The 115343-nt window shown below is 43.3% G+C and carries 69 protein-coding genes and 2 tRNA genes (2 of these 71 running past the window's edge); 57 read left to right on the top strand and 14 right to left on the bottom strand.

What is annotated here, in order from left to right; all coding sequences use genetic code 11:
• The 9 genes from pnpS to M2444_RS11230 all read left to right on the top strand — a co-directional run.
• A protein-coding gene (gene pnpS / locus M2444_RS11270; protein WP_094878342.1) for a two-component system histidine kinase PnpS crosses the window boundary here: on the top strand, positions 1-344 show its 3' end. It extends 1453 nt beyond the left edge of the window; 344 of the gene's 1797 nt are visible here — the last part of the coding sequence; its start codon lies off the left edge, out of view; the stop codon is at positions 342-344.
• 109 nt (positions 345-453) lie between these two features.
• Positions 454-1182: a response regulator transcription factor gene (locus M2444_RS11265; protein ID WP_042125998.1), complete on the top strand. Its 729-nt coding sequence runs from the start codon at positions 454-456 to the stop codon at positions 1180-1182.
• 199 nt (positions 1183-1381) lie between these two features.
• Positions 1382-2137, top strand: coding sequence for a phosphate ABC transporter ATP-binding protein PstB (gene pstB / locus M2444_RS11260; RefSeq protein WP_042186541.1), 756 nt, complete (start codon positions 1382-1384; stop codon positions 2135-2137).
• A gap of 73 nt (positions 2138-2210) precedes the next feature.
• Positions 2211-2870 (top strand): phosphate signaling complex protein PhoU, encoded by a 660-nt coding sequence (gene phoU / locus M2444_RS11255; RefSeq protein ID WP_094874024.1) that lies wholly within the window; start codon positions 2211-2213, stop codon positions 2868-2870.
• A gap of 348 nt (positions 2871-3218) precedes the next feature.
• Positions 3219-5888 carry a DNA polymerase I gene (gene polA, locus M2444_RS11250; protein WP_280786980.1) on the top strand — a complete coding sequence of 890 codons (2670 nt, stop codon included), beginning with the start codon at positions 3219-3221 and terminating at the stop codon, positions 5886-5888.
• A 52-nt stretch (positions 5889-5940) separates the two neighbouring features.
• The gene (mutM, locus tag M2444_RS11245; RefSeq protein WP_280786979.1) at positions 5941-6777 is read left to right on the top strand and encodes a DNA-formamidopyrimidine glycosylase; all 837 of its coding nucleotides are present in this window, start codon (positions 5941-5943) and stop codon (positions 6775-6777) included.
• 127 nt (positions 6778-6904) lie between these two features.
• Positions 6905-7651, top strand: coding sequence for an MntP/YtaF family protein (locus tag M2444_RS11240; RefSeq protein WP_094874027.1), 747 nt, complete (start codon positions 6905-6907; stop codon positions 7649-7651).
• A gap of 9 nt (positions 7652-7660) precedes the next feature.
• Positions 7661-8257 (top strand): dephospho-CoA kinase, encoded by a 597-nt coding sequence (coaE, locus tag M2444_RS11235; protein ID WP_280786978.1) that lies wholly within the window; start codon positions 7661-7663, stop codon positions 8255-8257.
• Positions 8254-8817, top strand: a complete 564-nt coding sequence (locus M2444_RS11230; protein ID WP_094874029.1) for a lytic transglycosylase domain-containing protein — start codon at positions 8254-8256, stop codon at positions 8815-8817. Before coaE ends, M2444_RS11230 begins: the two co-directional genes overlap by 4 nt.
• A 79-nt stretch (positions 8818-8896) precedes the next feature.
• Here the strand turns inward: M2444_RS11230 and M2444_RS11225 are convergent, their stop codons facing one another.
• Positions 8897-9115 (bottom strand): alpha/beta-type small acid-soluble spore protein, encoded by a 219-nt coding sequence (locus tag M2444_RS11225; RefSeq protein ID WP_060624526.1) that lies wholly within the window; start codon positions 9113-9115, stop codon positions 8897-8899.
• A gap of 164 nt (positions 9116-9279) precedes the next feature.
• Here M2444_RS11225 and nrdR point away from each other — a divergent pair, with 164 nt between their 5' ends.
• From nrdR to M2444_RS11180, 9 genes are all read left to right on the top strand, one after another.
• On the top strand, positions 9280-9756 hold the full coding sequence (gene nrdR / locus M2444_RS11220) for a transcriptional regulator NrdR (RefSeq protein ID WP_042126015.1): 477 nt from the start codon (positions 9280-9282) through the stop codon (positions 9754-9756).
• Between the two features lie 159 nt (positions 9757-9915).
• Positions 9916-9991 (top strand) — tRNA-Ala (locus M2444_RS11215).
• Between the two features lie 10 nt (positions 9992-10001).
• A tRNA-Lys gene (locus tag M2444_RS11210) sits at positions 10002-10074 on the top strand.
• Between the two features lie 405 nt (positions 10075-10479).
• The gene (locus M2444_RS11205) at positions 10480-12261 is read left to right on the top strand and encodes a sensor histidine kinase (protein WP_280786977.1); all 1782 of its coding nucleotides are present in this window, start codon (positions 10480-10482) and stop codon (positions 12259-12261) included.
• Between the two features lie 36 nt (positions 12262-12297).
• Entirely contained in the window at positions 12298-13842 is a 1545-nt protein-coding gene (locus M2444_RS11200) for a helix-turn-helix domain-containing protein (protein ID WP_280786976.1), read from the top strand.
• A 105-nt stretch (positions 13843-13947) separates the two neighbouring features.
• Positions 13948-15279 (top strand): extracellular solute-binding protein, encoded by a 1332-nt coding sequence (locus M2444_RS11195; RefSeq protein WP_280786975.1) that lies wholly within the window; start codon positions 13948-13950, stop codon positions 15277-15279.
• A 32-nt stretch (positions 15280-15311) separates the two neighbouring features.
• Positions 15312-16184 (top strand): carbohydrate ABC transporter permease, encoded by an 873-nt coding sequence (locus M2444_RS11190; RefSeq protein ID WP_094871496.1) that lies wholly within the window; start codon positions 15312-15314, stop codon positions 16182-16184.
• A gap of 56 nt (positions 16185-16240) precedes the next feature.
• Positions 16241-17101 carry a carbohydrate ABC transporter permease gene (locus M2444_RS11185; RefSeq protein WP_280787056.1) on the top strand — a complete coding sequence of 287 codons (861 nt, stop codon included), beginning with the start codon at positions 16241-16243 and terminating at the stop codon, positions 17099-17101.
• A 62-nt stretch (positions 17102-17163) separates the two neighbouring features.
• On the top strand, positions 17164-19074 hold the full coding sequence (locus tag M2444_RS11180; RefSeq protein ID WP_280787055.1) for a beta-N-acetylhexosaminidase: 1911 nt from the start codon (positions 17164-17166) through the stop codon (positions 19072-19074).
• A 72-nt stretch (positions 19075-19146) separates the two neighbouring features.
• On the opposite strand, the gene M2444_RS11175 is transcribed toward M2444_RS11180, so the two are convergent.
• The 3 genes from M2444_RS11175 to M2444_RS11165 all read right to left on the bottom strand — a co-directional run bounded on the left by M2444_RS11175 (position 19147) and on the right by M2444_RS11165 (position 21502).
• Positions 19147-20349, bottom strand: coding sequence for an MFS transporter (locus M2444_RS11175; protein WP_280786974.1), 1203 nt, complete (start codon positions 20347-20349; stop codon positions 19147-19149).
• 25 nt (positions 20350-20374) lie between these two features.
• Entirely contained in the window at positions 20375-20965 is a 591-nt protein-coding gene (locus M2444_RS11170) for a TetR/AcrR family transcriptional regulator (RefSeq protein ID WP_280786973.1), read from the bottom strand.
• An 87-nt stretch (positions 20966-21052) separates the two neighbouring features.
• Positions 21053-21502 carry a MarR family winged helix-turn-helix transcriptional regulator gene (locus M2444_RS11165; RefSeq protein ID WP_280786972.1) on the bottom strand — a complete coding sequence of 150 codons (450 nt, stop codon included), beginning with the start codon at positions 21500-21502 and terminating at the stop codon, positions 21053-21055.
• A gap of 168 nt (positions 21503-21670) precedes the next feature.
• On the opposite strand from M2444_RS11165, the gene M2444_RS11160 reads away from it, so the two are divergent.
• The 16 genes from M2444_RS11160 to M2444_RS11085 all read left to right on the top strand — a co-directional run bounded on the left by M2444_RS11160 (position 21671) and on the right by M2444_RS11085 (position 63980).
• Complete coding sequence (locus tag M2444_RS11160) at positions 21671-22540, top strand: SDR family NAD(P)-dependent oxidoreductase (protein WP_280786971.1); 870 nt, start codon at positions 21671-21673, stop codon at positions 22538-22540.
• A 255-nt stretch (positions 22541-22795) separates the two neighbouring features.
• Positions 22796-24595, top strand: coding sequence for a cache domain-containing sensor histidine kinase (locus tag M2444_RS11155; RefSeq protein WP_280786970.1), 1800 nt, complete (start codon positions 22796-22798; stop codon positions 24593-24595).
• Between the two features lie 116 nt (positions 24596-24711).
• Positions 24712-26007 carry an ABC transporter substrate-binding protein gene (locus M2444_RS11150; protein WP_143812414.1) on the top strand — a complete coding sequence of 432 codons (1296 nt, stop codon included), beginning with the start codon at positions 24712-24714 and terminating at the stop codon, positions 26005-26007.
• 27 nt (positions 26008-26034) lie between these two features.
• The gene (locus tag M2444_RS11145; protein ID WP_280786969.1) at positions 26035-27666 is read left to right on the top strand and encodes a response regulator transcription factor; all 1632 of its coding nucleotides are present in this window, start codon (positions 26035-26037) and stop codon (positions 27664-27666) included.
• Between the two features lie 99 nt (positions 27667-27765).
• On the top strand, positions 27766-28779 hold the full coding sequence (locus tag M2444_RS11140; protein WP_280786968.1) for an S-layer homology domain-containing protein: 1014 nt from the start codon (positions 27766-27768) through the stop codon (positions 28777-28779).
• Positions 28780-28922: 143 nt separating this feature from the next.
• On the top strand, positions 28923-34079 hold the full coding sequence (locus tag M2444_RS11135) for an endo-alpha-N-acetylgalactosaminidase family protein (RefSeq protein ID WP_280786967.1): 5157 nt from the start codon (positions 28923-28925) through the stop codon (positions 34077-34079).
• A 93-nt stretch (positions 34080-34172) separates the two neighbouring features.
• Positions 34173-38141 carry a family 20 glycosylhydrolase gene (locus M2444_RS11130; RefSeq protein ID WP_280786966.1) on the top strand — a complete coding sequence of 1323 codons (3969 nt, stop codon included), beginning with the start codon at positions 34173-34175 and terminating at the stop codon, positions 38139-38141.
• 48 nt (positions 38142-38189) lie between these two features.
• Positions 38190-43595 (top strand): glycoside hydrolase family 2 TIM barrel-domain containing protein, encoded by a 5406-nt coding sequence (locus M2444_RS11125; RefSeq protein ID WP_280786965.1) that lies wholly within the window; start codon positions 38190-38192, stop codon positions 43593-43595.
• Between the two features lie 107 nt (positions 43596-43702).
• A complete protein-coding gene (locus M2444_RS11120) occupies positions 43703-48583 on the top strand; it encodes a discoidin domain-containing protein (RefSeq protein ID WP_280786964.1) in 4881 nt (1626 codons plus the stop codon).
• An 84-nt stretch (positions 48584-48667) separates the two neighbouring features.
• Complete coding sequence (locus M2444_RS11115) at positions 48668-49357, top strand: cohesin domain-containing protein (RefSeq protein ID WP_094877008.1); 690 nt, start codon at positions 48668-48670, stop codon at positions 49355-49357.
• Between the two features lie 49 nt (positions 49358-49406).
• Positions 49407-52412, top strand: a complete 3006-nt coding sequence (locus M2444_RS11110) for a sialidase domain-containing protein (RefSeq protein WP_280786963.1) — start codon at positions 49407-49409, stop codon at positions 52410-52412.
• A gap of 54 nt (positions 52413-52466) precedes the next feature.
• Positions 52467-56378, top strand: coding sequence for a glycosyl hydrolase family 95 catalytic domain-containing protein (locus M2444_RS11105; protein ID WP_280786962.1), 3912 nt, complete (start codon positions 52467-52469; stop codon positions 56376-56378).
• Between the two features lie 211 nt (positions 56379-56589).
• The gene (locus M2444_RS11100) at positions 56590-57966 is read left to right on the top strand and encodes an extracellular solute-binding protein (protein ID WP_094877011.1); all 1377 of its coding nucleotides are present in this window, start codon (positions 56590-56592) and stop codon (positions 57964-57966) included.
• Between the two features lie 86 nt (positions 57967-58052).
• Positions 58053-58949 carry a carbohydrate ABC transporter permease gene (locus M2444_RS11095; RefSeq protein ID WP_280786961.1) on the top strand — a complete coding sequence of 299 codons (897 nt, stop codon included), beginning with the start codon at positions 58053-58055 and terminating at the stop codon, positions 58947-58949.
• Positions 58950-58962: 13 nt separating this feature from the next.
• Positions 58963-59829 carry a carbohydrate ABC transporter permease gene (locus M2444_RS11090; RefSeq protein WP_280786960.1) on the top strand — a complete coding sequence of 289 codons (867 nt, stop codon included), beginning with the start codon at positions 58963-58965 and terminating at the stop codon, positions 59827-59829.
• A 29-nt stretch (positions 59830-59858) separates the two neighbouring features.
• Positions 59859-63980 carry a beta-N-acetylglucosaminidase domain-containing protein gene (locus tag M2444_RS11085; protein ID WP_280786959.1) on the top strand — a complete coding sequence of 1374 codons (4122 nt, stop codon included), beginning with the start codon at positions 59859-59861 and terminating at the stop codon, positions 63978-63980.
• A gap of 178 nt (positions 63981-64158) precedes the next feature.
• On the opposite strand, the gene M2444_RS11080 is transcribed toward M2444_RS11085, so the two are convergent.
• On the bottom strand, positions 64159-64524 hold the full coding sequence (locus M2444_RS11080; RefSeq protein WP_094877012.1) for a VOC family protein: 366 nt from the start codon (positions 64522-64524) through the stop codon (positions 64159-64161).
• Between the two features lie 204 nt (positions 64525-64728).
• Here M2444_RS11080 and M2444_RS11075 point away from each other — a divergent pair, with 204 nt between their 5' ends.
• The 7 genes from M2444_RS11075 to M2444_RS11045 all read left to right on the top strand — a co-directional run bounded on the left by M2444_RS11075 (position 64729) and on the right by M2444_RS11045 (position 73835).
• A complete protein-coding gene (locus M2444_RS11075; protein ID WP_280786958.1) occupies positions 64729-66819 on the top strand; it encodes an alpha/beta hydrolase fold domain-containing protein in 2091 nt (696 codons plus the stop codon).
• Between the two features lie 123 nt (positions 66820-66942).
• The gene (locus M2444_RS11070) at positions 66943-68040 is read left to right on the top strand and encodes a GerAB/ArcD/ProY family transporter (protein WP_280786957.1); all 1098 of its coding nucleotides are present in this window, start codon (positions 66943-66945) and stop codon (positions 68038-68040) included.
• Positions 68037-69449, top strand: coding sequence for a spore germination protein (locus M2444_RS11065; protein WP_094877015.1), 1413 nt, complete (start codon positions 68037-68039; stop codon positions 69447-69449). The genes M2444_RS11070 and M2444_RS11065 overlap by 4 nt, the downstream gene beginning before the upstream one ends.
• A complete protein-coding gene (locus M2444_RS11060) occupies positions 69446-70603 on the top strand; it encodes a Ger(x)C family spore germination protein (protein WP_094871473.1) in 1158 nt (385 codons plus the stop codon). Before M2444_RS11065 ends, M2444_RS11060 begins: the two co-directional genes overlap by 4 nt.
• Before the next feature lie 121 nt (positions 70604-70724).
• On the top strand, positions 70725-71372 hold the full coding sequence (locus M2444_RS11055) for a hypothetical protein (protein WP_280786956.1): 648 nt from the start codon (positions 70725-70727) through the stop codon (positions 71370-71372).
• A 150-nt stretch (positions 71373-71522) separates the two neighbouring features.
• Complete coding sequence (locus M2444_RS11050) at positions 71523-72332, top strand: acyltransferase domain-containing protein (RefSeq protein ID WP_094871471.1); 810 nt, start codon at positions 71523-71525, stop codon at positions 72330-72332.
• 264 nt (positions 72333-72596) lie between these two features.
• Positions 72597-73835 (top strand): RICIN domain-containing protein, encoded by a 1239-nt coding sequence (locus M2444_RS11045; RefSeq protein ID WP_094871470.1) that lies wholly within the window; start codon positions 72597-72599, stop codon positions 73833-73835.
• A gap of 131 nt (positions 73836-73966) precedes the next feature.
• On the opposite strand, the gene M2444_RS11040 is transcribed toward M2444_RS11045, so the two are convergent.
• Together M2444_RS11040 and coaA are read right to left on the bottom strand one after the other, a co-directional pair.
• The gene (locus M2444_RS11040; RefSeq protein WP_094877018.1) at positions 73967-74971 is read right to left on the bottom strand and encodes a glycosyltransferase family 8 protein; all 1005 of its coding nucleotides are present in this window, start codon (positions 74969-74971) and stop codon (positions 73967-73969) included.
• A gap of 159 nt (positions 74972-75130) precedes the next feature.
• Entirely contained in the window at positions 75131-76066 is a 936-nt protein-coding gene (gene coaA, locus M2444_RS11035) for a type I pantothenate kinase (RefSeq protein WP_280786955.1), read from the bottom strand.
• Between the two features lie 280 nt (positions 76067-76346).
• Here coaA and M2444_RS11030 point away from each other — a divergent pair, with 280 nt between their 5' ends.
• Both M2444_RS11030 and M2444_RS11025 read left to right on the top strand, forming a co-directional pair.
• Entirely contained in the window at positions 76347-77432 is a 1086-nt protein-coding gene (locus M2444_RS11030) for an alpha/beta hydrolase family protein (protein ID WP_280786954.1), read from the top strand.
• A 51-nt stretch (positions 77433-77483) separates the two neighbouring features.
• Positions 77484-78134: a suppressor of fused domain protein gene (locus M2444_RS11025; RefSeq protein WP_094870966.1), complete on the top strand. Its 651-nt coding sequence runs from the start codon at positions 77484-77486 to the stop codon at positions 78132-78134.
• A gap of 33 nt (positions 78135-78167) precedes the next feature.
• Here the strand turns inward: M2444_RS11025 and M2444_RS11020 are convergent, their stop codons facing one another.
• Positions 78168-78347: a hypothetical protein gene (locus M2444_RS11020; protein WP_280786953.1), complete on the bottom strand. Its 180-nt coding sequence runs from the start codon at positions 78345-78347 to the stop codon at positions 78168-78170.
• Between the two features lie 386 nt (positions 78348-78733).
• Here M2444_RS11020 and M2444_RS11015 point away from each other — a divergent pair, with 386 nt between their 5' ends.
• Together M2444_RS11015 and M2444_RS11010 are read left to right on the top strand one after the other, a co-directional pair.
• A complete protein-coding gene (locus tag M2444_RS11015) occupies positions 78734-79771 on the top strand; it encodes an NADH:flavin oxidoreductase/NADH oxidase (RefSeq protein WP_280786952.1) in 1038 nt (345 codons plus the stop codon).
• A gap of 164 nt (positions 79772-79935) precedes the next feature.
• On the top strand, positions 79936-80373 hold the full coding sequence (locus tag M2444_RS11010; protein WP_094870961.1) for a MarR family winged helix-turn-helix transcriptional regulator: 438 nt from the start codon (positions 79936-79938) through the stop codon (positions 80371-80373).
• Between the two features lie 89 nt (positions 80374-80462).
• On the opposite strand, the gene M2444_RS11005 is transcribed toward M2444_RS11010, so the two are convergent.
• Complete coding sequence (locus M2444_RS11005; RefSeq protein ID WP_280786951.1) at positions 80463-81620, bottom strand: HupE/UreJ family protein; 1158 nt, start codon at positions 81618-81620, stop codon at positions 80463-80465.
• Positions 81621-81875: 255 nt separating this feature from the next.
• Between M2444_RS11005 and M2444_RS11000 the strand changes: the two genes are divergently transcribed.
• On the top strand, positions 81876-88778 hold the full coding sequence (locus M2444_RS11000; protein WP_280786950.1) for an S-layer homology domain-containing protein: 6903 nt from the start codon (positions 81876-81878) through the stop codon (positions 88776-88778).
• Between the two features lie 55 nt (positions 88779-88833).
• On the opposite strand, the gene M2444_RS10995 is transcribed toward M2444_RS11000, so the two are convergent.
• Positions 88834-89418 (bottom strand): GNAT family N-acetyltransferase, encoded by a 585-nt coding sequence (locus tag M2444_RS10995; RefSeq protein ID WP_280786949.1) that lies wholly within the window; start codon positions 89416-89418, stop codon positions 88834-88836.
• A 257-nt stretch (positions 89419-89675) separates the two neighbouring features.
• Between M2444_RS10995 and M2444_RS10990 the strand changes: the two genes are divergently transcribed.
• The 5 genes from M2444_RS10990 (at position 89676) to M2444_RS10970 (ending at position 103377) form a co-directional block, all read left to right on the top strand.
• Positions 89676-93434 carry an alpha-L-arabinofuranosidase C-terminal domain-containing protein gene (locus M2444_RS10990; protein ID WP_280786948.1) on the top strand — a complete coding sequence of 1253 codons (3759 nt, stop codon included), beginning with the start codon at positions 89676-89678 and terminating at the stop codon, positions 93432-93434.
• A gap of 258 nt (positions 93435-93692) precedes the next feature.
• Positions 93693-94214, top strand: a complete 522-nt coding sequence (locus M2444_RS10985; RefSeq protein ID WP_280786947.1) for a serine O-acetyltransferase — start codon at positions 93693-93695, stop codon at positions 94212-94214.
• A gap of 110 nt (positions 94215-94324) precedes the next feature.
• The gene (locus M2444_RS10980; protein WP_280786946.1) at positions 94325-96157 is read left to right on the top strand and encodes a UbiD family decarboxylase; all 1833 of its coding nucleotides are present in this window, start codon (positions 94325-94327) and stop codon (positions 96155-96157) included.
• 234 nt (positions 96158-96391) lie between these two features.
• Positions 96392-102763 carry a rhamnogalacturonan lyase family protein gene (locus tag M2444_RS10975; protein ID WP_280787054.1) on the top strand — a complete coding sequence of 2124 codons (6372 nt, stop codon included), beginning with the start codon at positions 96392-96394 and terminating at the stop codon, positions 102761-102763.
• A 149-nt stretch (positions 102764-102912) separates the two neighbouring features.
• Complete coding sequence (locus tag M2444_RS10970; protein ID WP_179283714.1) at positions 102913-103377, top strand: DUF2269 family protein; 465 nt, start codon at positions 102913-102915, stop codon at positions 103375-103377.
• On the opposite strand, the gene M2444_RS10965 is transcribed toward M2444_RS10970, so the two are convergent.
• The 4 genes from M2444_RS10965 to M2444_RS10950 form a co-directional block, all read right to left on the bottom strand.
• On the bottom strand, positions 103349-104509 hold the full coding sequence (locus M2444_RS10965; RefSeq protein ID WP_280786945.1) for a glycosyltransferase family 4 protein: 1161 nt from the start codon (positions 104507-104509) through the stop codon (positions 103349-103351). The two genes, M2444_RS10970 and M2444_RS10965, sit on opposite strands and share 29 nt — an antisense overlap.
• Positions 104510-104653: 144 nt before the next feature.
• Positions 104654-105496, bottom strand: a complete 843-nt coding sequence (locus M2444_RS10960) for a sugar phosphate isomerase/epimerase family protein (protein ID WP_280786944.1) — start codon at positions 105494-105496, stop codon at positions 104654-104656.
• The gene (locus M2444_RS10955) at positions 105459-106202 is read right to left on the bottom strand and encodes a rhamnogalacturonan acetylesterase (protein WP_094870943.1); all 744 of its coding nucleotides are present in this window, start codon (positions 106200-106202) and stop codon (positions 105459-105461) included. The genes M2444_RS10960 and M2444_RS10955 overlap by 38 nt, the downstream gene beginning before the upstream one ends.
• A gap of 108 nt (positions 106203-106310) precedes the next feature.
• Positions 106311-108656 carry a helix-turn-helix domain-containing protein gene (locus tag M2444_RS10950; protein WP_094877575.1) on the bottom strand — a complete coding sequence of 782 codons (2346 nt, stop codon included), beginning with the start codon at positions 108654-108656 and terminating at the stop codon, positions 106311-106313.
• Positions 108657-108835: 179 nt separating this feature from the next.
• On the opposite strand from M2444_RS10950, the gene M2444_RS10945 reads away from it, so the two are divergent.
• From M2444_RS10945 to M2444_RS10920, 6 genes are all read left to right on the top strand, one after another.
• Positions 108836-110353, top strand: a complete 1518-nt coding sequence (locus M2444_RS10945) for an extracellular solute-binding protein (RefSeq protein ID WP_280786943.1) — start codon at positions 108836-108838, stop codon at positions 110351-110353.
• A gap of 177 nt (positions 110354-110530) precedes the next feature.
• Positions 110531-112090, top strand: a complete 1560-nt coding sequence (locus M2444_RS10940) for an extracellular solute-binding protein (RefSeq protein WP_280786942.1) — start codon at positions 110531-110533, stop codon at positions 112088-112090.
• 100 nt (positions 112091-112190) lie between these two features.
• Positions 112191-113150 carry an ABC transporter permease gene (locus M2444_RS10935; protein WP_094870938.1) on the top strand — a complete coding sequence of 320 codons (960 nt, stop codon included), beginning with the start codon at positions 112191-112193 and terminating at the stop codon, positions 113148-113150.
• A gap of 21 nt (positions 113151-113171) precedes the next feature.
• Positions 113172-114047: a carbohydrate ABC transporter permease gene (locus M2444_RS10930; protein WP_094870936.1), complete on the top strand. Its 876-nt coding sequence runs from the start codon at positions 113172-113174 to the stop codon at positions 114045-114047.
• 41 nt (positions 114048-114088) lie between these two features.
• A complete protein-coding gene (locus M2444_RS10925; protein WP_280786941.1) occupies positions 114089-115192 on the top strand; it encodes a glycoside hydrolase family 88/105 protein in 1104 nt (367 codons plus the stop codon).
• Positions 115193-115234: 42 nt separating this feature from the next.
• Positions 115235-115343, top strand: partial view of a glycoside hydrolase family 88/105 protein gene (locus tag M2444_RS10920; protein WP_280786940.1) — the 5' end (the start) only. It continues 1013 nt past the right edge of the window; only the first 109 of its 1122 coding nucleotides appear in the window; the start codon lies at positions 115235-115237; its stop codon lies beyond the right edge, outside the window.

Genomic DNA, 115343 nt, shown 5'->3' with positions numbered 1-115343 from the left:
TTATGAATTTGCTCTCCAATGCGATTAATTACACGCATGAAGGGGGTAGCGTAAAAGTCTATGTTAAGAATATACTGAAGCCAGATGGTTCTGAGAATGTCCAATTTACCGTTACCGATACAGGGATGGGAATTCCCAAAAAGGATCTGCCGCGTATTTTTGAACGTTTTTATCGAGTGGATAAGGCAAGATCCAGAAGCTCCGGTGGAACGGGGCTGGGACTGTCTATTGTGAAGCACTTGATTGATTTGCACCATGGTGTGATTTCGGTTAAAAGTGATCTGGGGATCGGAAGTTCATTTATTATTGAGTTGCCGCTCTTGCAGGAAGAAAAGGTGGATTAGATTTTTGTGAATTCACCTCATCGATTTTACACCGAGTTAACATTGTGGTGATATGATTGTTTTGTTGTTGTTTTGTAAAAATCAAACTAAATGGAAGACGGGGGAACCTATGGCTCAACGATTGCTTGTCATTGAAGACGAACCGACACTGGCCCGGCTGCTGTCCTATAACTTAACGCAGGAAGGTTACGAGGTAACAGTAGAGGATCATGGTACGGCAGGATATGATCGTGCGACGAGGGAACCTTTTGACTTGATCGTATTAGATCTGATGTTGCCAGGTATGAATGGCATAGACATCCTTGATAAATTGCGTGGACAAGGTATCCGTACACCTATTATTGTGTTGACCGCCAAAAATGCGGAAGAAGATGTAGTTAGAGGGCTGAAATCAGGAGCTGATGATTATATAACCAAACCATTCGGCGTCTCTGAACTGCTCGCTAGAGTAAGTGCTGTACTTCGGAGGATTTCTGGACTTGCTGAGGAAGCACCGACAGAAACACCTATCTCTGCTTCTACCATTATTTTAGGTCAATTAGAGATTTACCCTGAGAGATATGAAGTCTCCCTCGGTGGTCATAGTATTAATTTGCGGCCGAAAGAGTTCGAAGTGCTATTATATTTGGCTCGTAAGCCAGGAGTTGTGTTGACGAGAGATGATCTCATGAATGCTGTATGGGGCTTTGATTATATTGGCGGGCAGCGTACGGTGGACGTGCATGTGAGTTCACTTCGTAAAAAGCTTGAGCTGGATCCAGAATCCGTTCATATCGATTCGATTCGAGGCGTAGGCTATAAATTAGTGGTTAATAAAAAAAGAGCTCCGGTCATTTAGAGTGACTGGAGTTCTATTTTTTCTATACTTTTCATAAATAAGAAATGCTCGGAGTACTAGTTGGCTTCTGGGGAAATACTGTGATGTGGACCCATTCCTCTCACTGATTTTACATTGCGTTAACATTTCTCTCCAACTGTATTTACACTAAAAGCTTATCATGGAGATCGAAGATGATGAGAAGGAGACGTAAACACTAATGAAATCCATCATTGACATAGAGAATCTTGATCTCTACTATGAGTCGTTCCACGCACTGAAGAATGTGAATCTGCAAATCCCGGAGAAACAGGTTACCGCTTTTATTGGACCTTCCGGTTGTGGGAAATCCACGTTGCTTCGCACATTGAATCGTATGAATGATATGATTCCTGGCACACGTATAGAAGGAACTGTAAACATCGGTGGCAAAAATATTTATAGTGATGAGGTAGAGGTGGAAAGCCTGCGTAAGCAGGTCGGTATGGTGTTTCAACAGCCGAATCCTTTTCCTAAGTCGATTTACGACAATGTAGCTTACGGTCCCCGTTTACACGGCATCCGTTCCAAAAGTGAACTGGATGAGATCGTAGAAAAAAGCTTGCGTCACTCCGCCCTATGGGAGGAAGTGAAAGATTTTCTGAAGAAATCTGCCCTTAGCTTGTCTGGTGGACAGCAGCAGCGACTTTGTATTGCTAGAGCGTTAGCGGTACAGCCTGATATTCTCCTAATGGATGAGGCAACCTCTGCCCTCGACCCTGTATCCACTCTCAAGATAGAAGAGCTTGTTCAGGAACTAAGAAGTGAGTATACCATTGTTATGGTAACTCATAACATGCATCAGGCCGCACGTGTATCCGGTCGAACCGTGTTTTTCTTAAATGGTGTAATTGTAGAGGCGGCGGACACAGAGGTGCTTTTCTCGAACCCTAAAGATTCCCGCACTGAAGATTATATTTCCGGACGTTTCGGCTGATCAGATTTAAAAGGGTGTTCGTCCCTGGAAATGGCAAGCTGACCATACGTTAATGAGGAGGATCGCTCTTATTATGATTCGCAGAAAAGAATTTGATAAAGACTTGGAAGAACTGCGCAGTCTGCTGCAGCAGATGGGTGAGCATGTTAAGGATGCTCTTGAAGGCGCAATTAAGGCATTACAAAATCTAGATACAACGCTCGCACAAGAAGTTGTTGAAGCGGATCTACAGTTGAATGCCATGGAAGATAAAATCATGGAAATTGGCTCACGCTTAATTATTACTCAGCAGCCTGTAGCTAAGGATTTGCGCCGCATTATCGTTGCCTTCAAAATATCAAGCGATTTGGAACGTATGGGTGATCTGGCGCTTGATGTAGCAAAAGCGACTATGCGTCTTCAAGGACAAACGCTGATTAAGCCGCTTGTTGACATTCCTCGCATGGCTGAAATCGTGACGATTATGATCGATGAGGCCATTCAATCTTACCTGGATGAGAATACTGATCTGGCTTATAAAATGGCTCAGGATGATGATCAGGTCGATCAATTGTATGGTGCGATGATCAATGAGTTGTATTCTTATATGGTAACAAAGCCGGAAACCGTATCCCAAGCTATGTTATTGACGCTGGTAGGCCGTTATATCGAACGGATTGGCGATCACGCCACTAACATTGGCGAAAGCGTAGTTTACCTGGTTACCGGTAGCCGTCCAGATTTGAATGAATAGCTAGCTTTGATTCAAAAGATGTTTGGTAATTGTCGTAACTGCGGAGAATGTTTGGACTTTCGGCCGCTGTTGTCCCCAGATTTATTTTAACCACCTTCAGTGGTGTAAATCCGGAGAGCCTATGCTTCCGAAGCGAGCTTTCCTACGGAAAACTTTCAGGCGGTCGCTCTGCTCCTACAGTTCCAAACTTCTCCTCCATTACTTGCACCTTCACATCTTTTGTTTATTTTTAGGTAAATTGAGTAGCCGTCCTTATATTAGGACGGCTACTTGTTGTATAGCCGTTTCTACTTGGACAGGCCATATGTTAAGATGTAAGGAGTAAGCATGAAAAAGGCGAGGTGCACTATGGACAAGTTGATACTTATAGATGGAAACAATATTATTTACCGCGCATTCTTCGCGATGCCTCCGCTAACGAATACAGCAGGGCAACAGACGAATGCGGTGTACGGTTTTACCACTATGCTGCTCCGTTTAATTGAAGAACACAAGCCGACACATATGATTGTTGCCTTCGATGCAGGGAAAGTCACATTCCGGCATGAAGGCTATGAGGATTATAAAGGCGGTCGGCAAAAGACACCTCCCGAGCTCTCCGAGCAGTTTCCACTATTGAAGGATTTGCTCAGAAATCTAGGTGTACCGCAGTTTGAAATCGGCAATTATGAGGCCGATGATATTATTGGAACCATTTCTCGCCAAGCAGATGAAGCAGGCCGGCAGGTTATGATCGTGTCGGGAGACAAGGATATGCTTCAATTGGCTTCCGAACACACGACCGTTGCGTTGATCCGCAAAGGAGTTACTGAGGTCGAGCTTTATGGACCAGAACAAATTCGTGAGAAATATGACCTGACACCAGAGCAGATCATAGACCTTAAGGGACTGATGGGTGATGCGAGTGATAACATTCCAGGCGTTCCGGGTGTTGGTGAGAAAACAGCGCTCAAGCTGTTGCATCAATTCGGATCCGTTGAAGGTGTATTAGCAGGAACCGGTGAGCTTAAAGGTAAAATGAAAGAAAAGCTCGAAGCACATGCGGAAGACGCTGTCATGAGTAAGAAGCTGGCAACCATCTATCGTGAAGTGCCTCTTGAGCATTCGTGGGAAGATATGATCTTTAACGGGATTTCTGCGGATACAGCAGGACCCGCACTCGCAAAATTAGAATTCAAATCACTTCTGGAAAGGTTATCACTAAGTGCCTATGCTCCAGTAGCTGATGGAGAAGAGGGTGCAACGGAAGTAGAAGCTGCAACACTCGATATTTCGATCGTGAGTGAAGATGAACTTGAGGCGCTAAGTGAAGCGCTGCCTAGTATTTCAGCGCTGCATGTGGAATCCAATGGGGATAATCCGCATCGTGCCGAGGTGATCGGGGTAGGGCTATCTACTTTGGAGCGACATTATTATGTGCCGTTTGAATTACTACAGAAACCAGCGGCCGCGAAGCTACGCGACTGGTTAGGAGATGAGAAGGCTCCGAAGAGCGGATATGATCTTCACCGTGCTGATTTGGCACTGCATTGGCAGGGGATTGCTTTTGCAGGTGCAGCGCATGATGTGCAGCTGGCGGCTTATTTGCTGGATCCGACGGAAGCTAATCAGAACCTGAACGATCTCGCTACGAAATACGGCTTGCCAAGGTTGTCACCTGATGAAGATGTATTTGGTAAAGGGGCCAAATATAAGATTCCTGAGCTTGAGATCTTAGGAAATCACGTCGCACGTAAGAGTGCTGCGGTACTTGGTATCGCCCAGAAACAACAGCAGGAATTGATTGAAACGGCAATGACCGGACTGTTCGAGGATCTCGAAATGCCATTATCACGTATTCTTGCGGATATGGAGAAACAGGGGATTGCAGTCAACGAAGGGGATCTTAAAGAGTTAGGAAAAGAATTCGAAGCTCAGATTTCCAAGCTGGTCACTGAAATATATGAATTAAGTGGCACGGAGTTCAATTTGAATTCACCAAAGCAACTGGGTGAGATTTTATTCGTTAAGCTAGGTTTGCCTGTTGTTAAGAAGACGAAGACAGGCTATTCCACCGATGCTGAGGTGCTTGAGAAACTAGCGCCTTATCATGACGTGGTACGTTTGATTTTGCAATATCGCACGATTGCGAAGCTCCAGTCTACATACGTAGAAGGACTTCTTAAAGAAATATCTCCGGAAACAGGAAAGGTGCATACCTTCTATCGGCAGACGATTGCGGCTACCGGACGTCTCAGCAGTCAATATCCGAACCTGCAGAACATTCCTATCCGCCTAGAGGAAGGGCGCAAAATCCGTAAAGTGTTTGTTCCATCCGAACCGGGTTGGTCCATTCTGGCGGCGGATTATTCTCAGATTGAACTTCGGGTGCTAGCGCATATCTCCGGTGATGAGCGGATGAAGGAAGCTTTTCTCCATGATATGGATATTCACACGAAAACAGCGATGGATGTATTTGGAGTTACTAACGATCAGGTTGATAGCAATATGCGTCGTGCTGCTAAAGCCGTTAACTTTGGTATCGTGTACGGCATCAGTGATTATGGTCTGTCGCAGAACTTGAATATTCCTCGTAAAGAAGCCGCTCAATTCATTGAGCAGTATTTTGAGGTATACCAAGGTGTGCGTCGATATATGGATGATATCGTAGTTGATGCAAGGAAACATGGATATGTAACCACGCTGCTGGAACGTCGTCGGTACTTGCCTGAGATTAATGCAAAGAACTTTAATCTACGTTCGTTTGCGGAACGTACGGCAATGAATACACCTATACAAGGAACTGCCGCTGATATTATTAAGCTGGCGATGGTGCATATGGATAAGGCGCTTTTCGAGCGTGGGCTAAAGAGCCGTATGCTGCTTCAGGTGCACGATGAGCTTGTATTCGAGGTGCCAGAGGATGAAATGGAGCTCATGAAGACGCTTTTGCCGGAAGTCATGGGTGGAGCATTGCAGTTATCTGTGCCGCTTAAAGCAGAGGTAAGTTTTGGCAGCAACTGGTACGAAGCGAAATAGGCTCCCTTTAAGGTGTGTATATCAGCTATAATGTAGTTGAGGTGAAGACATCATGCCGGAATTACCGGAAGTAGAGACAGTCAAGAGAACACTGAATGATTTAGTTAATGGAAAGCAGATAGAGAATGTAACCGTCCGGTTGGCCCGGATTATTCAGCGGCCGGATGATATTCAGGCTTTTGCCAACCTGCTCACAGGTCATAGCATTGTTAATGTTGAACGAAGAGGGAAATTTTTGCGTATCGTGTTAGACGGTCTGGTGCTGGTATCTCATTTACGGATGGAGGGCCGTTACGGACTTTTTTCGAACGAAGATCCACTGGACAAGCATACACATGTGATATTCCATTTTACCGATGGTACTGAGCTACGTTACACGGATGTTCGTCAGTTTGGTACGATGCATCTTTTTCAGATTGGTGAAGATCTGCAGTTGCCTCCTCTTAATAAGCTAGGACAGGAGCCGCTGGAGCCATCCTTTACGCCGGAGAAGTTTAAGCAGATTGTATCAGGCAAAAGCACAAAAATTAAATCGCTGCTGCTGAATCAGGAATATATCGTGGGCATAGGTAATATTTATGTAGATGAGTCGCTGCATCGTGCAGGGATACATCCTGAAGTCAGCGCTAAAGATCTTTTGGATGAGCAACTTGATCAGCTACATCACGCTATTGTCAGTACGCTGACGGAAGCGGTAAACGCTGGTGGTTCATCTGTAAAATCATATGTGAATGGTCAAGGTGAGAGTGGCACTTATCAGCAGCAGCTGTTGATTTACGGTCGTAAAGATCAGCCGTGTAACCACTGTGGAACGATGATTGAGAAAACCGTTGTAGGTGGCCGCGGCACGCATTATTGTCCAAGCTGTCAGCGTAAGTCAGAAAACTGAAGAAGTAATTAGGTTGGCACCCACTACTTGTCCCGCCCATATACTGTGTGAAGAATGCTTAATAGAGAACGGAAGCTGAATGAAATGTAATCTTCAGTGTTCCGGTTCTTCACAGGAGGGATTGCGGGTGCTCAGCCCATTTTTTTCACTAATATTACTAGCTTTTGCTTTGAGTCTGGATGGTTTTGGCGTTGGTATTACATATGGACTGCGTAAAATGAAAATACCATTGCTCTCCATTCTGATTATCTCGCTTTGTTCGGGGGTAGTTATCTGTGTATCTATGCAAGTGGGTGTTCTGCTTGCCAAGGTAGTGTCTCCACATGCAGCTTCTGAGGTTGGCGCTGTTATACTTGTGCTAATGGGGTGCTGGTCGCTCGTCCAGATGCTAATGCAGAAGGAGAAGGAACAGACAGGTGAGCATAAAGTAGATAGTGAAGAAAATGTACTATCCACAGAAGCTCGGGCAGAGGTAGCTGTTGTTACTGAAGATGTTGTAGAACAGGTTGCCATGGCTCCTGAACAGGCAAAGTCGGCTGTCTTTTCCCTTGAGCTACGACGGTTGGGGATTGTTGTACAGATCCTACGTACTCCGTCTTCTGCAGATATGGATGATTCCGGAAGTATTTCTTCGATGGAAGCTATGCTGCTCGGGATTGCCCTCTCTCTAGATGCTTTTGGAGCTGGACTTGGCGCAGCATTGCTGGGGTTCAATCCGATATGGACATCACTTACAATTGCTCTGTTTAGTGGTACATTTCTATTGCTGGGCATGAAGACTGGATTAAGATTCGCCGGGAACTACTGGATGAAGCATGCTGCTGCACTACCCGCGTTATTATTAATTACAATGGGAATACTGAAGCTATTATGAGGTGAGTACATGATTATTGGCTTAACCGGAGGCATTGCATCCGGAAAAAGCACGGTGTCTGCACTGCTTGTGAGCAAGGGAGCGAGGCTGGTTGACGCGGATGTGATCGCCAGAGAAGTTATGCTCCCCGGTCATGAGGTGCTGGCTGCGGCTGTGAAACAATTCGGAAGCGAGATCCTCTCTCCGGATGGCACCCTGAATAGGGGCAAGCTGGGGGACATTGTATTTCAAGACCCAGCGGCCCTGCAAGCCCTGAACAATCTGACGCATCCCGCAATCCGGCGGGAAATTAAAGAACGTATGAACAGCCTGGAAGTAGAAGATCCAAAGAAGTTAACAATTGTGGATATCCCTCTTCTTTTCGAATCAGGACTCGAGAACTTGTTCCATGAAATACTAGTGGTATACGTACCTCGTGAAGTGCAAATCGCTCGATTAATGGAACGTAACGGACTTTCTTTAGAACAAGCAGAAGCACGCTTAAATGCACAGATGGATATTGAAGCAAAGCGTAACAAAGCGGACTATATCATTGACAACAGTGGCGAACTTGCGCACACTGAGCAACAGGTTTCTGTTCTTTGGGACAGGCTGGGCTTATCATGAAATGGTTACGTAAAAAAAGAGTCCTTCTTCTATTATTCATTGGTTTTACTGCGATATTGTTTCTGAGTACGAACTGGATGTCCTGGTTTTATCCGATCCATTATAAAGATGAGATCCGTAAGCACAGCATTACGTACGATATAGACCCATTTCTAGTGGCTTCGATTATCCGAGTGGAAACGAACTTCAAAACTGGACGAGAATCCAAAAAGGGTGCTATAGGCTTAATGCAGCTTATGCCGGATACTGCCAAATGGGCCCTTGAAAAGGCCAAGCTTCCTGATGTTTCTATGGAGGAGCTTAAGCATGAACCATCGGCAAATATTGAACTAGGTACCTGGTACCTTTCAACATTATCCCGTCAATTCGAAGGTAAACGTACGGCAGTTATCGCTGCCTATAATGCTGGACCGGGTAAAGTTCAAAAATGGCTGGATGAAGGGATATGGGATGGAACGGATGCTACGATTAAGGATATTCCGTTTGGTGAAACCCGCCATTATGTTCAGCGCGTCAACTATTACTATGATCAGTACACGGATATTTACAACGAATTCTAAAACCGTGTTATGTATAAAAAGAAGCATTAAACGACCTGCGGGTCGTTTAATACTTCTTCAGTAAGCTTATGTGGACAGGTTATTTGAATTGACCTGCCAATTGTTGTTCTGCCAGGGTTACAAGACGTTTAGTGATGTAACCACCGATCGAACCATTTTCATAAGAAGTTTTATTGCCATTGTAACCATCTGGGGAAAGCGTGATTCCGAGTTCTTGGGCAACTTCATATTTAAGTTGTTCCAAAGCACCGCGGGAATTTGGAGCTACAAGGTTATTGGAGCTGTTGTTTTGGCTCATTGCTGTTCACCTCCTCTGTTGGTAACTGTATTATGTGCCGTACTTGCCATAATCATTACAATAAAAAAACGGTGATTTCTGGAAAAAATGAAATAGCCCTTTAAAAGCCGGATGTTTAACATACCGGGACTAAAAACATTATGTAATAGGAAGTGATGAAGCTTATGAAATGCCCTTACTGCGATCACACAAATACTAAAGTGCTCGACTCGCGACCAGCGAATGAGAATAAGTCAATCCGCCGCAGGCGTGAATGTGAGCGTTGCAGCAAACGGTTTACAACCTTTGAAATGATCGAGGAAACACCGTTAATCGTGATCAAAAAAGACGGCAGCCGTGAGGAATTCAGCCGTGATAAAATTCTGCGTGGTTTAATCCGGGCTTGCGAGAAACGCCCCGTCTCTGTAGAACGTCTAGAGAAGATCGTCTCTGAGGTGGAGAAATCCCTACGCGGCATCGCCGTAGCTGAGGTAGAGAGCCAACAGATCGGTGAATTGGTTATGGAACAGCTCTATCCAGTAGATGAGGTCGCTTACGTTCGCTTTGCATCCGTATACCGCCAGTTCAAGGATATTAACATGTTTATGAAGGAACTGAAGGGTCTGCTATCTAAGAGCACCGGGGATCTGGACAGATTGTAGAGTTGTGGCTAGTCGAATGACTAAAAAAAGTGTTGACAGCGAAGGCGATTTTTTATATTATATAGGAGTCGCCTACGGCGCTTAGATTTGTCAGAATGACTTAAATACACCGAACTAAATTTTAGAATGTGTGATTTCATACATCTGAAAATTACGTTTGGGGCCATAGCTCAGCTGGGAGAGCGCATCGCTGGCAGCGATGAGGTCAGGGGTTCGATCCCCCTTGGCTCCACCAAACTTCATATGGACTCTTAGCTCAGTTGGTAGAGCAGTAGACTCTTAATCTATTTGTCCAGGGTTCGAGCCCCTGAGAGTCCATCCTAAAGAAACGGCAGAAATGCCGTTTTTTTTGTTGTTTAGGGACGGAGTGGCTTTTTATACTTTGGGTAGAAAAAACGTTCATTGTAAGGAGAGCCGTGCGGAAACATAGCTCCCGGTGCAAAAGCCGCTTTTATGGGAAGCGGCTTTCGCATGATCAGTCAAGAAATAGACCGTATTCCTTGGACAAGGGAGGTCTATTTTTTTTGCGCTGAAGTAAGATCCAGTGCTCTCTCCCGGTACATCGACGACCTCAAGACCAGGCAATGCTTCATCAAGTCAACAATAAACTCTAGTCGGGACGAGCGACTTAGGTTATCATGAAAGCGCAAACATATTTTCTGAGAAGTCATGAAAGCTACAATTTAGCTACAGAGCATAAAGGCAATCTGAACGGAGGATACGATGGAAAACTGGTTGGGTAAATCGTTAAAGCAGAAGCTGAGCTTGTTGATTATTATTTCGGTATTGGTACCGGTGTTGTCTCTGGGACTGTTCTCCTATTATATCGCTGAAAGCTTAACGGAGGAGAAAGCGAAAAGTTCAGGCATGAACACGCTTAGGCAAATTGGGGCCTATTTGGAAAATATGGTGAGCGATGTTGAGAATCTATCACTATTCCTCATCGGCCACCCGGATGTCCAAAGCTATTTGAAAACACCGGAACATGATTTGTTAAAGCAAACCTCGATCGTTAATTTACTTACAACATTATCGATTTCCAAACCATATATCGCCAATGTCATGATCGAATCGAATGAAGATAATAAGCCGTCGGTTTCCTTCAGATCCGTGCTCGAATCAGAATGGGCCGATATTCAGAGCGAATATCCCGGTTACTATGAGGAATATCCCAAGTGGTGGTCTCCGGTGCATCATTTCGTTACGTCGGACGGTAAGGAGGATGTCATTACGATGTCGCGGCCGATTCGCAGCACATCCAAATATTACAGTATCGGCATGCTTAAAATTAGCTTGACACAATCGGTTATCTCTAACCATTTAAAGCAAGCTGGACTAGAGGGGGAAGGCGTCGCCCTGCTGTTGGACGGACAAAATCAGATATTGGCTGGGCCGGAAGGATATTCGACTAACAAGAACTTAAACGAGTATTTCCCCGGAATAGTTGATTTCAAGGGGAAATCGGGTTCGTTCGATTACCGGGAAGCGGAGGAACGGAGTACAGTACTGTACTATCAGATGCCGAATGTTAACTGGAGGCTCGTAGGGATCATTCCGGCAAAAGCTTACAGAGCGCAGAACCAGTATTTTTTAACGTTAACTGCAATTGCAGTCAGCATTTCCATGCTCTTTGTCATCGCTTTCGTCCTTGTACTTATTCAAAAGGTGACGAAACCGCTGTCTGCATTAACGAAGTTTCTTAGAAATTCCAGCCCGGACGAGCCGCTGCCTACGCTGCCCGTCACATCGATCGATGAGGTTGGACAACTGATTATTAGCTATAATCGGATGAGCTCGCGAATTATTAATTTAACTGATGAGGTGAAGCTGAGCGAAGCGTTGAAGAAAGAAGCAGATATGTCGGCGCTTCAAGCGCAGATCAATCCGCATTTTCTATATAATACGTTGTCGTCAGTCCACTGGATGGCGCTAATGAAGGGAGAAGAAAGAATCGCGGATATGGTTGGCTCATTGAGTGATTTTCTTCGGTTCAGTTTAAATAAGGGACAGGAATATTGTGCAATCAGCCAAGAAATTCTGCATGTAGATCATTATGTGAAGATTCAGTCCATTCGATATCCAGATAAATTCGATTACGAGGCGGATATTCCGGCGGAGCTGCTGGATCTGAGAATGCTGAAGCTGCTGCTCCAGCCGCTAATTGAAAATGCGATGCTTCATGGCATTTTGAAAAGAGAGGGTAAAGGAAGCATTATTGTTAAAGCGTTGTCTGCGGGAGAGCGTATAACATTTATTGTTCAGGATGATGGTGTCGGCATGAGTAAGGAAAGAGTGGAGCTACTAAGGGAGAAGATAAGCGCAAATTTGGGCATTGATCCGCTGAAGAATAATGACTCGGCAGGCAGCAGCTACGGATTGCGTAATGTGCATAATCGGCTACAGCTTCATTATGGGCACGAAGCTGGCTTGCGGATTGAAAGTGCAGAAGGTAGCGGCACTAAAGTTAGCTTTACGATTATTCCGCTCCAATCAGAAATCAAATAGATTGCAACCTATGTGGGGAAGAAGGAGAGTCTGCATATGAAGCTTTTAATTGTAGATGACGAAGTCATTATTAGGACCGGCATTAGCACGGTTATTAAATGGGAAGAGAATGGCATTGAGCTGCTTGTGCCGGCTGCTTCCGCAGAGGAAGCTTTGATGCGCATTCCGGTTGAGTGTCCTGACATCATTCTAACCGATATTCGGATGACGGGAATGACGGGATTGGAATTATCTCGTGAGGTTAAGCGGAATTTTCCTTACATTGAAATTGTTATATTGTCTGGATTCGATGATTTCGCATATGCACAGCAAGCGATGCGGGAAGGCATAAGTGATTATTTGCTTAAAAATAGCCGTCCTGGCGATATCATGACTGCGGTTATGCGCGTGAAGCAGCGTATCGTCAGCAGAAGGGAGGCTGATCATCAAGGCGCCATCCATCAAACGGCGTTCCGCTGGAAGCAGCTAGATCGGTTTCTTCGCGGGGACAATCTCCTGACGGAGCGTGAAAGTGAGGAACTGTTGATCTATTATCCTGAGCTGAGGCTCGGATCGGATATGGAGAAGCTAGAGCTATGGCTAGTGACATCAGCGTCTCCACTGACCATGAAGGAGGAGACGGAAAGTGAAATGAATGAGGCGGCTGCGATGATTAGGGATTCACTTGGCTGTGTCATTCTGGATTGGGAATATGGATGGCTGCTTATTTTCCGCAGGGGGCAGCCGGGCGCGAAGCGATTGGTTAAGGCGTCGATGGAGCGGGCGGAGCGCGTTTATCGCCAGCCTTTTTTTGCAGCATGCGGTGTATGGGCCAGCAATGTGGCAGAATTGAGGGAGTCCCTTCGGACCGCCGAACATACCACCTCTTTCCGATGGTTAGCAGAGGAAGCAAGGCTGCTGGTTTATGAGGATATTAAAGACCGAAAAGGAATGCGGACCGTTTGTACGGAAGAAGTGGAGAGTAAGTTAACCGCCGTTCTGAGAAGCGGAAGCCGAGAAGTCGTACAGCAGTGGATTAAAGGTGAACTGGCGAGCATTAGGCAGGATACGGAAGCGACGCCTAGTTCGGTTCAAGCGTATTTGCATTCGTTGATCGTTGGGGGATACCGCTGGTTAGAGCGTGCAGCGGCATCCGTGGGTCAATCGATGCCGAAGCTTCCGCAGCTTGAACAGCTGGATATGAAGCTGCTTTCAACGAATCCAGAAGAAATACTGCAGCAGATGCTGCTTGCAATCCATGCGCAGTATGAACGATTAAATGGGAGCAGAAATGAAGCCATAAACCGAACTGTGGCTTATATACGCGAGCATCTTGCTGACAGCTTGTCTTTGGCACAGGTAGCGGCAAGCGTACATATGAATCCAAACTATTTTAGCAAGCTGTTTAAACAGGAAACAGGTAAAAACTATATTGAGTATGTAACGGAAGCGAGAATGGAATGGGCTAGCCGTTTGTTGAAGGAAACGCCGGCGAAGGTAAGCGAGATCGCTAGGCGGGTAGGTTACGAGGATATGAAGCATTTTAACCAGCTTTTTAAGCGGTACAGTGGCGAAACCCCTTCGCAATATCGATCAAGATGAATGGACGAAGGTGAAAATATCCCCCGTAAGCGCTTAATTATCCCCCCTACGACTTATCGTCTGTCTTATCTATACTAGGGTTATCACTAAAGGGGGAATATTTGAATGAAGAAGAGATTTGCGTTTGTAACGACAATTATCTTGATGATCGCCCTTTTGGCAACCGCTTGCAACAATGGCGGAAAAACGGAGCAGGGCAATGAAGGCAACAAAGGCTCTGAAGAAAAGACGAAAATTTCAATATGGCATAACTTCGCGGGTGATGACCTTCGTGCCAAAGCGGTTAGAGACCTGATCGACAAGTATAAAGCGGAACATCCAGATGTTGAGGTAGACGCGCAAGCGATCCCGGTTGACGGTTATCGTCAACGCCTAAGCACAGTGGCTGCAGCAAATGAAATGCCAGACGTATTTTTCGTCTATGCGGGCAGCCAATCCCAAGAGTTCTATGATGCCGGGAAGCTTCAACCGATTACAGAGTTGATGGATAAATACCCTGAATGGAAGGATAATTTCTTGGCAGGGGCATTCGACCGTTATGAGTTTGAAAAAGGACAAATTTTCACAGCGCCGCTCGGGATGTCAGCAACTTCGTTCATGTATTACAACAAAGACCTTTTCGAGAAGCATAGTGTAAAAGTGCCGACGACTTGGGAAGAGATGATGACCGCGATCAAAACGTTCAACGACAACGGCATTACGCCGATTGCCCTCGGCAATAAAGCGCCATGGGTTGCACAATCGACGATTATCGGTTCGTTGGCTGACCGCGTGACAGGCACGGAATGGTTTTTGAAAGCTGCAGCTCAAGATGGAGCGTCTTTTACAGATTCTGTGTTCATTGATGCATTGGGTAAGTACAAAGAGCTCGTTGACAATAAAGCGTTTCAAGATGGCGCAAACAGCATCGACAACACACAGGCAGAGCAATACTTCATTCAAGGCAAGGCAGCCATGATGATTAACGGTGCATGGTCACTTACGAATCTTGCAGCATCCTCAACACCTGAGCAATTAGCACCTATCGAAGTCACAACTATGCCTGGCATCGAAGGTGGAGCAGGCAAAGCGAATACACTTTCGGGCGGCGCTGGCGCTGGCTTCGCGCTTAACAAAAATACAAAAGGTGCACAAAAGCAGGCAGCACTTGATCTGATCTACGCAGTAAGCGGACCGGACGGCCAAAAGGCGATTGCAGAAAGCAACTCGATGGTTATGTACAAAGTAGAACTGGATAAGTCGAAAGTAAGCCCGCTTTACTTCAAAGCTTACGAATTGGCTGTGAATTCTGAAATTACACCGGTATATGACGCCTATTTATCTGCTGAAGCAGGCGAGGTGATTAACAACGGTCTTCAAGAGCTTATGATGGGTGGTAAGCCGGAGGATGTTGCTAAAAAACTGCAGGATGCGCAAGCGCGTTCGACTAAAAAGTAATCAGACAAAAGCAAGTAAAGGAGGCTGCCGCCATGCCTGCATCATTGCGCAGCAGAAGCTTCGTCATCATGGCGCTGCTTCCTGCACTACTCATTTTTATCATCTTTGCGATCGTCCCGATTTTTTGGTCAGCGTACTACGGGTTCTTTGAGTGGAAGGGACTCGGTGCTGCCAAGCTTATCGGGTTGGATAATTATCGAATGATATTAGAGGACCCTGTATTCTGGAGAGCGCTGAAAAACAATCTGATCCTTGTTGTCTCGGCAGTAATAGGTCAAGTATCGGTCGCATTGCTGCTGTCATTGCTCCTGCTTAAGAACACGATGTTCAATCGCTTGATGCGCTCCGCCGTATTTCTCCCGATGGTGCTGTCTACAGTCGTCGTCGGTCTTATCTGGGGTTATATTTATCACCCGCAAATTGGTTTACTGAATCAATTATTGGAGACGCTGGGACTGGAATCTTGGACTCGAACTTGGCTAGACGACCCTAAAATCAATATGTTTGCCGTATCGATTCCGATTAACTGGGCAAATATCGGGCCATATCTTATCATTTTCATCGCTGCACTCCAAAATATTTCTTCGGAAATTAATGATGCTTCGAAGATCGATGGGGCGATTGGTTGGAGGAAGCTATTTTTCGTAACGCTCCCGATGATTTGGGGAACGGTTGTTGTAACCATCGTACTGTGCATATCTGGGAGCTTAAAGGCATTCGACCATGTTATCGTCATGACGCGTGGCGGACCTGCACAATCTACAGAATTGCTCGCCACATATATGTACAATAACACCTTTACGGTATACCGTTACGGCTACGGCTCTGCGGTATCCACAATGATTATTCTGATTAGCGCCGTGCTCATTGGCCTAAATCACATCATCACGAAAAGACGCGGGTAATGGGCGGTCGGCTAATGTCAGCCCGGCCGATGAAGGAGTGAATCGCTATGCAAGTAATGATAAACGCTCGGTCGGAGAAGATGAAAGGCTCGCTGTGGCGTAAGCCGATTTCCGGAATTGCGAAAATCATTCTGTTATTTTATGCCATAATTACATTGTATCCGCTATACTGGTTAGGAATAAGCGCATTCAAGTCGAATCAGGAATTTTTCAATCGTCCTTATTCCTGGCCGCAGCATTGGCAGCTCGACAACATAACCCGGGCATGGGATCTCGGAAATATGGGCCGGGCGGTGCTCAACTCCACAGTAGTTACTATGTCAGCGCTACTGCTAACTATTGTGCTCGGCATGCTTGCTGCTTATGTGCTTGCCCGATTCCCATTCAAGTGGAGTGGAGCTGTAAAAGGATTGTTCTTGCTCGGCATGCTCATTCCAATTCATAGCACACTCGTTCCATTGTTTATTTTCATGAACAAGCTCGGGATGCTGAATACGTACTGGTCACTCATTCTGCCTTATACGGCATTTGAATTACCAATTGCAATCTTCCTCGGAATGGCCTACATCGTATCTATTCCAAGAGAAGTAGAGGAAGCGGCGATGATCGACGGCAATGGCTGGTGGGGAATCTTCGGACGCATCATTTTCCCGCTGTCTCTGCCAATCGTGGCTACGATTACAATTCTTGCATTTTTAAGGTTTTGGAATGACTTCTCCTTCGCGCTCGTCTTTATTAATTCTCAAGCGCTGAAGACGCTGCCCCTCAGCTTGTCGCTCTTCTCCGACGGATTCGGAACGGACTACAGCTTAACAATGGGAGCGATGTTTATTGCTGCAATACCAACCATCGTCATCTTTTTGATCTTCCAAGAGCAAATTATGAAAGGTATGGTAGCAGGCTCGGTCAAAGGTTAACACCCTTGATCGAGTTTTTGGTGTAATTTTATACATATTTCATTCATGTGGAGGGATTGATAGTGAAATTACATTTTATGGGAGAATTGAGCGAGCTTCAATCAGGGCTTCAGTTGCTGCTTGCCGAACTTAAGTCAGAATCGTCGGAGGACGGAATTCCCGTGTGGATAGAATCGTCTTCAGGAAAACTGGAAGTTGGCTATGATGGTAAAAGCGCATATATTCGTTACGGCGCTAAACATCAATTTTTCCGCGGCTTGGGATTGTTGATTCAGAAGTTTAGTGGTGGAGAGAAGTTTCAAATTATAGAGCAACAACAATTCGATGCGATTGGTCCGATGTTTGATTTGTCGCGCAATGGAGTGCTGACCGTTGAAAGTTTCAAGTTTATGCTGCGCAAAATGGCGCTGATGGGCTTGAATAGCGTCATGCTCTATTTGGAAGACACTTACGAGATAGAAGATGAGCCTTATTTCGGCTATATGCGCGGCCGCTACTCTGCTGCGGAGTTGAAGGAAATCGACGATTACGCCGATCAATTCGGCATTGAAGCGTTCCCGAGCATTCAGACACTGGCTCATTTGGAGGAGTTTCTGAAATGGGAGCCGGTAAAGGAATATAAAGATACAAAAGGCGCGTTGCTAGTTGGAGCGGAGAAGACTGATCGTCTGGTCGAAAATATGATTGTCAGCATTAGCGCACCGTTCCGCAGCCGGAAAATCCACATCGGCATGGATGAAGCGGAAGAGCTTGGACGGGGTAAATTTTTGGATCGCAATGGACATATGAGCCGTTTTGATATTATGACAGGTCATCTGGAACGGGTGCTCGCAGTAACTCGACGCTTAGGGCTGAAAGCGATGATGTGGAGCGATATGTTCCTGAAGCTGGCTTCGGCGAACGGTGAAGATTATTACGGCCATGAGACGCAAATATCAGAGGACATGTCGAGCCGCATTCCGAAGGACATAGATATGGTTTACTGGGACTATAACCACGTCGAGGAGAGGGACTACGAAACATTGATCGCCAAACACCGGCCGCTCGGCAATAATCTTATTTTTGCGGGTGCGGTGTGGGTATTCAATACGTTCGGTGTCAATTACGGGCTATCCTTGCCGGCGACCGATGCAGCGCTGACGGTATGCAAGAAGGAAGGCATTCGCGAAGTTTATGCGACGATGTGGGGTGACGATGGAATGGAGAGCAATCCGTACATCGCTTTGCTCGGCTTGCAGTTTTATGCGGAGCATGCCTATTCTTCGTCCACGCCGACTGACGAGGTACTGGCTGAGCGCGTTCGGTTCTGCACCGGCATCGAGGCAGATGCTTACATGGGGCTGAAGTATTTGGACGAGACACCAGGAGCTGCACCAAATAATCAGAAGCAGAGCAATCCGTCTAAGTTTCTGTTGTATCAGGATGTACTGCTGGGGCTGTTCGACAAACAGATTGATGGGTTAGATATGACGGCACATTATGCATGGACAGAAAGTGAAATTGCAAGCCGCAGAAAGCCTGAGGCAGAGCTGGATTACTTGTTCGAGGTGCCGCAAAAGCTATGTGCGGTGCTGAAGCAGAAGAGTGAAATCGGGCTTAAGCTGAAGCGGGCTTATGACAGTGGCGACAAGGCATTGCTTAGACGGATTGCTGAGGATGTTTTGCCCGAAATCTCGCTGGGTGTGCAAAATCTTCGCGCCGCACACCGGAAGCAATGGTTATCGATGTTCAAACCGTTCGGCTGGGAGGTGCTCGATATTCGTTACGGCGGCGTTGTAAGCCGGCTGGATACAGCGAGCATGAGGCTGTTAGAATATGCGGAAGGAAAGCTCGAACGGATCGAGGAGCTGGAGCAGGAACGATTGCTGTATAGCACGACGAACCGTTTCACCGACAAAGGTGCAGGCTGGTGCAGCTATTATTACCGTATGGCGTCGCCTAACGTCTTTTTCCATGTGATCAATCCATTCTAGGTTGAAGATTTCGACTGAGAGAACAGAAACAGACCGTCCTTTCGACGGTCTGTTTCTGTTTCTGTTTCTTTTTCAGTTTACCAAGCCATTAGCGGATTGTTTTTCTTTCCATACCATCGTAATTACAAGTCCAATAAACATAATGACAGCCGCAAAGAGATACGGATAGTTGATGTTTACATCAAATAATACTCCGCCTAATGCAGGTCCGATGATATTACCAAGGCTAGTATAGGTTGAGTTCATGCCAGCGACAAAGCCTTGCTCTTTTTCAGCCGTTTTTGATAAATAGGTCGTTAGTGCTGGACGGAGTAGGTCAAATGCGAGAAAGATGAAGCAGGTTACTAGCAGAACAGTTAAATAGTTATTGATCATGGTGGAGGCTACCGCTAAGGCTACGCCAGCAATTAAGCAGAGTTGAATGAGCTTTTTTTCACCGAGCTTATCTACCATTTTACCGAATAAAAAGACCTGCACAACCACCCCGAAGATTGAGCTTATTGTAATGATGGTTGCAATATCCCGTGGAGTGAAGCCAAATTTATGATCAGAAAACAGGCTAAACACAGTTTCATATGCCGATAAACCAAAGGCGAGGACAAACACAATAATAAACGCAATAATATATGCTGGGTGAAACGAGCGTTTCAGATCACTGATAAAGTTAGTGTCTTTTTTAAGATTACTGATTTCCAAAAGCTGCTCTTTGGATAGTGGCTCTTTCAGAATAAATATCGACGAAATACAAGTGATTAAGGCGAAGCCAGCAGCAAAATAGAATGGAGCACGTATACCTAGTTCAGTAATAAATCCTCCGATTCCTGGGCCAATAATAAAACCAATACTAATGGCGGCAGAAACATAACCCATTGCCTTAGGTCTTTCCTCTACTGAGGTGATGTCCGCAACATAAGCAGTGACGGCAGGCATAATGAATGCACCAGCAATCCCTCCAAGAATTCTGGCAAAATAAAGAACGGATACATGTGTGCCTAAACCAAAGATTAATTCCGACGTGCTGAAGAGTACTAAGCCGATTACGATCATTTTTTTTCTGCCGTAAGTGTCAATCCATCGCCCAGCCAGAGGAGACATGAGTAATTGCGCGAACGCAAATGCTGCTACAAGATACCCCATCGTTTTACCTGACAAATGCATAATGTTCATAAAGGATGGCATAACAGGGACAATCAGTCCAACACCTAGAAAAACAATGAATATATTACTTAGCAAAATGAGTAAGACTGTTTTTTGTTCTTTCAATGGTTTCTTCATGAAGTAAATACCTCTCTTTGTAGAATCACAGCTGTGAAATACCTCTCCAAAATACGGTCCATGAGGCATTCAGTTTTTCATTTAAACGGATCTCATTATTGCCATATACAAGCTCTAGCATAATCGAATCAACTACACCTAAAAAGGCAAGCGTTGGGATGGAGGCTGCATCTTCCATGATGACTTTGGCATCGATCCAAGCTTGGAATTTACTTTCAAGTACGGGTTGAATCTTTTTCTCTGTGTCGATGACTTCTTCATCAATCGCTTTAGCAAGATGGGGCGGTGGAAAAAAAGAGATACGCAGCCAAAACTTTAACTGCTCGTTCTTTTGAAACATATCAATGACCAACTGCAGATATCCTAATAAATCCGTTTTAGGATTTTGAGTCCCCATCTTACTCAAACATTGTAGTTTGGATGAAATTTCTGTCTCTTTAGCATCTTGTAAGACTTGTAGAAAGAGATCATCTTTCCCTTTAAAATGGGCATAAAGTGATTGTTTTTTCATCCCGACTTGCTCAGCAATTTGAGACAAAGAAGCACCTTCATACCCGTGAGTTGTGAAGCATTTCAAAGCAATGTCTTTAATCTCTTTACTTTTCAAAAAATTCACCTCAATATTAACGAACGTTCGTCAGTTATACTATCAAATTAAATTATTTTATGCAAATGAAAATTAACTCCACAATGCATAGTATGGTTAAAATCCATTGAATTCCTTAAGCATTTCGGTAAAGGTCTCAAGCTGCTGGTTATCCCATTGAGCAATACGCTCGTAAAATACGAACTCCTTATCCTGCAGCGCAGCAAAGGTTTGTTTTCGTCCAAGCTCTGTGAGCGCAAGAAGTACAGCTCGACGATCATGTGGAGAGTCTTCCCTTTTAACATACCCTAAATTCTCAAGCTGTTTGAGAAGACGACTAACCGAACTACGATCCATAGCTGTTGCTTCCGCCAAAGCAGAGGCGCTAGTCGGACCATAGGAATACAGCCAACGGACGATATGGAAAGCAGCAGGTTGTATAGAAGAATCGAAAGCGGCGGCAGTTCTGACATTCAGTGCATGTGAGGCGCTAATAAGCGCATTAATTTGTTCGCCGAGCTTTAGCTCGAGTTGTCCTCTTAACGTATCCTTGCGTTCGACATTCATTGGTTGAACCACCTAACGTAGATTATTATTCAAAAATTATATACTTTTAATTAGTTGACATATATCAATCACTTGAATATAGTTGACATATATCAATTATATGTTTTCGATAACATCCTGTCAAAATGAACTTGCAGCTGTTTTAGTCCTATATAAAGGAGAATGAAGATGACGACAAAACCGATTATTGTAATTACTGGAGCTACAAGTGGTTTGGGACAACTCGTTGCCATTGAAATGGCAAAGCGTGGTTCTCATCTTGTTCTGACTGCTAGGAGTGAAAGTCGCGCAGAAGCTACTCAGAAAATGATTACAGAGAGCGTACCTGCTGCCGAAATAAATTTTTTCTATGGGGACTTATCCTTAATGAAGGATGTCAGTCGTTTGGGGCAAGAAATATCTGACGCATATCCGAAGATAGACGTGTTATTAAATAACGCAGGACTTCATGCGTTTGAACAGCGGATCACTTCTGAAGGAATATCAGAAATGATGGCCGTGAACTATTTTGCCCCATGGATATTGACTCATACTTTACAGCTTTCTTTGAAGGCAGCGGGAAGTGCAAGAATTATAAATGTAGCTTCTGAAGCTTCACGCAATCATGGAGAACTTAAGCTTCCTGAGGATTTGATAAATACATCTGATTTTTCGGCTAGAGGTTCGTCAGAGATATATGGAAAAACTAAGCTGCTTAATATCATGTTTACCGCTGAACTTGCTCGCCAATTCAAAGGAACCGGAGTTATTGTTCACGCATTAAATCCTGGTTTTAATGTAACGGGTTTGGGGCGTGAGTTATGGTTTGCACCTATACTTGAACGGGTATTGAAATTTCTTCATATTGGGAATCCACGTAAGGGAGCTGATATCATTACTCGTTTAATGATCGATCCAAAATATCAGGAGACCACAGGGGGATATTTTAATGTTGGAACAGGCAATCCAATAGTGCCCGTACATCCAGGTGGAGATAAGGAAATGGAAAATAAATTATGGAATGATACGCGATTAGTAATACATCAGATAACTCAATGACAAAAGGAGCTGATCCTAAAGTAGAACTTTCTACAATAGTGTCGGCTCTTTTTCATTTTGAATCAGTTCGTAAGCGATGTCGAAAGATGAAAATAAACTCGGATTTATTTGTGAAGTAAATTTGAATGTGTAATATTCTGAGTACTTTTGTCGCCATGCAGGAAGTAGCACAAATTTAAGGGAATATGTTGTTCAATATTCATGGTGAGGTAGAAGTGAGCGTTTATAAGTTATCTTTTTAAGGGGAGGGAACTTATGAGAAAAAATTGGCGGATGTCTAGCACATTAAGGCTTTTTTTTATACTTGTAGTCATTCTGCCGATCATCTTATTCTCCATCATTATTTTAAATATTTATAAGCGAGATATTCTTCAGCAAAATACATCACGATCTCAGCAAACGGCTCAAGCGATCTCCTATTCCGTTAGTCAGGAAATAAGGAGGTTGACGGGTCTATTTGCTTCCATCGGTATGGACAGGGATGTGATGGCAAAACTTTATGAAATTAATCGTAAGAGTGGAGTCGAGAAACAGCAGGCTTACTATGAGCTAAAGGTCTTAATAGAGAAGTACACGGCATCCATCTCAGGACGAGTACTGTCGGTGAACTTCCTATTTAAAGACCATCAATCCTATTCGTACTTAAAGAACTTGAATTTGGATGATTCTTATTTTCGCCAAAAAACGTGGTATGGGCAGGTGCTGAATAATCCCGATAGCGTTCATTTTCTGGGGATGATGCCCAATATTTTATATGGTAACTACAATCCTTACAATATGGTTGCTGCCCTATCTCCAAGTGTAATCAATCCTTTATCCCAGCTAGAAATGATTCTTTTTACGTTTGAGAGTAGTGCCTTTGATCATATTTTGCAGTCACGTGATAATACGGAATCCAGCCTTTTCATCGTCACAGAGGAAGGTCAAATTATCTCATCCAATACCCTTGCCTCTAGAGGGGGGGAATTCCAAATGCACTGGTTCGCAAATCGTGGGCCGGAGGAAAAAGGGTACGTTGTGGATGTTCATGGTGATGATAGAAATCTGATAACCTACGCCAAGATTGATCAGACCGGATGGTGGCTAGTACAGTCTATTCCATATGCTGATCTAACAGCCAATTACCTTAGTGTGAATTATATCGTCTGGGTGTTTGCATTGATGATCATCTTAGCGTTTATTCTTGTTTCATTTTACTTTGTATCTAATGTTACTAAGCCGTTAAATGAGCTTCTCCGGCAAATGGATCTGGTGACTGAAGGTGATTTAAACGCTAAATTTATGAGAACAGGCAGCCTGGAGCTAATTAAGCTTGGGCATTCTTTTAATCATATGACGGAGCGTATTCAGGATTTACTCTATCATCATGAAAGGCAAGAGGTGGAGAAGCGAAAGGCGGAGTTTGCGGCACTTCAGTCGCAGATCAATCCACACTTTTTAATAAATACGCTCAATTCAATCAAGTTTATGGCTTTAATCAGTAAAGCAGATAACATACGGAATATGACACATGCCCTAACTCGCCTGCTGGCTTCTTCTTTTAATCGAGGTGGAATTCTGACTACGATTGATGAGGAAATAGATCATTTAAAGAATTATTTGTATATCATGGAGATTCGTTTTGGTAGACCGATTCAAACGAGATGGGAAGTCGATGAGGATTTAGCAGGTTATTATATTTTGAAATTGCTACTACAACCTATTTTAGAAAATAGTATTATTCATGGACTAAAGAATGTTGACTATCCTGGTATCATCGAAATCATAGTGAGCAAACAAGCGGAAGATCTTCTTATAACCATAGCTGATAATGGTGTAGGTATGTTGGATATGGATGCTCAGGAATATGATAGCGATGGTATTCGCCATCAGCATTCTTTCAGTGGTATGGGAAACAGTAACGTTAATAAGCGAATTCAGCTACATTACGGGAGGCGTTTCGGCTTAAAGTACGAGAAGAATAAACCTCAGGGTACGATAGTATCGATAAGACTACCGTTGATCGACACGCCGGAGGAAGAGATGCAGGATCAGTTGTTAGGGGAGGGAGGATGAAGAACGCTGCGGAGGAGCATAAAAGATCATAGTCCAGTGGGAAAACATCATTCATGTGTAATCTCAGAGGAGGTATGATGGTATAAACTTTTTTTCGAAGGCTGTGATTAATAGAAGTGAAAATAATACTCCGTTTGTCCTTAATAGGGATCATTTCTCTTATTTTTGTAGGTGGCTTCTTCTCTTTAAGTAAGTTCAGTTCCAAAGGAGGGGCAATAGAGCAACAACAGGAAAAGGTGAATCTGGATCAACCGATTAAAATAAAATTTGGCATGTGGGAAGCGAAAACAGATATCAAATTTTGGACGGAAAAGGTAAGAGACTACTCTAAAATTAAGCCTAATGTAACAGTTGAAGTAGAAACGATTCCTGATAATAGCGGTCAGTATTTAAAGGTTCGATTAGCAGCCAATGATTTGCCGGATATTTTTTACCTGAAGCCAGATGACCTAATCACTTACAAAGCAGTACTTCTTCCACTGGATGGATTAGCCGCAGCAAAAAACAATAAATATCCCGCTAGAATAGATCATTCCATTCTTGGTTTGCCGCTTGTATCCTTCTCTGAATATGTCTATTACCATCCAAGTATCTTTCAAGAGGTCGGCGTAGAGATACCGCAAACAATGGATGAATTTATGGATGTGATGATGAAGATCAAAGCGGATGGTAAATATATTCCGATTGCGATTGGCGGGAAAGAGAATTGGACGTTTTATCCTTTCACTGAGTTCGGGCCGCCTCTACTATCCAAGGATGAGAATTATTTATCCTCAATTGCACAAACGAAACGTCCTTTCGGAAAAGGTTCTCCCTTTGAGAAAGCAGCAGTGATGATCAAGAAAATAGCAGAGAATGAACTAGCTGGGCCCGATGCACTCAACATTGGTGTGGACCAGGCAACGCAGCTGTTTCAAAATAATGAAGCGGCCATGCTTGCACTCGGCCAGTGGTACCTTAGAGATCATTTGTCCAAAATGAAGGATGATAAAGATTTAGATGCGTTCACCTTACCCTGGAGAGAGACTGCTTCAGAACGTTTGCAGGCAATCACTATGCCAGATCAATATATGGCGATCAATAAAAATTCCAAAAATACGGAAGAGGTTAAAGCATTTTTGGAATGGGTATTTAGCCGAGACGTTTACCAAGTGTATATTAACTATTCGCAAAATTCATCGACAGTGATCAATATTGAATCATTCCTGCCGTTCTTCAACAATGTTCAAGAAAAGCACCCCTTTGAGCCGTTTATGTACCTGGGAATCGATGAGAAATTTGAAAAAGTAAAAAATGCTATACAGTTCGATGAGAAGAAGGCTGCACAAGAAATTTTTTCAGGTGCTGAGGTGTCCGATATTCAAGAAAAATTGAATGATGATTGGGAGATAGCGGTTGAGGCTTTGAGGTAATCCTATAGATCAATTATGGAGGGATTTATGATGAAATTTAAAGCTCTCATTGTTGATGATGAACCATTAGCTAGATTAGCTCTTCGGGAGTATATATCCATTGCTTCGACCGATTTTGAGATTGCAGGGGAAGCAGGAGATGGTAAGGAGGCATTAAATATGCTGAAAATCCATCAGGATGTGGATCTAGTTCTGGCGGATATTCAAATGCCAAATATGAATGGAGTAGAACTACTCGAAGCACTGAATAACACTACTTTTTCGAATCAACCGTTAACCATCATGCTTAGCGCATACGGAGATTATTCTTTTGTAAGAGATTCCTTTGTGCTCGGTGCCTTTGATTACATTGTTAAAGCCAAGTTAGATGAAACTTATATTGCACCGGTACTGACTAAGACTGTGGATGAATTGAAGCGGCGGCAAAGCTCCTCAAAGTCAGCATCAAACTTAGAGGACGTAGAAGCCTCGATCTGTTCTGTTCTGCATCGACTGTGCCTATCGGATTCTTTAGAAGTGACAGACGATGATATAACGTCTTCGTTGGAGCTTGTTCGAAAGCATATGGGGGAAAAAAATCTGGAGGTTGCACTTCTTAGGCTATCAGATACCGTTCAATTTGAAGATTCACACCGTATGATTATGCAGACGATACGAACAGTAACGAATCGGAGTAGAAGTGAAGGGATCTGCAAAGTATGCAGATATGATGACAGGCATTACATATTGTTCTTCTCTTTTCCAGAGCAATGCAGCATTATTGCCGTTCGTAGATTGACAGACATCATCTTGTCAGAAGTGAGCATGAGATTAAAGCAATTTATTAATTTGAAGCTGTCTATGGGCATCAGTGACATTGTAGATGGTCTTCACCAGTGGAACCGATTATTCCGCCAAGCGGAACGATTAGCAGGCTTGAGTTTCTACCAAGGGTACAATCGATTATATTATCCGGAAGCTGAAAGGCGTCCATCTATTAAGGAAAGTGACTGGAAAGAAGTATGGTATTTGGCTAGAACCGAAATGCTGAAGTCATTAAGTGATCCGGATTTAATGAAATGGCAGGAGGTCTATGAACACTGCTGTAACTTGTTGATTCAGCGATACCCTTGTTCACCTGAGCTTATTAAATCAGATGTAGTCGATATGACTTGGGAGGCAAGCGCATTAATTTATCAAAAAGGCGTTTCTTGGGAAAAGCTTCATGATAAGCTGCCATATCCCATCACGGATCATATTTATAAGCAGGAAACCTGGGAGACTACGGTGCATTGGTGCCGACTGTTCTTGGAACATCTGCATCAAAAGCTGCATCCGAAAGACCAACCTAAGGAATGCTTTATCAGCCCTGTTGTTGCTAAAACGAAAGAGCTATTAGAGAAAAACTTTAACGAAGATGTCCATTTGTCAAATATTAGTCAGATCGTCGGTGTAAGCGAGAGCTATTTAAGCAAACAATTCTCCAAAGAAATAGGTGTTAATTTCATTCAATTTCTGACGAATCTGCGAATCGAAAAGGCTAAAAAGGCGCTGGAGAGCGGAATGAAAATATATGAGGTTTCTGAGCAAGTAGGATACGTGAATCCGGAACATTTCAGTCGTATTTTTAAAAAAATCACAGGAATTAGCCCCTTAGCTTATCGCAGAGAGAAAGAATAACAAAAATAATCATTTTTGAACAAAATAAATCATGTGTATCCGGTTTCAAAATCCATATGATAGGGGGGAGTTAAAATTCACGGGTGAAGGGATGTTCTTATGAGACGCAAACGATTCACGTTCGCACTAATCTGTACGTTATGTTCTTCCATGTGGTTAAGTACAGTCCATGCTGAAAAAGTCTCTGACTTCGAGATGCAGACATCAGCTACTGAATCTGCTAATTCTACGTTCACCGTTACATTAAAGGGTAAAGATATTCAAGACTTATACGCATATGAAGCTAAATTTAATTTTGACCCGAAAGTGCTTGAGATTGTAAAAGCAGAAACGAAGATCAAAGGCTTTTCTGTATCTCCAATCGTTAAAAACAATGAAATTACGATTGCCCATACCAAAATTGGAAATGTGAATGGTGATAAGGGAAATTTGGACATTGCCACGATTACCTTTAAAGCTAAAAGGGCTGGTACAACTGCAGTAAAATGGACCGCATTAAAAGTTCTTGATCGTAATTTGAAAGATCAGGAATTCACCCCGAATCAATCCTCAACCTTTACCAAGATTTTCAGCGACATCGTCTCACATTGGGCGAAGCAAGATATCATGGAAATGGTCACTAAAGGAATTGTTGAAGGCATGGATGCCGACAGCTTTGCTCCGAATAATAACATCACTCGTGCACAATTTGCAGCTCTAATAGCTAGAGCATTAGATCTTACAGAAGGTTCTGGAAGTAATCCGTTTACGGATGTGAAATCAGGGGTTTGGTACGAAGATACGGTAAAGAAGGCTTATGCGGCCGGAATTATTAGTGGTTTGTCCAAGACGAAATTTGCTCCGGAAAAAAGCATTACTCGTGAAGAAATGACAACGATGCTGATGCGAGCGAAAGCTTATGCTTCCGGCGTAAAGGTCGAAAGTATGGTCTCAGATTCCACTACTACATTTAAAGATGATAGTAAAATAAGCACGTGGGCTAAAGCGTCGGTGGGGTTTGCCTTGAAATCTGGATTAATGAAAGGTAGGACTCAGACTACATTTGCACCAAAAGAATCTGCTACAAGAGCGGAATCAGCCGCAGTTATCAAGCGATTGTTAAATTCCAAGTAATACAAAAAAACATATAATGACGCACCTTCTTATGGAAGGAGGGCTCATTATGGCCTTTCGATGTTAAAAACATACAATTAAAGGAAATATGTGAATTTATAATGTTCATTCTACTTATATTTAAGTGAAAAGAGGTCGTAGAGATGAGAAAACGTTACAAAGCGTTTAGCTTACTATTGACGTTGTTGCTAGGGGTACAGATTGGCTTGCCATCGGCAGCCGTATTTGCAGCTCAAGAATCGGATGTGTATTTCAGAGATTATAATGAGGGCAACATCAGCGGATGGACTCCAGCTAAGGGGACAACTACTTTTTCGGCGGATCAAGGTGCTGTTAAGGCGGTGACAACAGGGGTTGTTATTATAGCAGACCAAGATTCACCTCAGGTAGCTAACGCTGAATATGAGGTGAAGTTAAAGTTTAGCCAGCCTGCCACTCGATTTGGACTGGTCTACCGATTCGTCGATAGCAATAACTACAATGTTATCCAATATGATGCGGGTACTTGGGGCTGGGATGCAATGAAAGGAGGAACGGAATCGTATGGAAATATTACGGCTCCTAGTTTTACTTTTGCTGCGGACCAACAGTATACCCTCAAATTGCGATATGAGAAGGATAGCGTAAGTTTATCAATCGATGGCAACAACGTGCTTACGACGAGTCTTCCCTCTTTATCGACAAGTGCAGGAAAGATTGGACTTCGCAGCTGGTTTAATAACAAGACCCTATGGATTGACGATGTGAAGGTAACTCCAATAGTATCCACTGATCCAGTACCAAGGCCGATTACGATTACAGAAACTTTAAGCTCGGATACGATGAAGGTCGAAATCGATAAAGAATTCCCACGGGTTAAACAATACACATGGTTAGACAGCGGCGCGGAAATGTATGGACAGTTAAATGGATTTAATGAAATAAAAATCAACGAGAAGTCTTATTTCGTTGTCGCTTCTGATTTTAGTAAAAAAGCAGCAGATGCCACACATGGTGAGATTGCAGCCTACACAATTCAGATTCCAGAAATTAAAGTGAACCTCAAAGTTGAAATGGAGGTTCAGGATAACATTCTTCAGTTCAAAGTGGCCAGCATCGAAGAGAATGGTACCGAAAAAGTGAAGACCATTGGCTTCCCGAATCATGACCTTGTTTCTGTCATTGGAACTCAGCCTACAGCGCAGGAAACGGCCGTTCGCATAACTGGTGGCTGGAACATTGTACAGGACGAATTTAACAACATTAAGACGCAAGTAGCAGACGTTAGTGGGAGCCGTACCTATGCATTCGTTAACTCCGACGTCTTAGCTGCGAGTGTAATTACGAATGTAGTAAACGGCTATGATAAGGTGCGTATTAAGGTAGGCGATGATACGGCGCTCCATACGAAAAAAGCAACAATATCGGGAGGATCATGGGTTTATCGTGGAAGTGCAGTGCTCGATCCGGAACCTCTGCCTTGGGCTAAAGTTGTACTGACACCAGATGCGAATGGAGACAACGTTGTGGACTGGCAAGATGGGGCCATTGTATATCGTCAGAATACGGATGCTCCAACCGGCAGTGAAATGATAAGGGACAATATCTCTTATATCAGCATGAATATCGGATCTACTACAACTTCACCGTTCTTGCGTGCTTTTGATAATGCGAAGAAGATCTCTAATCTCACGGATGGCTTTGGACAGCTGATTCTATTCAAAGGATATCAAGCGGAAGGTCATGATGACTCTCACCCGGATTACGGCGGTCATATCGGTATTCGTCAGGGTGGAGAGAAGGATTTTAATTATATTTTGAGTGAAGGAAAGAAATACAATATCCGCGGCGGTGTACACATTAACGCAACAGAATACGCGCTGGATGCTTTCGGCACCAAAATGGAAAATATGAATCAGCCTTTGAGTAAAGGCTGGGGCTGGCTGGATCAAACATTCTATGTTAACAAAACCAAAGATGTGGAATCCGGTGAATTAAAAAGACGTCTGGATATGCTGAAAAGCGACACAGGCGACAACCTTTCCTTTGTATATGTGGATGTATATGACGGTGCCGATTATAATGCGAAGAAACTCGCAGATTATATCAACGGTAACGGCTGGATGCTCGGAACAGAATTTGCAGGACCTCTGTTTGAGCAGGCCTCTTGGGTTCACTGGGGAACAGATCCGGGGTACCCGAACCAAGGTGACGATAGTAAAGTTACCCGTTTCCTGCGGAATCAATCGCTGGATGGCTTCTTAACAACCCCTTTACTGAAAGGGAATAAGCAGGTAGGCGTGGGTTACTGGCAAAACAGTGCTCCATTCTACAGCTACCAATCAACAAGTGCGGCATTCTTCAATCACAATCTACCAACAAAATATATGCAGCATTTCCCGATTATCAAGATGACCGATAACCGCATTGACTTTGCAGAGAAGGTTGTAGTTGAACGTAAGCAGGACGGTAAGATTCATTTAAGTAAGGATGGACGTGAAATCGCTATCATGACAGATAGCAGCAACATTAGTGACAGTACGGTCTTTATTCCATGGAGTCCTGAGACAGAGGATAAAATCTATCACTGGAATCCAGCGGGTGGCCAAACGACTTGGAGTCTTCCAGAATCATGGAGTAACGTAACGACGGCACAGTTATATAAGCTGACAGATTTGGGACGTGAGCATGTTGGCAGTGTAGAAGTAACTGGAGGTAAGGTCACACTTACAGCGCAGCCGGGGATTGGTTATGCCCTGTATAAGACAACAGCTGCTGAAGAGCCGGAAATGGTATGGGGCGAAGGGAGTTCGGTTAAAGATCCGGGCTTTGACAGCCAAACGTTCGGAAACTGGAAGAAATCTTCCACAGCTGCAAGTGATGATCACATTAAATTTGTGAAGAACAGTAACGCCGATGACCAGCTTCAAGTGAAGGGTCCTGGTGATGCAGTAATTCAGCAGGAGATGACCGGACTTACACCGGGCAAGACGTATTCTGCATCAGTATGGGTGAAAGTAGATGGAAAACGCACTGTGGAAATCGCTGTGAAGCAAGGGGCTGACAAGGTTGTCAATACACTGGATAACACGGAGCATGGCTTTTTAGCCCAGCAGCATAAATATGTGAGCACGAATTTCCAGCGGATTAAGGTTACCTTTGATGCGGTAAGTGAGACCGCCAATCTCTATTTAAATGTAGAAGATGGAAGTTCGACTGTAACCTTTGACGATGTGAGAGTATGGGAGAATCCAACCAAAACTGACGCAGGTAATTCTGTATTGTTCGAGGATTTCGAGAACGTTGATGAGGGCTGGGGTCCCTTCGTTTATTCTAAAATAGGTCCAGTTCGTACGCATTTAGTTGAAAAAGGCGACAATCAGATCATGACTTATGTTCTGGATGGTAATTGGTCGCTTAAAACGAATGAAGATGCAACAGGTGAATGGCTACGTACATTGCCTCACACGCTCCGAATGAAGGAGGATAACCGCTACCATCTGACGATGGACTACAATTCAGATGAGACGGATATGTACACCGTGGCTGTTCGAGTGAAGGAGAATGGGGTAGTTCGTGATCTGGTTAGTGAGAATTTGAAAGAAGGACGCGACACGCTGGATCTATCTTTTACAACCGAAGGGGTGAAAGATGCCTATCTGGCTATTATCAAAAACAAGCTGAATAGTCAGAAGGAGTTAACCGGTACGCTGGTGGTCGATAACATTCGCGTCGATGATGAGGGTGCGATCGTTCCGGAGGAAGGTGTACTTGTTTCGACTATTACATTAACGCCAAATAAGATGGATCTGAACAAAGGAGAGTCTAGTTCCGTTAGCGCTCTGGTTAAACCAGCAAATGCGCATGACCGGACACTGCTCTGGACTTCTGACCACCCGGAAATTGTATCCGTGGATCAGGCCGGAAAAGTTACTGCACTTCAAGCCGGTACGGCGGTCATTACTGCTACCGCAAAAGATGGAAGTAAAAAAAGTGCAACCTCGACGATTAATGTGTATATGCCTAACACGCAAATTCCACAATCACAAATGACTGCAACGGCAAGTAGCTTCCAGCCTGGAGGTGAAGCGAGTCTTGCACTCGATGGAGATATGTCTACAATCTGGCATACGAAATGGACTCCGGCACACTTACCGGAATCCATTACTTTGGACCTCGGAGGCAAATATAACATTAATCAATTCAATTATTCACCTAGAGTATCTGGAACCAATGGAACGATTACAAGCTATAACCTGTACACGAGTGTTGACGGAACGAACTTCACAAAAATGGCAGAAGGATCATGGTCACTCGATCAGACCACAAAAATTGTTCGCTTTACAGCTGTAGAAGCAACACATTTGAGACTTGAGGCTATAGAAGGCGTGGGTACCTTCGCATCTGCTGCAGAACTCAATGTGTTCAAGACGGAGGATGAGGCAGAGGCAGTAAAAGTCACAGGCGTCGTTATGGATAAAGAACGGCTGGAGATTAAAGTAGGCAGCACGGGCGAATTGAACGCTGCGATAAAGCCTCTGAATGCTTCGAATAAAAAAGTGCTCTGGAGCAGCAGTGATGAAGCTGTAGCAACCGTTGAACAGCAAGACGATCATGCACTTGTTAGGGGATTGAAAGCAGGCGAAGCCGTAATTACGGCAACAACAATGGATGGGGGCTTCGCTGCAACCAGCCGGGTTATCGTATCTGAAACAGACGGCGAGTTAAAATCTTCCTCCACTTTGACAGCGCCAAGTCGAGTTCAGCCGGGAGAAGTGTTCAAAGTCCAATATGGACTACGGAATCTGTCTGATAAGATTTTTGCGCAGGACATCGCCCTAGAATATGCCGCGGATGTTATGGATTTCGTTGAGGCGCGTTCGTTAATTAGTGGGGTAAGCGTTATTGATTCAATCAACAGCACTCCAGGTAAACTTCGCTTTATTGTAGCAAGTGAAGGTGCGACCCATGGAGTTAGTAACAGTGCAGACGTCCTCGAATTAATCTTTAAAGCGAAGGAAGTTAGCCAAACGGTGAATGGGGCAATTGCTGTTAAGAGTGCAATTATTTCAGATGATCAGGGTAAAGAAATTTCGGCAGCGAACTCTTCCGTAAATATCGAGATTGGTAAGAAAGGAACGCAAGGAGACATCAACGGTGACGGTAAAATAACGATCGGGGATCTGGCAATGGTTGCAGCGCAGTATGGCAAGAATACAGCAAGCCCTGATTGGGAGAAAGCGAAGAAAGCAGATATGGACGGTGACGGCAAAGTCGGATTGGAAGATTTGGTTATTGTAGCTCGCAAAATTGTAGAGTAATCAAGATCATAGGCCAGGTACATGTGTGAGTAACTAAACATGATGTACCTGGTTTTTTTCAGAAGGGATGATTTGACTCGTAGGAGGATGAAGATGAAAAAATGGTTGTACGGCTTTACAGTTTTTTGTCTAGTGCTTTACTCTATTCCACTACAATTTGCAGCAGCGGCTGAAGCTGAGAACGCTAAACCAAAAGTGATACCAAGTTTACAAGAGTGGACTGGCGGTAGTGGTTCCTTCAAGATGACTGACAATTCCAGAATCGTAATCCCCACGAGTGAATGTTTATGTGAACTACCAGCTACCGCAGAGGTCTTTCAAGAGGATCTTAAAGAATTAACTGGATACGATTTACCAATTGTTCAAAATAAGCCTGCTTCTAAAGGGGACTTCCTGCTTAGGCTCGATAAGACAGCTGATGAATCGATTGGCAAGGAGGGCTACTACTTTGAAGTAGGAGATTATGTGGAAATACATGCAAACACCGAGACCGGTGTGTTCTATGCAACAAGAACGGCACTACAGATTTTGGAGCAAGATCCTGAGAAGACCAGCATTGTAAAAGGGGTAGCGAAGGATTTTCCTAAGTATGGAGAACGCGGTTTTATGCTTGATGTAGGACGCAAGTTTTTCACGTTAGACTTCCTGAAGGATTACGCTAAATTTATGTCCTATTACAAAATGAATGATTTCCAGCTTCATTTGAACGATAACGAAATTTTTAAGGATAACAGCCGGGAGCATTGGAACAAATATACGGCTTTTCGTTTAGAAAGTACCAAATACCCGGAATTAACGGCAAAGGATGGTTACTACACGAAACAGGATATGCGTGAATTGCAGGACATCGCCAAAATACGGGGACTTAACATCACACCGGAAATTGATACCCCCAGTCATGCTCTTTCATTTACAAAGGTTAGACCAGATCTGGTTAAGGATAATTTGCCTGTCGATCATCTGGATATTACACGTCAGGAAACGGTCGATTTCATCAAGGATGTGTGGGACGAATATTTAGATGGGGAATGGTTTGATTCAGAAACGGTTCATTTTGGAGGCGATGAATTCGCACCTAATGACCGGACTACTTTTGAGAAGTATCGCGAGTTTCTGAACACGATGAATGAACACATGAAGAGTAAGGGGAAGAAATCAAGAATGTGGGGCAGCTTGAGTGCATTCCCAGGTACAACGGTTGTTGATAAGGATATTGCTGTAAACGCCTGGAATAACGGATGGCAAGATCCAGTGGCATCGATGAGAGATGGATTCAAAATTATTAATACGGTTGATTCCACGCTCTACATTGTACCGAAAGCTGGATATTACCATGATTATCTGGATTCACAATGGTTGTTTAATAACTGGGACCCTACGAACTTTGGTGGAAGCACGAAGCTGCAGGAGGGTGATCCGAACCTGCTCGGTGCGATGTTCGGGACTTGGAACGATATGATGGGCAAGAAAGTCAGTGAGGCGGATGTCCACGACCGTGTGAAGAAAGCGATGCCTGTCCTTGCGGAAAAAATGTGGAGAGGCCAGTCCACGGATAGCACATTCACCGAGTTCCAGCAGTTGTCAGTGAAGCTAGGCGAGGGTCCTGGAACGAATTTATTACATGAAGTGAATACGGTCGGTGATCTTGTTGTTCATTATCCATTTGAAGACGGCGCGCTGACGGTTCCTGATCAGTCCGGAAATTCTTATGATGCTACATTAGGAGTTGGCGTTACTCGCGTGGATGATGGAAAAACAGGAAAAGGCCTACGGTTTGCAGGGACTTCAGATCATATTCAAACACCGCTTCAAATAAAGGGCTTCCCTTGGACGGTCTCCACGTGGGTTAAGCTTGATGATCAACAAGAAGCGGATGAGAAGATTCTGATGGAATCCGAATATGGTGCACTTAAGCTGAAGCAGAAAGAGTCACCAAATGCCGGATTCACCCGAGAGGGCTATGATTACAGCTTTAATGCAGCGATTCCGGTTGGGCGCTGGGTACATGTTGCCTTCAGAGGAGATCTAAATGGAACCTCCCTGTATATCGACGGGGATCTAAAAGGATCTGTTTCAGTAACGAGCATGCTACCTGCGGCTATAATCGGCAGCTCATCCAAAGCATTCACTGGACGATTGGATGAATTTAAGATTTTTAATCGGGTGCTGTCCGGTAAAGAAATTGCGGAGGAAGCAGGATCACCCGCTTGGACCATCAATTTAGCTGCGCACAAAACAGCAGTAGCTTCTTCCGTCGAGGTACCTCAATTTCCGGCTAGTCTTGTAGTGGATGAGGTTGATACGGGTGCTTCACGCTGGTCCTCTAAATATACCGACAACGAGTGGATCTATATTGATTTAGGCCAAAGTACAGACATTAGCAAGGTTATTTTCAAGTGGGAAAGTGCTTATGCCAAAGGCTATAAAGTTCAAGTATCCGATAATGCGGAGAATTGGCGGGACGTTTATACGACTAACGCAGGCGTTGGCGGAGTAGAGATTGTCAAATTCCCAACTGAACAAGCGAGATATGTTCGAATGTTAGGTACGAAGCGAGCGGGAACCTACGGTTACTCCATGTATGAATTTGAAGTCTACGCTCCTAACCCCGACGATCCTGTAGAAGTTCCAGCGCCTGTGAGATATTCAGCAAGCTTTGAGAATAACTCGCTCGAAGGCTGGGAGCATGTTATCGGTAAAGGTGTCGGACGTATGGAGCTTGCGGAAGCACCTGATCAAGCGGGTGAGCATGCCGTTAAATTCACCTCGAATAGTGTAAATAATCTGTTTATCGATCAGCAATCTCCGATCATTGGAGATGGTGAGATCGAGTTTAAGATTACACCACAGAGTGATGTTATCCGAACGGGTGTTATTTTACGTTATGTCAATAATGACGCTTGGGCTTCTATAGGCTTTGATCAAGGTGCTTGGTACTGGGTGAACGCTCAGGATTCCTATGGTTTATTAACTAATGCTCAGGCCGCTCAATTGAAAAAAGGCAAGACATCAACAGTAAAAGTGAAGTTTGAAGGGAAACATGTAACGCTGATTGTCAATGGAACGACCTATTTTGAGGCAGCAATTGCACAGATCCCAACAGATGCGGGGAAAATGGGGGCTAGAGTATTTGGTCCTTCAGTTACCGTATTTGATAATTTTATGTACGACAATAACGTTCCTGAAGTTCCGGTAACCGGTATCAAGCTGGATAAAGCTGAGATTTCGATGAAGACCGGAGAAACACAAACGCTAAGTGCGTCACTTCAACCAGGGAATGCAACGAATAATCAGGTGACCTGGAGCAGCAGCGATGAAGCAACTGCGACTGTTCAAGTTCAAGGCGGGAAAGCTGTCATAACCGCGTTAAAGGCAGGAACCGCTGATATTACAGCAACTACTGTATCCGGCGGATATAAAGCGGTGAGCAAGATTACAGTGGTAAGGGAGGTTTCAGATGAAGCAGCAACAAGCTTAGCTGCTCTGCAAACCGTTCCTTATGGTCAGAATTTCGATATAACGTTAGGCCTACACAATGTTACAGAGGCGGTGTATGCACAAGATATCACGATTGCATTCGACACTTCACTAATGGATTATGTATCCGCTAATGCGTTGGTGGACGGCGTGGGTATCCTTGAGACGAAGAATACTGAAGGCATTGTGCGTCTGATTCTGGCTAGTCAAGGTTCAGGGAGTGCGATTAAAGGGAATGTTGAATTAGCAAAGATTACCTTTAAGGCTAAAGATCTGACAGAACCCCAAACCGGACAGATTGCTGTAAAGCGTGCAACGCTTGGGGATAGCGAAGGACAGGAAATAAGCGCAGCCACTTCCTCGGTTCAGGTGAAGTTCACCACATCAACAGTGCCAGAGCTTTCTAAGGATTTGAATGGTGATGGCAAAGTCAGCATCGGCGATCTGGCTATTGTCGCCGCTAACTACGGTAAGACTTCAGCCGACCCAGATTGGGATAAGGCGAAACGGGCAGACATCAATAGTGACGGCAAGGTCGATCTGACGGACCTGGTGCTTATAGCTAAAGACATTGTTATTGAATAAAGGTTGTATTATCTCTCTTATTAAATGAAGTGGACGGTGAAAAATCATATGAAGCTAAAGCGGGCTATGCTGTGCTTATTATTCATATTCATGATTTCCACGAGCTTTACCGGACTTCAAGCGAATGCGGCTGACTCGGCAGATGATCCGGAATGGAATAACAATCCGGATGTCTTCCAGATCAACCGTGAACCCGCTCATGCTTCATTTATTCCATATGGTGACGCCGGCTCCGCACTGAAAGGCGCGGATATGATATCGGCTATGCTGGAGAACCCTTCGCCGTATTACCAATCCTTGAATGGACAATGGAAATTTAACATGGCGAAGAATCCAGCTTCCAGGCCGGTAGATTTTTACAAAGAAACTTATGACACAAGCGCATGGGAGGAAATAAAAGTTCCTGGGGATTGGCAGCTCCAGGGATACGATTTTCCGATTTATACGAACGTTACCTATCCTTTCTGGGGCAATGGCAATAGCACAAATGTTCAACCGCCATATGCTCCAACGGAATACAACCCGGTAGGTTCATATCAGCTGACATTTAAAGTGCCTGATCATTGGGACGACAGACAGGTATTCCTCTCCTTTCAGGGAGTGGAAAGTGCATTTTATGTCTGGGTAAATGGCCAAAAGGTCGGTTACAGCGAGGATAGCTTTACAGCCAAGGACTTTAACATTACCCCTTATTTGAAGGCAGGAGAGAATAAACTGTCGGTTGAGGTGTATCGTTGGTCAGACGGAAGTTGGCTTGAAGATCAGGATTTCCTTCGTCTTAGCGGTATCATTCGGGATGTGTTCATGTATAGCACTCCATCCGTTCAGATCAGAGATTTTACGGTAGTGACTGATTTGGATGCACAGTATAAAGACGCTTCTCTGAATGTAAAGGTAGATGTTCGTAATTTAATTAATGCAGTACCGGGTAGTCATACCGTTGAAGCAATGCTATTCGATTCGAACGAACAACCTGTGTTTCAAGAGCCAATCACAATGGATGCCAAATTGAATGGAAAGTCTGAGATGGAGGTTAGTGGATCGAAACAAGTGAAGAATCCGCTGAAATGGTCCGCCGAAGCTCCGAATCTATATACTCTTGTCTTCAGTCTAAAAGATTCAAGTGGACGTGTGATCGAAGCTGCTGGAACAAAAGTTGGGTTTAGAGAGTTTGAAATTGAGGTTGAGGAAGGCGGTAGCGGTAAGCAGCAGATGAAGCTGAATGGTAAGCCGATCTTGCTCAAAGGTGTGAATCGTCATGAAACAAGTCCAGACACGGGGCGGACGCTCGATCTGGATCTCATGATTAAAGACATCGAATTAATGAAACAGTTCAATGTGAATGCTGTGCGGACGTCCCATTACCCGAACCATCCGTTTTGGTATGATCTTGCTAACCGTTATGGCATTTATATTTTAAACGAAGTGAACCTTGAAACACATGGGGTCTGGAATTCAGTTCCGACGAATAGACCGGAATGGTTAGAGAATGTCAAGGATCGTTCTGCGAGTCTGGTAGAGCGCGATAAGAATCATCCATCCGTTCTGATCTGGTCACTTGGTAATGAATCTGGTTCGGGATCTAACTTTATCGCACAATCTGAATACATTCGCAGTCTGGATCCCACTCGGCCCATTCATTATGAGGGTTATAACGATCCGAGAGTTACCGATATGGTCAGCCAGATGTACTCTCCGGTTACGACGGTAGAGACGTATGCGAAAGGCAGTGATCCACGACCATACATTTTGTGTGAATATGCTCACGCAATGGGGAACAGCGTTGGAAATCTGCAAGAATACTGGGATCTTATACGCAAATATCCGAACTTGCAAGGTGGATATATTTGGGACTGGGTAGATCAAGCGGTTCGGGTAAGTACACCATCTGAGCGAACCTATCTAACTGATGCTACTCATTCTTACGAAGCGGATTATACCGGCGTGGTCGCCTCTAATGAGAGTGATGTAGTTGGTGTATTAAAACCTGGCAAAAGTGCTGCGCCTTCTGTGACACTACCTAATGACTCCAAGTTTAATCTTACAGGGCCGTTAACGTTGGAAGCATGGGTGAAGCCGCTTGCCAACATTGCGAACAGTCCGGTTGTGGCAAAAGGGGATACACAGTTTGCATTAAAAATGAACGGGAATAACAAGCTCGAATTTTTTGTTTACCGAAACGGTGTATGGACAGCTGCTACTGCGGATTTGCCCACGAATTGGCTGAACAATTGGCATCATGTGGCTGGCACGTATAACGGAACAGATCTGAAGCTTTTTGTAGACGGAAAAATTGTTGCTACAAGGGCATTTACAGGCAATATCGCAGCAAGCACCTATCCGCTTGCAATTGGTAAAGATACGGAAATGGGCAGGTCTTCTAACATGATGTTTGACAAGGTTCGTATCTACAACAGGGGACTAACCCTTGAAGAGCTGAATAATAATGGACGGACTGCGGATAGCAGCACGGTTCTCTGGATGGATTTTAATCCGGAGGATGCTAAATCAGAGACACTTGAATCGACGGAGTATCTTGCCTACGGGGGAGACTTTGGAGATTCCCCTAATGACGGTAATTTCATGGCGAATGGTCTGATTACAGCTGACCGGGTTGTTCAGCCTGAGCTATGGGAAGTAAAGCAGGTGTATCAAGATATTTTGGTAAAGGCCATTGATTTGAGTGCTGGAACGATCGAGCTTAAAAATGAGTTCTTGTTCACAAATCTTAATGCGTACGAAGGAACCTGGGAAGTTAGAGCGGATAATCAGTTGATTGAACAGGGAGTTATCGATGCGTCATCCCTGAATGTACCGGGACTTTCCTCGAAACAGGTGACCCTTCCGTATAAGCTGCCTTCCTCTAAGCCTGGTGTGGAGTACTGGATGAATATTAGCTTTAAATTGAAGAAGGACACACTTTGGGCGAAAAAAGGGCATGAAATTGCTAAACAGCAGTTTAAACTTCCAGTGGATTCAGACCATTCATCGGCACTTGATCTTTCAACAATGTCAGATTTGAAAGTGGATGAGACTACGGAACGTGTAAGCGTATCTGCGGAAGATATGGAGATTGTATTTAATAAAACAACAGGCACGCTTGATTCATTCCGCTACGACGGGACTGAACTGATTAATAATGGACCTGTGCCGAATTTTTGGAGAGCCCCTATCGACAATGATAAAGGGAATGGCCATCCGGGCAGAACGGCAACCTGGAAAAATGCAGGAAAGAATAGATCTGTCACCCGTGTTGAGGTATTCAAAATCGGAGAAAAGGCTGTGCGAATCGATGTTGAAGAAACACTCCCTACATCAACCGTATCTACGTATAAGACCTCTTATACAATTTTTGGAAATGGAGATATTAAGGTAGCCAGCGAACTGAAGCCGGGTGGTGCAAGCCTGCCTGAAATTCCTGAAGTCGGTAATCTCATGACGATTCCGGGACAATTTGAGCAGATGACATGGTACGGACGCGGTCCACAAGAGAATTATCAGGACCGTAATTCAGGTTCGGATGTTGGTCAATATAGCGGTAAAGTTAAAGATCAGTTTTTTCCTTATATTGAGCCTTCAGAAACAGGTAATAAAACGGATGTACGCTGGGTTGCATTGACCAATAACGATGGAGCAGGACTTATGGCCATTGGAAGTCCTACCATCGAAGCCAATGCTTTGCATCATACACCAGAGGACCTTGACGGTCCAAAGCATCCACATGAAGTGCCATATCGAGAAGATATTACACTTCGACTGAATTATAAGCAGATGGGACTCGGAGGAGACAACAGCTGGGGAGCTAAACCTCATGCTCCGTATATGCTTCTAGCTAATAAGACGTATAACTACAGCTATACGCTTAGACCTATTCCGTCTAACACAACCGATCTCATGAGCTTGAGTAAGGGGGTCTCCACAGTCCATCTTGTTGGGACGATTAAAATAGACGGGAAAGCTTTAGCGGGATTTGATCCAGAGAAGACCAGTTATACCTACAATGTGCTTCGTGGCACAACGAAGGTGCCTGTAGTTACGGCTGATGCTGCAGGCGAAAGCGTTGTGATTGGTATCAAACCGGCTAAAGATCTAACCGGAACAACTGTAGTTACTGCAACCTCTGCCGACGGAAAGACTACTGAAACCTATGAAATTAAGTTTAATGTGGTGGATTACTACCTCAGCGATATGGATTGGAAAAGTGCAACGTCAGGATGGATGACTGTACAGAAGGATAAGAGCGTGGAAGGCCAGCCGATCCGCCTCATGGGATCCTCTGGAGTCGACACTTACGAAAAAGGTATGGGTACGCATGCGGACTCAGAAATCATTTACGATCTGAGCGGAAAACATTTCACAGCCTTCGAAACTATTGTCGGGGTTGACCAAGAAATCGGCAGCACGGCTGCTGGTAAGAACACGATCGTATTCCAGGTGTTTCTTGACGGGAAAAAAGCCTATGACAGTGGATTAATGAGAGCGGCTACACCAGCCAAAGAAGTTCGCTTAGACGTTAGTAAGGTCAAGGAATTAAAGCTTGTTGTCCTAGATAACGGTGACGGTAACGAGGAGGACCATGGTGACTGGGCGGACGCCAAGTTGATCAAAGAAGATGAAGCAGAACCAGAACCGGATTCTCATCTTACAGGCCCTGATGAAGTTACAGCTGGTAAGACCTTTGACTTGGTCTACAGCCTCGGCAATACACCACAGGAAGCATACGCCCAGGATTTGACTTTCACGTACGATCCAGCCCAGCTCGAGTATATATCTGCCGAAAAAGCGGGTGAGAATACGATGATCGTTAATGAATTAACAACTTCGGGTCAAGTTCGTATCATTCTTGCGAACCCGAAGGGTAACGACGCTAAGGGAGACATGTTAAGACTTCGATTTAGTGCGAGTGCAGCAGAGAAAGAAGGAGCTGCGACGATTGTACTTGCTAAATTGCAGATTGCAAATAGTCTCGGTGAAGAGAAAGAGCTGTCTGGCGGTTCACATCAAGTACTGATCAAGAAAGGCTCAACAGTTAATAAAGAAGCTCTTATTATTCTTATTTCCAATGCGAAAAGTAAACTCGATGCGGCAGAAGAAGGTACCGAGGAAGGGCAATATCCAGTTGGTTCTAAGGCAGTGCTTCAAGATGTGATTCGTAAAGCTCAAGGCATAGCTGATAATACCGGTGCTGAACAATCCGAAGTAGATCAGTCGATCCTTGATCTGACTACTGCACTGAACACATTCTTGGAATCTGTCATTAAACCTTCTGGAGAGATCGGTGATCTTAACGGAGATGGTAAATTCTCTATCGGTGACTTGTCCATTGCAGCGGCTGCTTACGGAAAAACATCAGCTGATCCGGATTGGAACAAGTTCATGAAATCTGATGTGAACAAGGACGGTAAGGTAGACATTAGTGATCTAGCATTTATCGCACAGAAAATATTGCAGTAATAAACGAAGACCAATAGCAACATGAATCTAAGCGGCAAGACAAGGAATTCAAACTACAGTTGATGCTGTATCCTGTCTTGCCGCTTCATTTGAATGGAGGGAATGGTTTGAGAACCATTTATAATCGCTTTGGTATGTGGAGGCTTGCAATCATGATCCTTGTGATTACAGGACTCATGATTCGCCCGGAAAGCGCCCATGGGGCTTCCGTTGGCAACATTTCTGACTTCGTAAAGAAAGATAATAAGACTTTTGAAATCACGTCAGGCTCTGACAAGATTAGAGTAATTTTTGAGCGGGAGGATATGTTCCGGATTTGGCTTGGTGTGAATGGGCAATTCAAAGAATTGGCAGGAAAAAGTGCGGAAAAGCCGATTGAGCCAATTGTCATCAAGGATAATTTCGGACCTGTTAATGTAAAGTGGTCTGATGAAGGCATGTATTACAAGATGGAAACAGGGAAATTCGTGCTGAGAGCCTACAAGAATCCGTTAAAGTTCGCCATGTACAAAAGTGACAACCAAACGGTGGTGTGGGAAGAATCTGCTGGATTGAACTATAACGGACAGTCAGCCTCACAACAGCTTATCCGGGGTGAGGATGAATATTTCTACGGCGGGGGTATGCAGAATGGATTCTTCAACCATCGTGATCGCAAAATTACTATCGCTAACAACTATGGGGATTGGGGAAGCGGTACAGTTTCGAATCCTGCACCATTCTATTTGAGTACTGCAGGATACGGAGTGCTTCGTAACACTTTTCAAAGCGGTACTTATGATTTTGATTCGACCGTCAAGCTGACGCATAACGAAAATCGGTTTGACGCTTATTATTTCTACGGTGAGACAATGAAAGATATTTTGAACGCTTATACAGATCTTACAGGTAAACCGTCCTTGATTCCTCGTTGGGGTATGGGACTTGGTGATGCGGATTGTTACAACAGAGATCCAGAAAAGACCTCCGATGTCGTTAACCTTATTGCCAAAAAATATCGGGAAAACGATATGCCAGGAGCCTGGATTTTACCGAATGACGGATATGGTTGCGGTTATACGAATCTAGGCAACACCGTTGACGAACTACATAAGGAAGGTTTCTATACCGGATTATGGACTCAAAATGGTGTTGATAAAATCGCACAGGAAGTTGGTGTAGAGGGTACGAGGCTGGCTAAACTCGACGTTGCCTGGGTGGGACCTGGATACGATTTCGCCCTGGGTGCCAGCAAACAGGCGTTTACAGGAATTGAAGATAACTCTGATGACAGAGGTTATGTCTGGTCCGTTGGTGGCTGGGCAGGTACCCAGCGATATTCTACCGTATGGTCCGGAGATCAGTCGGGCAGCTGGGAATACATTCGATACCATATCCCGTCGATGATCGGGGCAGGGCTATCTGGGATGCCATACTCAACCGGTGATATTGATGGGATATTCGGAGGTAGTGCTAAAACCTACGTACGAGACTTGCAGTGGAAGATTTTTACTCCAATCCTGATGAACATGTCTGGTTGGGCAGCCAAAGATAAGCAGCCTTGGGTATGGGGGGAACCTTATACGAGCTATAACAGAGAGGCATTGAAGCTCAGACAGCAATTGACACCATACTTTTATACCTATCTCAATGAGTCTTACGAATCCGGAGCCCCGATCATGCGGGGAATGATCTATTCTTATCCGAATGATCCGAACTCGAAGGGAACGTTAACACAATATCAATTCATGTCCGGGGAATCGTTCCTGGTTGCACCAGTTTATACCGACACGACAATGCGAAACGGAATATATCTTCCGAAAGGTAAATGGATCGATTACTGGACAGGAGAAGAACATTACGGTTCAAAAATGTTAGACGAATACAATGCTCCACTGGATCGTTTGCCGCTTCTAGTAAAGGGTGGAGCAATCATCCCGATGTATCCTGAATCGTTATACGATGGTCAGGTTCCTCCTGATCCAATTACTTATGAAATATATCCTTATAAATCCTCAAGCTTTACGATGTATGAAGATGATGGTACATCGAAGGAGCATCGTACAGGCAAATTTGCAAAAACATTAATAACCTCCACCGCTCCTGAGCAAGGGAGTGGAGACTTGATTATCAAGGTTGGAGCAAGCGTAGGTGACTATAAAGGCAAATTGGAGTCACGTAAGAATCAGTTTACAATCCATATGCCAGATCACCCGGAGGCTGTTTCTGTAGATGGAACATCCTATCCTGAATTGCAGTCCAAAGCAGCATGGGATGGAGCAACAAGTGGCTGGTACTATGCTAAGCAAGACAAAGGCGGCATCCTGTACATTAAAACACCATCCATATCCACTGATAAGGAATTTGTTGTGAAAGTCGCAGGATTTACAGCAGATACGACTCCACTAGTAGATGCTGTCAAAATTGAGCTGCCTCAGGTGGACACAGACCCAAGTCGTATTCCACAGGAAGATATGATTGCAACTGCAACGAATGCGGCTTCTTATACGCCAGCAGCTAATGTGCTGGATGGCAGCTATGAATCGATATGGCTTTCTTCAGCAAATGCTGGAAGTAAGCAGAGCATCACTTTAGACCTGGGGATTAAACAGTATGTGAATAAAATAAAATACTTGCCAAGACAGTATGGTGGCAAAGACGGCATAATTACAGGTTACAAGCTGTATACGAGTAAGGATGGAACTAACTATACGCTCGTAAGCAGTGGACAATGGAATGAAGACAAACTAGAGAAGACGGTGAATTTTGATACAGTAGAAGCTATTTTTGTGAAGCTTGAAGCGACAGAAGCTGTTGGGGGTGTCGTATCTGCTGCAGAGATCAATCTGTACCGTGATCTATCACAGCCTTCACCGACAGCGATACCTAAAAATGAGATGACAGCCTCAGCGAAAAGCTTCCAGCCTGGTGCGGAAGCAGCTAAAGCGATTGATGGGGACCGGAATTCCGCATGGCATACGAAATGGGATGGATCCGATAAGCTCCCGCAATCCATCATTCTCGATTTAGGTAAGGTTCGCAATGTTAGCCAATTCCGGTATGCACCACGTCTGGATGCTGGGAACGGAACCATTACCTCATACAACCTTTACGTCAGCACGGATGGAGAATTATATACGAAGGTATCCAGTGGTACATGGCTCAGAAACAACTTGAAAAAATACATCCTTTTCGATAGTGTTTCCGCCCGCTATGTGAAGCTTGAAGCAGCTGTTGCACTTGGAGGATTCGCTTCGGCTTCGGAGGTCGATGTCTACGAGGCGCCGAAGGCAGCACCTGAAGTCCGTTTGATTTCAGAAGGCAAACCTGCTACAGCAGACAGTACGGATCAAGCGCATCCGGCTGGCCTTGCTAATGATGGGGATATGGACACATTCTGGTCAGCGGCGGATACGAACAATGGTACTAGCTGGACGGTTGATCTTGGTATGATGCATTCCATTAAATCCTCCGAGGTTTCTTTTGAGCATAGTAACAAGGCTTATCAGTACAAAATTGAAGTTCGGGAAACCGCGAACTCCAATTGGATTACGGTAACGAATCGAACGAATAATCAGGAAACTGGCACCATTCAGGATACATTTGGAAGCCAGGGTAGATTCGCTAGAATTACGATCACCGGACGGCCTGATGCTCAATCAAAGGCTGCTGTTCGTGAATTTAAACTGTTCGGCATCCCACTGGAAGACGGACAGAAGGTTACTGGCATAAAGCTTGACCGTGAGGCCCTCTCACTTAAGGCGTTGGATGCCCCGGTTCAATTGAAAGCGGTCATTGAGCCTGAGAATGCTGGTAATAAGACAGTTAAGTGGGTAAGCAGCGATCCTGGTGTTGCCAGCGTGGACAGTAAGGGATTGGTCACACCAAAAGGGCAGGGCACGACATCGATTACCGCGACGACGGAAGAAGGCGGATTTACAGCAACAAGTGTGGTGACGGTCACTGGACAGAGCAACCTAACCGAAATTCCGCAAAGTCAAATGAGTGCAGAAGCTACGAGCTATGAAGCAGGCGAAAACGATCCGAATTTGGCATTGGATGGCGATCCGGATACACATTGGCATACGAAGTGGTTTAACGTTGATCCACTTCCGCAGTCGATAATGGTGAATCTGGGCGGAAAGTATACCATCAGCAAGCTAGGATACTTACCTCGGCCGGATGAAGGTAATGGCACAATTACTGCTTACAACGTGTACACAAGCACCGATGGTGTGAATTACACGCTCATGACAAGCGGGAACTGGCTGCGAAACAAACAGCTTAAGGAAGTGAATTTCGCTCCGGTGAAAGCGACTCACATTAAGCTGGAAGCTGTAAAAGGCGCGGGTGAATTCGCATCCGCAGCTGAGATTACGGTGTATCAAGTGAAGCAGGAATCGGCTCAAGTCCAAGCCGTATTGAGTGCTGATGCATCCGTTACTGCCGGCAAGCCTTTTGTTGTCCGGTATGATGTGAACAATATCTCCGGGAAGGTATTTGCACAGGACCTCACCATTCAGTACGATGCTGACCGTATGGATTATGTATCTGCTAAATCACTGATCCAAGGTGTTGCGATTGTTGAAGAGACAACTAAAACACCTGGAAAGCTTCGTTTGATTATGGCGAGTGAAGGTGCGGAACACGGATTAAGCGGAAATCAACAAATTGCCGAGCTGACATTCCAGGCAAAAGAAGTATCGGAGACGGTTACCGTTAATATCAGTGTGTCAGAAGTACTGCTAGGTGATGAAGACGGAACAGAAACCACAACTGCACCAGCCACAATCTCTGTAAAAGTGAAACCAGAGCAAACAGGAGTATCAGGCGATCTTAACGGCGACGGAAAAGTCAGTATTGGTGACTTGGGTATCGTTGCTGCACACTACGGCAAAGATTCATCAAGTCCTGATTGGCAGCAAGCGAAGCGTGCGGATATGAATGGTGACGGTAAGATCGATATTACAGATCTTGCTCAATTAGCGAAACAAATCGTAAATCTCTAACAGAGGCTGACATCCTGAACAAAATTATAAAAATGAGGTGAGAAGAATTTGAACAGTAATCGATGTTACAAAAAGGCGGTAATAATGACCATGATCGCCGTGATTTTAAGCTGTGTATCTTTTACGAACCCTGTAGTGAATGCAGATGCATCCAATGCTACGCCTTCAGCTACTTTAGCAGGGAGTAAGAAGGTTGTTGCGCCGGGAGAGTCTTTTACCGTGAAGTATGGCATCACCAGTGTCTCCAGTGATGTGTATGCACAGGATATTACCTTTGAATTTGATCCGGCTGTCATGGAATACCTTCCAGATTCAATCCGCTCTCTGCAGGAAGGCGTAATTATTATCAATGAACCAACTACAAGTACTCCCGGTAAGCTACGGGTTCTCTTGGCAAGTTTGGGTAGTCAGTATCCGATTACTAGCGATGCTGAAATTGTTGAACTTGGTTTCAAAGCAGCAGATGTAATACAAGACACAGCGGGAGTTATCCGGCTTACTCAAGCGATAATAAGTGACAGTCAAGGGGAAGAATCCGTGCTCCAACCGGCAACCTTAACCATTCAGATCAGAGTAAATACGGAATTATCTATAGACGTGAATGGTGATGGCAAAGTGAGTATTGGTGACTTAGCGATTATCGCAGCGAAGTATGGCATAGATTCGAGCAGTTCGGAGTGGGATGCTGTGAAACGACTTGACCTCGATAGAAGCGGTACGATTGATGTTGCTGATTTGGCAATAGTAGCGAAGAAAATAGTTGAACAAGAGTAGTCAAGGCGAGTAGATACATGGTTATCCAAACCTAAGGAGGACTAATATTTTGAAGAAATTCGCAATCATTATTCTTTCGATCCTGATGGTGGCCATTATGTTTCCATTCACTGCGCTAGCCAATCCAGCAGAACAAGACAAACAGACCGATCCAAGACTTGTGCTTAGAGTAGAGAATAAACAAATTCACAATGCTAATTTTACGAATCTGGATGATAAGGTAGATGCGCTTAAAGCCTTAGATGAAGGGACTATCATTGTCCGGTTCCGCTACACGGGTTCTACAATTATGTCGTTATTCTCCTTAAGTAATAATACGTTGCCGAATGGTCACTTCCATCTATATATCACACCTTCTGCCATCGGAAGTGAGAACCGGTATGAAGAGCCTGGGAAGACAGCGTCTAATACACATGTTAAAGCTGATGTTACGGTGAAAGAGAATGAAGTGCATACCGTAGCCATGGTTGTAGATAAAGTAGAAGGTTATAAATATTTCCTTGATGGGAAACTCCTCAAGCAAGACACAACTACAGCAAAAAAGTTTCTCAATAATATTTATGCACCAAACCGTGCCGAGTTAGGTAGAACAGAGAGAAAATCCGGTTCTAATAACTATCCGTTTAATGGAGAGATTGACTTTGCTGAAGTGTATAGCGAACCGCTGGCGGATCAAGATTTGATTGCTGTAACGGGTGTAACAAGTAAGACTCCGGTTCAAAATCCGTTGCCTGAGCAGGCTTTAATCACTGATCCGTATAACGTTTATTATCCAGGACTGTACGGATCGGATGCATACCGCATTCCGTCACTTCTGTACACGGAGGATGGAACGCTGATCGCAGGAATTGATAAGCGGATCAATCATGGAGGAGATTCACCAGCTAATATTGACATGATGGTAAGACGAAGTCTGGATAACGGAAAGACTTGGGAAAGTAACGGAATTCTAATTAATAACTATCCCGGCAACGCCTCAAACATAGACCAGTCCTTACTGCAGGATAAGGAAACGAAGAGGATTTTCTCTTTAGTTCTTGGATTTCCCGAGGGTGGAGGATTTCCTACCTCGCAAAGAGGTACCGGATACAAGACGATCAATGGAGAAAAATATTTACTTTTGAAAGATTCGAGCAATCAGGAATTTACCGTTCGGGAAAATGGAGAAGTCTATAACAGCTCAAATGTAAAAACTGCCTACAGCGTGGACGCCTTGAGAAATTTATATAACAACAATACAAATATCGGGAATATCTTTCTTAGCAATTCGCCACTTAAACCGCTTGTTACTTCTTATCTTGAGCTATGGCACAGTGATGATGAAGGAGCGACTTGGGAGGGGCCTGTAACTTTAAACCCTTCGGTGAAAGAAGAATGGATGGTATTTCTGGGGGCAGGTCCGGGCACCGGCATTCAATTGGCGAAAGGTCCTCATGCTGGAAGACTGGTGTTCCCCGTGTACTTTACGAATGAAAATAACAGGCAAGCAAGTGCAACCATCTACAGCGATGATCATGGTGAAACATGGCATCGTGGAGAGTCTCCTAATCATGGGCGGGTCGTAGACGGGGTTACCCTTGATGAGAGAACCTTTAATGGCTCTAATAATGAACTTACAGAAGCGCAAGTAGTGGAGTTGCCAGATGGACAGCTAAAGATGTTCATGCGGAATTATTCAGGGTTTGCCCAAATCGCGACCAGCTTTGATGGTGGAGAGACTTGGGCTGCTGAAGTTGTGACAGAACGTGATCTGATTGCTGCTTACTGCCAAATGACGGCGATTCGATACGACGGCCAGATAGATGGGCAGGAAGCTGTTATTTTCGCAAGCCCTGCTAACTCGACCAGTAGAATTAACGGGACGGTGAAGGTAGGTTTAATTAAGGAAGACGGAACCTACGCAAACGGCAGAACGAAGTATAAGTTTGATTGGAAGTATTCCCAGCTGGTCAAAGAAGGCTATTATGCCTATTCAAGTTTGTCTAATCTGGGCAATGGTGAAATCGGTCTTTTCTATGAAGGAACGGGTAGTGAAGCCATGAGTTTTATTAAATTCAATACGGAATATCTCAAATGGCAGCGTCAAGGAGAAATTCAAGATCCTAAGTTGACCTCTATCAAACTTGAATCTGTACAACCGGCAGGGTATGCAGCTAAGGATAAAGTCCAGATTAAAGCTGTCTTTAATCACTATGTCATGCTTAATGGTGATCAGACTTTGAAAGGTAAGATTGGGGATAGAGATGTTGTATTTAAATTGAAGAGTTCAAGTACAGCGGGCACAGAATATGTCTTTGAAGCAGAGTTCCCGGAGCTTACTTCAGGCGAATATCCGTTGGTAGCGGGCTTCGGGACAAATCTGGACATTAGAAATGCTTATGGAATAGCACTAGACACGCAGTCCAGTGAGAATAAGCTGAATTCGGTTATAAAGTCCAAAGCTTCTGAAGACCAAGGTACCTTAGCAACTCTGACAGGTCCAAATCAAGTGAGCGCTGGTGAAGAGTTTAAAGTTCAACTGAGCTTGAAACAGATCAAGGATCCTGTATATGCACAAGACATTACAGTTCAATTTAATACAGACATTGTGGATTTTATATCTGGAATTTCATTAGTGGATGGTGTGCAGGTAGTGGAAACCGTAACTACAGCTCCTGGACAGAGCCGTTTTCTCCTCGCCAGCGAGGGTGCAGACCACGGGGTATTAGGTAACATTCAGCTAATGGAGCTTAACTTCAAAGCAAAGCCATTACTTGAGGCTAAGTCTGGTGAAATTCGGATATCTGATGTTACGATGGGTGATGTGAATGGTATTGAGACAAAGGTTACGGGCTCCGCTTTGACAGTTGTAGTTGCCCCTGAGGATACTGGTCTTACGGGAGATCTTAACGGCGATGGCAAAGTGAGTATCGGCGATTTAGGAATCATGGCCGCGCATTACGGTAAGGATTCCTCCAGTCCAGATTGGAGTAAGATTAAGCACGCAGATCTGAACAAGGACGGCAAAATAGATATTTCTGATCTTGCTGCACTTGCGAAAAAGATTGTGGAGTAGTTGGCTGCCTCATTTTTACAATCAGTGGGTGTTATTATGAGAGGGGATCAACGCATGCCAAACGGTAAAAGTAGATTAGTCAGAAGGACTGCAATTCTACTATCTGTATGGATCGCTTGCTCGCAGCTACTTATCAGCATACTTCCGTCTAATGGGGTCTTAGGTCCAAAAGTGTATGCAGATGTTCAGTCGGCAGCTGAAACTGCGGCTGCGGCAGATCAGAATTTGTCATTATGGTATCGAGCGCCGGCCACGAACTGGGAGACGCAGGCGCTCCCTATTGGAAATGGTTATATGGGTGGCATGGTATTTGGTGGTGTTGAGCAGGAGCGAATTCAATTTAATGAAAAAACACTGTGGAGCGGTGGGCCTGGAGCAGATTCAAATTACCAATATGGTATTAAAGACGGTGCTCAGCAACATGTTGAGACCATAAGACAGCTTCTAAAAGAAGGGAAAATTAATGAAGCTAAGGCTCTTGTAGGGAAGATTACCGGTGTTATGGGTGCTGGTGATAGTTCTTTCGGAGCGTATCAAGCATTTGGTGATGTGTTCTTAGATTTTAACCGTCAGTCAGCGTATACGGTAACAGCGAGCTCGGATAATCCACAATACGGCGAGCCTATTTCCAATTTAACCGACGGTTCGGAAAATACGAAATGGTATTCAGGGGATGGAGCACCACCTTTTTGGGTGCAGTGGGCATATGAAGAGGCTAAGGTAATTACCGGCTATTCATTCACTTCAGGGAATGATGTGCCTGATCGGGATCCGAAGAGCTGGACGCTGAAAGGCTCGAATGACGGGCAGCAGTGGTCCCCACTAGATAACAGATCCAATGAAGAGTTTGCGAGCCGCAAACTGAAGAAATCATATACTTTTTCCAATACTACAGCTTATAAATTCTATAAATTCGATCTTGTAAGCAAGGGTGGAACGAAAATTCAATTGTCCGAAATGGAGATGACAAGCGAAGCAGGTAACAGCGGTGCTCAATCGTACTCTGATTATCGGCGTGAATTGAATCTTAATGATGCCATGGCAAGAGTGTCCTATACTTCGGGCAATGTAAAATACAAGCGTGAGTATTTCATCAGTTATCCGGATAAGGTCATGGTGATGAGACTGACAACGGATGAGCATCAGCCGATGACCTTCGATGTTCGCCTTACTGGTGCTCAGCCGTCTAATACGGTGAAGGGTGAAGGAAATAAACTGACGCTAAGTGGGAAGGTACCCAGTAATAAGATGGCATATGAAGCGCAGCTTCAAGTACAGCATGAAGGAGGAACTGTAACAGCGAAAGATGGGAAACTTACGGTGAACGGTGCGAGTGTTGTCACGATCCTGATGACCGCTGCAACAGATTATGCTAATAATTATCCTACGTATAAGAGTGACAAGACGCCAAAAGAAATTGTAGAAGCGAACCTAAATGCAGCATACGCTAAATCATTTAATCAGTTGCGCGCAGCTCATTTGGCAGATTACAAAGAACTGTTCGATAGAGTTTCTCTTGATCTTGGTGGGGTTGCTACAAATCTCCCTACGAATGAGCTTTTGAATGGTTATAAAACGAATGCTAGTGACGGAGAGAAAAGAAGCTTGGAGGCATTATTTTTTCAATATGGTCGTTATTTGCTTATTGCATCCTCCCGGGAAGGCTCACTGCCTGCTAACCTACAAGGCGTATGGAATCAAGTAAATAATCCACCATGGAATAGTGACTATCATACGAATATCAATGTACAGATGAATTATTGGCCATCCGAGGTGGTTAACTTAGCGGAAACCGATATTCCGTACATTGATTATATTGATTCTCTGCGCGAGCCGGGTAGGGAAACAGCCCAAAGACATCATGGAATCGAAGGGGAAGGTTGGGCGATTCATACCGTCAACAACCCATTTGGTTATACTGCACCAGGCTCTGATTTCTATTGGGGCTGGTCACCGGCTGCCAACGCCTTCATGGTGCAGCAGGTGTGGGATCACTATGCTTTTAGTGGAGATAAAGATCTTTTAAGAGGCCAAGTGTATGACATTATCAAGGAAACAACACAATTCTGGGTTAAATACCTGGTCGAAGATTCAGACGGAAGTCTAGTATCATCTCCTTCCTACTCTCCAGAGCAAGGGGATATATCGATCGGCGTGTCTTATGATCAGGAATTGGTCTGGGAGTTGTTCACACAGTTCATCAAGGCTAGTGAAATCTTGGGTGTGGATGAACAGCTGCGTAACGAGGTCATGGAGAAACGAAGCAGGCTATGGATGCCGCAGGTCGGAAGCTGGGGGCAGGTGCAGGAGTGGAAGAATGATATCGATAGTCCATCAGATCAGCACCGCCATATCTCGCATCTGATTGGCTTGTATCCAGGTACGCTTATTAATGAAGTGAATAATCCGGAGTTATTTGCAGCAGCAAGAGTCACCTTGAATTCTCGTGGCGATGGTGGAACCGGGTGGAGTAAAGCGAATAAGATCAATTTGTGGGCACGTCTGCTTGATGGTAACCGTGCACATAAACTGTTAGGTGAGCAGCTTAGAGGCAGCACGCTCGACAATTTGTTTGATACACATCCACCATTCCAAATCGACGGTAACTTCGGAGCAACTTCAGGAATTGCAGAAATGCTTCTACAAAGCCAAACTGGAAGTATTGATTTATTAGCTGCTTTACCCGATGCATGGGCTACCGGAAATGTTAAAGGGCTTGTGGCAAGAGGTGGATTTGAAGTGGATATGCGCTGGGAAGGTACAATCTTGAAAGAAGCCTTGCTTACTTCTAAGCAAGGTAATAAGGCTTCAGTTAAATACCCTGGATTTGTACAATCCAATAAATTCAAGGTCATTCGTGTAGGAAGCGGGGAATCTATCAACTTCACTGCGAATGGGAACTTGATTGAATTTCCAACGGTAAAAGGACAGCAATATAAGATTGTGTCTAGTGTAAAACCTTCTGTGCTGCCAATAAAAGTAGATGATAAAGATCCTTCGATTATATATACCGGAACGTGGAGTCCTTATAGTGACGCAGGCGATTACAAAGGCACAGAAAGCTATAGTAATCAGCAAGGGGCTTCAGCGTCGCTCACGTTTACAGGAACAGCGATTAAATTCATCAGCGCTTTGCAGGCAAACCACGGATATTTCGATGTGTATCTCGATGGGGAGCTAGTCGCTGAGGGTGTTGATGGATATGGTTCATCGACGATGAAGCAGCAAGTATTATTCCAACAATCCGATCTCTCAAAAGGGGAACATACGATTAAGATTGTCGTGAAAGGAACGAAGAATAATACCTCTTCGAATACTATTGCAATGATTGATGCTTTTGAATATGTTCCTGTTGAACGGAATGAACCTACTGCGATAACTTTAAGTGGACCTAAGTCTATAAATCAAGGTCAGACCTTTACAGTTGACATGGGCGTTAGCAATGTAACGGATGCGACCTATGCGCAAGACATTCGATTGAAGTACGACGAGAATCTTCTAGAGTACATCTCGGGCGAATCGGTGAACGATGGGATACAGGTGTTAGAATCAAAGAATGATCCAAGCGGAACCATTCGCTTAATCACGGCTAGTACGGGAACTGGTCTAACCGGTGATGCCAAGTTGCTTGAACTAAGCTTCAAAGCAAAGTCAGTGACAAAGTCCGAGTTAGCGAGCATAGAGTTAAGTAGTGCTGTATTTGGTGATGCGAATGGACTGGAGACTGAAGCCGATCTCTCAAACATTGAGGTCGAGATTAAGGCAGATGAAACGCCACCAGAAAAATCCGGAGACTTAAATGAGGATGGTAAAGTGAGCATCGGTGACTTGGCGATTGCAGCTTCGCACTATGGTAAAGATCAGAATAGTGTAGATTGGCAGACGGCTAAGCGAGCAGATCTTAACAATGACGGAAAGATTGACATTATGGACTTAGCAGCAATTGCTCAAAAAATACTGAATTGAGAAAAGGACACTTGAGTTTTTACTCAGGTGTCCTTTTTTTGTAATAAAAAAAGGTTCTATAGGACAAAAAGTATCAACTCCACATCAAAAGAGATCATGTGGTTACGTTTTTATAGCCTATATAATGGAAAAGCGTTAATAGAATTACATTCAGAATTACAAAATCAAGTGTTTACAGAAGTCAGGCAAGTTTATTCGAGGGGGATAGCCAATGAAAAGCAAGGGTAAAAAGAAAGCGGCATTAAGTCTAGTTATGATGTCCATTGTATTGTCTCTGGCAGGATGTGGTGGCGGGGGGACAAATGGGGCTGAAGCTCCAGCTCCTGAGAAAACAACAGCTGCGACGCAGACTGAGCCAGCGAAGACAGACGAACCCAAGCCCGAAGAGCCGAAAGTAGCGGGAGACCTCGAAATCCAATATTTTGTCGGTGGTTATGGAGACGGTTGGTGGAAAGAAGTCATTGGTGAATTCAAGAAGAAGTACCCGGATGTCAACATTAAAGAGTCCGCAGGTTCACAAATCAACGAGCAAATGAAGCCCCGCTGGATCCAAGGTAATCCCCCAGATGTTGTATACATCGATGGAGCAGGCTCGAACGAAACGCAAATGGTGCTCGACGATCAATTAATGGATATTACAGATTGGGTTAAAGATGCAAAAAATGTGGACGGAGAGCCGCTTACGAGTAACTTGATCGCACCTCCACAAGACTACAGTGGCAAAAACTATACGATTCCACTCGTATTCGGATCATGGGGAACTTTCTATGATGAAACCCTGTTTACTGAAAAGGGATGGGATGTTCCGAAAGATTGGGATAGCTTCCTCGCCACTAGTGAAAAAATCAAAGCGGATGGCGTATATCCTTACATTCATACCGGTAAATACCCATACTACATCGTGGGAGGTCTCTTAAATACAGGTTTTGTATCTGAGAATGGAGACAATCCGCAGATCTTAAAGGATCAAGAAGCTGCTAAAGAAGGTTCTTTCAAAAATGATGCTGTAGCGAATACCTTGAAAAAGATCGTTGATATGAGGGACAAAGGGTATTTCGATAACGCATCGTTCGGTATGAGTCATACAGACTCCCAAATGCTCTTCTTGCAGCATAAAGATGCAATGATTCCTAATGGCTTGTGGCTCGAAAATGAAATGAAAAAAGATGTTCCAGAAGGCTTCAAATTTGGATTCATTCCTTCCGTTATGCAGAAGCCAGGCGGTAAATTTGTGGCTATTCCTTACACTAGTAACATTGCAATTGCAAAGAAGGCTAAAAATCCAGATGCAGCAAAAGCATTTATTGAATTTATCTTTACGAAACAAGCCGCAGTTCGTTGGGCTGAGCTGACAGGCGCTTTGATGAACGTCAAAGCAGATCTGGAATCTTCAGGCGCAAGTGATGTTGTTAAAACAGCAATGAAATATTTCAACGGTAGTGACACGATTGTTGCTCCTGTATTTAAATTGGCCGCGGACATTGAGCAGGCAGAGAATGATGCAACCATTGCGTTGCTGCAAGGTTCCATTACACCAGAAGAATGGATGGACCGTATGGAGAAGGCGGCAGCCAAAATCCGGAAGTAAGTTCATGACTCTTCTTTCTAAACAATCAGAGGACATAGGTGCCTCTGATTGTTCTTTCAAATTTAAGGGGAGGATGGCTTACGCCCATGAAGAACAATAAATTGTGGAAACGTAATTTGTTTATTGCGAGTTTCTTGCTGCCTACGTTTGCTATCTTTTGTTTATTCACTATTTATCCGCTGTTTCGAGGTTTGTACTTAAGCTTCTTCGATTGGTCAGGTGGGTCCGAATCGATGAATTTTATCGGTATTGATAATTATAGACAATTATTCTCGGATGAGATCATACCAAAAGCCATTTCGAATGATTATTTCTTGATTTTTTGGAAGGTCATCTTAATCATGTTGTTTGCAACGTTTTTCGCAGTATCATTGACCCGTTTAAAATTGAAAGAATACGGTTTTTACCGAGTGGTGTTTTTCTTTCCGAATATCATTTCCGTAGCCGTTATCGGTGTATTGTGGAGTTTTATATACAATCCCCGTCTTGGATTCCTGAATGCGTTCATCTCGTTATTTACAGGAAAACCAGTGGAAACGAACTGGTTAGGTGATTCAAACCTCGCAATGTGGTCACTTCTTCCTCCAAGTGTATGGGCTGGTATCGGATTCTATATGCTGCTTATTATCGCTTCTATTCTAGGTATTCCTTCCTCGCTATATGAAGCAGCCAGTATTGACGGTGCGGGGCAATGGCAACAGTTTATTCGAATTACTTTACCCCTGATCTGGGAGCAATTCAAAACCTCGATCATTCACATCGTAATCACAACACTGAACGGCTCCTTTATTATTGTTAAGCTGATGACGGATGGTGGCCCGGATAATCAGACACAAGTTCTCGGTTATTATTTGTATCAGATGGGCTTCAAACAGTTCCATTTAAGCTACGGGGCAACCATAGGGGTGCTGATATTACTGTTATCTTTAATCACAACTCTAATTTTGCAGCGCATTCTTCACCGGGAGTCCATTGAAATGTAAGGAGGACAATACTTTGAACGATAATCCCGCCAAAAAACCACTTCTGCTGATATCAAAAATTGCAGTTCGATTTTTCCTCATCTTGTGGAGCTTGGTAGTCTTATATCCTGTTCTTTGGACATTCCTGACATCCTTAAAGGATAATCAGCAGGTTATGCTAGGGAAACCGTGGGATTTTCCATCTATTTTTCGTTTTGAAAACTATACAAATGTGTGGAGCAGAGCAAACTTTGGTGATTACTTTCTTAACTCCATTATAGTAACCGTGGCTAGTACACTGTTAACCCTTATTATGGCTGCTACAACAGCGTATATATTAGCCCGGTTTACCTTTAAATCTAGAGGTTTGTTTTATTTTGTATACGTTGCTTCAATGATGATTCCAACCACACTCGGATTGATACCGTTGTTCTTTCTTCTCGGAGATATGAATTTGTCCAACTCCTTAGTAGGGCTCACGCTTGTTTATTCTGTCGGAACTATTGGCATCCTTCCATTCGGTATCTTCTTTCTGGTTGGGTTTTTCAAGGCACTTCCCCGTGAGCTTGAAGAAGCCGCAACAATTGATGGATCTTCACTATATGGCGTTTTCTTCAAGATCATGTTGCCATTATCGAAGCCAGGATTAATCACAGTAGGAATTATGAATGCTTTAACGGTGTGGAATGAGTACATTATGGCCACAGTATTGATCAACGATCCAGCGAAATACACCATTCCTGTAGGAATAGCCATTATGCAAGGGGAAATGCAATACAGAACAGAATGGGGGCCATTGTTTGCGGGTCTTTCCATTTCTATGATTCCCGTCATTGTGATGTATGTGTTGTATCAACGTCAAATTACGGGTGGGTTAACAGCAGGTGCGTTGAAAGGTTAATTGCTGGTATTTTAGGAGGTGCTAAGGAAATGCCGAAGAAGATTCTCAGTATCTTCATTACACTTATGATGGTGGCCGGCTTGTTCTCCAGTTTTGCAGCTGCAGCGGATGTAGCTTCTGATCTTCCGGAAAAAGATGCAAAATTAACGGAATCCTATGAAATCTATCCATTACCGCAGCAACAAACCGAAGAAGAGACAACCTTAACCATTACACAAAATGTAAACGTTGTTATTGAAGATTCGATTGACCAGCCGACAAGAAAGCTGCTTCAAAAGATACTGGATTCCAAATCACTTCAGGTTACTGAGTCAGGAGCTGTAGTGGCAGGGAAAACAAACATCTTTTTGGGAACTAAAAATTCATCAGGCTATGTAGACAACTACTTCACTCAAAATATTCCCTATGAGGCGGATCACTTCAATGAGCTGGACGCTTATGTTCTTAACGTTAGCACCAAGCAACAGAATAAAGGTGTTATTGCGATATTAGGTAAAAATACGGATGCGGCTTATTATGGCCTGGCAACGCTGAAGATGATTTTTGATCAAATTCCTGATCTGCAGGTTCGTAATCTCACTATCGAAGATTTCTCTGATACCCGCTCGCGGGGATTTATCGAAGGATTTTACGGCACACCCTGGTCACATGAAGATCGAATGAGCTTGATGCGTTTCGGTGGAGAGCTGAAGATGAACACTTATATATTTGCACCTAAAGATGACAAGTACCATAACGCAGAGTGGAGAACACCCTATCCTGCAGCTGAGCTTGCCAAGATCAAAGAACTGGTTGATGTCGGACATGAATCCAAGACGCAGTTTGTATGGGCGATTCATCCAGGGTTCAATATGATCAATTGGAACAATTATAATGCAGAACTCCAAACCTTACTTGCAAAGCTTGAACAATTGTATAGTGTGGGCGTACGGCAATTTGGACTATTCATGGATGATATCAGCACCTCACAATCATTAGTAGATAAAGATAAACATGTAAAGCTAATTACAGATGTTGCAAATTGGGTGACGTCCAAGAAAGATGTTAAATCATTAATTTATTGTCCTCCATATTACAATAAAAGTTGGACCGGAATGACTGGCAGACCCTATCTTGAAGCCTTGAGAAATGTGCCAGAGAATGTAGATATAATGTGGACCGGAAACGGTGTTGTTGCGTCTGTTAATGCGGCAGATATGCAGTGGCCGAAAGATGCACATGGAAGAGATCCGTATATGTGGTTAAACTGGCCAGTGAATGACTATAAGGATGCAAGACTGCTGCTAGGTAAAGCAGAAGTGCTCATTCCAGGGACACATAATATTTCTGGTGTGGTGACTAATCCTATGAAGCATGCGGAATTATCTAAGATTGGGATCTTCGCGGTAGCGGATTACACTTGGAATGTAGATGATTTTGATCAAGAGGAGAGCTGGCTAGATTCATTTAAGCATGTTGCCCCTGAAGTTGCCTCTGAGCTGAATACGATTGCCTATCATATGAGTGACCCATCGCCTAGCGGCCATGGACTTGTGGTAGGTGAATCGGAAAATATCAAAACGGAGCTAACGCAATTCTTAAGTCAATACTCAAGTGGTCAGCCGACAGAAACGACGGGAAATACATTGATTCAAGAATTTGATCTAATATTGGATGCTATCGCGTCATTTAGAGTAAATAACACGAATGAAAATATGGAAGAAGAAATTGATCCATGGCTCAATAGCCTGCAAAATGTCGTTCTTGCCGATAAATCGGCAGTCCTCTCTGCGATCGCGATCCAGAAAGAGAACGTTGATCAAGCATGGGAGGCACTTGCCAAAGCCACAAGCGCATTAAGCTTATCCAAAACATTCAAAATTAGTAAACTTAATTCTCCAGATGTGACGGTTGAAGCAGGAGCAAAGCGGCTGGTTCCTTTTGCTGAGCAGCTCATTAATAAATTAGATGCTCAGATTTACACTTTGGTAGACCCGGAATATGTTAAACCTCTAGCTGTAAGCTCTTACGGTTCTCCTTCCGGATTAAACCTGATGGTAGACGGAGATTTAGCAACGAACGTCTATATTCAGACCCTTCAACAGAATGGAGACTGGTATGGTGTTGATTTTGGCAAAACCATTAAAGTGGAAGAAATAGCGATCACACAAGGTAGAACGGATGCGGATCACGATATATTCCAAAGGGGAATTCTTGAGTATTCCGTGAACGGTCAAGAATGGACTGCAATCGGAGAAGAGCGTTCCGGGTATAAAATTTCTGCTTCCGGGCTTAGTGTGAATGCAAGGATGGTTCGATATCGATTGACTCATGCTGGAATACCTGGAGGTAAGCCTGATTTATGGACGGCAGTTCGTGAGTTTTCAGTAAATGCAGGTAAAGATAAGGTAGCCATTTACACCGATGTGACAGAGTTGAAGGATACTCCTGTTATGGTAGCAGATAATTCTGTGCAATTATCGAATATGAACGGAATCACATTAAAGCCATCCCAATATGTTGGGATTAATTTGAAATCCATTGAAGAAATTACACAAGTGGTGTTGGAAGCTTCAAACGGAGAAGTCCGGTTAGAATCCTCAAAGAACGGCGTGGAATGGGAACAAGTTAATAACGGGAATGGGGCGTTTGCTAGTGCTGCCTATTTCCGGATCATAAACAAGGGGAATGAGAACATCACTGTAGATCTGACAAAGCTCATGATCAAGCTGAACAAATTCTCTCCACCTATGATTACTCATAATTACGGAAGCATTTATGAAGGTTCTATCAACAACGTGTACAATGCTTCTTTAGAGAACAAGGTTTGGTTCGGTGCGATTCAAGCGAAGGGGAAATATGTCCAGATCGACATGGGCGGTGAGGTGAATGTCCAGAATGTAGCTGTTGTGATTGGAGACGGTGAAGGAGATTTCTTCCGTAAGGGAGATTTACAGCTGTCACTAGACGGACAGACATGGGATACGATCCATACGTTTACTAATCCAAGCGATCGGAGTTTGAATTTCCCAGAGCACGAGGTGCCTTACCGTTATAAGCGAGTTCAAGTTGATGGTGGCAAGCAAGCCCGATATGTAAGATTGATTTCAACAGAAACACAAGATGCCTGGCTCGCGCTCAATGAAATTTTGGTTAATGAGGGGATTGAAAGACCTGGAACTGCCAATCCGGCTATTCAGGCTGAACCTGCTGGAGTTATAGGGAATGAAGCGTCTCTGTCCGTTGACCAAAAACTCTCCACCTTCTATATGCCGGGTACTGGGAATACGGGTTCCTTAAATTATAAGTTGTCGAAGGATACCCGGGTAAAAGAAGTGATAGTTTTGCAAAATCCGTCGGATCATTCAAACGCTGCGGTGTCCGTGCGAGATGCGAGTGGATGGCATAAGGTAGGTAACCTGTCCTCCTCTTATAATACATTTGATACCTCCAAGTATAGTCATGTGTTTGAAGTGAAGATTCAGTGGGAGGGTTCGACTAAACCCAAGATCCACGAGATCATTACCGTTAAAAAAGACGGGAATGGTGAGGTTGATCCATCGGATAAGATGACTTCTGTTCTGTCTGGGGTAGACACTGTAGCTGGAGGTAAGGACTTTCAACTGGTGTTTGGGGTAAAGAGTGTAACAGATGCTGTATATGCGATGGATGTAACCATGAATTATGATCCTAAACTATTGGAATTCAAATCTGCTACTTCCTTGCGTAGTGGAATCCAGGTGCTTGAAACTGCTAATCACACGCCTGGAAAACTGCGACTGCTGGTAGTGAGTGAAGGTGTGGGAAATGCTGTGACTGGCAATTTGCAGCTGTTATCCTTGGATTTTGGTACAAAGACAGTGGCGGAAGCTACAGAGAGTATTATTCAGATTGAAAAAGTGATCGTAGCAGATGCGGAAGGCAAGGAGAGCGAAACTGTCACGTCGAGCCATAAGCTCAAGATAACTGCAGAAGAGCCGGAGCCTGGCATGACTGGTGACATCAATAAAGATGGCAAAGTGTCCATTGGTGACTTAGCGATTGTCGCTGCTAATTATGGCAAGGATACCAACAGTCCGGATTGGGCTGAGGCCAAACGTGCCGATGTCAATAAAGATGGCGTAATTGATTTGAACGACTTGGCGCTGGTAGCTCGTAAAATAACAGAATGAGCTAGAATCTGCAGTTATTTCTGCTCTAGAAGAAGCAACCCAGCGATAACAATGAAATGCCTGCACATTTGCAGGATTTCTAACATCAGGTGGGTACATCATATTCAAAAAGAGGGGTGTCACAGCGGCCATTTCATGGCTAATGGGACACTCCTCTTTTGGTTTGAAAAAAGCTAGTCTAGCTATGCTCCGCTAACTGTACCTCAAAGCCGTCTGGATCCAGTATATATAAGAATCGCAGATGAGGATTTGGCGTGATCGGTCCGCGTGCGACGGGGATGCCTTGGTTTTTCAAATACGCTATGGCATCGTCGAGCGATTCCACTTCGAAACCAATAGAAACGCCGCATTCAGGCTTCAGTGCCGGATCGCTACCCTGAATAAGCTCGATCTTGGGCTGATCCACTGTGCCTAACATAACAATTTGTTTTCCTCTACTCTCAAATCTGCGGTCAATGGGAAGCCCCAGAATCCGGTTATAAAAATCAAGGGAAGCCTCCAGATCGCGCACCCTAAGCGTTACCCAATTCATGCTCAACTTCATGATTGTAATGTCCTCCTCTATCTATTTCTATGACAAAGCCGATTCTACTTAATTATACGCTTTCTTGTTCACTAAAAGTTCGTAATATTAAACCTAATTCACGAAGGAATACATAATTGTTAAACGCTACCTTGAATTCTAGAATGATGATATTGGAAGTATATTACTTTTTCAAATCCAAAATCATTCTCGGAGGCGGTCTTAATGAAACATAGGCTTATTTACGTTCTTACAATTCTAATCATTGTTCTAGGTTCCTGGTGGTTATTGAATAACCGAGATCATAAGAGCGCTTTAGAAAAGGAAGGAGGAAAAGTGGTTAAAGAGAATACTACTGACAGTAGTTCAACAGCGATAAAAGTTACTGTCAACAATAAACAAATTCCGGTTCAATACTTGACTCCCGCTTATAAGGTTACAGTGAAGGGAGATATTTTGTATGCGAGTAAGAAAAATGAGACAGATGCTGTAGAACCTCTGAAGCTTGATCTATACGAGCCGTCTGATGATCATAACATGAAGAGACCTGTATTTATTTTCATTCACGGTGGAGGGTACACAGAAGGAGGGAAGTACGATGCAGCGGACTTTTCTACGGGACTGGCCAAGCGTGGATATGCGGTATTGTCCATTGATTATAGGCTGAAAAAAGATCCATTTACTAATTTCACCCGCACGCTTAATGACGCTTATGAAGATGTAAGCGATGTGATCCAATGGATCAATGATAACGCAGAGAATTATGGAATGGATGCAAGCCGTATTGTGATCGGCGGTGATTCAGCAGGGGGGCATCTAGCCATAAACTTTGTTAATCAATATGTATCACAGGAGCCTTCCATCATTAAACCTATATTTTCTATTGTTGATATTTATGGTGGTGATCTGACGAAAAGTGCGGACAGTAAGCTGCCGCCGGTGCTCATCATTCATGGAACGATAGACAAACTGGTGCCGTACCAGCAAAGTGTTGAATTGGCCGAACAGCTGAAAGAGAAGGGGGTGTATCATAATCTGCTCACCATGGAAGGTGTCGGACATGACTACAAGAATGATAAATACATCGATGAAATTATGGAGACGACAACACATTTTCTATGGAATGTCATGAACAGTTCTGATCTTGCGAAGCTACCGGAGAATTCCGGATTTTCGATTGCTTCCGGAGATGCTTTTGATATTAAGCTACCCGAGGTCTATCATACGCCTTCGAAGGAGTTGATCAACATCGATTTGCCCGAGGGATGGCAACTTCGTGAAGAGAAAGCAGACAGACTTCGGATACAGGTTCCGGAAGGCTTGGTGCGAGGAAATGATACGCTGTTTGTCTCACGAGGCGAAGATCCAAAAACGGAAATGAGCTTCGCTGTCAATGTTAACGTAATCGACCCGTTGACGGTGAAATATGAGACATTTTATGATGAAGCTGCCAAGGAAATAAGAACTCATATGGATGTTACTAATCAGTCTTCGAACAATTTCAATGGTTCAGTGGAAGCGGATTATGAGACAGGACGTTCTACGCAAGGTACCTTTAGTTCTTTTGTGGAGAACCTAGAACCAGGAAAGAGTGTGCGGTTAGAGATTCCTGAACTTGCTAGAGGACAACGGACGCTTAAATCTTATAATGACATAGGTAATCTATTGCAGTCGACGTTAGATTCCTTTAACGCACTGTTATTGCCAAAACTCAGTAAGCCCGTTGAAATCAATGGTAACCTATCAGATTGGAGTGATCAGGTTCGCTTTAATGTGAAGGATATCAAAATCAGTGGTTGGAGAGGTGAGCAGGATATCAGTGCGACTGGTTCCTTAGCTTGGGATGAGGATAACCTTTATCTAGGGGTAGAAGTTATAGATGACAAGCATGAACAGTCGGCATCGGATGATGTCATTTGGAGTGGAGACAGCATCCAGATCGGCATTGGTATTGCAAACATAGATGGAACGGTACCCTCGGAGTATCATGAACTAGGCGTGGCTCGGGGAAATGCAGGGAATCTGCTGAAGTGGCGCTGGTTAACCCCAAGGGGATTCAATATAAATGATGCCCTAGAGCTAAAGTATGCGGTGAGTCGCTCAGATTCAACAACCAGCTACGAATTAGCCATACCCTGGCGTGAACTGAGCCATGACATTAACCATGTGAAGCAAGGAATGAAGCTTAAGTTTTCGCTGCTGGTCAATGATAATGACGGCGAAGGGCGTAGAGGCTGGCTGGAATACAATAGTGGCATAGGTTCTTCAAAGGATGTTAATGCCTTCGGGGACCTATTTCTGGAGAATCAACATTAAAGCTTGGAGTTTCTAGTGAGATCATACTGGGTGGATATGATTAGCGGTTTGTCGAATGGAGAAGATGTATAAATTGTAATCAGTTGGCACAGGTTATTCCTAGAAAGAATTGGGGGGATGTATGTGCCGGGAAGTCGTGGGATTCCAGTATCTCAAGGATTTATGCTGATGATGTTGACCGCAGGACTAACCAATCACGTAATGATTATCCCTGTGCTGCTGGAGAAATCGGGGAGAGACGCTTGGATCACAGTGATCCTGGGGGCTATCCTATTTATTCCTTGGGTACTTTTTCTATATGCAATTATGAAAAAAATAGGGAATAGAACCTTGAAATTAGCCATAGATGAAGGCAGTGGTAAGTGGGCTAGAAGACTTGTAATGTGCATGATAAGTTTATATTTATTTTTCTTTGCCCTTTATACTTTAAAGGAAGTTATTGATTGGACCAAATCTACGTACTTACTAGAAACCCCTGTAACGGTTACAACATTAGTATTAGTTCTGCTATGTGTGGCTACAGCGTATTCAGGTATCCTAACTATAGGTACCGCTGCGGGTATTCTGCTCCCTATGGTTGTAGTATTGGGTTTTTTTGTTTCATTTTCCAATGCAAAATATAAGAATTATAATATGTTGTTACCTGTTTTAGAAGATGGAATTACACCAGTACTACATGGATTGCCAGCGATACTTGGGGGTTTTACACAATTTATATTAGTGATCTTTCTTCGCCCGCATCTTAAAAAAAATCCCAAACTGCTCACTGTTGCCGCTTTTCATTTTATTTTGGTTATGCTCACGCTTGGTCCGACCATGGCTGGAATCTCCGAATTTGGGCCCGAAGAGATGAGAATTCAACGTTACCCGGCGTATGAACAATGGAGGCTGGTGAAGCTCGGTAAATTTATCGAGCATGTAGATTTTCTTTCTATCTTTCAATGGTTAAGCGGTGCGTATATCTCCATTTCACTTTGTATGTACCTAATGTCAGAGTATCTATTTCCTGCTTCCAAACGTTTAGTCGGAATTTTTTGTTCTGCGGTTCTGATGGCGGGTTTGTGTATTATGCCACTTAGTAATCTGCGAATGTATCATTACATTGGCGATCATATTCTTGTGATTTCTACCGTATATACAACAGTGCTGCTTGTACTTTTGTATTTGTTTATCGGTCGTTCAGAACCAACCAGTTCCGACTTAGGAGGGAAAACATCATGATTGTCACGGAAGAAAGCTTGAAGCAACGGTTTAAGGATTGTGAAGACGTTCACTTTAAAATCTATCCCGGATATAATGTGGGGGATAAGCCGTGGGGAATTCTCATTTTTGATAAAATGATGTGCGATTCTGTGACGATTTCAGAGACTTTCCTACCGGTTATCCATCGATTATGGGGCCAATCCTTAACCGATCAGCAGCCTGCTAAACCAACCCAACTGGAAGCTCAACTATCATTAAAGAAATTGCCGGCCGATGAAAAAAGTATTATTCAAAATGTATTTTCTGGTTATGCGGTTCTTTTGTTTCCAGACCAAAGTGACTGTTATGCTTTTAACGCTCCAAGCAACATCAATCGGACACCTGAGGATGCCAGCACTGAAATTTCCGTTAAAGGTGCGCGGGATGGCTTTGTAGAAAGTCTGGAGGTAAATGTAGCACTAATTCGTAAAAGATTAAAGACAACGGATTTGATATATACCTCATACACGCTAGGAGAAGTTGCTGGCGTAAATGTGGGGGTGCTCTATCTGAAGGAGCGGGTAATTCCGGAGATGGTTACGGAAATTGAAGACAGGTTAAACAGCTATACTGGTGATGCACCATCAGGCATTGGAGAACTGATAGAGCATATATCCCCTTATAAGTTCTCATTACTCCCTATATTTGATTATAGCGGTAGGCCTGATTTCACCCATGATTCCTTAATGAGAGGCCGCCTCATTCTGATCCTCGATGGAAATCCAGTTGCACTGATTGCTCCAGCTAGTTTTATGCAGCTGTTATTTTCTGCTGAAGATCCTCACCTTCCATTTTATTTTGCCTTTCCATGGCGTGTTCTACGCTTGCTTGGTGTTATCATTTCCATCTTCTTGCCAGGATTTTATATTTCCTTGATGTCCTATCATCAAGATCAAATCCCATTTTCACTCCTGTCCACCGTAGCGAATACTCGACTGGGTTTACCTTTTCCAGGTGCCTTTGAAATGCTCCTGATCCTTTTTCTAATGTCTCTGCTTCGTGAGGCCGGGAGCCGAATGCCCTCCTCAGTTGGTGGAACTATAACGGTTGTATCAGGGATTATCATAGGAGATGCAGCTATACGTGGTGGACTATTCTCGCCAACGGTGACAGTTATTGCTGCCATGTCCTTTGTTGCTGGTGCAACACTTGCTAATCAGGATTTTGTATATAGTCAGACCCTGATGAGGATCTTTACGCTATTTTTTTCTTCTGTACTTGGGTTATTTGGTTTTTTTATTTCAGTTTTTTTTCTCATTCTTTACACCTCTAGTCATCGGCCATTTGGGCAACCCTTTTTGGCACCCTTCTCACCCTTTTCTATCCAAAAGATTCTGCGTAATTTCATGAGGCTTCCCGGGTTACGGAAAAAGGGTGGTTCTTTATGATTCGATCTGTTGCAGGATTATACATTCTGATGATCTCTCTCTCCCTGTTGTTGACTGGCTGTTGGGATATCCGCGAGGTTCAGGATATAAACTATATAAGTGCCATCGGTGTTGATTACAAAGATGGGGAATATATTATTTATGCTCAAATGCTTGATTTTTCTAGTGTTGCGAAGCAAGAGGGAGGGGGAGCTTCGCAGGAGATACCGGTGTGGGTAGGAAAGGGCCGTGGCAAAAATTTAGCAGATGCTCTGCTGGATATTTATAAGACGAATCAGCAGTATTTGTCCTGGGGTCAGGTTACAGCTCTTGTATTGACAGAGTCTGTACTGGAGCCTGAACGAATGGAACAGGTTTTTGATATTACAAACCGCTCAGAGGAAATCAGGTATACCAAGTGGGTTTATGGTACGCATGGAGATCTGAAGGATTTGTTTACAACAACACCATTTTTCAAGCTGTCACCTCTGCATTCCTTGCTACATGAGCCAATGGAGAGCTATAAGCAGCTTTCATTTATACGTCCAACGCAGTTTAATGATTTTATAATTCACTACAGGGAAAAAGCAGCTACTGCAGTGCTTCCCACACTATCTATTACGAGTGCCAACTGGAGCGAGGATATGAGGCAGCATCCTATACTCGAGATCGACGGAGCTTTTCTCATTAAGAATAAAGAGAGCAAAGGCTGGAAGAAGCGGAAGGAGCTCTTAGGAATCCGTTGGCTCGCAGATAGGAATACTCAGGCACCCGTCATCGTTGGTCCTCACGATGATCCTGTGGGGAGTGTGATGCTGCAACAGCCTCGATTCACTGTAGAGCTTATACCAACTAAAGATGGAATGAAGTATGGAATTAAAATAAAAGCACATGGTATGGTGCAAAGTATATACAAGAAAGTAGAAGTAGCGGAATTACAAAAGTTAACAGAGGATTCTCTAAGAGACGAACTGTTATCCACGTTCCGGTCAGCTGTAGCTATTGGAGCTGATCCTTATCAATTGTCACTGATTCTATTTCAAAGAAACAACAAAATTTGGAAACAATTTCAAGATAACGGAACTACATTGACGGAGAATTCTCTAGATAAGGAAAATATCGATGTGAATATAGATCTTCGTTTCTGGGGGCAGCGTAAAGATAATGTAAGGTAGTTAGAGCCGGCCAGTCATTGTGACGGGTTGGCTAAATTGTTATTGAAACTATAATTTGTCTATTATTAAAGTGTCAGTTCAATTCACTAGATGGTATGATAGGAGCGGGAGGGAATTTAAAATGACCAATGAGATTACAAATGAGAACGAAGAAACATTAAACGAGAACGAGGAAATAACCAATGATCCAGAAATGTCTGAGGAGGATATGAATAAGCTAGTGATGGCTGTTCATCATAACGGTCTCGTAGCTTTGAGAGTGCACTTTCAAGACGTTGAAGGACAAGTGTTGAATATGGAGGCCTACGGCCCGGTTTTTGTTTTTCACGTAAAGTCTGACTTAGACCATGTCTATTCTTGTGGCTTTTTTCTGCGTGAATTGATTGCAAGATTTCAATCGGGTAAGGACCCTGCAGCATGGATGGCTTCATTCTTTGTTGATCTGATGAAGATTGAGGGAGGCAAAACGCTTCCAAAACCGCCTTCAAGTGAAGAAGAAGCTAAAGCGATCATAGACAATGAGCTAGTTCCGCAATGTATTAAAGAAATCACCGAAGAATTTGCGCCAGAGGATGTACATGTTGGTCTAGCTTGGAACGAAAAACTAGGTCCGGTTTTTGAGGCTGGATTTCCAGCGATAAGCGATGGGAATAACGTTTGTGCGTTTCCACTGCATTTATTGTTAACGCACTTGCAATTGAATCGGGATCCTTCCGAGCTGCTTGTTCAAGGTATGTATAACATCCGCAAGGAGCATGGATTGGAGTAAAACAGGCTCTGAGCCCTGGCCATCCATAAAACAAAGAAACGGCGAAAATGCCGTTTCTTTGTTTTATTATGTGAAAAAATGAGTAATAGTGAGATATTCTTTTGTAAAGAGCGGTTATAGGCATTCCATAGGAACTAAGGAGGTTTTTTAGTGAATATCAGAGCATTGTGTGAAGGGATAAAGCTTGATCCAGCGGCTAGACAGCAAGTTTATGAGTTTCAGTTGAAAGAGGATGAATATCTAGTTTATAAACAACATTTTTACTTTGATAGATTTTCTTTTTTTGAATCCGTGAAACTCTCGGAGGGCTATCGAAAGCTGTTATTATATTTATTTGTGAGATTCGCAGTAGATGCTTATGAAGAGTATCGGATTCGTAACATTGAGGACGAGATCTATTATGATACATTCTCAGATATTCAGATCTGGTGCATGCAATGTATGCGTGATTACGGAGAGTATGGTATTGAAGAATATAACTGGCTGCAAGAGCATGTTCAGCTTCGGTTATTTCGTTTGGGAAGAATGCAATTTCAACCTTTTGCGATGGACCGTGATTTAGTCGTTGATGGTTATACAATCTTTACCAATCAACTCGTGCTTAATGTGCATATTCCAGCAGGAGAGCCTTTATCAGTTCAAAGTGTGGAGGAATCCTTTCAGTTAGCCAGAGCTTTTTTTAGAGGAATAACTCCAGTGTTTATTTGTCATTCATGGCTGCTTGATCCGGAACTAAGGGAGGTATTGAACCCAGAATCGAACATTATTAAGTTTCAAAGTCGGTTCTACATTTATGAAGTCGACAAAAGTTCCAAGGAAGCAGAAGAAAGAATATTTAGTAAACTAAGTATGACCCCTCAAGAGTACGTAGAGAACACTCAACTGCAACGGAGTGCAAAAGCTTTTTTAATTGCAGGAGGTAAACTAGGAAGTGGCTATGGGATTAAAGTACATAAGTAAGGTTGAAATCTTGGCATATTACGGATAGAGAAGACGTACACTGCAAATGAAGTGATGCTTTAACCTGACGCTGGCTGTAATAGCTGGTTTTGGGGATAGTGTTTTGTTTTTTTTAAAAACGAAACCGGTTTCAAATGTGCGAGCGCGCCGTGCAATGAAATCAATAAGATCAAAGAGGTGATTCTATTGGGCTGACCCTGGGCAGATATCGTCTTAAGCATTCCAGTGTCCTATAATTTTTTTATTTATTAGGAGGAGACGATGATGTTGAGAAAAGGAAAAATGCTAAGTCTATTTCTGCTGTTTACACTCATGATTGCTCTAGTGCCTACTGGTAATTCAAGTGCAGCTTCTAACTGGAATCTGGTATGGAGCGATGAATTTGACGGGAATTCTCTGAATACGAATAATTGGTCGGCTGAAATCGGCACAGGGAGCGGTGGCTGGGGTAACAATGAACTTCAGTACTATACTAGTCGTCCGCAGAACCTGCAAGTTACGGGTGGGAATCTGGTGATTACAGCGCAAAAAGAATCCTACGGTGGAATGAATTACACCTCTGCACGGATTAAAACACAAGGACTCAAAAGTTTTACCTATGGGAAAATCGAAGCTAGAATCAAGGTGCCTTCGGGTCAAGGACTCTGGCCGGCATTTTGGATGCTAGGATCAAATATTGATACAGTAGGTTGGCCTAAATCCGGTGAAACAGACATTATGGAACGTGTGAACAATAATGCTTTTGTTAATGGGACGGTACACTGGGATGCCAATGGGCATGCCGAGTATGGGCAGGTATCCGGAAATCTGGATTTCTCTCAATACCATGTGTACAGCGTTGAATGGGATGCGAATTATATCAAGTGGTTTGTAGATGGCAACCAATTTAATGCTTTTTATATTGAGAATGGAACGGGCAATACGGAGGAGTTCCAAAAACCCTTCTTTATCCTGCTAAACCTTGCTGTTGGTGGGAATTGGCCTGGAAGTCCAAACGCTTCAACTGCTTTCCCGGCGCAAATGCTGGTTGATTATGTACGTGTGTATCAATCCGCGCCTACCTCAAGCATCGTTAGTGGCGGGATTTATACCTTAGCCGACAAGGCTAGTGGCAAGGTTCTGGACGTAGTGGATGTATCCACAGCAAGTGGGGCGAAGATGCAGCAATGGACCAATTACACAGCTAATAACCAGAAATTCAAGGTGGAAAGTACAGGAGACGGCTACTATAAGCTGACAGCAGTGCATAGTGGAAAAGTCTTGGATGTGCCAAACTCATCAACCACCAGCGGTGTACAGTTGCAGCAGTGGGATGATAATGGTAGCAACGCTCAGCGGTGGAGTATTGTAGATGTAGGGGGTGGCTATTACAAACTAATTTCTAAAGTGAGTGGATTAGCTATGGATGTAAACGGAGCCTCAACGGCAGATGGCGCAGCGGTTCAGCAGTGGACGGATAATGGAAGCGATGCTCAGAAATGGTTTTTTACTAAAGTGAACTAAAAGGATCTTTATACGATCATGTTCAAGAAAAACGGCAGAGATGCCGTTTTTCAGAATGACGAGAAACCCATTTCATTGGATGACCTTGGGTTTCTCGAGAGCCTGAGTCCCTATTCAATAGGGGCTGCTTTTTAGCGTTTAATGCGTCGTTGGTTTTGTATTCTTGTATTGATTACAGTCCCTTTTCTTCTTCTAATCGTTCTAATTAATTTCAATTGAAACAGCGAAAGGGGTGAGATTCTTGTGCGAATCGTTTTAATTCTACGTCTATATATGATTCGTCTATTACTTTTTCGTATAAACCGCCGCTTAACATAGCTGACCTTCCGTCTTCTTCGTTTTAATTTGGCTTTAAAAGCTCTCCAAGGGGTTAGATTCAGGAACTTACGATACAGCGCAAATCCTGAGGAATCTTTATTCCAGCATTTCTCATCCCCGGCAAAATGGACAATTTTATTATTGTAGTCATGATCTGGGATGGCCATGTTAAATGAATTAAAACGGATATCGAGAGGGAGGTAATTCGCTCCAAAAACTGCATTTAGAACATCCTGATCAGGCATGGTGACATCAGGGAAAGTGCGCAAGAAGTTCAGCATCTCTTGGTACCAGTTCGTATTCTGGCGGATATTATTCAAAGCAAATACGATCACTCCAGAATTAAAATAAATCTCAGGATTCAGCCCTTTGGCGCTCACAATAGGTGCAACATCCATAATGCCCTGATCCCAAATCGCCCCTAAATATTTTTCATTCAGCTCGACCTGCCACAGCTCCGCGATGTCTATGTTTACCAATACATCACAATCCAGATAAATAATTTTGTCAGCAGGAATTAACGCGGGAAGCAGCAACCGGTACATACTTGCATGTGTCCACATATCGATAGCATTAATATTAGCAAGAACCTGGAGCATATCTTCGGGTAAAGTAATCGGATAAAAGCTAATCGTATGCTGATGTTTAGTGGTTAATCTGGTGAGCTTTCGTTTGTTAACTTCGGTTAAAGAGGCATCATGTAAAATATGAACATGGATTGGGGAACTTGTATGATGAAAAACTGACGCTAAAACGACACCGGCATGCTCTGCATATTTTCCATCCTTATCTTGAAAGGCTAAGGCGATTTCGATCATTTGATTTATCCTCTCTCTACATTAGTGTACGAATGTACCACAGTATACGTTTGCCCTGGCGAGAGGATAATGGCATTACACCTACGATATTCACCCAATTTTTATACATAAAAAAACCAAGCTCTGCAAATCAGAGACTTGGTTTGTGAGAGTACTGATTTATTTTCGGAGTTTAATGCGATCTATGTGATGATTATTATTTTTAAATAGAATAAGATCTGCACGATTTCTGGTAGGCAAAATATTGTGTATCAAATTTTCAAAATTGATTTCTTTCCATATTCTTTTCGAGATCTCGATAGATTCTTCTAGTGATAACTGCGCATATTTTTTAAAATAAGATTGCTCATCCTGGAAGGCGGTATCTCTAAGTTTAATAAACCGGTCAATATACCATTTCTCAATATTATTCACATCAGCATCCACATAAATTGAAAAATCAAAGAAATCAGATACAAAATAGTTTGGCACACATTGATTAATCGTCAAACTAGTCTGAAGAACATTTAACCCTTCAACAATTAGGATGTCCGGGTTCTCGATCGTAATAAATTCATTTGGCACGATATCATAAGTTAGATGCGAGTATACAGGACTTTGAACACTTGAAACACCAGACTTCACTTTAGTTAAAAATGAAATTAAACTACGTGTGTCGTAGCTTTCAGGAAATCCTTTTTTCTTCATGATTCCACGCTTTTCCAGCTCGGCATTGGGAAGTAAGAACCCGTCCGTTGTAACTAAATCAACTTTTGGATGGGAAGGTAATTGAGAAAGGAGCTTCTGAAGAAGTCTAGCGGTTGTACTCTTGCCAACAGCGACACTTCCGGCGATGCCTATGATAAATGGACCTTTTTTTAGATCGTTGTTAAGAAAGTGATTGATAGAATCTTTAAAGGTATGAGAGGCTTGAAGCTGCAAATATATCAACTGGGACAGAGGAAGATAGACCTCATTTACATCCTCAATCGAAATTTTATCGTTAATACTTTGGATATCACTAAGCTCTTTTTCTGATAATTGGATAGCGGTGAAATCGCTTAGTTTTTTCCAATCCTCACGTAAATAAAGTGTATATGCTGAATTATTCACCATTAAAGTTTCCACATCCCTGAATTTTTTAAAATATAAGAAAGAATAAGTTATGTACCTATGCTTTAAGTCTTATATTTCTCGAATAAACGCTTACCGTCCTTATAAGGACGCCGAAGGCGTTTACGCTTGGAGATTCACCTGCACTTAGGTATTATAACCGTTCATTCAACTTGATTCCATTCATAGCAATCGACATTAGTATGGACATTATGGAGAATTCATTTCAATAAACAGGAAAATAAATTAAAATATAGCGAACGAGAAGGAATGGAGTGGAACCATGGGAGTTTTTCGAAAAGTTGAAATATTAACGGATTACACGCGAAAAGGTACGTTCCAAGAAGAGTCTGAGTTCAGGAAAATCGTGATAAGTATTTATTATCCGGATCCGGATGGATTGCTCGAAAACAATGAATCTGAAATGAAATATATGGATCTTTTCCGGCCCTGTGAACAACAAGCAAGAGAAATTCTACAAGATATTGGAATGAATATGGATATCATAGGTGGATTATCTACCTCAATCAGCGAGGGAGCATTGCAACAAAAATCCAAACGATCCTATCCTGTCATTATCTACTCTCCTGCACTAGGCTTAGATAGAGATATGTATATTTACAATATACAAGCGCTGGTAAAGCAAGAATTCATCGTGGTAACCGTCAGTGCTGCTTATGAGGCGATGTTTACCGTTTGTCCCAGTGGAGAATTTATGAATCAATCAGAGGTGATGAGGACAATAGAGGCTACGGATTATACCGAATTACATCACTTAATATCTATTCGAAAAAAGGACATACAGCATGTATTAGATCACCTATCCAACCTGAATTCAAGAATGGGAATTTTTGATATGGATAAGGTTGGAATGATTGGACATTCAATTGGCGGTGCTACTGCATTAGATTTAACTATGGAAGATGATAGAATTAAAGCCGCAGTTTTATTAGATGCAAGCATGCATTTATATATTGAGAATGAAGTGAAGAATAATACGGTCCCCTTACTTGTATTAAGGCAAAAGGCTTCTGCTTTAGAAGCCTTAAGCAATATTTTACAGGAGAAAATAGCAAAGGATTTCATCAAAGGACAAGAAAAGCTTTTCCGGAATTGGAATGGATATAAATCTTTTTTGAAAATACGAAAGGCGACGCATATGTCCTTTAGTGATATGCCTCTTTTTGAGGAGGACGAAACTTTATATCAGAGAACTTGTGGGATTCATAATCAGATAAATGAGCTTGTTGCTAATTTTTTTCAAGAGCATTTATTAGATCAAGGGAAGGACTATTCTACATTCATTAGCCAAAATCATAGTGATTTCTGTAGGATCAATGGCAGTGGAGATGAAATTTCTGTAAATTAGCAATAAAAACCTCTCTTTTATACCGATAAACATATAAGGGAGGGATTATAAATGTATTCTGATCAGTCTAACCAGATGATATGCAATCATATTGAACAATACATAGGGGTAATTGATAATGTTTTTAAAGAGGTTATTTCAGACGTTCTGTCCATTGATATTTTAATTGTTAACCCGACGCCTGAGCGGAATTACTATACTTTAATTACATCAGGTATGAGTGAATTTGCGATGCAGGTTCCGGATGGCGCAGAAGAATATCAATATACTGAATTAATGATTTGCCTTCCTCCTACATGGAAGCTGTCTGATGAGGCTTTTAAGGATGAAAGAAATTATTGGCCTGTACGTGCCCTAAAAACGACGGCTAGGTTTCCACATGAATATAATACATGGCTCTATATGGGGCATACGCTAGTCAACGGTAATCCAGTACAGCCTTATAGTGAGGATACAGGATTTAAAGGGATGTTTGTGTGGGTGCCAGAAGTTGAAGATCAATCCGGATTTTTTAATTTGGAAATGAACAGTGAGAAAGTGGTGCACTTCTATACTTTAATTCCGCTTTTTGGAGAAGAGTTAGATTATAAAGTTAAGCATGGCGAGGAAGAATTACTTAATAAGTTAAATAAAATCGGGGTTACCGATGTTCTGAATCCTTCACGTAAAAATAGCTGCAAGAAGAGATTTGGACTCTTTTGAAAAACAAGAAAAACGGCTGAGGGCCGTTTTTTTTTATCCTTTGATTCCAAAAGCAATCCAGCGTCCATCGACATCTTCAATAACAAATTCCTTGTTATTATAGTCGGTGTTTATTAATGCTCGGACAATATTAACACCAGCGGCTTCGAATTCTTTCTCCAACTGCTCTTGCTGTTCCGTAATAAAATAGGCATCGTACCCATAGCCATACAATTCTCGATTAGGAATAACCTTTTGTCCTTGGGATTGTGTAAGGATAATTTCTGTATCATCACGATACAGGCAAATATGCGTTCCTCCGTATCTAAATAGGGCACAACTTGAAAGCCTAAGTACTTACTGACTATAATAAGCGGCAGTCTGCTCAATATTCAGAGTAGGAAAGATACTATGTGATTGTAAAATAGATACCCATATATTACCTTGCGGCAAAGATTTCAACAATACGTGGAGTTATTAAGCCGCAGGAGACATTCATGGTTGACACCATAGATATTCTATAATAATATACATGCATGAGCATACATTAATTAATTTCTGCTAAAACATGTTTTTAATGTTCATAATAAATTTAGTTTTTTATAAAGAGGAGAGATATCATGAAGAACTTGTTCACCCCGTATGAAATGAAGGATTTGAAATTGAAGAACCGCGTGGTTATGCCTCCAATGTGTCAGTATTCAGTGACTAACAAGGACGGAATCGCTACCGATTGGCATTATAATCATTATGTAAGCCGCGCCGTTGGCGGAACTGGATTGATTATTATTGAAATGACAGACGTGGATCCTGATGGACGGATTACTGATTTTGACCTTGGTATTTGGTCTGATGAGCAAATTCCTGCTCTGGCTCGAATTGTTGAAGCTTGTCATGCTTATGGTGCTAAAGTAGGAATTCAAATTGCTCATGCTGGGCGTAAGGCTGAAGATGCAGCAGTTCCTGTATCCTCTTCTGCCGTTCCATTTGACGCTGACTCCAAAACACCACGTGCCCTAACGACTGAAGAAGTGAAGGGTATGGTTGAGAAATTCCGTTTGGGCGTGAAGCGTGCGATTCAAGCGGGGTTTGATGTTATAGAGCTTCATGGTGCGCACGGTTATCTGATTCATCAGTTCCATTCCCCACTAACGAATCAAAGAACAGATGAATATGGCCAAGATTTGACCTTGTTTGGTACTGAAATCATTCATGCAGCGAAAAGTGAAATGCCTGAAGGAATGCCACTGATCATGCGCATCTCAGCTCAAGAATATGTTGAGGGAGGATATGGCATTAAAGAAAGCTTGGCCTTTAGTAAAGCTTATAAAGAAGCTGGCGCAGATATTTTCCATATCAGTGCAGGCGGTGAAGGTCCTATCGCGGCTGCTGGCAAACCAGGAACACATGCTGCGTATCAAGTACCTTTGGCAAGAGAGATCAAATATGGTTTGAATGTACCGGTGATTGCTGTAGGAAGATTGGATGAACCCGCTCTTGCTAATGCAGTCATTGGGAATGAGGAAGCAGATCTTGTTGCAGTTGGTCGGGGGATGCTGAGAAATCCATATTGGACGCTGGAGGCTGGGGTTGAGCTTCAGCAAGACCCGGGTGTTCCTAGGCAGTATGCCTTTGGATTTCCTAGAATTAAAGGCTAAGGACTAACGAAATTAAATTGTATCATTTGGAAAGACCGACTTCTTGGAGAAACGGTCTTTTCTCTTTTTTGGATTAAGCTTGGCACAATGGATGTGGAGTGTAGTACTATTATATAGAAGAAAAAATTCATGAATAGTCATACGCTCAGGAGATGAAGAGATAGATGGACAAAATTCTTAACAATGACCTTATCGCGAATTGGTTGACGTTAACCCACATACAAATGAATGTGACGAATGAATTAGAAGTTAATTTGCAAGCGAATCATGGCTTATCTTTAAAAGAGTTCTATTTGTTATTATTCTTGTCGGAAGCCCCAGAGAAAAAACTGAAATTGCAGAAGCTCGAATCTATGGTTGGTTTAAGCCAAAGTGCCGTTTCACGACTAGTTAGCCGGTTTGAAGCTAAGGGCTGTGGAGCTTTAGAGAGAAGAGCATGCGATAGTGATCGCAGAAGTATTTATACCTCCTTAACCTCCATTGGTGAGGCCAAGCTCATCCGTGCACAAGAAACCTTTAAAGACACGCTAATGACGGCATTCCCGGAAAAAGATGTGGAACAGCTTCTAGAGCAAATGCTTCGCTTGAAGCGGCAATCATGAATCAGCTCAAAAAAACCTCTGTTTAGGTGAATGGATCGTATCTCCATTTCCCATGCAGAGGTTTTTTGCATAAGACTAAAGGACTTATTCTAAAAGAACAATCTCTCCACTAGCCAAAAGGCGCCAAGTGCAGTAATTAGCCACGAACCATAAGCGATAACCGGTTTGTAGAAATTTCTTTTTTGGAGAAAAATAAGCACCGGAAGCAAAACAATCACAATACATAATTGGATGAATTCAATGCCTACATTAAAGCTCACCAGATCCACAGCCAAATGTGCTTTTGGCAAGTTCATTTCTTGAAGAATATCCGCAAAGCCAATGCCATGAATGAGTCCGAACAGGAAAGTTATGAGCGCGCGGAAACGGATTTTTTTACGGAAAATATTCTCAAGCGCTACATAACAAATACTGAGTGCAATGACAGATTCAACAACTCGTGAAGGTAAGGAAATCCAGCCCAGAACTGCGAGTGTTAACGTAATGCTGTGTGCTAAAGTGAATGCTGTGATAATTGCAGCATATTGTTTGAGCGTTTGTTTTCTTAATAGTAGAGCGAATAAGAATAACAAGTGATCATAACCCGTAAGAATATGGTTCATTCCCAGTTTGAAAAAAGAAAACCAATCGGATGAGGACCCAGAACTACCTGATGAGGACGAATTGGTGGATGATGATAATTGCTGCTCCTGTTGATCCTCTGTTAGCAGCAGGGTCCACGTCCGGTCTTTTCCTTGCATTACCGTTTCGCTAGTCTGATTTCCGTTATGTGCAGTAATTAAATTGACATACGGTGAACTTGTAGCTTGTGAATAAAGGCCGTCATTGATCGCGATGGTTTGTCCAGGCTCAAAGGCAGGATAGGTAGAATTCCAGGTAAGAACCTCTTTATCCCCTTTTTTATCAAGGAAGAGATCTTGAAGCTCTGGAGCTTGCTGTTGATCATTCATTTCCAAGATGACGCTATCTTCGATCCATTCTTCTAAACGATGCTTATTACTCTCAATCTCATTCTCTTCCAATATTCCATTTCCGTTTATATCCACATTATCCATGCTTTCAATGATCGAAATGACGTCCAATGAAAATGAAAAATCGGTCTTGTCCTTATCAAAAGTAACGGTGGTATAACTGGCACTAAGTGGATGTGCGGAAGCCGTTAGTTGAGAAGAAGTCATGGAAATAAGGAAAATTACAATAAAGATTAATGATTTTAATAGATTGGAGCGATTCTTACGAGCTGACAAAGTTGTTCCCCCTTGAAGATAAATATGTATTTAATGATGTTATTACAGTTGATCATAATCTTAAATTGTCATTGGAGTGTTAAGTGAAAAGATAATATGAGGGAGTTTTTTAGCGAATTATTTAATAAAATTTAAAAAGTCTAATTATTTTTTAATTAAAATTTACAAAACGAAATAAAACGAAGACAACTCGTTTACAAAGGAGGTTTATTATGAAAGTCTAACTGATTAGTAACACGAGGAGGAATTTTGTTCATGAGTTTGAAGTTTGAGAAAGTGAAAAAACGGACAAGTTTAGCATTAGCTGTATTGCTGTTCTTGTCTATGATTCCGCAAGGTTTGCTATTGCCTAAGGCTGCAGGAGCTGCTTCTGCGCATGTAGTAATCAGCCAAGTATTTGGTGGGGGAGGGAATAATGGAGCTCCATATTCCTATGATTTTATAGAGCTGTATAACCCGACTGACTATGATGTAGATTTGAATGATTATGCTGTTCAGTATGCTGCAAAGGCGGGAGTATTTACGGCTGCTACCTCAGGGACCGTAAGTATGACACCACTCACAGGTAAAATGATTAAATCACATGGATTCTTACTGATACAGGGTGCCAAGGGAGCTAATGCTCCGGCAGATCTTCCTGTTCAAGCAGATGTGATTGGAAATATAAATTTATCAGGAACGGATGGTAAGGTTGCACTCACAAGCAAACAGGCTGCCATTTCTGGCGTTTCAGATTCTAGTGTGGTTGACTTTCTGGGCTTCGGTGGTGCCAACGAGTCAGAAGGAACGAAATTATCTGCCCTAAGCAATTCAACCAGTGCACAACGGAAATCAGAGGATGGAAGTAACACTGGACCAGGTAAAGGTGCTGGACTAGATACTGATAACAACAGTACGGATTTCGTTGTGGGCCCCGTTCTAGCTCCAAGAAACTCTGCTACACCAGCTATTGTGATTACCAAAAGTTCACAACCGCTTGGACAGAACATTCAATTCACTAATGAAGGTACACTAGGTACGGTCACAGGAAATATTGCGTCTGTTACAGCAGATACATATGTATCCTTATATCTAAATGATCCAAGTACAGGTTCAGTTGTGGTTACGAATGCTGTTTATGCAGATGCGTCAGGGGCATTTAACAATTTAACCTTTGATAATATTGGCGGCAATACACAAGTTTACCTAACGGCTAAAGATCTGGATAAAAGTGCAAGTAGTCCTGTAGTTATTCGTTTGGCTGTGCCTAGTGCAGCTCTTAATCCGGACAAGCTTAACTATTATCTTGATTCCCAAGGCGGAGGTAGAATTGTAGGAGCTGCAGGTGCTGCTGTTCCTAATTCAACAATCTACAGCTACAATAGCTCCACAACTGGAAGCCGTAACTCCAATACAACAGATGGAAAAGACTATGTTGTTGCTGGAGCAGATGGATCGTTCACCTTTACTTTCACAGGTGGTACGGATGATGTTTATGTAGCACAGTTGACCGTCAACTCTAATGGTAGAAATTTGGAGGGTCCTCGAACTGTAGTTACTAAAGAAGACACATCTGTTATTACACCGATCAGTACGATACACACGAATGATAGCAACGGTAAATCGGATAAAATTAATCAAGTATTTACGATTCAAGGTGTAGTCATTGGTAATAATGAATTGACTGCAAGCAATACATTCTATATGCAAGATGCTACAGGAGGAATCGCGGTCTTTGGAACCCTTCCAACGGGTGTTACAGTAACTCAAGGTGATTTAGTTACAGTCACAGGTGCGATTCAATTTTATAATGGCTTAACAGAAATAACCCCTACGAAAGTTGTGAAGAATGGAAAAGCCGCGCTTCCTATTCCTACAGAATCTACTTTGTTAGATTTAATCAACTACACAAAGGCAGAACCACTGGAAGGAACATTAGTTCAATTCACAGGTAAAATCACTAACATTCCAGCGATGGCTGGTAATGGGTATAACATTACCGTTGCTGAGACAGTAACGAACAAAACGATTACGGTTCGTGTTACTACAGCTAGTGGAATTGATGTTCCGACCAAACTGGAGAAGGATTTAACCTACATATTTACCGGGATATTCAGTCAGTATGTGTCAGGTACTACTTTTAAGAGTGGGTATCAGGTATTTCCTAGATCCACCGATGATGTGAAAGAAGTTAAAGAGCTTGCACTTACACATCAAGCGATTACACAGGCTTATACGAATGCAGATATTCAATTTGCCGCTAAAGCTAAAAATGCTGATTCTGTAATTATTCACTACAGAACCATTGGTGGGGTATATGCATCATTACCTATGAATACTACTGATGGCAGCAGCTACACAGCACATTTGAATTCTAGCTTTGTTGCTTCAGGTAGTAGTTTTGAGTATTACGTAGAAGCTAAGATGGGTGAAGTCACTAAGCAGTCGGGCACACCGGATGCACCCTTTAAGGTTTCTGTAGTTGAGGATACATTTGCACCTGAGTTTTTCGAAGAGACTCCAATGTCAGGTACGAAGATCGAAGATAGACAGCCAGCCATTTCTGTGAAATATGATGAGCCAAGCGGTTTGGATGCATCCTCTTTAGTCGTCAAGCTGGATGGAAAGACTGTTCCGGCTAGCATTAACGGAGATACCATCATGATTACCAATAGCAGCGAACTTGCGATTAGTGATCATACGGTTGTCGTGAATGTTAGTGATAACAAGCATAATGCCGGAACGTATAAATGGACTTTTACAATTACACCTATCTTTACAGGCGGTAACCACTATCGTGGAACCACTCATAATCACACGAATATTTCACATGATGCTGCGGGTACGCCTGAAGACGCATTGAAGGCAGCCGAAGCACATAACTATGATTTCTTCGCTTTTTCAGACCATTCGCATGATATTGATGCAGCGATGGTAGGCTCGGATACCGTAGATCATAAAGGTCAACCGGAACGTACGGGGGGAGAAGACTGGAAATTAACGAAGGATCTAGCGAAGCAATACACTAAAAATGATAGCTTTGTTGTATTCCCAGCGTTTGAAATGACTTCAACTACTTGGGGGCATTCCAATGTATTTGGAACCGATAATTTTATTGATCGTAAACAAAACTCAGGTCAATACCAAGATTTGAGTAAGTATTATGCATGGGTATTGACGTATGACGATATCGTGGCCCAGTTCAATCATCCCGATATGTCAGCGAACGCTTTTAATAATTTCGCACCCTATGACAAAAATGTTGATAAATTGTTCACCATGTTTGAGGTGGGTAATGGATCAGGTCATTATGGTTATGCGAATGCAGAAAGTAAATACTTCAAAGCGCTGGATTTGGGATGGCATGTAGCCCCAACTTATGGTGAAGATAATCATGATGGTACATGGGGACAGACCAATGCGAGAACAGTCATCGTATCCGATGATTTGTCGCAGGAATCTTTGCTGCAATCGATGCGCAATATGCGCGTGTACATGAGTGAAGATCCAAACTTTACTTTAGATGTTCTTGCGAATGGCAGTTACATGGGAGCAACCGTAAAGGGCAATACCCTTAACTTCTCCATCGCAGGAAAAGATGATGTTGCAGAAGATAAGAGTAAACCTGAATATAGCTATCTTAGCAGTTCCTATAAGTCTGATGATCGAGTGGCTAAGGTAGAGTTGATCACTAATGGCAATAAGATTATTAAAACAGTATCACCAATGACCAAAGACTTCACTTGGAGTCCTTCTGTTGAAGTAACGGGCGGTCAGCAATGGTTCGTGGTTAAGGTAACACAAATGGATGGTGAGCAAACATATTCCGCACCAATTTGGTCACAAGATGTAACTACAGATATTAAGATTAGCGGTATTAATATTGTAGGCAACAGCTTGGTTTCCGGTAGTCCGACTACCTTGGAAGCGGGATTAACTAACCTTGGATCACAGGATCTAAGTAATCTTAAAGTTCACTTCTATTATGATGTTGTGGACTCGGCTCATTTGATTAATGAAGTTGTAGTTCCTTCCGTATTATCAAAAGGTACGGCAACGGCGCAAGTGTTATGGTCCAATCCAGTTCAAGGCAATCATAAATTAATTGCAGTTGTAGATGCGCCGCCTGGCGATTCACCCGATGATAATCAGTTCGAATTGGAAGTGACTATCAAGGCTTCCTTGGGAATTAAAGTATTGATCGATGCCTCGCATAAAAATGAGAATACATCGACCGATGGAAGTACGTATAAAGACAATTTGAAAAGTTTCACCACACAGCTTCGGCAGGAAGGATACACTGTCGTAGAGAACACCGGAGCTATCACAGATGCAACATTGACCGATGTAAGTGTACTAATGTTTACACATCCTTCGGCCGCTGTGACTGATGCTGAAAGCACGGCGATAAAAGATTTTGTAGCGCGCGGAGGTTCATTGTTCTTAACAGAGAAGAGTAATAATGGTAGCTCAAAGCCTACGATTAGTAATGAGCTATTACAGAAGATAGGATCTACGATCCAGGTGAGTAATGACGGTATTTTTGACACAAGTCCTGAGGGTAACTTCTGGTCTCAACCTATAGGAACGAACACGTATACAGTTAGATTACATCCAGGATTAGTGAAAAACTATATTACAGACCGGGCATTGACCGTTGAGTATTACAGTGGGGCCAGCTTGGAAAAAGTCGGACATCAAGCATTAACAGATACGGATAAAGTTACCGTCCTTGTTACAGGAAATGAAACGACGTTTCAAGATAAGATCGCTGCCGGCGGATACGTTTATGATACCGTCGATGACGGTGTTGGTGGCTCTGCAATTCCTGCAATAGCTTCAGAAGAAGTAGATAAGGGACGTATTATTGTCTCCGGTATGAACTTTGTGAATGATAAGCAATTGGATGAATCTTATAATCCTAAGGGCAACAATGAGCTTGGATTGAATTCTATCAATTGGCTGGCTCACAGAGAAACAAAGATCGACACGATCGCTAGTCTTAAAACACAACCAGAAGGAACAGCTGGAGTAGTTGAGGGAACAGTCGTTACGGGCTCGGACATCTTCTTCGATGCGTTCTATGTTCAGGATGCTTCTGGCGGGATTATGGCCTTTAAAGAAGTTCCTGAGAAAAGTTTGGTTGAAGGGGATACCGTACGAATTTACGGAAAAACGAAGCTATTCGAGAACAACTATGAACTTGAATTTGATTCGTTCGTGATGGACGTAATTAAAACAGGACATACGGATCCGGTACAACCACTTACATTAACTACAGCACAGGCTAGTTTGGATAGTAACCAAGGGCTGTTAGTAAAAGTGACGGGGAAGGTTCGTTCGCAATTCGATGAGAACTCCTATGTTATTGATGATGGCTCAGGTCCAATTCTGGTCTTTGCCGATGGATATATCGTGAAACAGAGTGGTCCTGTTCCGGTATTGGCTATCGGCGATACATTGGTAGCTGTGGGAGTTACTGGAAAGAATACGGAAGGAACTCGCATCCGTGTGCGGAATACGAAGGAACTGGCAAAAGGTACTGATGTGCCCACACCTACGGCAACAGTTTCGCCAGCGCCAACGGAAACACCAGTTGTGACGCCAACGGCAACAGCAACGCCAGCGCCGACGGCAACACCGACGCCGACGCCGACAGCAACGCCGACGCCGACAGCAACGCCGACGCCGACACCAACGGCGACGCCGACGCCAACGCCGATAGCAACGCCGACGCCGACAGCAACGCCGACGCCGACAGCAACGCCGACGCCGACAGCAACGCCGACGCCGACACCGACAGCAACGTCGACGACGACACCGACGGTAGAACCAACAGGAACACCAGTAGTGACACCGTCTCCAGATCCGACGTCACCAGTATCGGTATGGACACCATCACCAACGCCAACTGCAAAACCAACAGCAACATCAGTACCTACAGATCATGCGGCACAGTTGGATAACGTTAAGATTGCAACGATAACTGAAGTGGGTAAGGATGGTGTGACATACGATAAAGTATCTGTCGATGCCAATGCACTTACCAAAGCACTTCAAGCACATATGCAAGCGGTTCTAGGAATGGAGCTTTCCACGAATCCTATTAAAATCGAACTGCCATTACAGGCGTTTGCACCAACGGATGGTTCTAGATTGAACTCCAGTCTGAAGATTGAGAGCAGTCAGTTCTTCTATAATCTTCCTTCAAGTGTGATTCCTACGGCAGAGCTATTAAGAAGTCTGGGTGTGGATATTAAAGATATCAACATCACTATAATGATTTCTAAAGTGGATGAGCAACAAACCGGACTTATTAATCAAGCAGCCAACCAAAAGAGTGGCAGCTTGCTAAGTCCAGCATTTAAGTTTGAAATCACTGCTGAAGGCAATGGAAAGACGGTTAAGATTAATAACTTTGGTACGACTTATGTGTCCAGAGGGATAGCGCTGGATACAGCACTTGATCCACAAATTAGTACCGGAGTCCGTTTTGACGAAGCAAGTGGAGAGCTTGTATTCGTGCCTACTTACTTTACAGTGACAGGCAACAAAACTTTGGCAGACATGAAACGAAATGGAAACAGCATCTACACAGTCATTCACTCTGATGTTACGTTTAATGATATTAAAGGACATTGGGCGCAGAGCGATATCGAGCTTCTTGCTTCTAAATTAATTGTTAAGGGTGAAACTTCTACACATTTTGCACCTGAGCAGCAAATTACAAGAGCGGAGTTCGCAGCTTTACTAGTACGGTCACTTGGGCTGGATGCTCAAGGGACGACGGTGAAGTTCAAGGATGTGAAGGCGAGTGATTGGTTCTATGGCGCTGTTGCCGCGGCAACAGATGCGAAGATTGTAAATGGGTTTGAAGATAACAGCTTCCACCCATTAGTACCGATTAGCCGTGAAGAAATGGCAGTGATGACGCTTCGTGCACTGACCTATGCAGGTTATACTTCATCTGTTGCGACGAATCATAACGCTCTATTAGCTTCTTACAAGGATAATAGTGCCATTGGAAGCTGGGCTAAGGAATCGGTCTCCGAATTATTAGCTAGTCAGGTTATGAATGGGATGACAGAGACGACCTTCGCTCCTAAAGCGTTGGCTACTCGTGCGCAAGCGGTTAAGATTCTCAAGCAATCACTGCAATTGATTAAATTTATGAACTAATGGAACTAAAGAAAGAGCTGCCTGAGATTATTCAGGCAGCTCTTTTCTTATTCCATTACCACTTAGAGAGCTGGTAATAATTATAGCTTTCATTTTCAATCGTAATTTCATTAATTAAGTCAAAGTCACATTTTTGTATGACTCTAATTGAGGGTGTATTATGTACCAGAGCAATAGCGTTTAATACATCGGTAGATGTGTGCTCAAATAAAAATTTAATCAGTCCCTTGGCAGCTTGTGTAGTATACCCTTTGCCGCGATGATCCTTGGATATGGCATACATAATCTCTCTGTTCGGAGCGGGTAATTCATCCTTCATACCTGTACAACACCAACCGATAAACTCATTCGTCTCTTTTAAAATAATGCCTAAGCGAAGACGAAGCTCCCCGATATTTCCATCCGCTGAGACTGCTTGCAGAAACTGTTGGTTTTCTTTTATTTCATAGTTTATTAACCAATCTAGCCGTTGCTCTTTAGGGACATTCCAGTCGGGCAGAAATTCTATGATTTCAGGCTGCGTGGTAAGTGCATGAAACTCATCTAAATCCTCCAAGCTAAACTCTCGTAACAGGATATCTTTACATTCAATGGTAAATAAATCGCGTTTTGTTGATTCATAACCTACATGGGTATTCATTTTTCATCTCTCCTTCATGCATTCTAATTCATTTTATCATGAATAAAAGGGTCTATTTGGTAAATTTTAATTATAAAAATGTTTTCTTTTATTTCATAAAAATATTAATTAGTTAATATATTAATTGATTATAAAGTGTGTTATTATGTTTCGTATAAAGGTTAAATGATTCACGGTTGGAACGGTTTTGTCGTAGTAATCAGTAGATTGGTTAGGATTTTATGATTTCTAATACAAAAGATGACAGGTGATCTTCTATGAACAATGACAACAGTAACAAATCTATTAATAGTAATTTGATAGCGTATTATAAGTTTGATAACCCCGATCATGTAGGTCAAGATTACTCAGGGAATGGGAACGATGGAACCGCTTCAGGGACTAAGCTGCCCTCCATTCAGACGGTAGCGGGTAGAAGTGCTGTTTCACTAGCGGGTGGAGAACATGGCACATCCTATATTTCTTTGCCGGATGATCTTCTTAAAGAGGTCAGCGACGAAACTGGCCTTACTGTATCGACTTGGATGCATGTAAGTAGTGGTGGGAGCTTATGGGAAAGACTTTTTGATTTCGGCAAAGGCGAAACGGGTCCTTATATTTTTTTAACACGAAATTTCCGGGGAACTTGTTTTGCAGGGGAAGATTTAGTCGCAGATCCTGGGAAATCCTTTACTGCTGGTGAATGGGTACATGTCGCTTTTGCGGTCACTGGAACAAAAGGTGGAACACTAAGCAGTGCAGGACCTGTAGTGTTTATAAATGGTGAGGTCGTTGCGGACGGAATGATCAGTCAGACTTCCAGCGGTACATATGCTAAGCTGCGCACATGGTTTGCTACATTTGAGGACCAAGGAAATTATAGTAACAATACGATCGGAAGGTCTCAGTACAGTGCAGATGTGGATTTCGGAGGCTCTCTAGCGGACTTCCGTGTATATAAAGCGGGTTTAACGCAGGACGAAGTGATTGAGATTATGTGTGAATCGTTGACTGATGAAGATATCGTTAAGCTTGCAAAAGATAAATATTTAACCTTCACTAGCTCCATCATCACCAAAGATATCGAATTGCCCGCTACGCTCATGGGCGGAAAAGTTAACGTGTCTTGGGTGTCCAGCGATTCAGCAATCCTTTCTAATGAGGGCATTCTGAATAAAACAGTCCAATCTGCGCAAGGTGTAACGCTTACCGCGCTTTTGAAAAAAGGTGACAGTGTAGTAGAAAAGAGCTTCAATGTGTCTGTGCTCCCAGAAGGGTTGCCACCTTACACTTTAACGATCGATGGGAACCTTGAGATTTTGGATGTTAGCGATGTTCTATATGGCCTTTTCTATGAGGATATTAATAATGCAGCAGACGGTGGGATTTATGCAGAGCTAGTGCAGAATCGTTCCTTTGAGTCATTTGCTTTTGACAGCTATTCACATGTATGTGGGGTGCATGGGACTTCAACGGGAAGAAATTATACACCTTTGCATGCATGGTCTGGTGACACGGATAAAATGACGGTTCATCATACAGGCGGATTAAATGATTTCTTCGGAATCGAAGATAAAGATATGAATGCTCATTATGTGACAGTGGCAGATGGCGCGACGATTAAGAATAGAGGCTTTGCGGATTCCAATCAGCACTGCTCCATGTTTATTCAGAAGGATGCTAAGTATAACTTCACCATTTGGGCGAAGGCAGAGGCAGCGGGAACAATCACCCTGCAATTGCTCGACAAAGACGGTAAAGCCATTAGCGATACGGCGGTGGTTGAGGTGAACGATGACGGTAACTGGAAGAAATATGGCGTGGCTTCTAAGCTTGTATTAACAGGATCTGAAACTGTACTCGGTCAGCTGGCGTTAACCTTTAACGGTGAGATTTCCATTGATATGGTCTCCTTAATGCCGGAAGAGGTTTGGGGCGCTGGGGAAGAAGAACGTTCTGCTACAGCTCATGCGAACTATAAAGGGAATCCGAACTATAGACTTAGAAAAGACTTAGTGAATGCACTCGTTGATCTTCATCCGACGTTCTTGCGTTTCCCTGGAGGCTGTATTTCTGAAGGGTCTCATATTTGGGAGAATGTGTACGATTGGAAAGAATCCGTCAACGACATTGAGCTTCGCAAAGAGAACTATAATGTATGGGGCTACATGATGACGATGGGGCTTGGCTATATGGAGTATTTCCAATTGGCCGAGGATTTGAATGCAACACCACTTCCTGTTATGGCCTGCGGGGTACTCTGTCAAGCACGTTCGGATTATGCGAATCCTGCTGGTGGTGCATTAAGAGACTATTATGTGAAGAACTTTACGGATCTGATTGATTTTGCGATAAGCATGGATTTTGACAATAACGAGTGGGCCGCTTTGCGTAAAAAGATGGGCCATGAAGCAGCGTTTGACCTGCGTTACTTGGGTGTGGGGAATGAAAACTGGGGAACAGAGTTTTTTGCTAACTTCGAATATTTTAAAATAACAATTGATGAATATATGGTGAAGAACTACCCTGATCATGAACTGACCATTCTTTCTACGGTTGGCGCACAAGCAGATGATGATGCCTATCAACAAGGCTGGAAATTCCTAAGCGGAAATCTACAAGGCTCGGAACAGATCAGCTTCACGGATGGAACATCGAGTATTGAAGAGACGGTTACCTGGTATGAGAAACAAAAGAACTACATGGATACCATTGCGGACGAGCATTACTACCGTTCCAACGAGTATTTGTTAGAGAATGCGGATCGCTACAATTACTATTACAGAGCTTATAAAGAAGACGGCAGTTTGGACGAGGCTGAAACTTCGAAGGTTTTTGTGGGTGAATATGCTTCGACAGATAAAAATACATTAGCAGGAGCGATTGCTGAGGCGGCGATTATGTCCAGCTTCGAGAATAACGCTGATGTGATTAGACTAGCTGCAACGGCACCTTTGTTCAATAAGGTATTAACAGATGGCACCTACAGATGGACACCAGATTGCATTTGGTTTGATGATGAAACTGTATGGTACACGCCGAACTACTATGTTCAACAGCTGTACGCTAAATATCTCGGCACCAAAGTGGTTGGCACATCGTTCTCGACCTATCGCAACGGGGAAAAGGTAGACCTCATTCCTCACGGAGGAATTGAAGTGGCTGCCGGAAAAGCATCAGTGGTTGTGAAGCGGTTGGAGGTTACTTCGAATACGGATGGAAGCGTTATGTTTGAGCAAGATTTTACACAACCGCTGCATGAAGCTTGGAAAGTCATTCCTGGCTCTGCCGGATATACGATTGATCCTTCCAAAGGTCTAGTCTTGAAGGCACAGAACAGCGGGCTGAATGGATTGTATATCCTCAATGACACGTGGACTAATTATAAAGTAGAGGTTGTTCTTGAAAGAGCTTCCGGCGAAGATGGCTTCTATGTAGGTGCAGGTCTGACAGACATTTCACCAGAAAATAAAGATGTTATCGAATATGCGATTGGTTATAATGGCGATGCCACAGGAGTCAAGGTGTACAAGCAAGGGATTGAGGCTTATACGCTCGGCGATTATTCCTCTAGTACAGCAGCAGGTAACCTGAGAGCAAGTTGCTATGAAGAGCTGGCGGATCATACGGCATATACCATCACTGTTAATTATGGTGGAGCAGATGGCAAGCATTTGATTTGCTCTTACACAGATGGCAAGACAACAAGTAAAGTGCTTGATTATAAGCTCGAAGCGTATAACAGAGAAGTATACAATTCCGTTACTAAAGATGATAAGCATCTCTATATGAAGCTTGTGAATGCGGATCGTGTAGAGAAAGCAACGAAGCTTGAATTGAAAGGCTTAAACGTAGCTACTACCGGTAAATGGATTACTTTAACAGGCGATGCTTCGCTGATTCACACCCCTAATGTGAACAGAAAAAATGATGAGAAGGTTACTCCGGTTGAAACAGAAATCATGTTTAATAAAGACACTGCAATTGTAAATCTAGCTGCCCATTCTGTGAACGTGATTGTTCTGGACCTTATTTAATAGAATAGATAGCATTCAGCGCGCGCCGATATCACCTCGGCGCGTGTTGTTGTTTAGGAAGGCTTGTAATGGGTTGATGTTTATATAGGGAGAACTGTCCACTTCTTGATGAATCTCTGAATCTAACTTACACTGGTGAAAGCACAATCACCCGAATGACTCTCCATCCTGCGAACCTCCCAGTTAATTTTCACCTCATAGCTGCTTTCATTTCACGAGAATATAGTTCATATCTTGCCCCTATAGGAGGATGATACAATGATGAAATCATTCAAAATGGACTGGAAGGCAAATCTAAAAAATCCACAAACGATTATGGCTTTGTTTACTTATCGTTTTGGAAATTGGGTGTATTATCGGGTGAAAAGTGGCTTGATCCGCAAACCTTTGTGGCTCCTATACCGAATAATGGATGTGCTGTTTGTTCGAATTGTTGCCAGTGGAGAGCTTCATGCAGAGGCTCAAATTGGTGATGCGCTTCATTTACCGCATGGGTTAAATGGCATTATCATTAGTCCTAAAGCGGTGATTGGAAACAACGCTACTATTTTTCACCAAGTGACCATTGGGGGGAGAAATAACTTAGGGGAACCTGTGATTGGTGATAGAGCATTTATCGGAGTAGGTTCTAAGATACTTGGCCCGATTACGCTGGGGAATGATGTTAATATCGGAGCGATGTCAGTTGTGGTTAAGGATGTGCCGGATAATGCTTCGGCCGTAGGGATTCCTGCCAGAAATATTTTGCGAGATGAACCTAAACCTGAATATACAAGATAACGGCGGGATGTTCTAGTACATAGGGTATCGCTTTATTTTAATAAGTTACAGGGTATAATTAAAACATCCAAGAAATCTTGTAATAACCTTCTAGAGATCGGAGTAATGAAATGAAATATAGCAATTTAGAAGAGTGTGTAAATGATTTAGAGAAACATGGACATTTGGTTCGTATTCGTGAAGAAGTGGATCCCTATCTGGAGATGGCCGCAATTCACTTGAAGGTTTATGAAGCCGGTGGGCCTGCATTATTATTTGAAAATGTAAAAGGCTCGAAGTTTCGTGCGGTGTCTAACCTTTTTGGAACGATTGAGCGCAGTAAGTTTATCTTTCGGCGTACCTGGAACTCCACACATAACGTAATTGCACTTCGTAACGATCCTATGAAAGCACTCAAAAATCCTTTTAAATATGTAGGGACAGGACTATCCGCGAGAAAAGCATTGCCTATCAAAAAGCCAGGGGGTCTGCCAAGTGGTTTTCAGGAAATCAGTATTTCTGATCTTCCGCTGATCACACATTGGCCAGAGGATGGTGGCGCTTTTGTCACATTGCCGCAAGTGTATTCCGAAGATCCAGACAAGCCAGGCATTATGAATTCCAATCTGGGCATGTACCGCGTTCAGTTGAATGGCAATGATTATGAACTCAATAAAGAGGTTGGTATTCATTATCAGATTCATCGCGGTATCGGCGTTCACCAAGAAAGAGCCAATCGAAAAGGAGAACCCCTTAAAGTGAGCTGCTTCATCGGCGGACCTCCAGCGCATACGTTATCGGCTGTAATGCCTTTGCCAGAGGGAATGAGTGAGATGATCGTTGCAGGTTTACTTTCGGGACGTCATTTTAGCTATAGCTATGTAGATGGATATTGCATTAGTAATGATGCAGATTTTGTGATCACAGGGGAAATTCATCCTGGTGAGACGAAGCCGGAAGGGCCTTTTGGTGATCATTTAGGATATTACAGCTTAGTTCATCCTTTTCCAGTTATGAAAGTACATAAAGTGTACGCTAAAAAGAATGCCATCTTTCCATTTACGGTTGTCGGCAGACCACCACAAGAGGATACCGCTTTTGGTGAGTTAATTCACGAGTTGACGGGCGGAGCTATTCGACAAGAAATCCCGGGTGTCAAAGAAGTTCACGCCGTTGATGCTGCGGGAGTTCATCCCCTTTTATTTGCGATTGGCAGTGAACGTTATACGCCTTATCAGCAAGTGAAGCAGCCAGCAGAGATTCTTACCATTGCAAATCGGATTTTGGGTACAGGCCAGCTTAGTTTAGCTAAGTTTTTATTTATTACAGCCGAAGAACAACAGCCTATTAGTACACATGATGTTGAAGATTTCTTGACGTATATTCTGGAGCGAATTAATCTTCGAAGAGATATTCATTTCTATACGAATACAACGATTGATACCCTTGATTATTCCGGCACAGGATTAAACAGCGGGAGTAAGGTGATTTTCGCTGCAGTTGGGGAGAAGAAAAGAGAGCTAAGTACAGAGGTTCCTGGCATTTTTCAAGAACAACAAGGATTTGAACATGCGCGTATGGTAATGCCGGGTCTCGTGGCGCTTCAAGGCTCTAAATTCACTACTTACGCTGAAGCAGCGCAGGAAATGAACAAGCTTAGCGAAGCGATTCAAGAAGAGGGAGCACTCCCATCTTGTCCGATGATTATTGTGTGTGATGATAGCGAGTTCTTAAGTGATAGAATTGAGAATTTCCTATGGGCGACGTTCACGCGCAGCAATCCTTCTCATGATATATATGGCGTGAACAGTTCAACGGAGTATAAGCATTGGTCATGTGATAACGTGATTATTGATGCGCGTGTAAAACCTCATCAAGCGCCACCATTAATTCCAGATCAAGCGGTTCAAAAGCATATCGAACGATTATTTGCTCCGGGTGGCAGCTTAAACGGTAAGATCTAACCATAACTCAAAGACCTTCTTGGGAAACCAAGGGGTCTTTTTGCTGTTTTTTGAAATGATTTTACTCATATGAAATTAAAAATGTATAGGTGTATTCTGGGTTTTATGTCCCAGCTTGTCACGAAATCGTAGGATTTTATAACTAGAGGCGAGTGAATTGAACGGTTTAGTGTACGATAAACTCTGTTTTTTAAATGTTCATAGTGAAACTTAGGTGGTAGTATCGTGTTGGATATGAGTGCATCTGGAAATGATTATCCAGAAAAGTGTCTGAGCAAGGAGGAGGGGATACGCGCACGAAGAGAACTTATATTTGAAGAACGAATGACAATGAAGTTTATTGTAAGCGTTTACTACAGCAGGGCCAGATGCGTACTAAGTTCTTTCAATCCTAAGAAAGCGGGTGAAGCACGGAAGATGAAGAGAAATAAAATGGGGAATAAAATACTTATTGTGTTATTGTCGTGGGTCTTCATTTGTTCATCTCTATTTCCCTCTACAACCTTTGGAGTGCAACCAGCCAGTGCGGATTCAGGTCCAATAACTTTGCGATATGATTTTGGAACGGCAACAAGTCCTGTAATGAGTAGTTATACAGCTGTGCATGAATCTAAGCTGTATACGAAGGAGCTAGGATATGGTCTAGATCAGGCGGTTGCCTCAAGAAATCGCTCGGGCGGAGATGAACTGACTAATGATTTTGTATTGGGATTGTCTTACGCCTTTCTAGTGGATCTTCCTAATGGGGATTACGATGTGACTGTATTCTCAGGAGATTTATTGGCAGGCACAAGTACAACTAAAACTACGATTACCTTAGAAGGTGTTACGGCTGGTTCAATAAGCAGCAAGCAGGCTGTAAATCAAGCCACCTACCGCACGGCTGTCCATGACGGTCAACTGACCGTTGGCATTACGGGTACAGGGGTTGGCGGGTATTTAAATGGACTTATGATTCAGCAAATCGTGCCGGGTCCACTGCAGGCTCCTGAGAGCTTAGCGGTTACGAATCTCTCGCCCGCTGCGGTCTCCCTCGGGTGGAGCAGCGTGACAGAAGCAGTCTATTACAATATATATCGGACAGAGCTTCCTAGCGGGGCTATTCAATCGATTGGTCAAGTTGCTGTGACCAACTACGTGGATTCAGACGTAAATCAAGGCAGTGGCTACATCTATAATGTGTCTGCTGTTAAAGGCAGCGGTGAGGAGTCTGCTTGGAGTGCATCTGTGACAGTAGATAAAATTCCGGAGGCAGAGGTTCCGGAAGCACCAACGGGCCTTTCGATTGTCAGCGTAGGTGCGAGTTCTGTTCAGCTAAGTTGGAACAACGTGGCGGGAGCTACCCGTTATACAATCTTAAGATCTGATTCAGCAGATGGATCCTTCCAGGAGATTGGGCAGTCGGAAAAGACGACATTTACGGATGTAGCAGTAGATACCTCTAAGCGTCAATATTTTGGGGTAAAAGCTGCTAATGGTCAAGGACAATCCCAGTTATCTAACAAAGTGGAAAGTATGGTATACACGCCACCTGTAACATTGCCAGAAGGAAATGTATATTCCTTTGATTTTGGCCCAGGTGCTGCGGCGGAAGGTTATCTTAAGGTCGATGCGGGGGTATCTTATTCCTCTGCGGTTAAATATGGATTTACGGATATATCAAAGGTAACTGCTGTAGACCGGGGAACCTCTGATCCTTTACGATCGGATTTGGTGGTCCCTAAGGATACTGCCTTTAATGTAGATTTACCGAATGGTGACTATACTGTGTCACTTATCGCTGGAGATAGCGCCGGAGATACGGACATTGGCATCAAAGTAGAATCCATTCAAAAAGTTCAACAGACGAGCAAAACATCAGGTCAGTATTTGGAAATGAGCTTTGACATCGCTTTGGTGGATGGACAAATGAACTTGGCGTTCTCTGGCACTAAGCCTAATATCAATGCACTGGTGATTACTAAGCAGCCAGACCGTCCTGCTAATGAATTGCCTACAGTTTATATTGCGGGTGATTCAACTGTGCAGACTTATGATCCTTACTGGATACCACAGGCTGGCTGGGGACAAATGATTCCTGATTTCTTTAGTGAGGAAGTAACGTTTAAGAATCACGCTATAGGAGGCCGCAGCTCTAAGTCATTTATTGTTGAGGGGCGGCTGGATGAAGTACTGCGAAAGATACAGCCAGGTGATTATTTCCTTATCCAATTTGGTCACAATGACGCAACGATCAGCGTTCCTGATCGGTATGCCTCTCCAGCAGATTATAAAAATTATTTAAAAACGTATGTCGAGGGAGCCAGACAAAGAGGAGCGACTCCGATTCTGGTGACCCCGATGGGACGTAGAGATTATAATGCTGCCACGGAACAATTTAATGTGAGTTTCCCTGAATATGTGCAGGCAATGAAAGAGGTAACGAATGAGCTGCATGTGGAATTGGTTGATCTTAGCGCGCTAAGTGTCGCTTATTACAACGCGATCGGTTTTGCAGCTACACGATCGGTGTTCCTTCACCTCGATGCAGGGATATATGGTGCTTTCCCGAATGGGTCGACAGACGATACTCACTTTCAAGAGTACGGAGCGATTCAAATGGCTCGTCTGCTGGCCAAAGGAATAGAGCAATTAAACATTCCGCTCTCCAGTTTTGTAGAGGACATTAAGCAGCCAGAAACAGTGCCTGCCAAGCCAAAAGGTCTTGTAGCGGGAAGTATCAGTAATGCAGGTGCAGTACTGAAATGGGATAATGTAGAGGGCGCTGATATTTATAAAATCTATCGTAAGCTGGCGTCAGAAGCTGAAACTGCTTACGTATTGGCGGGAACTGCCACTATTCCAGCTTTAACATTAAGCGGAATGGCGGAAGGTAACAGTTACTCCATTCGAGTGACTGCAGTAAACGGGTTAGGTGAGTCTGAGCCTTCAGATGAAGTTAAGCTGACTACGAAGTCCGCACAATATCGTTATGATTTTGGACCTGTTGGCTCACCCGTTGCCGCCGGTTATACGGAAGTGAACCGTAATGTACTTTATACAACAGAACGTGGTTATGGCTTGTCCTCAAGTGAAGGTATGAGTGATCGAGATCGCGGTAGTGCGACTGATGCACTTCGTAGAGATTTCGTAATCTATTTTGGAGGCTCGTATGAATTTAAAGTGGATTTACCGAATGGTTATTATTCCGTTAAGACTTATACCGGAGATTGGATTGGTTCTACCAAGACGAACGTAGCGATTGAAGGCAAAGATTATGGAACAGTCTCCTCAGGTAAGGAAAATATTGCTGAGAAGCTGTATAACCAGATCGCTGTCAAAGACGGTCAGATGAATCTTGTTTTTAGCGGCACAACGGCTCATCTCAATGGACTTGAAATCACACCTCTATTATTAGCCCCAACGAATCTGAAACTAGGTAGTCTGGACTTAAACAATGAGCCTATCGCAGCTAAACTATCTTGGGATGGTATGGATAGTGCGCTGAGATACCGAGTTTATCGTCAAGCAACGGTTTCGAACAGTGCAGAGCTGCTGGGCGAGACAACAGAGCCGCTTTACACAGATACCACTGCGGATATCGGTATGGAATACATCTATACGGTAACTTCGGTAGATAGCACGGGACTGGAATCCGTAACATCTAATGCCTTAAAGGTTTCTATGATTGATCCATCTGTAGCAAAAGCAGCCGTACCTAGTGGTCTAGCAGTACAATCTACGAACAAAAATGATGTGACCTTTACATGGAATGAGGTATCGGATGCAAGGATGTTCAACATTTATCGTGCGAAATCCGCGGATGGTGAGTTCATTCTAATCGGCAAATCATTCGAAGCTTCATACACAGACACCACCATTCTAAGTACAATTCCTTACTATTACAAAGTTGCCTCGGTAAATGCAGGCGGTATCTCTGATCTTTCCGCTACGCTGGAAACCTCAGCAGTGACAACACTATATCGGAAGATGGAGGCGCTGGATCGTGCGCCTGTAGCGGTTAAGACAGATGAGGGCATTTATATCAGCTGGCGGATGTTAGGTCTGGACCCGGAATCGATCGGTTTCAATCTGTATCGCGGGGAAGAGAAGCTAAATGATTCGTTGATTACGCAAAGCACGAACTATCTCGATCCTTCCGGCACAGCTGATGCCAAATATAGAATCACATCGGTATACAATGGAATCGAAAAATCTGTTTCAGAAGAATTCAGCGTATGGCAGAAGCAGTACCTATCAGTTCCCTTGCAAAAACCAGCAGATGATTACACTAAAGACGGTCAGCCTTATACGTATAGTGCAGGGGATGCAAGTCTAGGGGATGTGGATGGTGATGGGGTCTACGAAATCATCATGTTATGGTCGCCTTCGAACAGCAAAGATAACTCCCAGGCAGGTTATACAGGACTAGTCTATATGGATGCTTACAAGCTAGATGGCACACGTTTATGGCGGATTAATTTAGGGCCTAATATTCGTGCTGGTGCACATTATTCACCGTTCATGGTTTACGATTTGGACAGTGATGGGCGTGCTGAGATTATGATGAAGACAGCAGATGGTACGGTTGATGGTCAAGGTACTTTGATCGGTGATGCTAGTGCAGACTATCGCAACAGCTCGGGTTATGTGCTCCTCGGCAATGAGTATTTAACAGTGTTCGAAGGGGCAACAGGCCGGGCAATGGATACGGTTAGTTATGATCCGCCGCGTGGTGATGTGGGCGCTTGGGGCGATGCCTATGGTAATCGGGTGGACCGCTTTTTGGCAGCTATAGCTTATTTAGACGGTGAACAGCCAAGCGTGATTTTCAGTCGTGGTTATTACACTAGAACTGTACTTGCAGCGTATAACTATCGCGTAGGTAAGCTAGAGAAGGTATGGCGATTTGATAGTAATGAAGAAGGGTATGGCGATTACGCAGGGCAAGGGAACCATAATCTTTCAGTAGGAGATGTAGATGGTGACGGTAAGGACGAAATAACCTTCGGCGCGATGGCCATCGATGATGATGGATTGCCGCTGTACAATACAAAGCTTGGTCATGGGGATGCGATCCATTTCGGAGATCTTGATCCAACCAGACCGGGGCTGGAGGTCTTTGATGTACATGAGCATACCGATTCCAAGTTTGGTATTGAAATGCGTGATGCAGCTACAGGGGAAACCTTATGGGGTGTGTTCACAGGAATTGATACTGGACGCGGAATGTCAGCAGATATTGACCCGCGTTATGCTGGGGAAGAGGTATGGGCTGCAACGATCACCAATGAAGTGCAGATCCCTGTTACAGGCGTATACAGTGCTCAGGGAGAGCTAATTACGAATAAGCTGCCTTCCTCTACGAATTTCGGCATTTGGTGGGATGGTGATCTTTTACGGGAATTGCTGGATTCTAATCGAGTGGATAAGTGGGATTACACCAACCAGACAACAGCTAATTTGTTGACGGCTACTGGAGCTTCTTCTAATAATGGCACTAAGGCGAACCCAAGCTTACAGGCGGATCTGTTCGGGGATTGGCGTGAAGAAGTGATCTGGCGCGCAACGGACAGTTCTGAATTACGAATCTATACAACAACGGATATGACAGATTATCGTATTCGCACTTTGATGCATGATCCGATCTACCGACTGGGAGTGGCTTGGCAGAACGTGGGTTATAATCAACCTCCGCATCCTGGATTCTTTCTTGGCGAAGGCATGGAACAACCTGCGGCGCCAAAAATTCAATATGTTGGTTCACCGGGGGAAACAGAAGATACTACACCACCTGCAATTACGGGTTTACCTTCTACTCAAATGAGTGAATCGGAGGTTTTGAAAATACAGGTCGTAGCAGAAGATCCTGAATCGGGTGTTCGTAGTTTGGATATCACCTTTGATGGAAAAGAAGTTGCCTATGGTGATGAGATTGCCCTAACAGGACTTACGGGATCACATACGTTCATCGCAACAGCTGTGAATAACGCTGGACTCTCGACGACAGAACAAGTAATTATAGTCGTAAATGGGTCGCAGAAGGCTACAGGAATTCCGGGGCGACCGGTCCTATCCAATAACAATGGGCAGGATACAGGACTCTTGGATGGTGATTACAAAATCACAATGAACATGTGGTGGGGCAATAATGGTACGGTCTACAAGCTATATGAGAACGGTACTTTAATAGACACGCAAACCTTACGCGATGACTCCCCAACCGCACAGACCGCAGTGACTAGTGTTACTGGAAAAGAAAACGGTACCTACACCTACACGGCTGAGCTAACTAATTCATTTGGAACAACGGTATCTACTTCTCATATGGTTATTGTGAAGGATGCTGCACCAGGTAAGCCAGTGTTATCTAATGACAACTGGGATGGTGATGGAGAGTATAAAGTGACCATGAATCTATGGTGGGGGATGAACGGCAAAGTGTATCGCTTGTATGAGAATGGAGTGCTTATCGATACACAAACTTTAACAGCAAATACTCCGAATGCCCAAATGGCTTCTACTTCGATCACGAATCGATCTCCAGGTGTTTATGAATACCGTGTAGAACTGATGAATAATCAAGGCGTAAGTGAAAGTACAGTTATGAAAGTCACGGTAAAATAACTAAGCAATAGTTAAAAATGCGCCTACGTCGGTAATATCCGGCTAGGCGCTTTTTCGAGATTATCTAAGAATTAAAGGATTCTGCAAGACTATTTTCACTATCATCGTCATATGAATCTAAACAACGAATGATAGGGAGGATTGTAATCATGGAATTGACGGAGATTATCTCTAAGATTGTGGTAGTCATACATGTTATAGCGGCCATTGTGGGAATTGGACCAGCTTTTGTGCTGCCAATACTGACAAGCTCTGCCAAGACAGGCAGCCAGCTTCGTTTTGTATTTGGCATGATGAAGACAATAAACAGATTCCCTAAAACGGGTGGGATTACCCTGATCGTTACAGGCATTTTGTTAATGATCATTGATAAAATGGGCTTGTCGGTGTTGTGGATCAATCTTTCGTTATTATTTTTTATCGTGATAGAAGTCATTATTATTGGATTTGTTGAGCCTCGATTGAAAAAGCTGACCCAGCTCGTGATGGCGAGTGAAGGCGACGAAATCCCTGTAGGCTACAACGCCGCAATGAACAAGATCGCTCCGTTAGAAGCAGCTGTACATGTGCTCACTATCGTCATTATTATATTAATGGTAGTAAAGCCGGTATAAGATCGAAGCGCCTATTCTCAATGATCTCTTCATAATCGCGAATGAGTCCATCAAAAATGCTCTCCCATGAGCGGCCGAGCGCCAGCTGTCGCCCCTCATAACCCATAGCAGCCAGCTTTTGGGGTTGCTCTATACAGGCACAAATCTCACGAATAAAAGCAACAGGGGAACGAGGTGGGGCGATGATTCCGGTGCGGCCGGGTGTAACCAGATCCTTCACCCCGCCTTCATTTACGGCGAGGACAGGCAGTCCAGAGGCCATGGCTTCAAGGACAACATTACCGAAGGTTTCCGTACTGGAAGGGAAGACGAATAGATCAGCTGAGGCATACAATTGGGCAAGCTCTTCACCGTGTTTGTAGCCCGTAAACGTGACATTTTGCGGCGCCTGTGCCCGCATTTCTGATAATAAGGGACCGTTTCCAACAACTAACCAATGCACCTGAGCTTGCATAGACTCGGGCAATTGCTGCATGGCGAGAGCAAGGGTGTTGATATCTTTTTCAGGAGCAATCCTTCCCACATACAGAAGTAATATCGGCGCGGTAATTCCGTAACGATCACGGACCTGATGGCTGCGTTTTTTCGGAGTGTAGAGATTGCAGTCGATGCCTCTAGACCAAAGCTTCAAACGTTGAAAACCTTGAGCTTGGAGGGAATCAAGTGTCTCGTTGGAGGGCGCGAAGGTAGCATCGCAGGACCGATGAAACCACTTCATGTACTTCCAATAAAGAGGAACAATTTTTTTCATCCGATAATATTCAAGATAGCGGTCAAAATGGGTATGGTAGGAGGCGACATGAGGCAGGCCAAGCTTTCTCGCATAGCGAAGGCCGCATAGACCGATATTGAACGGAGTAGCCAAATGCAGCAGATCGGGTCGAAAAGCTTTTAGCTCTGACTGGATGGAGGACATATTCGGCAGCGCGAGTCTACATTCTGGGTATAAGAAAAAGGGGATACTGGTAATGGGACGTATGGGATCGGCATAACTGTCTTCAGGAGCAGATTTCGGCGAAAATAGCAGATGCTCGATACCCCGCCGGTTCAAATGAGTGGTTAAGCGCTGAAGCGTAAGTGAGACACCATTCGTTTGCGGAAGAAATGTGTCTGTAAATAAAGCAAGACGCATAGAACCCCTCCCAGGTACTCTTGATGTCTTGATCATAACAGCCTATTATTTCATGGAGGTCAAACGGATGTTAAACAGAATATAAAAATCCACTGTACAAGGTAATGAGGTGTACCGTGGATTTTTTTGTATGAGATCTTATATTTACACGTCTTCATATATCCGCTGTAAAAAAGCGATGCTTTCTCTTAGATGCGATTCAGGAGTGCTCTCTAAAATGCCCTGAATATGCGGACGCTCGTACTTCATATAACGAAGAATCGGCTCAAACTCAAGCCAGCCCTGACCTACAGGAACAATTTTGATGGCTCCATCTTGCACGATAAAATCTTTTAAATGAATGATGGCTATTCGATTTCCTAAGAGCTTCAAAGCTTCCATAATAATAGCTTCCTGATGTAAGTAATTTGTAGGTGACATTAGATTTGCGCAATCCAATATGACCTGAAGATTATTAGAAGGAATCTCATCCAGCAGTCGGCGAGTTAAGGAAGCGGAATACAGCGGATGATGAAGTCCTGCTTCAATACCTACCGTCACACCAAAACGTTCGGCCTCTGCAACCATTACCTTTACCGAAGTAACGACCTCCTGAAAAGCCTGTTCTGTAAAATTAGCTGTGGTATAGCCCCGGCCTACACTTCCGGTCTCTGTTCCTACCAGGCTAGCGCCGAAATCCCTGGCCAAGCGAAGATGCGTATTGAATTCGGCTAACGCTTGTGCCCGTTTGAATGGATCAGTGTCTATAATATTAACGTAACAGCCAAGCACCGCCATCTGAATACCAGCCTGTCTAAAGGCATTTCCGTAATAACTAGCTGTTCCAGGGCTTATAGCAGTCAGACTCGGAGTACTGTCAGGAAAAGACTTTTTAAGTGCAAACTGAATATGAGCGAAATTATAAAACTGAATCTTTTCAATTAAATCCTTCAATGGAACTTGTGTGAAATCATGTGCTCGAACACCCAGATGCAGGGGAATGCCCATGTGATGTGATCACTCCTTTTATTAGTTGTTGTAAGTCTGTTAATGGTAAGGCAGGAGATTGTTCAATAGCCTGAACCACAAGTCTGGCGATGTGCTGAGCACCTTGATCAGAGAAATGAGTATCATCCATAACTCCATTTGGGTAATTCGGATGTGCTTTTTCAGGCAAATGCATGAATAATTTCTTGGATTCTTCTTCGCCTAATGAATGATAGAGCACTTGCGAAGCTGCGAAAATATCAAGCAGCGGTGTATGCGTTTCTTCAGCTACCTGCTTCATAGCCTCGGGATAAGCGCCTACAGCAAGCGGGTCAAGCTCTCCATCGGAGTTGAAGCGGCGGCGACTTACAGAGGTTAGTAGAACCGGAGTCCCACCTAATTGCCGAGCAGCTTCAATATATTGAATTAGGTTGCGGCGATATTCAGTGTCGGGATCAGTGTAACGCAAAGGATCTTCTTTTTTCTCATCGTTGTGTCCAAATTGAATGAAGAGGTAGTCACCGGCTTTGAAGTCTTTAAGGATGGCATCCAGGCGACCATCAGTTATAAAAGATTTGGTACTGCGGCCATTGATGGCGCGATTATCGATTCGGACAGAAGTCCCAAAATAGCCTTGCAGGTATTCTCCCCAGCCAGTCATAGGTTTCTCTCCAGCACCTTTGATAGCCGCAGTGGAATCCCCTGCGATAAATAATGTGGGTGTCATAGGTATACTCCTTGCCTCCTTAAAAGGTTATATGCACACGTTAACATATTTTGAGAAAAAAAGAGAGACTCTTTTTTTGGATTCCACCTGAACCATATTCATCTCTTTTTACATTGATTCGTCGAAGGTGGATTTAAGTTTTGTGCCAGCATTGTGATCCCGGTATTGTCCGGGTGTCATGCCTTCCTGCTTTCGGAAAGAGCGTATGAAGTTCTGAGAATTGTTGTATCTTAGTTTGGCTGCAATATCTTTAATGGGCATGTCAGTTTCCTTCAGCCATTTTTTCGCCATTTTAAATCGGTACATCGTTAAATATTCACTGAAATAGTACTGGGTCTCCTTGCGGAAGACACTGCTGATATAGTTGGCATTATAATGCAGACGTGAAGCACATTCTTCTAAAGTAAGATCTGTATCGTAATCATGTTGTATCAAATCAATGATCTTCTCGGAGATGTTGTGATATTGAGCATTTTGTCTGCTGTTAAAAATCTTGATCATCGGATAAATGACCATGCTCCAGAACCAATCTTCAATTTCCGTTACAGTATGAAGGTCATGCAGCTCCTCAAATATGGAACCATTGGCATGATAAATCTGATTTAAGCTAATACCGGATTCCTGCATCATAATGAGTAAATTATTTAGTAAGCGCGTCAACGGAATCTGGTATTCCTGTGGTGAAAGCTCATGAGCAAAGATAGATTTGAAGAGCAAATGAATGAGCTCCTTTGCTTTATCTGTTTCAGCTAATTTGATAGCGTCCAGTAAGTCATTTTCTTTATGAGTAGGGTAGTTCAAATTCAGATAGTGCTTGCCAGAGTTAATATTTTCATACTGGATAATGACACCTTTACCAAGTTTGATCCGGTGCTTCAGTGCTTCGAGTCCCTCTCTGTAAGCCGTGGATAATTTGTCAAAGGTGTTGAAGGGAAGGCTTAGACCGATGCTCACCTGAAGCTTTAGGTAGTTGTTTATCTCCTGCTGCAGCTTCTCAGTTAACGAATATAATGTCTTGTGAAAAGACTCGGTATCACTGTCTGGACTCCCTAATAAGACGACAACTGCATGATCCATAATTACAGGAGCCAGTCGTTGTTCAGGGCAGACTAACTCTTCAATTATATTGTGGGCAGCGAATAATAAGAGATTAAGATCTTTTTTCTCATAGCTGGAATCATCGGCAAAATCGATCGACAACGTAATCACAGCCATCGTCTTCCATTCTTCAAGCTGCTTATGATAGCCGAATTGTTCCAGTTCTTCAAGCAGATCACGCTTCTTGACGTTGCCATGGAAAGCATTGATTAGGAAGAAGGTACGAACCTGTTGGATATGCTGACGGACTTCTTTTTCCAGCTGTGATTTGGATTGGAATAAAGAATGAACTTGTTCTCCGATAATCTGAAACTCATTCGTATGTCTGGATTTGATGTCGGGTTTGCGTTGGCCCATTTGATTGAGCAGTCTTTCAATGGGGGTGTACATCCGTCTTGATCCGATCCATGCCAAGAGAATAGACAATAGAAGCATAAAGGTACACACGAATATCGTAAACAGGCTAATTTTTTTGGATTCTTTCGTTAAACTTTCCATGGATGTGACCGAAAGATAGACCCAGCCATTCATCTGAGAGCGCATGTAAGTGACAGAGTAATCCTTCTTGTGGATCATGGTCTTAAACTGACCTGAAAGTTTAGATGGATTAGAAATGAAAGAATCTTCAGTGAATCCGCCTTCTTTCATTGGTTTTCCGATCAAGTTGCGGTCCGGATGGAGCAGGAATCGACCTGTCTTATCCAGAACGATAATATCGTCGAGGAGCTGTACATCCGAGTTAATGAAATCCTGAAGACTGCAGACAGGAATATTAGCTAAGGCGAGCCCATATTTTTGCAGCTTATTGGTTGGGAGTTTCTTGATGAGACTAATGCTGTAGTTACAGCCTGTGACGTTAATACTTTCCTCACTGTAAAATATGGAGGACGGGTTCAGGATCCAAGAGGTATCTTCGGCAATATTCATTAAGTTTGTGAGCTGCGCATGGTCCTTGTACTCATTTAAGCGATAAACACCAGAATTTTTGATCATCCAATTTTGCTGCTGATTTAATAAGATGACATCTTCCAGCTTCGTATCGAAGGACTGCATATTGCGAATTTCGTTTCTTAAATCATTGTATAAAATGAAATCGGTTTCATTTAAAGGGTTGTTTAGTGCTTTTTTTAATACACTAGAGTTGATCACTTGGTTTAATGTTTGATTGACAGTTGTTAACTTATGTTCTACATTTGAGGTGATTTGTAAGATTAATTCCATTTTGCTGTTGTTAACGTTTTTTTGAATTTCTTTTGATGATGTGAAGTATGAAAAAGAACCGATGAACAACACAGGCAGTGTGCTAATTACAAAGGCAAATATCGTTAGCTTACTTAGAAAGCTTAATGGTCTCACGGGACTCAGCACCTTTACTTATGTAGAAGTAGACACTTGATCTAAGTGTATGTAACTTGGTAGGAAATAACAATAATCATCTCATTCTGTGATAATCATTAGCTCTAATTATGCTTATAAATTGTAAAATTTTCAAGATATAGAGTGATAATCCTTACAATACCTAGGAGGCCACAGAAATGTCTAAAGTATCTATGGGTAAAAGGGCAACGCTGTATTTCTGCTTATTTACCATGCTCGTCTTTTCTTTTTTAAGCGCTTGCAACGATAAAGAGTCTACCGGATCCGGTCAAGATGTGGCTCGGCCGAGTATCTCAATTTTGGCACCCCTTCATTTTCCACAACAGCCTTCGAAAGAGATTATGGCGGAGATTGAAAAATTGACAGGCGTGAAGCTCGATATAAGATGGGTTCCAGAGGGGGTCTACACGGATAAGATGAACACTGCTTTGACGACTAATTCCCTCGGAAAGGTCACATTTGTAAAATTTTCAGACTATAATCTGGTGAAAAATGCTATTCGTTCGGATGCCTTTTGGGAGATTGGACCTTATCTTCAGGAGTTCTCCAATCTTAAACAACTGAACCCCGCCATTCTTAAGCAGACTTCTGTAGATAGTAAGATCTATGGCCTATATACGGAACGCCCCTCTTCCAGACAGGGAGTCATTATTCGTAAGGATTGGCTCGACAATCTCCATTTAAATAATCCACAAACACTGGATGAACTGTATGAGGTCATGAGGCAATTTACATACAACGATCCAGATCAGAATGGCAAACAGGATACCCTTGGACTAGTCGATCGAAATGATCTTGTGTATGGGGTATTCAAGACGTTAAGTTCGTATTTTGGTACACCGAATAATTGGAAACTAGAGAACCATCAATTCGTTCCTGAATTTGTGACCGCTCAGTATAAGAACACCATGAATTTCATGAAGAAATTATATGATGAGAAAATCATAAATCAGGATTTTGCCCTAACGAGCAAAGAAGTGCAACGTGATAAGTTCATAAATGGCATTGCTGGCGTATTTATTGGCAGTATGACAGATGTTCAGCGGCTTTCTATTGAAGCTCAGAATTTGAATCCGAAAGCAGAACTTACGTTAATCAATCGGATCAAAGGGCCTGAAGGATATAAAGTGTGGTCGATTCCCAATTATAACGGACTCTATCTCTTTTCCAAAAAAGCCATTGCGACGGAGGATGAACTCCGCCAGGTACTCGAATTCTTTGATCGAACCATGGATAAAGATGTAGCGAATATAATGATGTATGGGTTTGAAGGACGCCATTATAAGCTTGAGGAGAGAAAAATCATTCTTCCCGAGGAGACCTCAGAGCTGCGGGTGAAGGAAGTGAATCCGTTATATTCTTTGATGATTGCAGACATTAGTAATAAGAACATTATGGAGGTGGCTCAGAAGGAGCAATTGACCTCACTTGCGGATCAGCTAAGTAAAGATAATGAATCTTTTTTGGTCGATGATCCGACAGTTTCTCTAAGTTCATCTACCTATGATGAGAAGAATGTAGAATTGTCTACCATTATTGTGGATGCTACGTACAATTACATATTAGGCAATATAACCGCTGAGGGATTTCAGAAGGAAGTTGAGAAGTGGAGAGCTAGCGGAGGAGATCTGATTATTAAGGAATATGGTGAGGCTGAGCTTGGGATAGAAAAATAAATGGGTTAGTTTGATCCACTGCGGATGACGCGGTGGATTTTTTTGTGTTATCACCATAATCATTTGCTCAGATCCCTTTAAGAACAGGGCTTTATGGGGAAATGATTGTTTTCGTAACCTTGCGGGCGATGTAACGTGTAACTCGTAACCAATACAAATTATGGAGGTCAAAATGGTATGAAGAAGAAATCCTTCACCATGTTGTTGACAGCACTGTTAGCGTTCAGCACATTGTTAGCTGGATGTGGTGGTAACAACAATCAAGCAAGTTCTGAAACTGCAAGTGGTGAGAGCACTGCTAAGCCGGTTGAGACAGAAGTACCTAAAGAAGAAGTGAAAGCAGGACCGGCAGAAATTAAGATTATGCTTCCATTAAATACTACAGAAACACCACCCGACAGAATAAAAATTGAGCTTGAAAAATTGACTAATACTAAGTTAACTTATCAATTCTATCCGGCAGATACGTATGAAGAAAAGCTGAATTCATCCTTTGCTACGGGTTCACTGCCACAAGTAACCTATTTGAAGAATCAAACCACCTTTATTCAAATGAAAGACGCGATTAAAGACGGTCAGTTCTGGGAAATAGGTCCTCTTTTAAGCGAGTTCCCTAATTTGAGTAAATTGAAACCGGAAATTCTGAATAACACGAAAGTGGATGGCAAGCTGTACACCTTGTATATCGGCCGCCCACTAGCACGCCAAGGGATCATTTACCGTAAGGACTGGGCAGATAAGCTGGGACTTAAAGCACCGGCTAATGTAGATGAATTACTGGCTATGGCTAAAGCATTCACAGAACAAGATCCAGATGGTAATGGCAAGAAGGACACCACTGGTATTATTGACCGGAATGAATTAACCTACGGTGCTTTCAAAACAGTATCCTCCTGGTTTGGTACACCGAACACATGGGGCGAAGTGGATGGCAAATTAGCACCTGACTTTACGTTCCCGCAGTATATCGATACGATGGATTTTTTCAAAAAAGTACGTGATGGCGGCTACATGAACCAAGATTTCGCGGCTACAAGTAAAACAGATGCGGTGAATATGTTCACCAGTGGTAAAGGCGGCCTTTATATCGGGGGCTCCATGCAGGATATCGATTCTCTGAATAAAGATACTATCAAGAATTTCCCGGATGCAGTTCTGGACACACATAGTATGGTTGCAGGACCGGATGGAAAGTTTGCGCAATGGATGATTCCTGGGTATAACAACGTCGTCTTGTTCCCTAAATCTGCTGTAAAAGATGAAGCAGAGCTGAAGAAGATTCTTGCTTTCTTTGATCAGATGATGACCCCTGAAGTTGCAAACTTGATGTATTGGGGCATTGAAGGCGTTCATTATACCGTTGAAGACGGTAAAGCGAAGCCTGGCGATGATAAAGAGCTGATTGAGCGTGAGGTAAAGGGCTTTAAGGATAGCGTTATTGGAGAATATGAAACGAATGGCATGTACCAAAGCTATAACGTGCTGCCAGGTCGAATCCACGCCGAAGAATTAGTTCTTGAGAATGTGAAGGTGGGTGTACCTGACCCAACTGCTGCTATGGACTCTCCTACTTATACAGAAAAAGGTGTTGAACTCCAACAAATCATTACCGATGCGACCTACAAGTATATCTATGGACAGATCGATAAGGCTGGATTTGAGAAAGAAGTGGAGAATTGGAAGAGCCGTGGCGGAGCTAAAATCATTGAAGAGTATAACGCATTGTACAAGAAATAGATTCTCGCAGAAAAAGGTTGTTGATCCTGTTTCAACAACCTTTTTTTAAACTCATGGTGAAATAAAAAGTTTGAATAAAGAAGGAGAAAGGAAGAGAACCATGCAGGAACTCACCGCACAGCCAGCCCCACAACCAAAGCGTATATATAAGAGTAACAGTGAACTAAAAAAGCGGCTGTGGAGAAATAAATGGCTCTATGTCATGCTAACGCCGGGTGTACTGTACTTTATTATCTTTAAATATTTACCTATGTATGGATTAATTATCGCCTTTCAAGATTACAAGCCCTACCAAGGAATCACGGGCAGCAATTGGGTAGGGATGAAGCATTTTAGCAGGTTGTTCACAGAACCGGACTTCTTAAATATTTTAGTGAACACACTGATCCTGTTTGGATTGAATATTCTTATTTATTTTCCAATACCGATTATATTAGCCCTGATGCTGAATGAGCTTCGAGGTACATTTTTCAAAAGAACGTTTCAGACCCTATTCTATTTACCCCATTTTATGTCGTGGGTTATCGTCGTCTCCATCTCCTTCGTTATGGTTACGATGGACGGAGGCATTGTCAACGAGCTGCTGGCTTATTTTGGCTTTGAAAAAATCAACTTCCTGCTTAACCCAAGCTGGTTCAGACCGATGTACATTATTCAGGTCATTTGGAGAGAAGCGGGCTGGGGAACGATTATTTATTTGGCTGCTATTGCTGCAATTGATCCAGGACTCTATGAAGCAGCACGTATGGATGGAGCTGGCCGGCTCAGACAAGTCTGGCATATTACACTTCCAGCGATTCGAGGCGTAATTATCACCTTGTTTATTTTGAAAATCGGTTCCGTTCTGGATCTTGGATTTGAACATGTCTATCTGCTGCTTAACTCCATGAATCGAGAGGTCGCGGAAATTATTGATACGTATGTATACACCGCAGGGCTAAGACAAGGACAGTTTAGTTACAGCACAGCCATTGGATTCTTTAAATCTATTGTTGGTTTGATCATGGTCATGACGGTGAATAAAATCTCCAAGAAAATGGGAGAAGAAGGCGTTTATTGATACGTTGTAGGAGGAATCGAAATGGTAGAGGATAAAACAATCGGTGGTAGAATTTTTGCAGCAATAAATTTTACGCTGTTAGCCATTATTGCTTTGGTGACGGTGCTCCCTTTTGTGCATGTTGTAGCAGGATCTTTCACAACTAGTGCCGAGATTGCAGCGAATAAATTTGTGCTAATTCCAAAAGTGTGGAGTCTCGAAGCGTACAAGTTCATTTTTTCTACGAACACATTATTTAAAGCGATGGGAGTTTCCATCGGGGTCACAGTAATCGGAACCATCTTCAGTATGTTTATTACCTCTCTGATGGCTTACGCGCTGGCTAGAAAAGATCTGGATGGACGTAAGGTGGTTAACTTCCTGGTCGTATTCACGATGCTATTTCATGGAGGAATGATTCCAACGTTCTTGGTAGTAAAGGAATTAGGTCTTATCGACTCTTATGCAGCACTCATCCTACCTTCAGCCATTAGTGCTTTTAACATGATTATCTTAAAGAACTTTTTTCAAAATATCCCTGAGGGCTTGGAGGAATCCGCAAAAATCGATGGCTGCAACGACTTCGGCATTTTGTTCCGGATTGTCCTGCCCTTATCCCTGCCAGCCTTAGCGACTATTGGATTGTTCTATTCGGTTACGTATTGGAATACGTACATGAGCGCTATTCTGTATCTGGATGATAGTGCGAAATGGCCAATTCAAGTGCTGCTCAGACAAATCGTTGTCCTTGCAAGTGGTATGGACCATAGCGCTACGCTTGATGCAACCGTTCCACCACCGGATCAAACGATTAAGATGGCTGTCATCGTGGTAGCTACCCTGCCCATTCTCATGGTGTATCCGTTCCTGCAGAAGCATTTTGCCAAAGGTGCCATGTTAGGTTCTATGAAGGGCTAATAAGAGGAAGAGAGAGATTATTCTTTGGAAGGAGCTTGGAGATGACTGGCAGGATACCAACAACACCAATGGATTGGGCAAAAAAGGCATGCGATTCTTTAATAGATACTTATAGAGCGGGAGAGCTTCCTCCAGCACATCGTTGGCATTACCATCAAGGTGTATTTCTGTGTGGTATGGAGCTTATGTGGAAGGCTGATCAAGAAGACCGCTATATTAACTATATTCAGGAATACGTGGATGATTTGGTAGATGAATATGGTAACTTTTATTTCGCCCGCGATGAGCTGGATGCTGTTCAAGCTGGACAACTGCTGTTTAATCTTCATAAACGGACAGGTAAACTCAAGTATCACATTGCTGCGGAGAAGCTGAGGAATTTATTGCTTACGTTAAACAAAACCTCTGAAGGTGGGTATTGGCATAAGGATAAATATGCTAACCAAATGTGGTTAGATGGGCTTTATATGGCAGGCGTATTCTCGTTAAAATATGCGAATGTCTATGGTGATCCTAGCTTGCGTGATACGGTTCTCCATCAAGAGATGTTAATGCGTAAGTATATGAAAGATGAGACAACCGGGTTATTGTATCATGCTTGGGACGAGAGCCGCCGGATGCCATGGTCAAACCCGGAGACAGGGTGCTCACCAGAATTCTGGAGCAGATCGCTGGGCTGGTATGGTCTCGCCTTATCACAATTTCTTGATCTGTTGGCCGTCCAAGATCCAGCACGAGCTGAATTATCTTCTACTTTACGAGAATTCGTAGATGCCCTTATTCGTTATCAAGATCCGGTAAGTGGGCTTTGGTATCAGGTCGTAGATAAGGGGCATGAGCCGGATAATTGGCTGGAGAGCTCAGGTTCATGTTTATTCGTCTACACAATTGCCAAAGCAGTGAAGCATGGCGTTGTAAGCGATGTGGAAGTTGCTACAGCCGTGGCTAGAAAAGGTTATAAAGGGTTAATCCGAACCATTCAGTGGGATGAGCAGGATAGATTAATCTTGCCAGACATTTGTATTGGTACTTCGGCCGGGGATTACGAGAGTTACGTCACGCGGCCTAAAGTTAAAAATGATTTACATGGCGTAGGCGCGTTGGTGATGGCTTGTGTTGAGATGGAGAGCTTAATCCAAGAGTGATTCATGTGTATCCTTAAATTTAATGATATTCAGGGGGTTGGGATGAAGAGATCACATTGGGCAATCCGTACAGCTGACTCTATCATGGCAAGGACACCAAAGCTCTATAAAGATAAAGGCTACAACGGAAGCTGGACCTATGACTATGGTG

Source organism: Paenibacillus sp. PastF-3 (assembly GCF_029893135.1).
Lineage (GTDB): Bacteria > Bacillota > Bacilli > Paenibacillales > Paenibacillaceae > Paenibacillus_AQ > Paenibacillus_AQ nitricinens.
This window is presented reverse-complemented; position numbering and strand designations above follow the sequence as displayed.

Excerpts from the sequence above, each read along its gene's own strand:
- M2444_RS11265 (WP_042125998.1), top strand. The coding sequence starts at position 454 with ATGGCTCAACGATTGCTTGTCATTGAAGACGAACCGACACTGGCCCGG.
- pstB (WP_042186541.1), top strand. The coding sequence starts at position 1,382 with ATGAAATCCATCATTGACATAGAGAATCTTGATCTCTACTATGAGTCG.
- phoU (WP_094874024.1), top strand. The coding sequence starts at position 2,211 with ATGATTCGCAGAAAAGAATTTGATAAAGACTTGGAAGAACTGCGCAGT.
- polA (WP_280786980.1), top strand. The coding sequence starts at position 3,219 with ATGGACAAGTTGATACTTATAGATGGAAACAATATTATTTACCGCGCA.
- mutM (WP_280786979.1), top strand. The coding sequence starts at position 5,941 with ATGCCGGAATTACCGGAAGTAGAGACAGTCAAGAGAACACTGAATGAT.
- coaE (WP_280786978.1), top strand. The coding sequence starts at position 7,661 with ATGATTATTGGCTTAACCGGAGGCATTGCATCCGGAAAAAGCACGGTG.
- M2444_RS11230 (WP_094874029.1), top strand. The coding sequence starts at position 8,254 with ATGAAATGGTTACGTAAAAAAAGAGTCCTTCTTCTATTATTCATTGGT.
- M2444_RS11225 (WP_060624526.1), bottom strand. The coding sequence starts at position 9,115 with ATGAGCCAAAACAACAGCTCCAATAACCTTGTAGCTCCAAATTCCCGC.
- nrdR (WP_042126015.1), top strand. The coding sequence starts at position 9,280 with ATGAAATGCCCTTACTGCGATCACACAAATACTAAAGTGCTCGACTCG.
- M2444_RS11205 (WP_280786977.1), top strand. The coding sequence starts at position 10,480 with ATGGAAAACTGGTTGGGTAAATCGTTAAAGCAGAAGCTGAGCTTGTTG.
- M2444_RS11200 (WP_280786976.1), top strand. The coding sequence starts at position 12,298 with ATGAAGCTTTTAATTGTAGATGACGAAGTCATTATTAGGACCGGCATT.
- M2444_RS11195 (WP_280786975.1), top strand. The coding sequence starts at position 13,948 with ATGAAGAAGAGATTTGCGTTTGTAACGACAATTATCTTGATGATCGCC.
- M2444_RS11190 (WP_094871496.1), top strand. The coding sequence starts at position 15,312 with ATGCCTGCATCATTGCGCAGCAGAAGCTTCGTCATCATGGCGCTGCTT.
- M2444_RS11185 (WP_280787056.1), top strand. The coding sequence starts at position 16,241 with ATGATAAACGCTCGGTCGGAGAAGATGAAAGGCTCGCTGTGGCGTAAG.
- M2444_RS11175 (WP_280786974.1), bottom strand. The coding sequence starts at position 20,349 with ATGAAGAAACCATTGAAAGAACAAAAAACAGTCTTACTCATTTTGCTA.
- M2444_RS11165 (WP_280786972.1), bottom strand. The coding sequence starts at position 21,502 with ATGAATGTCGAACGCAAGGATACGTTAAGAGGACAACTCGAGCTAAAG.
- M2444_RS11160 (WP_280786971.1), top strand. The coding sequence starts at position 21,671 with ATGACGACAAAACCGATTATTGTAATTACTGGAGCTACAAGTGGTTTG.
- M2444_RS11155 (WP_280786970.1), top strand. The coding sequence starts at position 22,796 with ATGAGAAAAAATTGGCGGATGTCTAGCACATTAAGGCTTTTTTTTATA.
- M2444_RS11145 (WP_280786969.1), top strand. The coding sequence starts at position 26,035 with ATGATGAAATTTAAAGCTCTCATTGTTGATGATGAACCATTAGCTAGA.
- M2444_RS11140 (WP_280786968.1), top strand. The coding sequence starts at position 27,766 with ATGAGACGCAAACGATTCACGTTCGCACTAATCTGTACGTTATGTTCT.
- M2444_RS11135 (WP_280786967.1), top strand. The coding sequence starts at position 28,923 with ATGAGAAAACGTTACAAAGCGTTTAGCTTACTATTGACGTTGTTGCTA.
- M2444_RS11130 (WP_280786966.1), top strand. The coding sequence starts at position 34,173 with ATGAAAAAATGGTTGTACGGCTTTACAGTTTTTTGTCTAGTGCTTTAC.
- M2444_RS11125 (WP_280786965.1), top strand. The coding sequence starts at position 38,190 with ATGAAGCTAAAGCGGGCTATGCTGTGCTTATTATTCATATTCATGATT.
- M2444_RS11115 (WP_094877008.1), top strand. The coding sequence starts at position 48,668 with ATGACCATGATCGCCGTGATTTTAAGCTGTGTATCTTTTACGAACCCT.
- M2444_RS11105 (WP_280786962.1), top strand. The coding sequence starts at position 52,467 with ATGCCAAACGGTAAAAGTAGATTAGTCAGAAGGACTGCAATTCTACTA.
- M2444_RS11100 (WP_094877011.1), top strand. The coding sequence starts at position 56,590 with ATGAAAAGCAAGGGTAAAAAGAAAGCGGCATTAAGTCTAGTTATGATG.
- M2444_RS11095 (WP_280786961.1), top strand. The coding sequence starts at position 58,053 with ATGAAGAACAATAAATTGTGGAAACGTAATTTGTTTATTGCGAGTTTC.
- M2444_RS11085 (WP_280786959.1), top strand. The coding sequence starts at position 59,859 with ATGCCGAAGAAGATTCTCAGTATCTTCATTACACTTATGATGGTGGCC.
- M2444_RS11080 (WP_094877012.1), bottom strand. The coding sequence starts at position 64,524 with ATGAAGTTGAGCATGAATTGGGTAACGCTTAGGGTGCGCGATCTGGAG.
- M2444_RS11075 (WP_280786958.1), top strand. The coding sequence starts at position 64,729 with ATGAAACATAGGCTTATTTACGTTCTTACAATTCTAATCATTGTTCTA.
- M2444_RS11065 (WP_094877015.1), top strand. The coding sequence starts at position 68,037 with ATGATTGTCACGGAAGAAAGCTTGAAGCAACGGTTTAAGGATTGTGAA.
- M2444_RS11060 (WP_094871473.1), top strand. The coding sequence starts at position 69,446 with ATGATTCGATCTGTTGCAGGATTATACATTCTGATGATCTCTCTCTCC.
- M2444_RS11055 (WP_280786956.1), top strand. The coding sequence starts at position 70,725 with ATGACCAATGAGATTACAAATGAGAACGAAGAAACATTAAACGAGAAC.
- M2444_RS11045 (WP_094871470.1), top strand. The coding sequence starts at position 72,597 with ATGTTGAGAAAAGGAAAAATGCTAAGTCTATTTCTGCTGTTTACACTC.
- M2444_RS11040 (WP_094877018.1), bottom strand. The coding sequence starts at position 74,971 with ATGATCGAAATCGCCTTAGCCTTTCAAGATAAGGATGGAAAATATGCA.
- coaA (WP_280786955.1), bottom strand. The coding sequence starts at position 76,066 with ATGGTGAATAATTCAGCATATACACTTTATTTACGTGAGGATTGGAAA.
- M2444_RS11030 (WP_280786954.1), top strand. The coding sequence starts at position 76,347 with ATGGGAGTTTTTCGAAAAGTTGAAATATTAACGGATTACACGCGAAAA.
- M2444_RS11025 (WP_094870966.1), top strand. The coding sequence starts at position 77,484 with ATGTATTCTGATCAGTCTAACCAGATGATATGCAATCATATTGAACAA.
- M2444_RS11015 (WP_280786952.1), top strand. The coding sequence starts at position 78,734 with ATGAAGAACTTGTTCACCCCGTATGAAATGAAGGATTTGAAATTGAAG.
- M2444_RS11010 (WP_094870961.1), top strand. The coding sequence starts at position 79,936 with ATGGACAAAATTCTTAACAATGACCTTATCGCGAATTGGTTGACGTTA.
- M2444_RS11000 (WP_280786950.1), top strand. The coding sequence starts at position 81,876 with ATGAGTTTGAAGTTTGAGAAAGTGAAAAAACGGACAAGTTTAGCATTA.
- M2444_RS10995 (WP_280786949.1), bottom strand. The coding sequence starts at position 89,418 with ATGAATACCCATGTAGGTTATGAATCAACAAAACGCGATTTATTTACC.
- M2444_RS10990 (WP_280786948.1), top strand. The coding sequence starts at position 89,676 with ATGAACAATGACAACAGTAACAAATCTATTAATAGTAATTTGATAGCG.
- M2444_RS10985 (WP_280786947.1), top strand. The coding sequence starts at position 93,693 with ATGATGAAATCATTCAAAATGGACTGGAAGGCAAATCTAAAAAATCCA.
- M2444_RS10980 (WP_280786946.1), top strand. The coding sequence starts at position 94,325 with ATGAAATATAGCAATTTAGAAGAGTGTGTAAATGATTTAGAGAAACAT.
- M2444_RS10975 (WP_280787054.1), top strand. The coding sequence starts at position 96,392 with ATGAGTGCATCTGGAAATGATTATCCAGAAAAGTGTCTGAGCAAGGAG.
- M2444_RS10970 (WP_179283714.1), top strand. The coding sequence starts at position 102,913 with ATGGAATTGACGGAGATTATCTCTAAGATTGTGGTAGTCATACATGTT.
- M2444_RS10965 (WP_280786945.1), bottom strand. The coding sequence starts at position 104,509 with ATGCGTCTTGCTTTATTTACAGACACATTTCTTCCGCAAACGAATGGT.
- M2444_RS10960 (WP_280786944.1), bottom strand. The coding sequence starts at position 105,496 with ATGGGCATTCCCCTGCATCTGGGTGTTCGAGCACATGATTTCACACAA.
- M2444_RS10955 (WP_094870943.1), bottom strand. The coding sequence starts at position 106,202 with ATGACACCCACATTATTTATCGCAGGGGATTCCACTGCGGCTATCAAA.
- M2444_RS10945 (WP_280786943.1), top strand. The coding sequence starts at position 108,836 with ATGTCTAAAGTATCTATGGGTAAAAGGGCAACGCTGTATTTCTGCTTA.
- M2444_RS10940 (WP_280786942.1), top strand. The coding sequence starts at position 110,531 with ATGAAGAAGAAATCCTTCACCATGTTGTTGACAGCACTGTTAGCGTTC.
- M2444_RS10935 (WP_094870938.1), top strand. The coding sequence starts at position 112,191 with ATGCAGGAACTCACCGCACAGCCAGCCCCACAACCAAAGCGTATATAT.
- M2444_RS10930 (WP_094870936.1), top strand. The coding sequence starts at position 113,172 with ATGGTAGAGGATAAAACAATCGGTGGTAGAATTTTTGCAGCAATAAAT.
- M2444_RS10925 (WP_280786941.1), top strand. The coding sequence starts at position 114,089 with ATGACTGGCAGGATACCAACAACACCAATGGATTGGGCAAAAAAGGCA.